This window comes from Mangrovivirga halotolerans (assembly GCF_026241165.1).
GTDB lineage: Bacteria > Bacteroidota > Bacteroidia > Cytophagales > Cyclobacteriaceae > Mangrovivirga > Mangrovivirga halotolerans.
The window spans coordinates 519,043-606,027 of sequence record NZ_JAPFQN010000003.1 but is presented as its reverse complement, the minus strand read 5'-3'; the positions used below and the strand labels follow the sequence as shown (position 1 = coordinate 606,027).

Annotated in this window: 78 protein-coding genes and 3 tRNA genes; 43 read left to right on the top strand and 38 right to left on the bottom strand. The window is 36.0% G+C overall.

From position 1 onward, the window contains the following. The 5 genes from OO013_RS06630 to OO013_RS06610 all read right to left on the bottom strand — a co-directional run. Positions 1-214: four helix bundle protein (locus tag OO013_RS06630; RefSeq protein WP_266055916.1), on the bottom strand; the 214-nt coding region annotated here is incomplete at its 3' end. A gap of 104 nt (positions 215-318) precedes the next feature. Next, positions 319-402 (bottom strand) — tRNA-Leu (locus OO013_RS06625). Between the two features lie 66 nt (positions 403-468). Continuing rightward, positions 469-1,746: an ergothioneine biosynthesis protein EgtB gene (gene egtB, locus OO013_RS06620; RefSeq protein WP_266055915.1), complete on the bottom strand. Its 1,278-nt coding sequence runs from the start codon at positions 1,744-1,746 to the stop codon at positions 469-471. A gap of 153 nt (positions 1,747-1,899) precedes the next feature. Next, positions 1,900-2,205 carry a rhodanese-like domain-containing protein gene (locus OO013_RS06615; protein WP_266055914.1) on the bottom strand — a complete coding sequence of 102 codons (306 nt, stop codon included), beginning with the start codon at positions 2,203-2,205 and terminating at the stop codon, positions 1,900-1,902. A gap of 13 nt (positions 2,206-2,218) precedes the next feature. Then, entirely contained in the window at positions 2,219-3,616 is a 1,398-nt protein-coding gene (locus OO013_RS06610; protein WP_266055913.1) for an MBL fold metallo-hydrolase, read from the bottom strand. A gap of 176 nt (positions 3,617-3,792) precedes the next feature. Here OO013_RS06610 and OO013_RS06605 point away from each other — a divergent pair, with 176 nt between their 5' ends. From OO013_RS06605 to OO013_RS06545, 13 genes are all read left to right on the top strand, one after another. Further along, entirely contained in the window at positions 3,793-5,718 is a 1,926-nt protein-coding gene (locus OO013_RS06605; RefSeq protein WP_266055912.1) for an endonuclease, read from the top strand. A 122-nt stretch (positions 5,719-5,840) separates the two neighbouring features. Then, positions 5,841-6,386 carry a hypothetical protein gene (locus OO013_RS06600; RefSeq protein WP_266055910.1) on the top strand — a complete coding sequence of 182 codons (546 nt, stop codon included), beginning with the start codon at positions 5,841-5,843 and terminating at the stop codon, positions 6,384-6,386. A gap of 30 nt (positions 6,387-6,416) precedes the next feature. Then, complete coding sequence (gene murI / locus OO013_RS06595; protein ID WP_266055909.1) at positions 6,417-7,226, top strand: glutamate racemase; 810 nt, start codon at positions 6,417-6,419, stop codon at positions 7,224-7,226. Between the two features lie 132 nt (positions 7,227-7,358). Next, positions 7,359-8,456, top strand: coding sequence for a complex I subunit 1/NuoH family protein (locus OO013_RS06590; RefSeq protein WP_266055908.1), 1,098 nt, complete (start codon positions 7,359-7,361; stop codon positions 8,454-8,456). Next, positions 8,456-9,187, top strand: coding sequence for a 4Fe-4S dicluster domain-containing protein (locus OO013_RS06585; protein WP_266055907.1), 732 nt, complete (start codon positions 8,456-8,458; stop codon positions 9,185-9,187). Before OO013_RS06590 ends, OO013_RS06585 begins: the two co-directional genes overlap by 1 nt. Then, a complete protein-coding gene (locus OO013_RS06580; protein ID WP_266055906.1) occupies positions 9,187-9,711 on the top strand; it encodes an NADH-quinone oxidoreductase subunit J family protein in 525 nt (174 codons plus the stop codon). The genes OO013_RS06585 and OO013_RS06580 overlap by 1 nt, the downstream gene beginning before the upstream one ends. Continuing rightward, the gene (gene nuoK, locus OO013_RS06575; protein WP_266055905.1) at positions 9,698-10,003 is read left to right on the top strand and encodes an NADH-quinone oxidoreductase subunit NuoK; all 306 of its coding nucleotides are present in this window, start codon (positions 9,698-9,700) and stop codon (positions 10,001-10,003) included. The genes OO013_RS06580 and nuoK overlap by 14 nt, the downstream gene beginning before the upstream one ends. 3 nt (positions 10,004-10,006) lie before the next feature. Beyond that, the gene (locus tag OO013_RS06570) at positions 10,007-12,031 is read left to right on the top strand and encodes an NADH-quinone oxidoreductase subunit 5 family protein (RefSeq protein WP_266055904.1); all 2,025 of its coding nucleotides are present in this window, start codon (positions 10,007-10,009) and stop codon (positions 12,029-12,031) included. 12 nt (positions 12,032-12,043) lie between these two features. Next, complete coding sequence (locus OO013_RS06565; RefSeq protein ID WP_266055903.1) at positions 12,044-13,771, top strand: complex I subunit 4 family protein; 1,728 nt, start codon at positions 12,044-12,046, stop codon at positions 13,769-13,771. 5 nt (positions 13,772-13,776) lie between these two features. Further along, positions 13,777-15,300, top strand: a complete 1,524-nt coding sequence (locus tag OO013_RS06560; RefSeq protein WP_266055902.1) for an NADH-quinone oxidoreductase subunit N — start codon at positions 13,777-13,779, stop codon at positions 15,298-15,300. A 12-nt stretch (positions 15,301-15,312) separates the two neighbouring features. After that, the gene (locus tag OO013_RS06555) at positions 15,313-17,199 is read left to right on the top strand and encodes an amidophosphoribosyltransferase (RefSeq protein ID WP_266055901.1); all 1,887 of its coding nucleotides are present in this window, start codon (positions 15,313-15,315) and stop codon (positions 17,197-17,199) included. 238 nt (positions 17,200-17,437) lie between these two features. Next, the gene (locus OO013_RS06550) at positions 17,438-18,376 is read left to right on the top strand and encodes an isoaspartyl peptidase/L-asparaginase family protein (protein ID WP_266055900.1); all 939 of its coding nucleotides are present in this window, start codon (positions 17,438-17,440) and stop codon (positions 18,374-18,376) included. A gap of 178 nt (positions 18,377-18,554) precedes the next feature. After that, a complete protein-coding gene (locus tag OO013_RS06545) occupies positions 18,555-19,415 on the top strand; it encodes a pirin family protein (RefSeq protein WP_266055899.1) in 861 nt (286 codons plus the stop codon). On the opposite strand, the gene OO013_RS06540 is transcribed toward OO013_RS06545, so the two are convergent. Genes OO013_RS06540 through OO013_RS06525 form a run of 4 tightly spaced genes read right to left on the bottom strand, consistent with a single transcriptional unit; the run spans position 19,416 to position 22,458 of the window. Then, complete coding sequence (locus tag OO013_RS06540; RefSeq protein WP_266055898.1) at positions 19,416-19,925, bottom strand: TrmH family RNA methyltransferase; 510 nt, start codon at positions 19,923-19,925, stop codon at positions 19,416-19,418. A 14-nt stretch (positions 19,926-19,939) separates the two neighbouring features. Further along, positions 19,940-20,683 (bottom strand): LytR/AlgR family response regulator transcription factor, encoded by a 744-nt coding sequence (locus OO013_RS06535; RefSeq protein WP_266055897.1) that lies wholly within the window; start codon positions 20,681-20,683, stop codon positions 19,940-19,942. After that, positions 20,683-21,720, bottom strand: coding sequence for a sensor histidine kinase (locus OO013_RS06530; RefSeq protein WP_266055896.1), 1,038 nt, complete (start codon positions 21,718-21,720; stop codon positions 20,683-20,685). Before OO013_RS06530 ends, OO013_RS06535 begins: the two co-directional genes overlap by 1 nt. 6 nt (positions 21,721-21,726) lie before the next feature. Beyond that, positions 21,727-22,458, bottom strand: coding sequence for a LiaF transmembrane domain-containing protein (locus OO013_RS06525; RefSeq protein ID WP_266055895.1), 732 nt, complete (start codon positions 22,456-22,458; stop codon positions 21,727-21,729). Positions 22,459-22,656: 198 nt separating this feature from the next. Here OO013_RS06525 and OO013_RS06520 point away from each other — a divergent pair, with 198 nt between their 5' ends. After that, on the top strand, positions 22,657-24,516 hold the full coding sequence (locus tag OO013_RS06520; protein WP_266055894.1) for a T9SS type A sorting domain-containing protein: 1,860 nt from the start codon (positions 22,657-22,659) through the stop codon (positions 24,514-24,516). Between the two features lie 3 nt (positions 24,517-24,519). Here the strand turns inward: OO013_RS06520 and OO013_RS06515 are convergent, their stop codons facing one another. Continuing rightward, positions 24,520-25,461 (bottom strand): hydrogen peroxide-inducible genes activator, encoded by a 942-nt coding sequence (locus tag OO013_RS06515; protein ID WP_266055893.1) that lies wholly within the window; start codon positions 25,459-25,461, stop codon positions 24,520-24,522. Positions 25,462-25,567: 106 nt separating this feature from the next. Here OO013_RS06515 and OO013_RS06510 point away from each other — a divergent pair, with 106 nt between their 5' ends. The 3 genes from OO013_RS06510 (at position 25,568) to OO013_RS06500 (ending at position 27,833) form a co-directional block, all read left to right on the top strand. After that, the gene (locus OO013_RS06510; protein ID WP_266055892.1) at positions 25,568-26,044 is read left to right on the top strand and encodes a Dps family protein; all 477 of its coding nucleotides are present in this window, start codon (positions 25,568-25,570) and stop codon (positions 26,042-26,044) included. Positions 26,045-26,208: 164 nt separating this feature from the next. Next, on the top strand, positions 26,209-27,288 hold the full coding sequence (locus tag OO013_RS06505; RefSeq protein ID WP_266055891.1) for a mechanosensitive ion channel family protein: 1,080 nt from the start codon (positions 26,209-26,211) through the stop codon (positions 27,286-27,288). Positions 27,289-27,317: 29 nt separating this feature from the next. Then, positions 27,318-27,833 carry a hypothetical protein gene (locus OO013_RS06500; RefSeq protein ID WP_266055890.1) on the top strand — a complete coding sequence of 172 codons (516 nt, stop codon included), beginning with the start codon at positions 27,318-27,320 and terminating at the stop codon, positions 27,831-27,833. A 14-nt stretch (positions 27,834-27,847) separates the two neighbouring features. On the opposite strand, the gene trxA is transcribed toward OO013_RS06500, so the two are convergent. Further along, positions 27,848-28,150: a thioredoxin gene (gene trxA / locus OO013_RS06495; protein ID WP_266055889.1), complete on the bottom strand. Its 303-nt coding sequence runs from the start codon at positions 28,148-28,150 to the stop codon at positions 27,848-27,850. Between the two features lie 71 nt (positions 28,151-28,221). Here trxA and OO013_RS06490 point away from each other — a divergent pair, with 71 nt between their 5' ends. The 3 genes from OO013_RS06490 to OO013_RS06480 are packed head-to-tail and all read left to right on the top strand — an operon-like array spanning position 28,222 to position 31,313. Continuing rightward, the gene (locus tag OO013_RS06490) at positions 28,222-29,409 is read left to right on the top strand and encodes an MFS transporter (RefSeq protein WP_266055888.1); all 1,188 of its coding nucleotides are present in this window, start codon (positions 28,222-28,224) and stop codon (positions 29,407-29,409) included. A 32-nt stretch (positions 29,410-29,441) separates the two neighbouring features. Next, on the top strand, positions 29,442-30,122 hold the full coding sequence (locus OO013_RS06485) for a hypothetical protein (protein WP_266055887.1): 681 nt from the start codon (positions 29,442-29,444) through the stop codon (positions 30,120-30,122). A gap of 9 nt (positions 30,123-30,131) precedes the next feature. Continuing rightward, entirely contained in the window at positions 30,132-31,313 is a 1,182-nt protein-coding gene (locus OO013_RS06480) for a glycosyltransferase family 4 protein (RefSeq protein WP_266055886.1), read from the top strand. A gap of 42 nt (positions 31,314-31,355) precedes the next feature. Here the strand turns inward: OO013_RS06480 and OO013_RS06475 are convergent, their stop codons facing one another. From OO013_RS06475 to OO013_RS06460, 4 genes are all read right to left on the bottom strand, one after another. Beyond that, entirely contained in the window at positions 31,356-32,288 is a 933-nt protein-coding gene (locus OO013_RS06475) for a DUF6624 domain-containing protein (protein WP_266055885.1), read from the bottom strand. A 94-nt stretch (positions 32,289-32,382) separates the two neighbouring features. Then, the gene (locus OO013_RS06470) at positions 32,383-32,763 is read right to left on the bottom strand and encodes a VOC family protein (RefSeq protein ID WP_266055884.1); all 381 of its coding nucleotides are present in this window, start codon (positions 32,761-32,763) and stop codon (positions 32,383-32,385) included. Between the two features lie 153 nt (positions 32,764-32,916). Further along, positions 32,917-34,140, bottom strand: a complete 1,224-nt coding sequence (locus OO013_RS06465; protein ID WP_266055883.1) for a hypothetical protein — start codon at positions 34,138-34,140, stop codon at positions 32,917-32,919. A 44-nt stretch (positions 34,141-34,184) separates the two neighbouring features. Further along, positions 34,185-35,444: a hypothetical protein gene (locus OO013_RS06460; RefSeq protein WP_266055882.1), complete on the bottom strand. Its 1,260-nt coding sequence runs from the start codon at positions 35,442-35,444 to the stop codon at positions 34,185-34,187. A 233-nt stretch (positions 35,445-35,677) separates the two neighbouring features. Between OO013_RS06460 and OO013_RS06455 the strand changes: the two genes are divergently transcribed. The 4 genes from OO013_RS06455 (at position 35,678) to OO013_RS06440 (ending at position 40,288) form a co-directional block, all read left to right on the top strand. Next, positions 35,678-36,937, top strand: coding sequence for a hypothetical protein (locus tag OO013_RS06455; RefSeq protein ID WP_266055881.1), 1,260 nt, complete (start codon positions 35,678-35,680; stop codon positions 36,935-36,937). 4 nt (positions 36,938-36,941) lie between these two features. After that, complete coding sequence (locus OO013_RS06450) at positions 36,942-38,573, top strand: BCCT family transporter (RefSeq protein WP_266055880.1); 1,632 nt, start codon at positions 36,942-36,944, stop codon at positions 38,571-38,573. Positions 38,574-38,576: 3 nt separating this feature from the next. After that, on the top strand, positions 38,577-39,434 hold the full coding sequence (locus tag OO013_RS06445; protein ID WP_266055879.1) for a universal stress protein: 858 nt from the start codon (positions 38,577-38,579) through the stop codon (positions 39,432-39,434). A 125-nt stretch (positions 39,435-39,559) separates the two neighbouring features. Then, positions 39,560-40,288 (top strand): hypothetical protein, encoded by a 729-nt coding sequence (locus OO013_RS06440; protein WP_266055878.1) that lies wholly within the window; start codon positions 39,560-39,562, stop codon positions 40,286-40,288. Between the two features lie 86 nt (positions 40,289-40,374). On the opposite strand, the gene OO013_RS06435 is transcribed toward OO013_RS06440, so the two are convergent. The 3 genes from OO013_RS06435 to OO013_RS06425 form a co-directional block, all read right to left on the bottom strand. Then, complete coding sequence (locus tag OO013_RS06435) at positions 40,375-41,754, bottom strand: alpha-amylase family glycosyl hydrolase (RefSeq protein ID WP_266055876.1); 1,380 nt, start codon at positions 41,752-41,754, stop codon at positions 40,375-40,377. Positions 41,755-41,878: 124 nt separating this feature from the next. Continuing rightward, positions 41,879-43,219 (bottom strand): carboxypeptidase-like regulatory domain-containing protein, encoded by a 1,341-nt coding sequence (locus tag OO013_RS06430; RefSeq protein WP_266055875.1) that lies wholly within the window; start codon positions 43,217-43,219, stop codon positions 41,879-41,881. Continuing rightward, positions 43,209-43,811, bottom strand: coding sequence for an RNA polymerase sigma factor (locus OO013_RS06425; RefSeq protein WP_266055873.1), 603 nt, complete (start codon positions 43,809-43,811; stop codon positions 43,209-43,211). Before OO013_RS06425 ends, OO013_RS06430 begins: the two co-directional genes overlap by 11 nt. Positions 43,812-43,931: 120 nt before the next feature. Between OO013_RS06425 and OO013_RS06420 the strand changes: the two genes are divergently transcribed. The 7 genes from OO013_RS06420 to OO013_RS06390 all read left to right on the top strand — a co-directional run bounded on the left by OO013_RS06420 (position 43,932) and on the right by OO013_RS06390 (position 52,154). After that, complete coding sequence (locus OO013_RS06420; protein WP_266055872.1) at positions 43,932-45,812, top strand: vWA domain-containing protein; 1,881 nt, start codon at positions 43,932-43,934, stop codon at positions 45,810-45,812. 146 nt (positions 45,813-45,958) lie between these two features. Next, positions 45,959-47,236 (top strand): hypothetical protein, encoded by a 1,278-nt coding sequence (locus tag OO013_RS06415; protein WP_266055871.1) that lies wholly within the window; start codon positions 45,959-45,961, stop codon positions 47,234-47,236. A gap of 75 nt (positions 47,237-47,311) precedes the next feature. Continuing rightward, positions 47,312-47,758 (top strand): DUF2141 domain-containing protein, encoded by a 447-nt coding sequence (locus OO013_RS06410; RefSeq protein WP_266055870.1) that lies wholly within the window; start codon positions 47,312-47,314, stop codon positions 47,756-47,758. A 50-nt stretch (positions 47,759-47,808) separates the two neighbouring features. Continuing rightward, positions 47,809-48,252 carry a DUF2141 domain-containing protein gene (locus OO013_RS06405; protein ID WP_266055869.1) on the top strand — a complete coding sequence of 148 codons (444 nt, stop codon included), beginning with the start codon at positions 47,809-47,811 and terminating at the stop codon, positions 48,250-48,252. 88 nt (positions 48,253-48,340) lie between these two features. After that, complete coding sequence (glpK, locus tag OO013_RS06400; protein WP_266055868.1) at positions 48,341-49,831, top strand: glycerol kinase GlpK; 1,491 nt, start codon at positions 48,341-48,343, stop codon at positions 49,829-49,831. An 11-nt stretch (positions 49,832-49,842) separates the two neighbouring features. Continuing rightward, entirely contained in the window at positions 49,843-51,420 is a 1,578-nt protein-coding gene (locus OO013_RS06395) for a glycerol-3-phosphate dehydrogenase/oxidase (RefSeq protein WP_266055867.1), read from the top strand. Further along, complete coding sequence (locus OO013_RS06390; protein WP_266055866.1) at positions 51,417-52,154, top strand: MIP/aquaporin family protein; 738 nt, start codon at positions 51,417-51,419, stop codon at positions 52,152-52,154. Before OO013_RS06395 ends, OO013_RS06390 begins: the two co-directional genes overlap by 4 nt. A gap of 60 nt (positions 52,155-52,214) precedes the next feature. Here OO013_RS06390 and OO013_RS06385 read toward each other — a convergent pair whose 3' ends face one another. The 8 genes from OO013_RS06385 to OO013_RS06350 form a co-directional block, all read right to left on the bottom strand. Beyond that, positions 52,215-53,594 (bottom strand): YfcC family protein, encoded by a 1,380-nt coding sequence (locus OO013_RS06385; protein ID WP_266055865.1) that lies wholly within the window; start codon positions 53,592-53,594, stop codon positions 52,215-52,217. Positions 53,595-53,617: 23 nt separating this feature from the next. After that, positions 53,618-54,514 carry a cyanophycinase gene (locus OO013_RS06380; protein ID WP_266055864.1) on the bottom strand — a complete coding sequence of 299 codons (897 nt, stop codon included), beginning with the start codon at positions 54,512-54,514 and terminating at the stop codon, positions 53,618-53,620. Positions 54,515-54,583: 69 nt separating this feature from the next. Continuing rightward, the gene (locus OO013_RS06375; protein ID WP_266055863.1) at positions 54,584-55,732 is read right to left on the bottom strand and encodes a PKD domain-containing protein; all 1,149 of its coding nucleotides are present in this window, start codon (positions 55,730-55,732) and stop codon (positions 54,584-54,586) included. Between the two features lie 2 nt (positions 55,733-55,734). Continuing rightward, positions 55,735-57,096 (bottom strand): PKD domain-containing protein, encoded by a 1,362-nt coding sequence (locus OO013_RS06370; RefSeq protein WP_266055862.1) that lies wholly within the window; start codon positions 57,094-57,096, stop codon positions 55,735-55,737. Between the two features lie 11 nt (positions 57,097-57,107). After that, positions 57,108-58,433 (bottom strand): RagB/SusD family nutrient uptake outer membrane protein, encoded by a 1,326-nt coding sequence (locus OO013_RS06365; RefSeq protein ID WP_266055861.1) that lies wholly within the window; start codon positions 58,431-58,433, stop codon positions 57,108-57,110. Positions 58,434-58,443: 10 nt separating this feature from the next. Then, complete coding sequence (locus OO013_RS06360; protein WP_266055860.1) at positions 58,444-61,476, bottom strand: SusC/RagA family TonB-linked outer membrane protein; 3,033 nt, start codon at positions 61,474-61,476, stop codon at positions 58,444-58,446. 206 nt (positions 61,477-61,682) lie between these two features. Continuing rightward, positions 61,683-63,680, bottom strand: coding sequence for a cyanophycinase (locus OO013_RS06355; protein ID WP_266055859.1), 1,998 nt, complete (start codon positions 63,678-63,680; stop codon positions 61,683-61,685). A gap of 322 nt (positions 63,681-64,002) precedes the next feature. Continuing rightward, positions 64,003-64,329 (bottom strand): HesB/IscA family protein, encoded by a 327-nt coding sequence (locus OO013_RS06350; RefSeq protein ID WP_266055858.1) that lies wholly within the window; start codon positions 64,327-64,329, stop codon positions 64,003-64,005. Positions 64,330-64,444: 115 nt separating this feature from the next. Between OO013_RS06350 and mce the strand changes: the two genes are divergently transcribed. Then, positions 64,445-64,849: a methylmalonyl-CoA epimerase gene (gene mce / locus OO013_RS06345; RefSeq protein WP_266055857.1), complete on the top strand. Its 405-nt coding sequence runs from the start codon at positions 64,445-64,447 to the stop codon at positions 64,847-64,849. Here mce and OO013_RS06340 read toward each other — a convergent pair whose 3' ends face one another. Further along, on the bottom strand, positions 64,850-65,005 hold the full coding sequence (locus tag OO013_RS06340; protein WP_175402856.1) for a hypothetical protein: 156 nt from the start codon (positions 65,003-65,005) through the stop codon (positions 64,850-64,852). Positions 65,006-65,072: 67 nt separating this feature from the next. Here OO013_RS06340 and thiL point away from each other — a divergent pair, with 67 nt between their 5' ends. Further along, complete coding sequence (thiL, locus tag OO013_RS06335) at positions 65,073-66,128, top strand: thiamine-phosphate kinase (protein ID WP_266055856.1); 1,056 nt, start codon at positions 65,073-65,075, stop codon at positions 66,126-66,128. Positions 66,129-66,161: 33 nt separating this feature from the next. On the opposite strand, the gene OO013_RS06330 is transcribed toward thiL, so the two are convergent. Together OO013_RS06330 and rlmD are read right to left on the bottom strand one after the other, a co-directional pair. After that, a complete protein-coding gene (locus OO013_RS06330) occupies positions 66,162-66,536 on the bottom strand; it encodes a hypothetical protein (RefSeq protein WP_137091991.1) in 375 nt (124 codons plus the stop codon). A gap of 1 nt (position 66,537) precedes the next feature. After that, on the bottom strand, positions 66,538-67,956 hold the full coding sequence (rlmD, locus tag OO013_RS06325) for a 23S rRNA (uracil(1939)-C(5))-methyltransferase RlmD (protein WP_266055855.1): 1,419 nt from the start codon (positions 67,954-67,956) through the stop codon (positions 66,538-66,540). 75 nt (positions 67,957-68,031) lie between these two features. Between rlmD and OO013_RS06320 the strand changes: the two genes are divergently transcribed. The 5 genes from OO013_RS06320 (at position 68,032) to OO013_RS06300 (ending at position 75,357) form a co-directional block, all read left to right on the top strand. Continuing rightward, the gene (locus tag OO013_RS06320) at positions 68,032-69,942 is read left to right on the top strand and encodes a T9SS type B sorting domain-containing protein (RefSeq protein ID WP_266055854.1); all 1,911 of its coding nucleotides are present in this window, start codon (positions 68,032-68,034) and stop codon (positions 69,940-69,942) included. Between the two features lie 62 nt (positions 69,943-70,004). After that, positions 70,005-70,811 (top strand): SDR family oxidoreductase, encoded by an 807-nt coding sequence (locus OO013_RS06315; protein WP_266055853.1) that lies wholly within the window; start codon positions 70,005-70,007, stop codon positions 70,809-70,811. Between the two features lie 273 nt (positions 70,812-71,084). Next, a complete protein-coding gene (locus OO013_RS06310) occupies positions 71,085-72,602 on the top strand; it encodes a BspA family leucine-rich repeat surface protein (RefSeq protein WP_266055852.1) in 1,518 nt (505 codons plus the stop codon). Positions 72,603-73,550: 948 nt separating this feature from the next. Continuing rightward, positions 73,551-74,681, top strand: a complete 1,131-nt coding sequence (locus OO013_RS06305) for an oxygenase MpaB family protein (protein ID WP_266055851.1) — start codon at positions 73,551-73,553, stop codon at positions 74,679-74,681. Then, a complete protein-coding gene (locus OO013_RS06300) occupies positions 74,674-75,357 on the top strand; it encodes a DUF6989 domain-containing protein (protein WP_266055850.1) in 684 nt (227 codons plus the stop codon). Before OO013_RS06305 ends, OO013_RS06300 begins: the two co-directional genes overlap by 8 nt. Positions 75,358-75,675: 318 nt before the next feature. Here OO013_RS06300 and OO013_RS06295 read toward each other — a convergent pair whose 3' ends face one another. After that, complete coding sequence (locus tag OO013_RS06295) at positions 75,676-76,362, bottom strand: SH3 domain-containing protein (RefSeq protein ID WP_266055849.1); 687 nt, start codon at positions 76,360-76,362, stop codon at positions 75,676-75,678. A 144-nt stretch (positions 76,363-76,506) separates the two neighbouring features. Between OO013_RS06295 and OO013_RS06290 the strand changes: the two genes are divergently transcribed. Both OO013_RS06290 and OO013_RS06285 read left to right on the top strand, forming a co-directional pair. Then, positions 76,507-76,579 (top strand) — tRNA-Lys (locus OO013_RS06290). A gap of 392 nt (positions 76,580-76,971) precedes the next feature. Further along, positions 76,972-77,337 (top strand): hypothetical protein, encoded by a 366-nt coding sequence (locus OO013_RS06285; protein ID WP_266055848.1) that lies wholly within the window; start codon positions 76,972-76,974, stop codon positions 77,335-77,337. 23 nt (positions 77,338-77,360) lie between these two features. Here OO013_RS06285 and OO013_RS06280 read toward each other — a convergent pair whose 3' ends face one another. From OO013_RS06280 to OO013_RS06250, 7 genes are read right to left on the bottom strand one after another with little or no spacing between them, the layout of a single operon-like run. After that, a complete protein-coding gene (locus OO013_RS06280) occupies positions 77,361-78,284 on the bottom strand; it encodes a radical SAM protein (protein WP_266055847.1) in 924 nt (307 codons plus the stop codon). Next, a complete protein-coding gene (locus OO013_RS06275) occupies positions 78,284-79,006 on the bottom strand; it encodes an ATP-binding cassette domain-containing protein (protein ID WP_266055846.1) in 723 nt (240 codons plus the stop codon). The genes OO013_RS06280 and OO013_RS06275 overlap by 1 nt, the downstream gene beginning before the upstream one ends. Then, the gene (locus OO013_RS06270; RefSeq protein ID WP_266055845.1) at positions 79,006-79,797 is read right to left on the bottom strand and encodes an ABC transporter permease; all 792 of its coding nucleotides are present in this window, start codon (positions 79,795-79,797) and stop codon (positions 79,006-79,008) included. The genes OO013_RS06275 and OO013_RS06270 overlap by 1 nt, the downstream gene beginning before the upstream one ends. Then, on the bottom strand, positions 79,781-80,623 hold the full coding sequence (locus tag OO013_RS06265) for an ABC transporter permease subunit (RefSeq protein ID WP_266055844.1): 843 nt from the start codon (positions 80,621-80,623) through the stop codon (positions 79,781-79,783). The genes OO013_RS06270 and OO013_RS06265 overlap by 17 nt, the downstream gene beginning before the upstream one ends. Before the next feature lie 11 nt (positions 80,624-80,634). Beyond that, positions 80,635-81,849, bottom strand: coding sequence for an ABC transporter substrate-binding protein (locus tag OO013_RS06260; protein WP_266055843.1), 1,215 nt, complete (start codon positions 81,847-81,849; stop codon positions 80,635-80,637). Between the two features lie 9 nt (positions 81,850-81,858). Then, positions 81,859-84,855: a TonB-dependent receptor plug domain-containing protein gene (locus OO013_RS06255; protein ID WP_266055842.1), complete on the bottom strand. Its 2,997-nt coding sequence runs from the start codon at positions 84,853-84,855 to the stop codon at positions 81,859-81,861. 30 nt (positions 84,856-84,885) lie between these two features. Beyond that, positions 84,886-85,575, bottom strand: a complete 690-nt coding sequence (locus OO013_RS06250; RefSeq protein ID WP_266055841.1) for a DUF2064 domain-containing protein — start codon at positions 85,573-85,575, stop codon at positions 84,886-84,888. Positions 85,576-85,789: 214 nt separating this feature from the next. Here OO013_RS06250 and OO013_RS06245 point away from each other — a divergent pair. The 3 genes from OO013_RS06245 (at position 85,790) to OO013_RS06235 (ending at position 86,818) form a co-directional block, all read left to right on the top strand. Then, positions 85,790-85,862, top strand: a tRNA-Lys gene (locus OO013_RS06245). Between the two features lie 315 nt (positions 85,863-86,177). Continuing rightward, complete coding sequence (locus tag OO013_RS06240) at positions 86,178-86,486, top strand: DUF2752 domain-containing protein (RefSeq protein WP_266055840.1); 309 nt, start codon at positions 86,178-86,180, stop codon at positions 86,484-86,486. Then, a complete protein-coding gene (locus tag OO013_RS06235) occupies positions 86,450-86,818 on the top strand; it encodes a TM2 domain-containing protein (RefSeq protein ID WP_266055839.1) in 369 nt (122 codons plus the stop codon). Before OO013_RS06240 ends, OO013_RS06235 begins: the two co-directional genes overlap by 37 nt. Here OO013_RS06235 and OO013_RS06230 read toward each other — a convergent pair. Next, positions 86,815-86,982: a PLDc N-terminal domain-containing protein gene (locus OO013_RS06230; protein ID WP_266055837.1), complete on the bottom strand. Its 168-nt coding sequence runs from the start codon at positions 86,980-86,982 to the stop codon at positions 86,815-86,817. The two genes, OO013_RS06235 and OO013_RS06230, sit on opposite strands and share 4 nt — an antisense overlap. Between the last annotated feature and the right edge of the window lie 3 nt (positions 86,983-86,985).

Sequence of the window (86,985 nt, the reverse complement as noted above, 5' to 3'; positions counted from 1 at the left end):
ATACACTCCCTCTGGAAATTACCATGAAATGTTTACGATCTTTTGGAGTGAATCTGGACGACCCCTCAGCTATATTTAAAGCAATACTCATTGAAGCCCTGGAAAGCTGATCCCTGGTTGTTCTGTCAAACTTGTTTTCGTTAAGTAAGGATCGAATTAATTTCCTGAAATTTTTGGATCGATGATAAACAGTTAACTTTTGAAAATCAAACATCTTGTTTGGTTGATAAATTTGAAAAGAGTGAGAGTGTGAGTGAGTATAGAGAAAACAGTATCGAGAATTCTCGCTCTCGCTCGCACTCTTGATACTGTTTTATGTGCCCAGAGCGGGAGTCGAACCCGCACGCCCTAACGGACACATGGCCCTCAACCATGCCTGTCTACCAATTCCAGCACCTGGGCAGTGCTAATCAGGGCAGCAAAACTATTGCATATAGTAATATTTTCCCAACCTGAACTTATAATTTTTTAAATATATTCAGCTAGCCTCAGTCCGGTCATCCAAAACCTATCTGTAGGAGATACCCCAAGGCGGCAAGTATTCCTTATAACCTCAGAAGAACTTAATGAGGATCCTCCTCTGACAACCTGAAGCCCTCCTGCTACTGGCCGCATGAATTTACCTAATGGCATTGATGTCGTTTTATAACCAGGATACACTGACATCGGACTGCTTGTCCATTCCCAGCAATCACCATAAAACTGAAATGCTTTCTCTACTCTGGCCAATGGATGAAATTTCTTTTTCTCTAGAAAATTCGCAGTCTCTGGTATTTCCTCTCTTAGCTTTTTACAAGCAACTTCCCATTCATACTCTGTAAGAAGTCTTTTACCTCTCCACTTTGCAAATGCTTCTGCTTCGTAATAACTAATGTGTGCTAGAGGTTCATAAGGATTCAGCTTATCATATCCTCTAAGTGTGTATTCATACCAGCTTTCTTCTCCCTTTTCCCAATAAAGCGGACAGTCTATATTATTCTGTTTTATATATAACCATCCTTCTTCAGTCCAGTAATCTTCTTCTTCATAACCATCGGCTTCCATAAACTCCAGGTATTCACCGTTCAACACTAGCCTGTCTAATACCTGGAATGCATCAAGATAAACATTATGTTGTCCTCGTTCATTATCGAAAGAGAAGTGATTATTCTTCTTGCTGCCTATCTCATAAATTCCATCATCAAACTCCAGGTAATTTTCTTTGAAGATTTTTAAATTCGGTTCAATTCCTGAATCAAACTCATGATATATTGGCTTAAATGGGTTGCTTCCCAATAGAAATTTAATACCATTGAGCATTCTCTCAACGTGGTTTAATTCGTGATTAATTCCGACATAAATCAGAAATTCAATTTCTTTAGTTTTGTCCTTATCGTTTTCAAACAAATCAAGCATGTGTTGATCTACATGATTACGATATTTAATTATCTCTTCGACAGATGGCCTACTATATTGGATGGACTGTTGTTTCTTTTCAAAGGTTTCGGAATAGGTAAGTCCTGTATTAAACCACTTCTCTAATTCAGGTCTGAAGAAATTATAATTTTTTTTATGAGGTTGAAGCACAAAATATTCAAAAAACCAGGTTGTGTGCCCCATATGCCAGGCAACAGAATGATGATCGAGATTGGGCTTAACGTAAAAATCTCCGGGATTTAACGGAGCAGTTAGTTCCAGAACCATATCCCTGACTTTCAGGAATTTTTGACTGAGTCCGGAAACATTTAAAGCTAGAACTTTTTCCATAGGCTAATTGTCTGATTTGAAAAATAACTAAAAAAAGGGAAAAATACAGTTCCCAAACTGTGTCCATTATTAAATAACCTGACATAACACAAAAAAACCGGCTTTTCTTTCAAAAAACCGGCATTCTTTTAATTTTTAATTAGTCATTTTCCTTTATTCTGTTTCGCCTTCCCAGTCAAGCATACCTCCGTCAAGATTATATAAATGAGTAAACCCTATTGAAGACATATACTGACAAGCCTTTCCGCTTCGATTTCCACTACGGCAAACCATCAAATATTTTTTATCCTTGTCTAATTCAGTGATTCTTTCAGCAAAATCCTGATCCATTATATTCATCTTTAAAGCTCCGGGAATAATTCCTTCTTCCCATTCCTGTGGAGTCCTAACATCAATCACAACTGTGTCAGGGCCTTCCATCAGTTCTTTAGCTTCTTCTGTATCGATATCTTTATACATGATTGCTGATATATTAGTTTATTACCTCTGAATCAGAAACGATTTTCATTCCTGTTTGTTTAATCTGATTAAATCCGCCAATTACATCAGTCACAGTTTGATATCCTCTTGCTTTTAATATTGAAGCGGCGATCATACTTCTGTATCCTCCACGACAAAACAATGTCAGATGCCTATCTTTAGGGTATTCATCCTGCCATTCTGTTATAAAATCAAGCGGTTTTAGAGGAGATCCATCAACATGACTTGTTTCAAACTCTCCAGGTTTCCTCACATCCACAGGCTGTTGAATGTTTTCGTAAGAGCCTGCAAAAGTTTCAGCATCTATCCTGTTAATTATCTGAACTTCTTCTCCAGATTCTATCCAAGAGTTCATGCCACCTTTAAGGTACCCTAGTGTATTATCATATCCAACTCTTGAAAGCCTGGTCACAGCTTCCTCTTCCCTTCCTTCTGGAGTGATCAGTAAAATAGGCGTATCCAACTCTGATATCAATGCTCCTACCCAGGGTGCAAAACTACCATCAATACCGATGAATAATGACCCAGGAATTGATCCCTTTGCGTATTCATCTGCTGTTCTTACATCAAGAACTAGCGCGCTATTATTAATATAGTCTTTAAATTCATCTATCAAAAGAGCTCTTGTCCCTTTTTCAAGAATTTCATCAAGACTTTTAACTCCTGATTTATTTAATTGAGCATTCTTTGCAAAGTATTGAGGTGGTGGCATGATACCACATGTCACTTCTTTAATAAAATCCTCCTTTGAAAGATCTTCAGCCAGAGCATAATTAGTTTGTTTCTGATTACCCAGAGTATCAGAAGTTTCATTACTCATATTCTTACCACAAGCTGACCCGGCACCATGAGCAGGATATACAATAATATCATCAGGAAGATTCATGATCTTTTCTCTCAAACTATCATAAAGCATTCCGGCCAGATCTTCTCTGGTCAGATCTGACTTGATTGCCAGATCGGGCCTTCCAACATCTCCTATAAATAAAGTGTCCCCTGAAAATATTGCACGTGGTCTACCTTCTTCATCGTACATTAAATAACAGCTGCTTTCAAGTGTATGCCCCGGGGTATGTAATAATTCGAATTTCAATTTCCCAACTTCAAAAACATCACCGTCTTCTGCCTCAACTATATCATAATTTGTTTTTGCCCCGGGACCATAAACTATTTTTGCTCCGGTTTTATCGGCAAGCTCCAAATGACCCGACACGAAATCTGCATGAAAATGTGTTTCAAGCACATATTTTATCTTTGCCCCAGAACTTTTAGCCCTTTCAATATATGGCTTTGTTTCCCGTAACGGATCTATTACTACCGCTTCTCCTTCAGACTCTATATAATAAGCTCCCTGCGCTAAACAACCAGTATATATTTGTTCTAACTTCATGATATAATTTTAATTCAGATCGCAATTTAATAAAATTTCAGATTCCTTCTCAGCTTAAAATACTTGATGTTAGTTGAATCTTAATAAATAATTAATCTGTCAAATTTTCTTTTTCTAAAAGAATATATTTTATTCGCGAAACTTTCAATCATCTATCAACCAAACATTTACACCTGATGAAACTCTTTTCTTATCGATCGATCATGTTATTCATCGTTTCAATTTTCCTGAATAACATAACTCACGGCCAGATTTCCAATGGATCATTCGAATCGTGGACAAGCAATTCGCCTGAGGAATGGACGACAATAGATAATGGAATCACAATCTCTCCTTCCTCCTTTATCCGCTCAGGTAATTATTCTGCAAAAGTCACGGTAATGACAAACAGCCAGAGCAGCACAGACCTCAGACAAACTATTTCCGTGACACCGGGCCAGTCTTATACATTTTCAGTTTGGGTTTACCACACAGAAGGTAGTGTGGCAGCCAGATTATATGTGGATGGTTACCGAAACTATTCCAACGAAAACATTACCGGTCAATGGCAAAAAATCGAATATGTTTATACTCCTACTACAAGTTCAATCGAAATCGGACTTAGATTTTATGACCGTAATGGATTTGATGGAAACGAAATAGTTTACGTAGACGATTATCAGCCCTCATCCTCACAATTACCTCCCGGTAACGGAGATAGCTGTCTGGAAACTGAGATAACTCTATCACTGACAACTGATAACTATGGCTATGAAACATCCTGGATCCTAAAAGATCAATCTACAGGAGCTACAATTTCTTCGGGATCACAATATCAAAGCAACAAAAGTTATACTGAATCTTTTTGTCTTCCTGACGGGGATTATTCTTTTACAATCTATGATAGCTACGGTGACGGTATCTGCTGTTTTTATGGATATGGAAGTTATTCACTTGACTATAACGGTCAAACCATCGTTTCAGGGGGTGACTTTGGGGGTTCTGAATTGACTTATTTTAGCATAAGTACCGGCAGCAATAACGGTGGAGGAAGCACATTAGATGGGTATTATAGTAGTGCAGATGGCTTAAGTGGTTTTCAACTTAAATCAGCTCTTCATACGATCATCAAGGACTCCCACACCCCGAGATCATATAGTTCAATTTGGAATTTCTATTCCAGCAACAGCAGAGATATTTATTACGAAAATGACAATTCACTTTTAGACATTTATAGTGAAAACCCAAATGGTGCCGATCCTTATGTCTATACTTCCACAAACTCACAATGCGGAAATTATAGTGGAGAAGGGGATTGTTATAACCGTGAACATTCTTTTCCAAAAAGCTGGTTTAGCAGTTCTGCCCCTATGGAATCTGATATCCATCATATATTCTTAACAGATGGCTATGTCAATAGCAAAAGAGGTAGTTATCCCTATGGTGAAGTAGGCTCTGCATCTTACATTTCTGCTAACGGCAGTAAACTAGGCTCAGGAACTTCGACATCTGGATATACAGGAATTGTATTTGAACCAATCGATGAATTCAAGGGAGATATAGCCAGAGCCTATTTTTACATGGCTACCAGATATGAAGACCTTATAGCGGGATGGGAAAATAATAATGCTTATTCTGATGCAATTCTTAACGGTACTTCTTCAACTGCATTTGAACCATGGGCCGTCCAATTATTACTAAACTGGCATATCAATGATCCGGTAAGCCAGAAAGAAATAGCAAGAAATGAAGCTGCCTACCAATATCAGGGAAATAGAAATCCTTTTATAGATCATCCCGAGTTAGTTTCCAATATTTGGGGTAATTCATCTTCCCGGCTAAAAAGCAATAAGGAAGTATTAAATATCAGATCAATTAGTCAGGATCAGCAACAAAGAAATTACCAGATTCAATATTCGGAAAACAACAATGAATTGATTGTAAAAGTTAAAAAGAATTATACAGGTCAGCTTTCAATAATTAATTTATCGGGACAACAAGAATATTTAATTAATGTAGATCAACCTGAAACGAGGCTTAAAGCAAATCTAAAAGCAAACACTATATACTTATTTCACTTTGACAGTGAAGAAGTCGATCACACAGTTAAATTCATATATTAGAAATTAAACAGAAAGTTTATAAGGGCTTGCAATATATTGCAGGCCCTTTGTATTAAGAACCAAATAAAAGCTAATTCAAAACTTTATTAACTTTGGCGTCATCAATCCGTTTATCAAATTTGATGATCAAGTTAAAGTTTATTTTATTTTTCTTTGCTACAACTTTGAGTATGGATCTTTACTCTCAAAATGTTTGTGGTGCCAAAAATGACCCGGTTTATGCAGCAGACATTATTGTCGGCAGGGCGGAATATGACAAGTACAAATTAGAAGAAAAGGCCTATCAATTCATCGAATTATATTTTGAAGAAAAAAATAACGATTTCGTTGTAAGTGATAGCGTAATATTCATTCCATTAAAACTTTTTCTATACGAGCTGGCCTCGCCAGAAAACAGAAAACCGGTTTACGATTCTTTAAGAATACTTGATAGCTATAATTATTTTGAAGATTATCAAGATCCACTGATACCTCATAGCAACAAAAACATATACCAGGAGGCAAATGTGCTGTATTTCTCAAAACCGGAAAACAATACTTTAACCGCTATGGTAAAAGAAAATAATGCAGAAACCACGTATTTTCTATTCATATTCGATAAAGAAAAGAACCTGAAAATGGTCAAAAGTGTAAATTCAGCTATAGATTCTGATAGATTTTCAGAGTAATTTTTTAATCTTTGTTGCAAATTACTTTCGATGCAAGCAAAACAACCTATTGGTATTTTTGATAGTGGAATTGGAGGCCTTACTGTCGCCCGTGCTGTAAAAGAACTGCTTCCAAATGAGCAAATCATATATTTTGGCGATACCGCTCACTTACCCTACGGTGACAAATCAACTGCAGCTATACAATCTTATTCAGTAAAGATCAGCCAGTGGCTTCTGGAGAAAAAATGCAAAGTTATTTTGATTGCCTGTAATTCAGCCAGTACTGCTTCTTATGATCTAATCAGAGAATACACCGGTAAAAAAGCAAAAGTTTTTGACGTTATAAATCCGGTGATCGATCATTTGAGGGAAAAATACAGAGATAAGAAAGTTGGCTTGATTGGAACTATGCAAACAGTTAATTCTGGTGTTTATCAGAAAAAAATAGACGATATCAAGGCAAATATTGATTTTTCATCATTAGCTACCCCTTTGTTGGTGCCAATGATCGAAGAAGGTTTTCATAAAAAAGAAATCACAGAGGCGATTATCTCAGAATACCTTGAAAACCCTGTATTGAAAGATATTTCAGCCTTGATCTTAGGTTGTACGCATTATCCTGTGATCAAAGAAGAAATTCAATCGTTAATTGGAGAATCAACTGATGTAATAGACAGTAGTGTGATAACTGCTAAAGCATTGAGAGGCTATTTGGAATACAATAATCTTCTTAATGAAAAACCTGAGGGAGAAGATCACTTTTACGTTTCAGATTATACGGCAAATTTTGAATTCAGCACTCGTTTTTTCTTCAAAAAAGAGGTTCATCTTGAAAAATATCCATTGTGGGATGATTAGGTGTTGAGTTTATTGTCATTTAAGCAATTCAGTATTACATTCGTATTAGAATTCAACTAACAATTAAGCCCCCGAACAGTTAGTTGAAACATTAAATAAAAGTTAAACGCCTAAACCTATTTTTACGGCGATATGATAAGCTTTTTATTCTTTTTAGGGTTTCTTGTATTTTATGGTCTGATAGCTATTTATGCAGAACGTAAGATCAGTGCTTTTATTCAGGATCGCTACGGCCCGATGGAAGTAGGCTATAAAGGTCTGTTACAAACTTTCGCAGATATTCTAAAATTGCTTCAAAAGGAACATATTTTCACTTTTGCGGCAGATAAACCATTATTTGCAATAGCACCAACTATTATATTCGTTGCAATGTTTGCTGCATTTGCTGTCATTCCTTTGAGCGTAAACATCACTGGATCTACCGTAGCGACAGGCGTTTACTATGCAATTGCCATCGTATCACTTGACATATTAGGTATTTTAATGGCCGGATGGGGGTCGAACAATAAATATGCAATCATTGGAGCTTATCGATCAGTTGCCCAGATCGTTTCTTATGAAATCCCCCTAGGATTAGCAGTTCTTGGCGTCATAATGATGAGTGGTACTTTAGACCTCCAGGAAATAAGTATGCAACAGAGTATATTTTACGAAAGCGCTACTAAGAACACCGAAAGCTATTTATTCGGGCTTAAATTTTTAGGAATCAATGTTGGAAAATATGGAGGGATATTATCCTGGAATATATTCAGAATGCCTCCACTCATTATAGGGTTTGTAATCTTCTTTATAACCTCCCTGGCGGAAAGTAACCGGGCACCCTTTGACCTGCCTGAAGCTGAATCAGAACTTATTGCCGGATTTCACACTGAATATTCAGGCTTTAGATTTGCCATTATCATGCTGGCAGAATATGGAGTAATGCTCTTAACCTCATTTCTAGCGGTGGTTTTATTCCTGGGTAGTTGGAGTACACCACTCCCAAATATAGGAGCACTTAAATTAGCAGAATGGACATCAGGTACTCCGGGCTCTATATCAGCTGACTTATGGGGTATTTTCTGGTTATGTCTGAAAGCTATGACACTTGTATTGTGTCAGATCTGGATCAGGTGGACATTCCCACGTTTAAGAGTAGACCAATTAATGAATTTAGGTTGGAAATATCTTACTCCTGCAGCTTTGATTATTATATTTATTGTCGGACTTTGGAAATTGGCATTGTTGTGATGAAAAGAAAAGGAGCAAATAACACATATTTTGGAAATATAACCGAGGCTTTTGACACCCTGATTACAGGTTTAAAAACTACCTGGAAGCACATACCTCTTGCCAGAAAAAAACGAAGCTTAGAAAATGTCGACAGCGAAAAGTATTTCGAAAAACAAGAGGGTTTATTTACTGTGCAATATCCCAGGTTTGAAATGCCTGTTCCGGAAAAAGGACGATATCAGCTTCATAATGAAATAGAAGATTGCATTGTATGTGATAAATGCGCCAAAGTTTGTCCGGTTGACTGCATTGATATAGAACCTGTAAAAGCAACTGAGGAAATCGGCAAAACATCTGATGGAACTCCAAAGCGTATCCATGCAGCCAAGTTTGATATCGATATGGCTAAATGCTGTTTTTGTGGTTTATGTACTACGGTTTGTCCTACTGAGTGTCTGACAATGTCCCAGGATTATGATTACAGCACTTTTGATATTACAGATCACAATTTCCCTTTCAGTAAGATGACAGAAAAAGAGATCAGTGATGCAAAAGCCGACCTGGAAAAAGCAATGGAGGAGAAAGCAGCAATGGCCAGGGAAAAAGCTGAAAGCAGAGCAACTTCAGAAAGTAGTGAAAAGTCTGCAGACTCCACTAAACCCAAAGCTGCTAAGCCCAAGTTTATTCCAAGGCCGATGAAGAAAAAGAAAGAGGGTAATAATGATGACAACAAAAAAGAAGATAAATAATGCTTGATGCAGGAACCATAGCAGTTTACTCTTTCGCAGTCATTACTGTAATCAGTGCCTTATTTGTGTTAATTACCAGGCATATTTTACATGCTGCGTTTGGTCTGTTGGTATGTTTGTTAGGTATAGCAGGTCTTTATCTTTTGGCCGGGGCAGAATTTTTAGGTGTAACTCAATTGCTGGTTTATGCAGGAGGTATCCTTGTTTTAATAATATTTGGTATCATGCTTACCAACAGGGCTGATGGAAAAACCATCAAAGCAGGTAATCATCGTGTAATACCCGGAATTCTTGCCGGTTTAGCAATTTTTCTATTATTCACACAGATCTATTCTCAAAGTAGCTTTCGTGATTCATTGAGAAGTACTGATAACAATATCCCTTTAATGGGGCATCCTGTAGAATCACTTGGAGTAGAAATCATGACACGATACTTACTTCCATTTGAATTAATTGCAGTCATTCTGCTGGTGATACTTGTTGGTTCATTATTTATATCGAAAAAGGAAAATGACACAAATTGAATTATATTTTCTGGTTAGTATCATTCTGTTTTGTATCGGAATTATGATCGTTTTGATTAAGAAAAACGGCATTATGATTCTTATGGGAATAGAACTTATGCTTAATGCAGCAAATATTAACTTTGTGGCTTTCGCGATGAAGTCACCTGAAGCTATTCATGGAATAATGTTCAGTTTATTTTTAATAGTAATGGCTGCTGCTGAAGCTGCCGTAGCTCTGGCTATAATTCTCAGGGTTTACCGCTTTTACAAAACTACTGATGTCGACGAAATCGCTGATTTAAAAGGCTGATAAATGAAGCAAAACGATTTTATTATAAATATTTTGATCATATGCGGTTGGCTGATTCCCCTCTTGTGTGGTATATCAGGCATATTTTTAAAGAACCGTAAAAATTCAGGCCTCCTTGTTTCTGGTGCTCTTGCTATAAGTACCCTGATACATTCTGTAATATTTTTCTTTTTGTATAAAGGAAATGAAATTATTGCAGGTATACCATGGTTAAATATTGGTAAACTGAATATTTCCCTTGATATCTGGGCCAACGATGCATCAATCAGCATGGCATTACTGGTTTCGTTCATTGCTACCCTGGTTTCGTTTTTTTCCAGAAAATATATGGAAGACGAACCAAGAATTCATCATTACTTTTCTTTTCTCGGTTTTTTCACCTTTGCAATGCTCGGTATTGTATGGAGTGAAAACTTGTTCCTGATGTTTGTTTTCTGGGAGTTAGTCGGACTGGCGTCTTACCTGTTAATTGGATTCTGGTATACCAAACCAAGTGCAGCCAAAGCAGGCCTTAAAGCATTCGTGATGAACAGAATAGGGGATTTTGGTTTTATGGCCGGAATGGGGATATTATTTGCTATATTTCATGATCTTTCTATTACAAACCTGGCTTCTGATTACCTCAATACTTCTCCTGAAAATGAAAACATCTTCTGGATAATACTTGCCGGGCTCGGGATATTTATGGGAGCAATGGGTAAATCTGCTCAATTCCCTCTTCAGGTCTGGTTACCCGATGCTATGGAAGGCCCAACACCTGCCTCGGCATTAATACATGCTGCGACCATGGTTGCTGCAGGTGTCTATATGCTTTCCAGAACAGTATTTTTATATATCGGATGGGTGAGTGATTTTATAGTTATAATCGGAACAATCACTGCATTAATAGCTGCCTTTTCAGCGATCAAACAAAATGACATTAAAAAAGTCCTTGCTTTTTCTACAATTTCTCAGCTGGGTTATATGATCGTAGCTGCAGGAACAGGTTCGGCAGGAGCAGCCATGTTTCACTTATTCACTCATGCATTTTTTAAAGCAGGATTATTCCTGGGAGCAGGTGCAATAATATATTATATGCACCAGAGAGAGCATTCCGAAAGTGACCTTCCTAAATATTTTGATGCCCAGGATATGCGATTTATGGGAGGACTGAGGAAAATAAACCCGATATTATTTGTTGGATATACTATAATGACCGCTTCTTTATGTGCTATTCCATTTAGTTCAGGTTTTTTATCTAAAGAAAGTGTCATAAAACATGCTCTAATTTATGCACAGGGAGGCGATTTCAGATTTTTGGTTCCTGCAATATTACTCATTACTTCAGGGCTGACAGCCTTTTACATGGGAAGGCAATGGTATTTAGTCTTCATGGGAAAAAGCCGTCTTAAAAACAATACTTCATTCAAATTACAATCACTTAGTACGAGTGATAACAAACAATTAATTTTCCCAATTGCGATACTTGCTCTACTTTCGCTTTGGATACCTTTTTCAATAAACCCTTTTCATGCAAATGAAATTAGTTTATTTAGCTCCCTGACTTCCTACCCTCAAAATATTGAATATTCAGCTCCTACATGGCTACCTGCTACTGCAGTTATTCTTACTATTATAGGATTATCTGCAGCAATCTATGGTTTAACCAGAAGGAGAATAAGTTACGCCTCTCCTACCTTCACTTCTAAAACACCATTTTTGAAGTTAAGCAGGGAGCAATTATATTTTAATGACTTTTACAACCTATCCATAGTTCCCGGCACGATCAAATTGGGGCGTTTTTTGGAAAAAGTTGATATGAAGGTAATTGATGGAATTTTACATGCAATTACCATAGGAACCGTGATCATAGGCCAGATTACAAAGGTCATAGAAAAATATTTTATTGATGGAATGGTCAGAATGGTGGCTTATATCAGTGGAGTTACTGGTAAAATCACCAGGCAAATGCAAGGAGGTAGGATACAACTCTACATCTTGTATGCTGTGATCTCTATCGTATTTTTAATGTTAATGTTTTACCGCTAAATACATTACCGAATGGATATCGGATTTATAAGTTTGATAATTTTTCTTCCCCTCGCGGGAATTCCGATAATATTATTGCTGCCCGACAGAAGCGGGTATATAATGAGGCGATTGGTAACCGGAATCTTCGGAATTGAGATCCTTCTTTCACTCATCGCCTTTTACGCTTTCAATCCGGTGGGAGACATCAATACTCCAAATTTGATCTACGACTGGATGAATCTGTCATTCTATGATGAATTACCATGGATTAGCATGGACCTTGGAGTATTGGGGGAATTAAATATTAGTTACAGCCTTGGAATTGACGGCCTGAGTATATGGCTGATCATTCTCACATCATTTATCATGCTAATAGCAACCCTGGCAAGCCATACCATTAAAATAAAATTAAAAGGTTTTTACGTGCTCATTTTACTCTTAGGCACTACGATCTTTGGTTGCTTTGCAGCAATGGATCTTTTTCTTTTCTTTTTATTTTTTGAGTTTATGTTGTTACCGATGTATTTTCTCATCGGCTTGTGGGGTGGGCCAAGAAAAGAATATGCTGCAATTAAGTTTTTCCTCTATACATTAGCCGGCAGTATGATGATACTGGTAGTTATGATAGGTTTATACGTATCTGCGATAGATCCAATTGCTACAGGAGAAAAAGCCGGACTAATCGACATTCAACAACCTCTGGCAGATCAAGTTGAAGTTGTGCAATCTGAACTTGCCCAAGGAAATATCGAAGAGCAATACTGGGTCAGGACTTTTAAATGGGCTTATCTTACTGATACTGGAAATTATATTCCTAACAGTATATTTTCATCTAATAATTTTAAAATATGGGGTGAATCTGCCCGAAATCTGGCCTTTCTTGCATTATTTATTGGGTTTCTGATAAAATTACCGGGCGTACCATTTCACACCTGGCTTCCCGATGCCCACGTTGAAGCTCCGACTCCTATTTCTGTTATATTAGCTGCCTTATTGCTTAAAGTTGGAGGATATGGTATTCTAAGAATGGCATACTCTATTTTCCCTGAAGGAGCTACTCAATACGGTTACGTTATTGGAGTACTTGGAGTTATCTCAATAATCTATGCTGCACTGGTCGCCCTGGCATCGAAAGACCTGAAAAAAATGATCGCTTACAGTTCTGTAAGTCATATGGGATTTTTCCTTTTGGGTATTGCTTCATTAACCAATGAGGGTTTTATGGGAGCAAACTTCCAGTTATTCAGCCATGGTCTTATTTCTGCCATGCTATTCCTTATCGCCGGAGTTGTTTATTCGAGAACCCACGATCGAACAATAAATCATTATGGTGGCCTTGCCAAGAAAATGCCAAAATATACATTTTTTGTAGTCATTGCCTTTTTCGCATCACTTGGCCTACCCGGTTTTTCCGGGTTTATCGCAGAGATTTTTGTTTTCCTTGGTGGATTTTCTTCTTCGACCGAAAATGGAATCTTGCCAAGATCTTTAGTAATTATAGCAGCGATAGGCTTGATATTAACAGCTGGATATTACCTATGGACTTTACAGCGGATGTTCTTTGGAAAATTTTATTATAGAGAACAGGAAAAAGAACGAGCTTTGGTAGATCTCGAACCAGTGGATTATTTAATGTTCACACCATTGGCCATTGCAATTTTATTTTTCGGGCTGTTCCCGCAGATTTTTATAGATGGGGTAGCTCCAACAGTAGAAGGGTTAATCAATCATATCATGTCAAGTAGTATTTCTAAATGATGAACATGCTTTTAGCTGCAGACATATCAGTTTACATAGATGAGATCATCAGGTCGCTGCCCTTACTGACGACTGAATATACTCTTGTATTATCAATTATCGCTATAATTGTGATGGATCTCCTATTCGGAAAAGAAAACCCACAATTATTATATATGGCAGCAACAACAGGTTTGTTAGTTGCCCTGATAGCTTCAATAAATGATTGGAATACTGTTGAAGGTCCTCAAAATATCTTCGAAAATATGATACGGGTCAACAGGCTAAGTCTGTTTCTATCTATTTTATTGATTATTGCTACCCTGCTTACTATTCTCATTACTTCTTTTGAAAAACCATTCAAAGAAGAAAAAAAAGGGGAAGGTGAATACTTTTCTTTATTGACTCTCATTACTTTGGGATCAATTCTAATGGTAAAGGCGAATCATTTCCTGATGTTTTTCCTTGCCCTGGAAACTGTAAGTATGGGATCTTACCTGATCGCCGGATTCAAATTTGATAGAAAAGGATCTGAAGGAGCTATGAAATATGTATTATTCGGTGCGTTTGCATCAGCTATAATGTTATATGGCATCAGCTTACTTTACGGCTACACTAACAGCTTTGGCTTTATTGATCTGACAGAAATTGCTGCTCAAGGCAGGCAAATCGACTTTGGACTTGGCTTTGCTTTGATTATGATCATTTCAGGTCTGTTTTTTAAAATATCTATTTTTCCTTTTCATGTATGGGTACCCGATGTTTATAAAGCTGCTCCTACAAGTATTACAGCATTCTTTTCGATAGTTCCAAAAATTGCAGGATTAATGATGATGTTCAACATTGTTAATCGAATGGGCATAAATGATCTGGAGATTTCTTCGATATCTCTTCATCTGGACGAAATGCTTGGAATAGCTGCAATATTCACTTTGATCGTGGCTAATTTTTCAGCTATCTGGCAGAAAAGCGGCAAACGAATGATGGCGTATTCAAGCATCAGTCATGCCGGGTTTATGATGATAGCTATATTATCGCTTACAGAGATGGGGCTTTATGCTTTGTTATTTTATATTTTCATTTACATACTGATGAATTACGGGGTGTTTTTTATTCTGATAAAACTGGAAAATGCTACCGGATCAGATGAAATCAGTGATTTTAAAGGTATGGGAAAAGCAGCACCTGTAGCATCTACTGCCCTGGTAATATTGATGATCTCCCTGACAGGCTTGCCACCAACTGCTGGTTTTACTGCTAAATTCATTCTATTCACGACAGTATGGGAAAATTTCGAACTGTCAGGACAGTATATTTATTTATTTCTGTTATTGATTGGACTGGGTATTTCAGTGGTGGCATTGTTCTATTATTTAAGAATTCCATACTTTATGTATTTCAAGGAATCAGAAGGAAAAAGGGAGCCAGTGACCTTTAATTTATTTGAATTAATATTTCTATTATTTCTTACAACGCCAATTTTTCTACTATTCTTCCAACCTGATTGGTTGTTCGACGTAATTAATAGTATTAATTTTGCATCCAATTAAGAAGGGGACCGAATGAGCGATTCTATTAAACACGAGTGTGGTATTGCAATGTTAAGGTTGCGAAAGCCACTTTCTTACTACTTCGAAAAGTATGGCACACCTACCTACGCCATGAGTAAAATGTATCTGTTAATGGAAAAACAACATAACAGAGGACAGGATGGTGCAGGTATTGCCAATTTCAAACTGGATACTAAACCTGGACAGCGTTATATAAGCAGGTACAGATCAATTGATCCAAACCCGATTCAGGATATATTCAAAAAAGTAACTAAGAAGTATAGAAAAGGAATTAAAAACGGGGGCGATAAATTTTACGACCCGGATTGGTTCAAAGAGAATGTTGCTTTTTCTGGAGAAGTCTGGCTAGGTCATTTAAGATACGGAACTCATGGAACTAACAGCATTGAGAACTGTCATCCTAAATTACGTCAGAATAACTGGAGAAGCAGAAACTTAGCTGTAGCGGGTAACTTTAACATGACCAATGTTGATGAATTATTTGATATTCTTGTAAAACTTGGTCAGCACCCGAAAGAAAAAGCAGATACTGTTACCGTGCTTGAAAAAATCGGTCACTTCCTCGATGATGAAAATCAAAAGATTTTTGAAAAATATAAAGGTGAACTCTCTAATATAGAAATTACTGAGCGTATTGAAACTGAACTTGACATTCAACGCATTCTTCAGCGTGCTTGTAAAGATTTTGACGGTGGATATGCTATGGCAGGATTAGTTGGTTCGGGAGCTGCATTTGTTGCCCGCGATCCATCAGGAATCAGACCGGCATATTATTATGCAGATGACGAAATCGTTGTTGTTGCTTCTGAAAAACCAGCTATCAAAACGGCTTTTGGTATGGAATATTCTGAAATTCATGAGATCAAACCAGGCCATGCATTAATAATAGAAAAAGATGGTTCTTATTCAGAAAAACCTTTCAGAGATCCGTTAGAAAAGAAATCGTGCAGTTTCGAAAGAATTTATTTCAGCCGTGGTAATGATCCTGAAATATACAATGAAAGAAAAGACCTGGGAAAATTATTGCTCCCTCAGATTTTTGAAGCCATTGATTACGATCTTAAAAACACAGTTTTCTCATATATCCCAAATACAGCCGAAACATCATTTCTGGGTATGATGGAAGGCATTGATGAATACCTGGCTAATTACAGGAAAGACAGGATCATCAAAGGAGATCTGAATGATGATGAATTGAGCGATTTAATGCTTTTACACCCGAGAGTTGAAAAACTTGTGTTAAAGGATGCGAAACTCAGAACCTTCATCACAGATGACAATGCCAGAGATGACCTGGTTTCGAATGTTTATGACACTACATATGAAGTGATCAATAAAAATATTGATACACTCGTTGTCATTGATGACAGTATTGTCAGGGGAACTACTTTAGAAAAATCGATCCTTCGTACACTCGATAGGCTCGAGCCAAAAAGAATTATCATTGTTTCTTCAGCTCCACAAATACGATTTCCGGATTGTTATGGAATCGATATGTCAAGAATGAAAGAATTTATTGCGTTCAGAGCTGCCCTCGAACTTTTAAAAGAACGAGGAATGGATAATTTAATCGATGAAGTATATGAAAAATGTAAGGTAGCAGTAGAAGAGCGATCGAATGTGAATTACGTTAAAGAACTTTACGAACCATTCACAGATGATGAGATCAGCGAAAGAATAGCAAAAATCGTTACTCCGGAAAATATGAAAGCCGAAGTATCAGTTATCTATCAGACTGTTGATAATTTACATAAAGCATGTCCTAATCATTCAGGAGACTGGTATTTCACTGGCGACTTCCCTACCCCGGGAGGTATGTATGTTGTAAATAAGGCTTTCTTGTATTTTATGGAAGGAAAAACAGTTCGAGCTTACTAAATATTAAATATTCTTATTTAAAAGGCAAGAGCTTTAAAGCTCTTGCCTTTTTTTATTTGTTTTATTTATATTTGTCTAATACATTACGCACAAATGAAACGTGATTCCTATATATCTTGTAAGCCCCTGGGGCTATTAAATTTGCAGCCAATCTTTGACTGTTAGTATTTATTTCACCTCCTGAATGTTCCTGATTCGGAACTACACTTCATTTATTATTTACAATTAAGGCACGAATATGTCAAAAAATACAAGATATGCCCTTGCAATTCATGGGGGTGCTGGCACTATACTCAAAGATCACATGACCAGCGAAAAAGAAAATGCTTACAGAAAAGCTCTTGAAATTGCGCTCAAGAATGGTGAGAAAATTTTAAAAGAAGGAGGCTCTGCAAGTGATGCTGTCACTGAGGCTGTTGCCAGCATGGAAGACAGTGAGCTTTTTAACGCAGGAAAAGGATCAGTCTTTACACATAATGAAGATCACGAACTTGAAGCTTCTATCATGGATGGTAAGACACTCAACGCAGGTGCAATATGTAGTGTAAAACACATTAAAAACCCTGTAAAACTATCCAGAATGATCATGGATGACCCCGAATTTGTTTTTCTCGCAGGAAAAGGAGCTGAAGAATATGCTGAAAAGAAAGGGTTTAAACTGGTAAACAATGATTATTTCTATTCAGAATTCAGGTATAATCAACTGAAAAGCGTGAAAAACCAAGGAACCATGAAGCTCGATCATGACAGCGATAAAAAATTTGGTACAGTTGGAGCAGTAGCCATAGATAAAAACGGAAATATTGCAGGCGCAACAAGTACTGGAGGCCTCACAAATAAAAAATACGGCCGTATTGGTGATAGCCCGGTTATTGGTAGTGGAGTATACGCAGATAATGAAACGTGTGCTATTAGTTGCACGGGATATGGAGAGTTTTTTTTGAGAGCGGTAACAGCATATGATATCGCTGCGATCATGAAATATAAAAAAACGTCTCTACAGAAGGCTGCTGATGAAGTGATCATTGAAAAAATGACAAAATTTGGCGGTGAAGGAGGAATTATTGGGATAGACTCCTTAGGAAATATTGTCTTTTCATTCAATTCAGAAGGAATGTACAGGGGAATGGTAAAAGAAGGAGAAGAACTAAAGACAATGATTTATAAAGAAAACTAAACCCAAAAAGGCATCTAAAAGGTGCCTTTTTTAATAAACCCATCAAATCAGACCACCTTTTTTTATTATTTCTCGTTTGTTATATTAAATAGTTGAAGTAAAAAAGCAGTATGATTAAACCTTAGCCTCATAAACACTAGCAAAGTTTATTTATACTTGAGGCTTAGCCAATATAAAAATGGAAAAGGAAAGGCCAATTGAATATAAAGTTAGCGCATTAAAAACCCGAGTTGGCAATCATCCCATTCTACAGGCATTCCCTCAACCAGGAATGGATCACGCCAACCCATTTTTGTTATTACACCATTTAAAAATAGAAAGGCAATCTGGTGATCATCCGTTGCTATATGTACCGCCACATCCTCATAGAGGATTTTGTCCGGTGTCACTTGTATTTGATGGAGCGGTTGAACACAGGGATAGTCTTGGTAATGACGAAATCATTGACGAAGGAGGAGTTCAATGGATAACCGCCGGCAAAGGAATTATCCACAGTGAAAAAGAAGCCCTGAATGAAAACGGGAAAAAATACTGTAATTTTCAGCTTATTCAACTTTGGATAAACCTAAGGGAACAAGATAAATTAAGTGATCCCTCTTATCTTCCCTTAACTAAGGATCAACTTCCTAAAGTACCTTTTGAAGGAAGAAAGTCAAAGGTGAAACTTATATCGGGAAATTATAAAAGTATTGTAGGTCCTGAAAGGCGCACTTCTGATATAAATATATTTACCATAGAAAGTGTAAAAGGGGAACACCTGTGCTTTGACCTTCCACATAAACACCAGGTAATTGTTTACCAGTTAGAAGGTGTGTCAAGAATAGGAAATGAATTTGTCGAGCCAGGTGACCTGGTATATTTTGAGCCTGAAAAAGGGAAAATAAAAATTTCAATCTTAGAATCCGGCAAAATTCTATTGCTTTCAGCCGAACAATGGAAAGAAAAGGTAGTTGCCCATGGCCCGTTTGTAATGAACCGGGAAATCGAAATAATGGAGGCAATAAGAGATTTTGAAACAGGTCAGATGGGAAGAATGTGATCAGGACAAAGTTGCCTGGCGTATAATCTCAAACAAACTGATTGATAGTGCATTAACGACATTTAGTGAAGAGCCTTCCCCAAACAATGGGATCATCAATGCATCATCACAAAGGTTAAGAGCGTAAGCAGACACACCCCGGGATTCATTTCCAATTACAAGAACTAGTTTGTTTGTAGTTCTGAAATCAATATTCCTGAGGTCGGCACTTTCGTTCGTTAATTCTACAGCCACGATATGATAACCAGCTATTTTAAACTCCTTTATCGATTCCTCTATCGAAGAAGTAAAATCGAATTTTATTCGTTCCCATGCAGATCTTGATACTCTTTTTGACTTTTTAGGTATCTGATTGATTTTCGACTTAAAAATCACTTTTTCAACACCAAAACCATCAGCAACTCTCAGTATCATTCCTATATTATCAGGATTCTCAACCTCATCACAAATAACCACAATTTGAATGTCGTGGCTTTCAATTGGTGTCTCCTTATGATCGAGTTGTATCAAATTATTAATTTTATTTACAAGCCTAATTTTTCTCTCAACAAACTATAACCATTTTTAGAAACACTCAACCTCTCTCCGTTCTTAGTGATTAGTACATATTGCTGCTTCTCTAAAGGTTCGATTCGCTCAATAAAATCAGCATTTACAAGACTTGAACGATGTATCCTATAAAATTGATCCGGAGGCAGAACTTCTTCAAGATATTTCAAGGTTGTTTGTTTTAAAAACTTACCCGAGGAATGAATAATATTAACATAATCGTCATTAGCAGTAAAGCAGACAATTTCATCTATCGGAAACACATGGACTTTGCTGCCTTGCTTAACGGCTATCCGATTCAGAAATTCATTTTCATCACCGATCATTCGCTTGGAAAGCTTTGAATAATCAGTTTTTTCCCCGGAATTGATCTTATTCCGTGCTTTTTCAATAGCTGAAGACAATCTCTCTTCTTCAAGAGGTTTCAATAGGTAATCGATCGCTTCTAATTCAAATGCTTTGACAGCATATTGATCATAAGCTGTTATAAAAATCACCTGAGGCGGATCATCCAACAACTCAAGCATCTCCAGGCCATTGAGGCGGGGCATGTGGATATCAAGAAAAACCAGATCCGGATTTAATTCCTTTATGCTTTTAATGCCACTGAAACCATCAGACACAGCACCGATCAGTTCAATATCATCATAATTCTCAAGGTAATACTTAAGAATATCAGTTGCTGGTTTTTCATCTTCTACTATAAGTGCTTTAATCATTAATATTGTTCATCCAGTGGAAAATAAAGATCAACGGTAAATTTACCTTCGCCTTTTGAAATGTTCAACAGATCCTTCCTGCCATAAATTAAATTCAACTGCTTTCTTACATTTTCAAGTCCCCATCCTGTGCCTTTTTTATGTCCTGGCATTTCACCAACATCATTAGATATAGAAGCTTTGAACATTCCTTCTAAAACCCTGCCGCTAAATGATAATAAAATTGGCTTACTACTTTCATTAACACCGTGTTTAATAGCATTTTCAATTAAAGGCTGAAAAATAAAAACAGGTATTTTAACTTCCCCGCGATTATATTCAATATCTTCTTTCCAAATAAGCCGATCACCAAAACGCAGTTTTTCAAGTGCTATATACCGGCGAATTTGTTCCAATTCATCTTCAAGAAATACGATTTTCTCAGTTCTCTTTGATAAAATGGTTCGAAGAAAGGCAGATAACTTGCCTAGATATTCAGGCATTTTTCGATTATCAGTAATACTTAAAGCTGCTAATGAGTTTAACGCATTAAATAAAAAATGAGGGTTTAACCTGGCTTTCAAGAGATTCAATTCTACCTCGTTCTTTTGGGCTTTCCAGTCAGCTTCAGCCATGATTTGTTCTTTAAAGGCTTTGTAATAATAAGTACTATAAAAATAAATCAGTGTGCCTATAAAAGCTGGAACAGAAACTAATAGCTTAAGATAGAATGACTCGTTTATAAAAGAAACTGACTCTCCAGTAAAAACAAAGGTTATTCCTCTTGATCCCATATGAGCTCCAAAAATTATCATTAAAGTCAAAATCAGGTAGGAGATTATCAATTGAAATAATTTCTGAAATCCCGGATTTAAGAAATTAATGATTTGCGGAACAGGAAGAAATAAGATTGAAGAGAAAATAAAAAAACTGATATTAGATGAATAAACAACGGACTTTTGCCCTCCGAGAACTTTTAGTTCAACGTGAGAGAGCAAAAGCCCGAATAATATATAAATTATCAGTAATCCTGAGGGAGATTTTAATTTTTCAGACATTCGATTTTACATTGTTCTGGGTCTTTTGGGATAAGATCTTATCTCAAGGCCACCAAACAACACCGTCCCTGTCAGCTTCAAAACCGGCCTTTCTTCTTCTCCACTTTCGCTCACAATATAGCCATCTGTTTTAATTCTTCTATCACTGTAGCCTCCAAATGCAGCTGAAAGTTCATTTTTTATCACCCAGTGAGACGGAACTGCCAGATCAATACCCCCAAACATTACAAATACATTTAATTCACGAACACCTGAATCAAGTTTTGCATCCGTAAGGTCAATATCTGAACCACCGAAAATAGCAGTCATTTTTCCTCCTTTAAATGAGTTACTATCATAATATCTTTGTCCTCCACCAAAAAAAGACAGATCATCAATTTCATCAGGAGAAGGTTCATCATCACTCAACTTTTTTTTTCCGCCAGTTGGAATTATGCCTGCATGGCGCATGAAAATCGATGCTCCGATTATGATCAGGATGGTCGGCCAAATAACTGCCCAGCTAATTCTTGGAAAATCGATCAAGTCATTTAAAAGACTGATACCTCCAATGGCCAGAAACACCACTCCGGGAGTTTTATTTCTTTCTCCTATAAGTAAAACTGTACCTATAGCTATAAATATCATTTCCCAACCAAAAAACTCCCTTGGGAGAATATCCAAACCAAGGTTTCTTAATAAATAGGCAACACCTATTAATAGTAATACAATTCCAACGTATGCTTTTCTATTTTTCATGATCTTGTGATTTATTCCTGAAGGTAGATGACTAACCTTATTTTTCACAGACCAAATCGGTAAAACAACTTTTTTACCTGGTGAATGGATACAGATTCCAAATCCATTATTTTTTTGGACTATTTGGATATTTTATAATTTTTTCAGTAATTAAACTTCCAATAATACAATTATATTTTTTTTAAGGCACCACAACCTATGAACTTATTTTTTAGCAGGACTTTTATTTTATTAATTGTCCTTTACCTATCACAACTTAGTATTGTAAATGCTCAGCAATTAAATGCTTTTGCAGCAGTCACTTCTCTATCAGGAAATACTGTATCCATTTCAGACGTCGACGAAACATTTGATAGTTTCGAGGTCGGTGAAAAAATCCTGATTATGCAGATGCAGGATGATGTGATCGGAGAAACAGGAAATAATTCAAATTTTGGCGATATGGTTAATATTAAATCCGCTGGATTATTTGAAATGGTTGAAATCACCTCTATTAATGAAGTTTCCGGGACACCAAATTCGATAGAGGTAGATAATATTAGCAATGCATTTAATATTTGTAGCAATTGCTCTGTTCAAATCATCTCTTTTCCTGACCTTGGCACTAATTATTCTACAACAGCTGATATTACCTCAAAAGGCTGGGATGGAAAAACAGGAGGTGTAGTAGCGGTACGGGTAAGTGGCGTCTTGACATTAAACCATGACATAATCATGGATGGCAAAGGATTTAGAGGTGGTAGCAGGGATAATAATTCAGTTTCCGGTAGTTGTGACGATAGTCAATTTTATTCATCCTCTGATGACAGGTATTCAGGCAAAGGAGAAGGAATATATAAAATTGATAATAATAACTATTTATATGGTCGAGGCAAGATTTTAAATGGTGGAGGTGGCGGTAATGAACACAATGGCGGAGGTGGCGGAGGAGGAAATTTGAATACAGGAGGTGACGGAGGTGCAGGTTGGAATTGTAGCAGTGCAAGTTCAGGAGGTATAGGTGGCCTTGGATTATCTTCTTATATAAGTTCTAACAGAATATTTCTCGGAGGCGGCGGAGGCGCTGGTGAAGGCAATAATTACGTCAATACAGATGGAGGAAATGGAGGAGGAATAATAATACTTCAAGCCCAAACCCTTAAAACGGTAGGAAATGAAAGAAGACTGATTTCGGCTAATGGAATAACTGCTTCAGATGCGGGAAATGATGGAGCCGGAGGAGGTGGTGCAGCAGGAAGCATCTTAATGGATGTAAATACTTACAATATACTTGGAGCATCAGGAGCAGATATAACAGCTAATGGAGGAAATGGGGGAAATGTAAACCATACTAATGCCCACGGCGGAGGTGGAGGAGGAAGCCAGGGAGTTATCATGTATTCAGCAGCACATCCTCCGGAAATAATTTCCGAAACTTTAGTTGGCCTTGCAGGTTGTGATAATTATTCTTGTTCTACAACAGCATTTAATGCCGATGGTAATAACTATGATGGAATTATGGTTGGCGCGGGAAGCCCTCTTCCTGTTGAATTAATTTATTTTGAAGCAATCCCATTACATTCTGAACTAAAGGTAAAGCTAAATTGGGCAACAGCTACAGAATTAAATAACGAGAAATTTATTGTTGAAAGATCATTAAATGGTTCATCCTGGGTACCCGTCACAGAAGTTGGAGGAGCCGGGAATTCAAATGAAATTCTATATTACTCGACAACAGATAATGATCCGGTGACAGGAAGGGCTTATTACAGGTTAATGCAGATAGACTTTAACGGGGAATTTGAATATTCACAACTTGTATCAGTAGATTTCCATCCAAATCATCATCCGGTAATTTTCCCTAATCCCGCTGAAACAAACGCTTTTATAAGGCTAGGAAACGATCAGGAAATAAATCGGATTCAATTGATCTCTTCTACCGGTTCTATTGTTACACCTCAGATAATGACAAACAACGGAACTCATTCATTTTCTGTAAGACAATTTGCTGCCGGTGTGTATAGTCTAATTATTCATACAAGAGAAGAAAAAATAATTCGCAAACTGGTGATCAAATAAAAATCATTTCCATTCAACTATTTGTCCCCTTTCTTTTGATAGCATCGCCTGGGGTATATGGTTCTTGATATTTGCTTCGAGTAAGCTAATTAACCTCTCTTTGGCAAAATTACGGACTACAACCAGGCTAACTTCTCTTAACGGATTAACACCGCCAAATTCTTTTATTAATGCTTTTTCCTTTTCATTAAATTCATTAACCGCCAACTCGGGTAGCAAGGTAAACCCTCCTTCCTTCTCTACTAATTTTTTAAGTGTTTCCAGAGATCCACTTTCGTATTTAAATGGTAGTTCAGCAGTACTTTCTTTCTTGAATGCGCATAAATTTAATACCTGGTGCCTGAAACAATGTCCCTGGCTCAATACCCAGATGTTTGGTGAGGCAAGGTCGTTAACTGATAACGTTTTCTTCTTGCTCAAATCATGATTGGGATTCACATATGCTTTTATTTCTTCATAAAACAAAGGCCTTTCCTTAATACCAGGTTCTTTTAAAGGAGTAACTAAGATGCCTGTATCGATTTCGTCTTTCTTAAGCCTGTTTACAATTTCTTCAGTCACCAGCTCCTTGATCTCCAATTCAAGCAATGGGTATGTTTTAGCTATATGGCCCACAAACAGAGGCACCAAATATGGAGCAAGTGAAGGTATTATCCCGACACGTAATTTTCCGGAAATTGTCCCTTTAACCTCCTCTACAATAGATGAAAGCTTATCCCTCTCACGTATAATATTTCTGGCCTGTTCTATAATTATCTTTCCAGCCTCAGTTGGCATTACAGGTTGCTTCGTTCGGTCAAAGATTTTAACACCTAACTGTTCTTCCAGTTTGCGGAGTTGCATACTCAATGTTGGCTGAGTGACATGACACTTTTCTGCTGCCTTAGCAAAATGACGGTAAGTATCTACAGCAAGAATGTATTCTAATTGAACTAACGAAATCATAAATACAAAAATATCAAATAGACACCGTCTATCATAGTATAAATAATATTGATTTGATTTATAACGTGACTTGATTCAACTTTGCATTAATTAAAAAGAAAAAGACATGAATAGCACATTGAATTTTATAGGATTAGAAAAAGATAAATCAGAAAACTTAAGCCAATCGCTCAACGATTTACTTGCTGATTATCAGATTTTCTATCAAAACCTTCGGGGCTTCCACTGGAATATAAAAGGAGAAAATTTCTTTGAACTTCATGAAAAATTCGAAGAATTATATAAAGATGTTAGAGAGAAAATCGATGAGATAGCAGAGAGAATACTTACGCTGGATGGGCAGCCCGTACATACTCTATCAGACTATACAAATATGTCAGAAATTCGTGAGGCAAGAAATATTGAGAATGGCAGGAAAGCAGTTGAGATCACCCTATATGGGTTTCAGATCATACTTTCAAAACAAAGAAACATTATGAATATTGCACAGGAAGCTGAAGATGAAGGTACTATAACTTTGTTGAGTGATTATATAGCCAACCAGGAAAAAACAGCATGGATGCTCAAATCATGGTTAAGATAACTTTATAAAAATTTAAGTTTGAAAATCGGGCGTGGTCATATGATCACGCTTTTTTTATTTTAGCTTCATATAATAGCGCAAACCAATACAAAATAGTAAATTACAATACTTCCCGAGAACATGAAATTCCATTAATTTATTAAAGAAAAATTAAATTGAAGAGTATGAATCTTGCGCTTCAAATAGATAAAGCTATTCAAAACACACCAGGTCTTTCCATAGGCCTTAAAATAGCCCTTGCTTCTTTTATTGGGGTAATGATTTATTTTATAATTATTAAAATAATCAGTAAAATCTCAAATAAGAAAAGGAATATCTCAGGAAAAAAAATAGTCCAGAAGATCAAATATCCATTTGTTTTGGTCTTGATGATTCTCGGGGCTCAAATTCCAATCACAACTTACCAGAAAGAATATGAATTTCTTGTTTATACCAGACCTGTATTAAATGTATTGCTGATATTTTCTATAGCCTGGTTATTGATTCAGATCATTGCTGTAATCAAAATGATTATGGTTACCAAGTTCGATGTATCGGAAGCGGATAATTACCGGGCAAGAAAAGCGTTTACTCAGATCCAGGTTGCACAGAGAGTGTTAACATTTCTTATTTTATTTCTTGCTTTTGCTGCGTCTCTGATGACATTCGAAGAGGTAAGAGAATTAGGAGTCAGTCTCTTTGCCTCAGCCGGAATTGGCGGAATAATCATTGGTTTTGCAGCTCAAAAAGTAATTGGCTCATTTTTAGCCGGAGTTCAGATCGCCATTACTCAACCCATAAAGCTTGATGACGTTGTTATAGTAGAAGGAGAATGGGGCTGGGTTGAAGAAATAAACCTGACTTATGTCGTAGTTAAAGTGTGGGACCAGAGAAGAGTAATATTACCTACCCCCTATTTTTTAGAAAAACCATTCCAAAACTGGACCAAGACATCTGCAGATTTGCTGGGTACGGTATTTGTCTACACAGATTATAAAATCCCGATTGAAGACCTTCGAAAATTTTATGAAGACCTGATCCACAAACAACAATTATGGGATGGCAGGGTTCAAAACCTTCAGGTTACAAATGCCACTTCAGATACTGTTGAGTTAAGATTCATGATGAGTGCAATTAATTCTCCAGTATTATGGGATCTGAGAGTTAAAGTCCGTGAAGAAATAATTAAATATATTCAGGATAAATATCCTGAACATTTACCGCGCACACGTGTTGAATTAAAAAAACCTGACAATCAGGACTAAAAAAGAATCATATTTAGTAAATTAAAGTCATGTGGAGAAAGGAATTATTTTTATTATCGTTGGTGATATTGCTGGTCTCAGGATGTAAAGACAATATATTTAAGGAAAATACCGGATCGGTGAGTTATTATCTCGATGATAAACTAATAGAAAGTAACGCATCAGATGTGGATATTACTGTAAACCCAAATAGTAAGGGGTTTATGGAAGTGTATTTTAATGCTTATACATTTATTAAAGAAAAAAATCAGCCGGGATATCAAAATCTTTTTATGTTTTTCCATACAGATGACCTGATTGGTAAATATGTATATGGTGAAGATTTTGGCGTTTCAAGAATGGGATTATGTAATGATGAAAATAATATAGCATGTATGTCTTCCCAATCTTGCAATGAAAGGCAGTTTAGCCTAACTATCACTTCCTACAATAAAGAAACACAAACTATCGACGGATTTTTCGAAGGTAAAGTTTGTGATAATAAAGCCGAACCTATCTATATAACAAAAGGCGTTATTAAAAACGCCCTGGTTAGATTCGAATAACAAATATATTTTATTTATGCCGATATGTTTTCAGCTATTTTAGCTGCTATATCGGGTAATTGTACTACTCCTGATTCTCTCCATTTCAATTCTCCATTTTTAAACAACATTATTGTTGGCACGCCTCTTATCTGGAGTTTCTCAGCTAATTCCTGATTTTTATCAACATCAATTTTTAATACTTTGGCTTTCCCTTTAAATTGTTTAGCTGCTTCATCAATAATAGGCAACATCATTTTACATGGCCCACACCATGAAGCGTGAAAATCTATTAAAACGGGGATATCCTGGTTTACTAAATCTTTAAAACTTGCCATTTTATTTCTCTAATTGTTAAACCTCTTAATTGTATTTTCGTTTTCTATCTTTTTAGTGCCACACGATCAGCATGCAAAAGAAACAATTATATACACGTCAATTCTGGCTACTTTGTTTAAGTTCCTTTTTATTTTTTGCGAGCTTTAATCTAATTATCCCTGAATTACCCGCATACTTGAAAAATTTAGGCGGTGAAGAATACCTGGGTTGGATAATAGGACTGTTCACAGTCACTGCCGGACTGAGCCGTCCTTTTAGTGGGAAGCTCACTGACACGATAGGCCGTATTCCGATTATGATATATGGTGTATTCGTTTGTGTGATTGTAGGATTTATTTATGCTGAAATTACCTCAGTAATAGGCTTATTAATCTTAAGGCTTGTACACGGTATGTCTACTGGTTTTAAGCCTACTGCTACTTCGGCATACGTAGCAGATATTAGTCCAGATCACAGAAGAGGTGAAGCGATGGGGATTCTCGGAATGTTTGGAGGCCTTGGTATGGCAATGGGCAATACAGTCTCCAGCTGGATAACCAATACTTTTTCAATCAATATCATGTTTTACACAAGTTCAGCATTGGCACTGGCTTCAATATTGGTACTTGTCGGAATGAAAGAAACCCTTGAAAACAAACAGAAATTCAGGTTTTCGCTTCTGAAAATAAATATGAAAGATATTTTTGAACCCCGGGCAGTACCAGCAGCATTAACGATGATGCTTTCCGTATTTTCATTTGGTGTTGTGCTCACAATAATGCCTGATTTTAGCGAATATCTAGGCCTTGAAAATAAGGGGATATTTTTTGGTATTTTCATGAGCTCTTCAATTGTGATGAGGTTTGTAGCAGGTAAATTATCAGATATCTATGGTCGGTTACCAGTATTAATTACCGGAATCGTAATGCTCAGCTTCACCATGTTTCTTATTGGTTTGAGCACCAATCTAACCCTGCTATATACAGCAGCGGTTATATTTGGTTTTGCAGCCGGTATAAATTCACCTACAATATTTGCCTGGACAATTGATCTTGCCGATGATCGGCATAGAGGAAGAGCCCTTGCTACTGTTTTCATCGCTCTTGAAATTGGAATCGGATCAGGTGCATTCATTTCCGGAGAGATTTATAATAATAGGCCTTCAAATTTTAGAGATGCCTTTTGGGCCGGAGGTATCATAGCCCTCCTTGCTGTATTGAGTGCGTGGTATTTTTATCGTAAAGAGCAGAAGATAATGATAAAAGAACCTGAGTCGTGAATATTTATTAACTTCGAAAAAATAATTTTTTTATGAAGAATTTTATTTTCGCTCTATTCTGCATGGTCCTTCTTTCATCTACCATGAAAGCACAAAACGTTGCAGTTTCATTTTCATATTTCTTTCCCAAAGATGGATACCCTTCAGTTCCGGTGAGCCCGTTTTCTATCAGGGGTATCGGTGTAGACTTAAATGATTATCTTGCTATTCAAACAGGTGGATCACTTTACCTGATGAGTGGGATGCAAATCACCGATCTTCCTTTGGAAAGTAGCAAACCATTATCAGGACCTTCCTTCACAGTAATGGTTCCGGTAGAATTATTTTTATCATTTCAATCAAATAAATTTGATTACAATTTTAAAGGTGGTGTTTTCGGATTTTTTAATATCTGGCAAAAATTAAATACCGGTAATTTTGACAGGGCTATTCGTTCATATGAAAATTGGGAAGTGGCCAATAGTGATCTCGATTTCAAGAAACAGCCTGGATGGGGATTTCATGGAGGACCAGAGCTTGTCTTTTATCCAAATAACAAATACGGGGTTTCACTGGAGTTTATTTATTATTTGGGCGGAGCAAATATGCCAATTACTGGTAGTTACAACGGAGGAAATTCCGGAGAAGCATTTCAAACAGTAGATGTGAATTATGAAGATGCTGTCCTTGATTATACAGGTTTTGAAATTAGTATAGGAGTCATCATTTTATAGTATTATAATATGAAAATAGGAATGATCCTCGACAGTCATTTCCCTCCTGATCCAAGGGTGGAAAATGAGGCTTTGTATTTGATAGATCAAGGTCATGAGGTCTTTTTATTCTGCCTTGATTATACGGGTAAGAAAAAATCTGAAGAGACTTATAAAAATATCCATGTCATCAGAATTAAACCTCCGAAAATAATTTACAAACTATCTGCATTAGCATACACATTCCCTTTTTACCATGATTATCTCCGACCTATTATCAAAGATTTCATAATAAAAAATAAAATCGACACAATACACATTCATGATATACAAGTGGCAAGAGCGGTTTTTGATGCCAATAAAACCCTGGGAAAATCCATCACCCTAGATCTCCATGAAAACAGGCCTGAAATCATGAAATACTATGCTCATACGAATACATTTACCGGCAAAATGTGGATAAGCCCAAAAAAATGGAAAAAGTATGAAGCTGATTTTATTAAAAAATCTGATCACGTCATTGTGGTTACCGAAGAAGCCAGAGATTATTACCTGAGCTATATAGATATCAATCCCGACAAATTTAAAGTAGTCCCAAATTCAGTTAGAAAAGAATTTTATAATAACATTGAATTCAAAACTGAAATAACAGAAAAACTCAAAGGTGGGTTCAACTTATTATATATTGGAGATACTGGTATCAGAAGAGGTTTATTAACAGCTATCGAAGCTATTCCTGACTTGATAAATAAGATCCCTGATATTAAACTAGTTATCGTCGGAAGAAACAAAACGGATAATATTTTAAAAGAAGCAGTAACAAAACTTCAATTAGAAGATCACGTGCTTTTTGAAGGATGGCAATCCCCGGATACTTTTGCCTCTTATATTGAATCTTCAGATTTGGGTATTTCTCCTCTTCATCGAAATATCCACCATGATACTACCTACGCTAATAAAATCTTCATGTACATGGCATTTGGTAAACCAATTGTAGTTTCTGATACAACCACCCAAAAGAACCTGGTCAACAGGTATAATTGTGGTGAAATATTTGAGGCAAAAAACACAAAGGATTTTTCAGATAAAGTCCTGTCTCTTTTTGAGAATAGAGAAAAATATGAAAAACAATCTGAAAATGCTGCTGAAGCAATAGAGCAGGAACTCAATTGGGATAAGCAGGCAGTAGAATTGAACGAAATATATAAATAAGGTCGTCTGCAATTGACGACCCTATCTTATATTATATTTTTATTAATTCGAAGAATTAGTTTCCTCAGGGACTGTCCAGGTAATTCCAAAATGCTTTGCATATTCTTCTAACGGTCCTAGCCCAACCTCTGCCCTTCTCTTATTTACATTCTGTGGATCAGCCAGTTCGTGTACTACTTGTTCACCTGTTTCAGGATTTGTAGTTATTTGTGAACCATAAATTTGCGGACGGCCATTACGCATCTCAATTCGATCTACGAGTAAAGCTAGGTGGCTTCCTGAAGACTCGCCTTTTTTTACAGACTCCTCAAGTAAGGGAATATACTTTTCCTGAACTTCTAAAGGAGCATGTTGGATTACCAGCCATAGAGCTGTATTAGCTTTCCCTCCAACTTCACTTCGTCCTACCCATCCATGTTCATCTATAATCGAAACAACTTCATCTAAAAGCCTCTCGTCCTCTTTATTGATCAATTTCCATAGATAGCCCATATTATCAGAATCTTTACCAAATTTTTCCTTTGCAGGATTTAATAGGTGTCTTAACGTTTGATCTTCGACATAAATTCTTTCTAGTTGAGCCTGCAATTCCTTATCAAAGTCTTTCTCGTATTCTTCTTTATTGGCTAATGCGATAGAAACAATTTCTTCCCACTTCTCATGATCATGAAGCGATTTCAAATCCTCATCCTGCTTCATCCAATCAACATTCTTATAACCTGCCTTTGCAGCTCTTTCAAGATAATAAATAGACTTTTCTTCATCACCAGCTAAAGCGAAGCTACAGGCAGCATTATAATTCTGACCAACTGAACCTGCCTCATTAGTTAAAGCCTTTTCATATAATTCTGCTGATTCACCATAAGCCTCCTGATCGTACTTTTCATCGGCCTCAGCAATTAATTCATTAAATGATTGTGAATGAGCCGGGATAAAACCTATAGATAGAATAATTAGGAGTAAAAAATTTTTCATTGTTATTAATCTTTTTTTTATCATTTATAGCACTAAACTAAAGAACTTTTCATCTTATAAACTATTTTTTAAGTTAAAAAACTTAAAAAATAGTTTATTTATCAGAATGAAGTGCTAATCGATTGCCCTCTGTATCAGAAAAAACTGCCATAAACCCATGCTCTGGAGATATTTGTCTTTTATGGATCATAATTGTTCCTCCTGCTCCTTCAATTCTTTCCTGAACTGTTTCAAGGTCAGGATTGGCATTCAAATATATAAGGGGGCCCTGCTGACCTGTTTTATAATATTCATTTTTAACCAGAGCTCCTCCTACTTGATCAAAAGGAAAAATCCCCATTTTAAATTCGCCTAAATCCTGTATATCGATATCAATATCGAAAATAGTATCATAAAACTTCTTGGCTCTATCCATGTCATCGACAGGAATTTCGAACCAGCTGATTAGTGAGGGTGGTGTTGGTGAGGGTGACATGATTTTTTTATTTATAAATTAATAAAAAAGCTCAGTATTTAGAAACTGAGCTTTCGTAAAAAATATTATAAAAAAATTCGTTTTTAATATTTATATGCCTAACCTAATTACTTAATATTAAAATTTCCTTTATTTAAAAAAATGAAAATATAGCTAATCTACTAAGAGATAAAATTGCCTTGGAGCCATACTTCTAAGTTCTCTACTAATGATTCTAACCCAATAGGGCTCATTATCAAAAGCTAATATCTCACCCTCATTATTCTTTAATACAATTCCTGACCACCCCGGTTGATAATTAGAATAATCTATTAAATATTGGGGTTGACCAAATTTATTATAAATCGTACCAGTTTCAATCAATTCCGGAGAACCTTCAACATAAGTATTTGGTGAAGCATATCCTAAATATTCAATATTATCATTCATCGTATTATAAATATCAATTTTAAAGATATTATCCCCTGAGTTATCCAGATAATTATTAACTAATTGATAGGTGCTATCTGGATATGAGAAATTGTATCCTAGCTTCTTTTCCTTAATTAATTCAAAAGAAGAATTATAATAATATCTACTTATTTCACGAGGCTCATCATTCAGATTAAACACAAATTGAATAGAGACTATCGTATCCGCTTTGTATTCCAGTCTGTGGAGATCTTTATTATTATATTCATTAAAAACCTCTCTATATTCTTCAGTAACTCTATTCTGCTCATACTTTAGTGTGGTTTCCCACATTATATGTTGACTAGAATCTTCTCTATAGAAAAAAACAGGTTTATCTTCTAAATAATCGATATAAATAACTGAATTATAATCTGGATATACATAGCTTATCATCCTATTTTCATTATCATAATTTCGCTCAATTGAATGATTCTTATAATTTGCTTTTATTAGGTTTTTATATTTATCATATTCAAAAGAATCCTCTCTTAATTCACCATTAACATCATAATTGATTTTCACAATCATCCCTTTAGAATCATATTCAAAAATAACATCTGAACCAACAGATCTGGAATATGATTTGATCACTCCATTATCATAATTAAAATCATACCTTTTCTCCTGGTAATTGAAATTTCCAAGAAACTTATGAGATCGAATAGAATAATCAAGTCTATCACCACTGAAGAAATGATTGAATTTTTTATTGTCTTTGTAAACAATAGCTATTTGCTCAAAACACACCAAAAAATTATTCAGATTAAATGACTCAGTCTCACTGATTTTAATTGTACTGGTATCCGCTCCTGCAACAGATCTTACTGGTCGCGGATCTACCTGCGGGATTACTTCTTCATCATCAGAAGAAAATGGGCAGGCTGTAAGGATAAAGAGTAGTGGTAAAAAGTAAAAAATTCTCATTTTAAAAAATATTAAAGTACAATTGCTTTTATTTGATTATTAGATCAGTATCTATAATAAAGTTTAGAAGCTAGTGATTGCAGCCAGACAGGATAATCATTGATGATAATCCCTTCTGAATTATAAACATCATATTTCATCATAGAATTCGGATCGTGAGGATGATAATGAATTTCATTTAGTAAGTTTTGATTAGAATCATATAACATGACCATTTCAGAATACTCCTTATAAATTTCCTGGTATGTTTCCACAACTCCATAACTAATATAATCCGAAGTATTTTCACTTTCATATACATACGCCTCATTTACTTCACTACCTGATTTATCAAAATAAAATTCGTCTATCACATAAGTATTTTTATTTTGATTCGATATTGAATTCACATAAGACTGATGTCTAACTAAACCATAATTGAGTAAATAATACTTCTTTGAAGTCAACCAATATTCTCCAGTATGACCATTATCATTGGATGAAAAATCATTATGGAAAACAACAAGTGTATCACCAGGATATTCGTACTCAATAATTTCCTTTCCTAAAACGGAATTATCTCTATTGTAATCAACAAGCTTAAATTCTCTAATCATTTTTCCCGTTGCATCAATATCATAATCCCACTTCACCCAAAACAAATCATATTGATATTGTTCAACTATATCGAGGTAACCATTTGAATAAGAATAGGTTAAATAACCCCCATCACTATTCACATACCTTTTAATTAATCTATTTTTCTCATCAAATTCACGAGGCAAATGTTTCTCATTCTCAATTAGTTCTACCAAATTTTTATATTCATCATATACACAACTTCTGGTATAGGATTTTTTAGAAACACTCCCATCCAATAAATCAATTCGGCTCCATCTATATTGGGTGATCATACCCTGATTATCATAATCATAAATTAGTGTATAATATGAATCCACATAATTCCAGGTGGTCGAATCTATTAAACCATTCAAATTATAATGGTGGGTATAGTCTTTCCATATTTTATTGTTATTACCTCTGAATTTGTAATTAAATGTGGATCCCTGGACATTGTTTCCAATTATATTATGCTTAAAAGAACCTAATTCAAAATACCCTTCGAAAGCTATCTGCTCAAAACACACCAAAAAGTTATTCAGATTAAACGACTCGGTATCACTGATCTTAATTGTATTTGTATCCGCTCCTGCGACAGACCTGACTGGTCGTTGATCGACATTAGGAACCACTTCATCGTTGTTACAAGAAATAAGGCAGGCTGTAAGGACAACCAGTAGTGGTAAAAAGTAAAAAATTTTCATACTCTCTTTATTCTTATTAAAAAAATTCCACAGGCGAAGATAATCAAATATATTCTTCTTAAGAAAAAATGATTAATTGATACTGTTAATTAATTGTTTTTAAAACTATTAGAATTAGCATATCCCCTAGAATTATCCTAACTTATATATAAGCATTAGTTATTATATATACCTCAATATTATAGATCGTTTATTGCCCCTTCATAATCAAAATGTAAATAAATAATATTTATATGAGGCAGCTGTATATCCTTTTACTGTTTATTTTCCTGCCTGGTTTGATTTTCTGCCAATATAAAGATACTACTTATATCAATTTAGGCGGTGCAGTACGATTTAATACAATGTTTACTATTTATGAAGGAGAAACATTTAGCCTTCCGACAGAAAACAGAAACGGGATCTTTTGGGATGTAGTGAGATTTGAAGTTCATGGTAAGGCAAAGGGTGTCGGTTTTGACTTTGAATACAGAGTATATCCCGGTTTCAATTGTCATTTTCTTAAAATGGGTTATCTCACTTACGAATTCAGTGAGAACAGCAATATTGAACTTGGAATCACCCAAAAACCATTCGGTATGCTTCCCTATCTTGGTAATTCCTGGTGGTTTCAACTACCCTATTATGTCGGACTGGAAGATGACTATGATACCGGTATAAAATACTCCCACATATCCGGTAACGGTAACTTTAGATGGAAAGCAGCATATTATATTATGGCCGAACCTCGAGGACAATCAGATCCTTTATTTGGGAATTATATGTCTGCAAGATATTCATATGATGTTATCCCTGAAGACGGGTATAATGGAAATAAAGAAAGAAACCAGTTAAATCTTTGGCTGGAAAATGACTTTACAAATTCAATCACCGCAGGATTATCATTCGAAGTTGGTCAGATTTATAATTCAAATATTGATGAAAGCACGCCTCATTATGCATTTGCAGCCCATTCATCCATCGATCTGAATGAACGGATGAACATAAAACTCCAGGGTACTTATTACAACTATCCTGACATAAAAAATGACGAAGGAACGGAAACAGTAGATTATATTAATTTGGGTGCATATGGTTTTGGCACCTATCAGGCAGCAAGCAAAGCAACTATTTTATCGATTGGGTTGTCATACAATTTACCTGTTGAATGGGGACCAATCCAGTCTTTAACATTTTATGAAGATTACAGTTATATGTACAAGTATGGTGAAATAGAAATTGATGGCAGAACATTTTCTTTTGTAGATTCTCACCATAACGTGCTTGGATTTCTGGTAACCGCCGGATACATATATACTTACTTTGATATTGCCTCAGGCATCAACCAACCTTGGTTGAGTAGTGCATTTGGGGGATCAGCATTAAGCACTGGCCGCGGTGAAACACCAAATATTTTCCCCGGTGATCTCGATGAAAACTCACAGGTAAATCAATTAGATGAAGATCCCTCGATTAATACACGATTTAATATAAATATTGGATTCTATTTTTAATGATATGGGAAAGGGAAAGAATAAATATTTCGATGTTCATGGTCCGGTTTTCTGGCCAGCTTCTATTTTGATAGTCATATTCATTGCGATCACTCTAATTGTAGGTGAACCAATGGAAAAAGTTTTCGGGAATATTCAAAATGGAATTTCTGATTACGCGGGCTGGCTACTTGTTCTTGCTACCAATTCCTTTCTCATATTTTGTATAGTTATAGGTTTTAGTAAATATGGTAAAATCCGAATAGGTGGTAAGGAGGCTGAAACTGAATTTTCTACAGGTGCCTGGTTTGCAATGCTTTTTAGTGCCGGTATGGGAATCGGAATTATATTTTGGGGTGTAGCAGAGCCAATGTTTCATTATGTTCAACCACCAATAGATCTGGACGCTCCGGCATCAAGAGCTGAGCAGGCTATGACTTTTAGTTTTCTACATTGGGGATTACACGCCTGGGGCATTTATGCTCTTGTTGGATTATCGTTAGCATTTTTTGCTTTCTCAAAAAAATTACCTCTTACTATTCGATCAGTATTTTATCCTTTATTAAAAGAAAGAATTCATGGCTGGATCGGCGATGTGATCGATGTAATTGCAGTGATTGCGACTCTTTTCGGTTTAGCTACATCTTTGGGCTTTGGAGTTCAACAGGTTTCATCTGGTATGAACTACCTGTTTAATATTCCTGACAACGTGATTACGCAGGTCGTTCTTATTGCTATTATTACAGGGATAGCAACTATCTCTGTTGTTTTAGGAATAGATAAAGGTGTGAAATTCCTGAGTGAATTAAATATTAGAATAGCAGCAGTGTTTTTGGCCTTTATCGTAGTGGTAGGCCCAACACTGTTTATCTTAAATAGTTATATCGAAAATATTGGTCATTATTTCCAAAACTTTTTCTTTTTAAGTTTTTGGACCGAAGCATATCAACCAGCAGAAAGTGCGGGCTGGCAAAATAGCTGGACAGTGTTCTATTGGGCATGGTGGATAAGCTGGTCTCCTTTTGTAGGTATGTTCATCGCCAGAGTATCTAAAGGGAGAACGGTAAGAGAGTTTGTTATGGGTGTGTTAGTTGTCCCTTCTTTACTGACATTTTTATGGATGTCAGCTTTCGGTGGATCAGGTTTATGGGTTGAAATGAGCAATCCGGGCATAATAAGTGAAAGTGTAATGGAAAATGTATCCACTTCCTTATTTGTATTATTAGAACAATTTCCACTAGCAGAAATTGCATCTGCAATTGGAGTTATACTGGTTATAAACTTTTTTGTAACATCCTCTGACTCCGGATCATTAGTTATTGACAGTATTACTGCAGGAGGTAAGCTTGATGCTCCTGTAGGCCAGAGAATATTCTGGGCAGTATCTGAAGGTGCAGTTGCCGCAGTTCTGTTAATTGGTGGTGGATTAGGAGCATTACAAACCGCTGCTATAACAACTGGCTTACCATTTACATTTGTACTGATATTAATGATGTTCAGCTTGTTACGCGGCCTGAAAAATGAATATGCTAAATCTATTCAACTTGATCAGGAAACTGACTTTAAGAAGTACAGCGAAAGAATTGAAAAACTTATTGCTAAAAGAAAGAAAATTCACAAAGAACAAGAAGAAGAATCTGAATCAAATAAAAATTAAGCCATGACTCAGCTATTATTATTTTTAGATCTCAGCGAGATGGACTCATCCGTAATGCAAAGCGCATATCGGATAACCAAGAAAATGAAAGTTTCCAAAATTGGTCTGTGCCACTATGTGGAAATACAGGAACACGCATATAGTATGGACTCATTTTATAATAATCCTGATCGCCCGATAAAAAAACTTATCGAAGAAGAATTAATAGATATGGCCACAGAATACAACTTACCAACAGATATCTGTGAGACAATTGTTCACGATAAAGGGGGGAAAGAAGATTTGTTGCATAAATTAAATAACAGCGATTACACATTATTTGTGTTAGGTAAAAAAACCGTCCATACAGGAACAGGTGCGTTTTCTGCAAAACTTTCAAGAATGATTGAAAAGCCTATTCTTTTTGTAACAGAATCTACCAAACTTGATCTTCAAAAAATTCTAATACCAACAGAGTTTTCACAACATTCCAAAAAAGCAGCCAAACTTCTTGATGAATTTGAAGGATTCAAACCCGAAGAAGTGTTTGTATTACATGTTTTCAGAATACCTCCTTCCTATTTCCCTTTTTTTGGTAAAAAGTCAGATAAGTTGATTAAAGAAATTGAGAAAAAGTCTTCTAAAAAACTGGATTCCTTTTGTGAGAAATATTTACAAGGATATGATGTGCATAAGGAATTAATATACAGTGAAGATAAATCTATTGCCAAAGTTGTTTACGACTTTTCGAAAACCAAACAGATTGATATGGTGGTAATGGGCAAAAAAGGAAAAACTGATGATGATGAAGACCTCATCGGTTCGGTGGCCGCTAAGATGATTCAAACAGATAAAGATATCCCAGTATTGCTAGTTGAATAAATAAATTATTAGCTCTAAAACTTTTATTGATTAAGTTTTAATATTTATTTTTTTCTGTTATCATTGAGCTCAATCAAAATATTGGTTACTCAATATATTTTTATTTTCAACTAAATCTTATCACTATGTTTAAAAATCAAATTGTATTCCCATTATTTGGGATTTTTCTATTGCTTTTTTCATGTTCTGAACAGAAAGAAGAAATATTTCCACAAGAAAGTATAAATTCCATTGAACTAGAAGAAGATTTCGAATCTTTAGAATCATTAGAAGTTGAATGTGCTATTGTTGATAATTCAGGTAAAGATTACAAATATTATGACTCCATTTGTTGGGGAAGAAAGAGATATTATTCTCATGTCGATGGTATGATAGGTTCAGATTATAGCTATCAATGGACTATTGATAGTGGAAATGCCACTATAGTTGGATCATCGACTTCTAATAGCGTTGAAATAGATTTTCCTTATGGGTTTAATAAAGTGAATTTAACCTTTAGCGTTAAAAACAATATAAATAGTCAAGCCTGTTCAGAGATACTTGAGGTAACAGAATTAATATGCGACCCTCCTTGTGATTTATTTATAGATGAACTAACTGAAACTTGTTACCCATCTTGTTTTGAGTTTGGAAGATATAAATTGCGAAATTATCCTGAAGGTGCAGAAATCAAATGGTCAATAAGAAACGCTACTTTTGTGAATACTTATTATGATGAAGTTTATGTTTCTGCTGATTCTCAATATAAATTCACAATAATTGCAGAAGTGGATAACTGCGTTTATGAAAAAGTAGTTACTCCTAGGACAGATTGTGCTAATGACTGTGGCGGTGGAGGTCCGGCACCTTTTTAAAACTATAAAATCATTAAAAAATGAGTAATCAATAATAATTAAAAGGGATGCCGTTTGGCATCCCTTTTAATTTATATAAATCAGTATTATTTAGAAATTAATATTAAATATTCCCAGGGTTGAAGGTTCAGCGGCTGATCGACAGTAAGGCTCACCTCTTTCCCGGTAAACTCATCATTGTAATTACCTGCCACTGAGGCATCAGTTAGATTCATTGTCTGTGGTTCGCCTGAAAAATTGAATATACCTATTACCTGATTACCATTCTTTTCACGCTTAAAAGCATACACTTCCTCATCATTATTGATATGAACGGTAATCCCACCATACTCACCGGCATGAAGAGCTTCGTTATCAGTATGAATTTCGATTAGTTTGGTGAAAAAATCCTGGTAATTATTTTCATCTGTCCAGTCTATAGTGTCCTTGTCAAAGAATTTTAATCTTTTGTCCATTCCTGCTTCCTGACCACTATATAACATTGGCATCCCATATGCAGTAAATGTCATCGCAGCGAAGGTTTTATATCCTTCACCATACCGTTCAAAAACAGTCCCTTCCCACGAATTAACATCATGATTGGTGGTCATCGTTAACCTGAATGGTTTTCTACCATATTTTTCCTGATCATTTTCTATATATTCAGCTATTTCTTTCCCTGGCTTTTTGTCCTCTCCTACTTCGTTGGTGACACCAAGTAAACCCCAGGCATATGTAGCATCAAATTCCAGATGTGCACGAGGCTCATCAACTTCAGCAAGCCAAAAAAGATCTTTCATTTGATCAAGTTCTTCAGTAGCCTCCTCCCAGAAATACATTGGTATATCGTGGATCGGGTGATCACATCTGAAACCATCGAGATCAGTTTCTGACACCCAGTATTTCATTTCCTCAATCATAGCCTTCCTTGTTTCAGGATTAGTATGATCAAGAAGTGCGATATCAGTCCAATCTGCTTCGTAAATAATTTCTCCCTGATCATTCTGTTCATAATATTCCGGATGTTCAGTTATCCATGGATGATCCCAGGCAGTATGATTTGGCACCCAGTCCAGAATCACTTTCATATCCATTTCATGAGCTTTATTTACAAGGGCTTTAAAATCTTCCATTGTTCCAAATTCGGGATTTACTTTCTTATAATCCTGAATCGAATAGTAACTACCTAGCTCTCCTTTTCTGTTTTTAACTCCGATTGGCTGGACAGGCATTATCCAAAGCATATCTACACCCATATCATGGAGCCTCTCCATGTCATCCATAAATGCTTTGATGGTACCATCGAGAGTGTGCTGCCTGATATTTACCTCATAGATAATATCAGAAGCTGCTAATTTGGGATAAACAGGTTTTATATTTTCATTTTTATTCTTATTGTTGGTTGGCTGACCTGCCTGAGTTTGGGCATTATTGCAGGAAAATAAGAATATCGAAAATGTGGAAACTATAAATAAAATTCTCTTCATGTTTACTTAGGTTATAATTTGAAGAGAAGGAATATAATATATTTTATCAATTTTACCTTTTTAGAATACTAACGTTCTAAAAAAAATAGCCAGATTGACTAAAAAAGACCTCTATTGAAGGTGATTAATCCTGTTTTTTAAGTTTAATACGTACTTTTACTTCCATTTGCTGAGGATTACCGTCAACGATTCCGGAATTCCATTTTGGTCCGGATTTTAATAGACGTATCGCTTCTTTAGTGAATTCTTCTCCATCAGTTTTATCAACTTTAATTGTTCCGATTTCACCATCACTGAATATTGTAACGATCAGCTTTACAATTGATTTATCAAAATCATATCCTTCCGGAAACTGCTGATTGTCTTTCACATGATTTCTTAATGCCCGGAACCCACCTTCTGGACGTGGTAAAATAATTTCAGGATCATAATCTTGAGAAGAGCCATATCCTGTTACCACTACTTCCGATAATTGATTTACATCTTCAGAAAGTTGAACTGACACAAAATTATCAATCCTGTCTAGTTTTATTTCTTCTGTCTCATAGCCTATTGAAGCAATTGTTAATTCTGCTTGAGAAGTATCTAATTTTATAGAAAAGTTACCTGAAATATCTGTTACTGTACCTTTTGCTGTCCCTGTTACTACCACATTAACTCCAGGTATTCCTTCTCCAGATTCATTGACAACTTTTCCCTTTATCTGCTTTTGCTTTGGAATGGTCGAAGCAACACCTCTTATCCTTATTTCCTTTTTTTCGGATATATCTGATTCTGTAAAATTCTCTACTGCAGCTGAAGAAGGCTCAACACTTAGCTTTTCAGCTTTTCTCTCCTCTTCTATTTTAACTCCTGCAATTTTACCGGAAAGAGCCTCTTCCAAATCTTCCTCTTGAATCTCCGTAATTAATTCTTCTTCGGATATTTCTAAATCCAAATCAGCTTCATTATTTTGAAGCTTATCAGGTATTGGTTCAGAAATTGGTTTTGATAATTCCTCTTCTTTTGCTTTTTGAAAAGACTCTTGACTCTTTTTATTATCAAATTTTTGTTCTGAAATAAAATCACCTTCAGCCATTGTATCAGCTATGACAGGTTCACGTTCTTCATCAAATTCCTTAACAGGTTCTGATAAACTGTTATTCTGTTCTTCTACAGCATCATTTTCGAACGCAATTTGTTCTTCAACAGGATTTGAAAAATACCATATCGATAACCCGGAAATAACAATTATAATAATTGAAGCAGCAATTGACATCCATGGATACCCCCTGTCTTCCCTTTTTATAGAGGATTTTAGATCATTGACATCAGATTCAATCAATTTTGAATCAAACTGTTCAAATCCCTCGATAGCATCAGATAAAAAAGGATCATCAAGTGCTTCACGCTCTATTTGATGCTCCTCTTTTGAGTCTAATTCTCCCCTGAGATATTTCAATATGGTTTTGAAATCAATGCGCATGATCCTTACTACGTAAAGCAGTTTCCATACATATTTTTAAATTTCGTTTACCGTTTTGGATATAACTTTTTACTTTTTTCAACTTTATACTGAGCTCTTTCTCAATTATACTGTAGCTTTTTTCCTGTAGAAAAAACATTTCCACACACTCTTTCTGTTCAGCTTTTAGTTTATCAATGCACAATTTTAATTGTTCCAGATTATCCTCAAGCCGAACCTTTTCTTCAATATCATGATGCCCATTATCGGATAATTCCATAAATGCGAGATCCTTTTTTTCTCCATTAACGAATAGCTGGGGTTTTTCCTTTCTTATTCGCATTAAAGAAGCATTTTTCACCTTGACATATAACCAGGAAGAAAAATTTTTGATCTCGTGTTTCTTAATATCATCACCTAATTCAGCATATACTTCCATCACAATATCCTTGGCGTACTCTCTGTTCTTTAAATATTTAAGCGCTACACCATAGGCTTTATCGATATACCTGTCGTAAAGAATCGATATATATTGGTGATCAGGATTCTTATTGTATTTTTCAATAATCTCCAGATCTGAAAGTGATGATATGTTTGTGCGTTTTAAAAACAAGTTCAAAAAGTAATCCTCAAAAATTGAACCTTTTTCAGGCAATTCAAAAAAAATAAAACTTTTTTTATGGAATCATTTCAACTACTGCATCATGACTGTGAACACTAAAAGCTAAAAGTCATGAAACGAATTTTTCCAATCTTAAGTGCGGTAATATTTTTACTAGCCTTTAATATCGAAAACCCTCATAAGGTGACAGGGGTTGTTACGGATGAAAATGGCCAGGGAATTCCAGGGGTAAATGTAGTAGAAAAAGGGACCACTAATGGAACCGTTACTGACATTTACGGTGCCTACGAATTAACAATATCTGGTAAACATTCTGTTTTAACTTTTTCGTCAGTTGGTTACAAGACACAAGAAGTTAAAGTTAAGGGTAAAAATGAAATTGATATCACCTTAAAACAAGATGGTACCAAATTACAGGAAGTAGTTACAACTGGGATGGCTGAAGAAGAGCTGGATATGGAAATAAGTCAGCCAAAAAACAAATCTGTTATACGAATTCGTGGCGTTGCATCCGGGATAAACCCTCAACAAAGTCATGTTGTACAACATGATAGTTATACCAACTACAACACAGAAGATTATGCGGTAATTAATGAAAACCAGTTTCATAAACCTTCAGATCAACCACTTTCTACATTTAGTATTGATGTGGATGCTGCTTCTTATAGTAATGTCCGACGATATTTAAATAATGGTCTTAAACCTCCAACAGATGCAGTGAGAATTGAAGAAATGATCAATTATTTTAATTATGATTACAAAGAACCTTCAAATGAACATCCATTTAGTATCAATACAGAAATAGCTGATTGCCCATGGCAGGAAGGTCATTATTTGCTCCATGTTGGACTTCAGGGTAAAAAGATTCCAAAAGAAAATATCCCTGCTTCCAATCTTGTCTTTCTGATCGATGTAAGTGGTTCGATGGGTAGTCCAAATAAACTCCCTTTATTAAAGAGTGCATTTAAAATGTTAGTAGAGGAGCTTCGTCCGGAAGACCGGGTTGGGATCGTTGTTTATGCAGGAGCAGCAGGAATGGTACTTCCTTCAACTTCAGGAGACAAAAAAGCCGATATAATTCAGGCGTTAGACAACCTGAATGCCGGAGGGTCTACAGCTGGTGGTGCAGGAATAAAGCTGGCTTACAAAATCGCTGAAGAACACTTTATCGAAGAAGGAAATAATCGAATCATTTTAGCTACTGATGGAGATTTCAATGTCGGTCAAAGTAGTAATGGCTATTTGGAAGACCTCATTGTTGAAAAAAGAAAGTCAGGTGTGTTTTTAACAACTCTTGGGTTTGGAATGGGCAATTATAAAGATGATAAGATGGAAATTCTTGCCGACAAAGGAAATGGAAATTACGCCTATATTGATGATATCTCTGAAGCCAGAAAAGTATTTGTAAATGAATTCGGTGGAACAATGTTTACTATCGCAAAAGATGTAAAAATTCAAATAGAATTCAATCCTGAAAAGGTTGCTGGTTACCGATTGATCGGATATGAAAACCGAAAATTAAATGCTGAAGATTTTAACGATGATAAAAAAGATGCCGGTGAATTAGGATCAGGACATTCGGTTACTGCTATTTACCAGGTGATCCCAATAGGTGGTCCTTCTGCCGGATTTTTAAAATCTGTCGATGATCTTAAGTATCAAAAAGATAAGTCAAAAGGTAAAAAGTATTCTGATGAATGGGCAACTGTTAAATTCAGATATAAAAAACCAAATGGGTCGAAAAGCATTCTGATGACGGAAATAATCAACAATACACCATCTGATTTTCATGAAACATCGGATGACTTTAGATTTTCAGCAGCTGTAGCATCTTTTGGTTTGTGGTTAAGAAGTAGTGATTTCATGGGTGAAAGCAATCCTGAAATGGTTGTAGAAATAGCTAAAGAGTCTTTAGGGAATGATGAGTTTGGCTATAGACACGAATTTTTAAAAATGGTCAAATCTTCAAAATATATGGCTAAGATGGATTAGATTATAATTAAAAGCAACAGTTAAAAAAGAAGGTTAAATACAGCCTTCTTTTTTTATTTAAAATAAATCTTGTATTTAATAAGATTTCACTATTAATTCGCGCTTCAACTATGTAATTATTTTTTTCAACCAATAAATTTATTGTAATGAAGCTATTAAAATTAGTAGGCCTTTCTGTAAGCCTCATGTTATTTTTTTCATGTTCTCAACCTGAAACCATTACTCCGCAACCAAATGATAACAACAGTTTTAATGAGGATGCACGTTTTGTTGAAGGTGCTGACACAACAACTATTAAAATCAGCGAAACGGAATCATTTAACCTTAATAATTTCTTGGTAAGCCTAGAACAGCTTTTTCCAAGCGAAAAGAAATTAGAAGACAGATTTGAACATATTTTCGATGGTAAGAAAGTTAAAAGAACAATACTACACGAATCTTCATTTGGTGAATTTAATGTCTACTTTGGAGGATATTACTTCACATATAATTCAGATAGCATTATAACATCTTTTAGTTATTCCAAAAAATGGTCTTCTCAAAGTCATTTTGAAGTCAATAATATAACTTATGATAAGATCGGAATGATAAAGAATTTTGAACTCACTTTTACTGAAACTAATAATACCTATATATATAATTTTGAATTTGATGAAAACAAATACATAACCTCATCTTCATTAACCGGCTATTTCACTAAAAATTATTTTTATAATGAAGATTTTGAAATTTCCAAAATCACCAGGGACGATAAAAGTTTCATCCAATTTGCTCGCAGTGAAAGCAAAGACATTCTCGCAATTTATTATTATAACACTGATTCAGTAAAATATGGAGAATATCAATGGCAATACGAAAATAATCGAGCATCTAATTTTTATAAAACTAGAATAGTTAATGGCGAAAGAGAAATTTATGAATTTAATTCCTATGAGTATGAAAATGATATTTTCAGCAACACTCTATATAAATTATCAAAGCAACAACAATATTATATTGACCATACCAGCAAATTTACCATCGATAATAAAATGTTAGAATATCACGAGCACCGATATGATTTTATTGATGGAATACAATTCACTGATTATATATTTGTACATAAATACCTAAATGATCAGGGTGAAAAAATATACAAAGTGAAGTATTATGATATCACTGTGGAAGAAGAAAATCTAAAAGGGTATTTTGTTCCTACTGAGTTTAATGGTAATAAAATCATTAAAGGAGATTTATTCGATAAGCTAGGCAATAAACTTTATCGAGTTAATATAAACCATGACTTTTTTAGTGAACATAGTTATACTATTTGGCCAGAAAATGGTGAGGGCAGTGTTTATCTTAACGATCTACCTGACTGGATGAGAAGCATATTATGGCTTAACCGTGAAAAAGAAATCCCGGAAAATTATAATGGAAGATAAAAACTTTGATTAGTTTAAATTAAAATTTAAAAGCAGGCTTCAATTTATTTAGCCTGTTTTTTTTTAACTTCTATCATGAAATCATTATCGGTAGAAAACTTATTTTATTCTCTATCAATTCTATTTATTTCGGTTATAGAAATACATTGTCAAACCGACAATCTTCAAATAGAAATTAACAACATAAAAACCTTTGAAGGAGAGATAAAAGTCTCTGTTTACACCAGGGAAAATGATTTTTTATCGCTGAAAGATATTTTTAAATACAAAATTTTTCCACCCTCCCAACCTATTGAAGTTATTTCATTTTCCCTGCCTCCTGGCGAATATGCTATCGCTGCTTATCACGACATTGACAACGATGGAAAAATGAAAAGAAACATTCTGGGTATTCCGAAAGAACCCTATGGATTTTCCAACAACTTTAAATTAAAATTTTCAGCCCCAAAATTTGAAGATTGTAAATTTGAAATTAAGCCTGATGAAATAAAAAATTTGGAAATCCAGTTAAATAAATATTAAAAAACAGAGGCTTTTTTAAAACAATAAATGCACTAATCGATTTTAATAGTGTGTTTAAACAAATAACGATATTATCACTTATAGTTCTGCTTTGTTCAGGATTTGGAATTAAAAAGAACGACAACCAGGGTGAACTTGTATTAACTGTTTCGAATATTACCAATATTTCAGGCAAACTCAGAATATCAGTTTACAACCAACAAAACAAATTTCTTTCTGAAGAAGATCTATATAAATATCATATAGAAAAAGTCACTTCCAACAAACTGAGAATCACTTTTAAGCTTCCCGAAGATGTGTATGCTATTGCAGTGCATCATGATCTGAATGAAAACGGTGAGATGGATAAAAATTTTATTGGCATTCCAAAAGAGCCTTTTTGCTTTTCTAATAATGTATGGCCTAAATTAAAAGCTCCGGAATTCACAGAATGCATGATTGATTTACGGAGAGGAGAAACCAAACAAATAAACCTTTCTCTGGATACTTATTAGCAAATTTTATAATACTCATCACTCATTTACTCATATATCTCCTGTTAATTATTTAAATTAATAGGATTATAACCCAACCAACATACAAATGAGTGAATACATCTTATCTCTCGATGCTGGTACTACCAGCAACAGGGCTATACTTTTTAATCAATCTGGGCAAATCGAAAGAATATCAGCAAAAGAATTTGACCAGATTTTCCCACATCCTGGCTGGGTGGAACACAATCCGGAAGAAATCTGGGCAACACAAAAATTCGTTGTAAGAGACGTTATCAAAAAACACAACATCTCTGCTGCAAATATAAATTCAATCGGAATAACCAATCAGCGTGAAACTACATTAATTTGGGACAGAGAAACAAGTGAACCGATCTACAATGCTATTGTCTGGCAAGACCGACGCACAGCTGAATATTGTGATGAATTAAAAGACAAAGGGTATACCGATATAATCCATCAGAAAACCGGATTACTGATCGATGCATATTTTTCAGCTTCAAAAATCAGATGGATCCTCGATAATGTTGACGGAGCAAGAGAAAAAGCAGAAGAAGGAAAACTGGCTTTTGGTACTGTTGATACATGGTTAGCCTGGCGATTGACTCATGGAAAAATACATATCACCGATGTTACCAATGCCTCAAGGACCATGCTTTTTAATATTCATGAGCTCCAATGGGATAAAGAATTATTAGAAATATTTGATATACCTGACAGCCTGTTACCGGAAGTTAAGTCCACCAGTGAAGTATATGGCAAAACTATCAAAAATCATTTTGGAGCCGAAATACCCATAGCAGGAATGATCGGCGATCAACAAGGCGCTCTTTTTGGCCAGATGTGTATTGAAAAAGGAATGACTAAAAACACTTACGGAACCGGTTGCTTTGTCGTAATGAATACAGGTACAGAAGCTATTATCTCTGAACATAATCTTTTAACAACCATAGCCTGGCAGATAAATAATAAAATTAATTATGCTCTTGAAGGAAGTATTTTTATCGGGGGAGCCATAATTCAGTGGCTAAGAGATCAATTACAAATCATCAAGCATGCTGCAGACATTGAAAATCTGGCTCTTTCAGTTGATAACAATGGAGGGGTTGTGTTGATACCGGCATTTGTTGGATTAGGAGCGCCTCATTGGGATCAATACGCCACCGGAACTATTATTGGCCTGACAAGAGGAACCGGGAAAGCTCATATTGCCAGGGCTGCATTGGAAAGTATTGCACTACAATCCATGGACGTGATTTCTACAATGACTGAGGATTCTGGAATTGAAATTATCGATTTACGTGTTGACGGTGGTGCTGCTGTTAACAACCTGTTAATGCAGATTCAATCAGATCTTATTGGTCAAAAAGTCACCCGCCCGAAAATAACAGAAACAACCGCTTTAGGAGCTGCATATATGGCTGGCCTGGCAACCGGATTCTGGTCGGGAATTGACGAAATCCAAAAATTATGGGAAGCAGAAAGAACCTTTGAACCTGAGAAGCAAACTGATCAGGTTAAAATAACTATTAATAACTGGAGAAAGGGACTCGAAAGAGCTAAAAACTGGAACAAGTAAAGCCATATCACATGAATAGGGAAAAGCAGATAAAAAAAATAGAGGATAATACAGAACCTTGGGATGTATTGGTGATCGGCGGTGGCGCAACTGGCTTGGGAATTGCCGTTGACTCGGCTTCAAGAGGGTTTAAAACGCTACTGCTAGAACAATCTGATTTCGCAAAAGGCACTTCAAGCAGAAGTACCAAACTTGTACATGGCGGGGTTAGATATCTACAACAGGGAGATGTATCACTAGTTATTGAAGCATTGAAAGAACGAGGATTAATGATGCAAAATGCTCCTCATCTTGTCAGAAATTTATCTTTTGTGATTCCCTCCTACGAATGGTGGAATGGTCCTTTTTATACAATTGGTCTTAAAGTATATGACCTGATGGCAGGTAAACTTGGACTTGGACCATCAAAAAGTATTTCGAAAGAAGAAACGATAGATGCATTACCAACTATTTCTCAACGTGATCTGAGAGGCGGAATTGTTTACCAGGATGGACAATTTGATGATGCCCGTATGGCAATCAGTTTAGCTATGACTGCAGAAGAGTATAATGGGGTATTGTTAAATTATATGGAAGTAGTAGACTTACTGAAAGATGAAGAAGACTTGATGATAAAAGGTGTTATAGCCAAAGATCTTGAAACAGGAAAAGAATATAAAATCCTCGCAAAATCGGTGATAAATGCTACGGGAGTTTTCGCTGATTCAATAAAGAAAATGGATGAGCCGGATGTTAAACCCATGATCCGTCCAAGTCAGGGAATTCACCTGGTTTTTGATAAGAGCTTTCAACCAGAAAGCTATGCAATCATGGTTCCACAAACTTCAGATGGTCGAGTAATGTTTGCTGTACCCTGGTATAACAGAGTAGTTGTTGGTACAACTGATACATTGATCGATGATATTGATCTTGAACCCCAGGCTTTGAAAGAAGAAATTGATTTTATACTTGAAACAGCGGGTCAGTACCTTTCCAAAAAGCCAACAAAAAAAGACATTAAAAGTATTTTCGCCGGATTAAGACCACTAGCTGCTCCAGAAGATGGGGATGAGATGAGCACAAAAGAGATCTCCAGGCACCATAAGGTACTAATTTCTCTTTCCGGGCTTATTACAGTTATCGGTGGTAAATGGACTACTTACCGGAAAATGGCCGAAGATGCTGTTGATAACGCAATAATGATCGCTGGATTGGCAGACAGAAAATGTATTACCGAACGATTACCAATCGATGGTTATGATAGAAATACAGTACCGGGTAGCAACCCGATGTCTGTTTATGGAAGACATAAAGAAGACTTACTTGAAATTGAAAATAATAATCCTGATTACAAAGGGTGGCTCAGTGAGGAACTTCAAATAAAAAAGGTCCAGGTTGTTTGGGCAGCCAGGGAAGAAATGGCGCAAACGGTCGAAGATGTACTTTCCCGTCGAACCAGGGCTTTACTTCTTGATGCCAGGGAAAGTATTCGGATAGCCCCGGAAACAGCCAAAATTCTGGCAAAAGAACTAGGTAAAGATAAAAACTGGATCAAAAACCAGATTGAAAATTATAATAAACTCGCTTCACAATATTATATTCAGGAATGAACGAATATTTTGCAGAATTCATTGGGACTTTTTTACTGATTTTACTAGGAAATGGTGTTGTGGCTAATGTGGTATTAAAGGATACCAAAGGCAACAATAGTGGATGGATTGTCATTACTTTTGGCTGGGGAATGGCTGTTTTCATAGCCGTATTCATTGTAGGTCAATTTAGTGGAGCCCATATAAACCCTGCTGTAACTTTCGGGTTGGCTCTTTCAGGACTTTTTGAATGGTCGAAGGTAACTCAATATATAATGGCTCAAATGGCTGGTGCAATGACCGGTGCCTATTGCGTATATCTTTTTTACCTGGAGCATTTCAGGCGCACCCAGGATGGTGAATTAAAAAAAGCCTGTTTTTGCACTACACCAGCAATCAGAAATAATTTCAATAATTTATTCTCAGAGATCATCGGAACTTTCGTACTGGTCTTTGCGGTCCTTTACATGAGTAAACCATTATTAGAAATTGATGGAATTCAATCAGCACGAGTTGGGCTCGGGGCTCTTGATGCACTGCCCGTAGGACTCCTGGTATTTGGAATTGGTTTGAGCCTGGGAGGCACCACAGGATATGCTATCAACCCGGCGCGAGATTTAGGGCCCAGGTTAGTATATTCTTTTCTTCCAATTCGAAAACATGCTGAGACAGATTGGAAATATGGTATTATACCAATATTTGGACCTCTGGTAGGTGCTGCCATAGCAACAGGAATATTTCTTTATATCAAATAAAAAAGCCGACATTTTTTGCCGGCTCTTTTGGTCAGTTCACAGAGATTTAAGTATTAAATATTAATTCCAGCCAAATACAATTGCCGGTAATAGTAGCAATATTCCTGATGCAATAACCATTATAAAAAAGAGGGGAAGCATCCACTTCAACCATTTTTCATAAGGCACTTTACCGATAGAAAGAACTCCCATAGTCACTGCACTGGTTGGAATAATCAAATTCGATAAGCCATCACCAAATTGAAAGGCTAATACAGCAGTCTGTCTTGAGATGCCTAACAAATCACTTAGAGGTGCCATAATTGGCATAGTTAAAACAGCCTGACCACTACCACTTGGCAGGAAAAAGTTCAATAAACTCTGAACTACAAACATCATTTCCACAGAAATAGCTTTCGGCCATCCTTCAGCTAATGAAGCTAATCCATGTAAAATCGTTTCAATAATTTTACCATCCTCAGCAAGAATCAACAGTCCTTTACTTAAGGCAACAACCAATCCTGCAGTTAAAACATCTCCAGCCCCTGTCTTAAACGCATCGACAGCTTCCTGTATATTCATCCTGTTGATAACTGCGGATAATAATCCCATACCAAAAAATACTGCCGCAATTTCATTGATATACCAGCCATATCGGGTTACTCCAAGAAGGATAATTGCCAAACCTCCGAATAACAGAAACAAGGTGACTTTCCTTATTGGTGTAAAGCTGACCTGCTCAACCTCACTTTCTGTTCCCGTCTCCACTAATGCAGGATTATATATTTTCCTGGCATACCTCATGATGTAAAACACAGCCAAAAATGTTAACACTACCCATACGACCATCCTGTATTCATATCCACTAAACATAGGTACTTCTGCAATCTCCTGAGCAATACCTATTGTAAATGGGTTGGTTATTGCCCCTGCAAATCCTGCTCCGGCACCAACAAAAGGTATGGCAATTCCCGTTATAGTATCATAACCCAGCGATTTCGCCATCGGAATCGTTAGTAACACAAAAACCAGTACCTCCTCACTCATTCCGAAGGTGGCCCCCATAATTGAAAAGAATATTATGATTAGCGGAATGATCACTCCTTTTGCTGTAGGGTGTTTTTCACAAAATCGAACAAGCGACTGAAGTGAAGCTGTTACAGCTCCTGTTCTGTTAAAAACCGAAAAAGCACCTCCAACTATTAATATAAACCCAATAATCTGTGACCCTCCTATAAATCCTTTGATCGGAGTCATTAGGAAATCTAAAAATCCTTGTGGGTTCTCTTCTACATAGTGATAAGTGCCCGGAATTAACACTTCACGCTCACTGCCATTTGACAATGTAATTGTTTCTTTTTCATATTCGCCGGAAGGAATTATCCAGGTGAGAATTGTAAATAAGATTAAAAAACAAAAAATTATTACCAGAGTATCAGGAACTCTTCTAATCTTCATCATTCGTGTGTGTTGTGTGGTTTAAATTATTTCTGTTTAAGGTAAAAATTATCCCCCGGGAGATAAATATCCAGAATTATTCCTTTTGTCCCAAGTTTTCCGTTCTTTCTATTTACATTTTGATTAGAATTCTCAAAAGTAATAACCTGGCTTTCACCGATCACCTCAGCAGAATCTCCTTTTACAATAATGGCAGTAGATTCATCAATACCAACTCCAATCTCATCCGGAAAAGTCATGATAGCTGTTAATAACCGGTTATACCTGGATCTCTTAACAAAATGCTGATCAATAATTACTCCATCGATGAGCGCAAGACCTTCAGTCCAGTCAAAGTTTTCTTCTTCCAGGTGTCTGTAGGTGGTATGGTATTCAGGATACTTTCTTTCATCTCCGGTAATCATCCTTCGACTTTGAACAGCAGCTCCGGCGGAGGTGCCTGCTATTACTGCTCCTTCAGCGTATCTGTCTCTGATTATATTTCCAATCCTGGTACCGGCTATTCTTTGCATAAATCTTCTTTGATCTCCTCCAGAAATATAAATCAAAGATGCATTGGATAATGAATCAATTTGAGTCTCACGATACCCTGATACTGAATCGTATTCAACACCATATATATTTTCATATCCCAGATCACTAAATTGCTTTTTAGCATACCAGTTGGATGAATCCGGTTCAATACTTGACATTGGAAGGATCATTCCATAACCAGTAGTATCAATTCCTGATTCGGTCACAATTCTTTTTATCATTTCTTCAGGTCGGCTTCCTCCACCAATGATAATAAGTGATCCTTTATTCAAATTAACTTGTGTAGTATCGGCTGAATCCCTTTCATCAAATTCTGTATTGTTCTGATTGTTACCTTCTGTACAAGCATAAAAGACAAAGCAACTAAGAATCAGATAGATATATTTCATGATTTTAATATTTAAAATAAAAGCGGTAACCAATTTAATGATTACCGCTCAATTATACATTAACTAAAATTACTGAATACCTACTATTTGTATTCCGACCGGATCAGTAAGACCCGATGCAATAGTCTGAACCTCAGTTCCGTCGAAATTCGCCCTTTTTAAAAGTCCGTTTCCGGCTTCTGTCCAGTAAACCTTCCCCTCAGCATAAGAAATCGATATCCCGAAACTTCTTCCATCTACTCCATTATTATCACCTGCGGGTGCAACAAGCGTACTGACATTAGTACCATCTAGTCCTGCACTTAAAAATTCTGGCCCTTCATCATTGTGAAAATAGATCATATCACTTTCCTGGTCCACTGCGATTGAATATCCATAGCCTCCTGCGGAATATCCGATAATCCTTTCGAAACTTCCATCAGAAACATTGACTTTCCATACTGCTTCAGCGTCAAAATCTACAGCAGTTATATAGACAAATCCCTGGAAATAATCTATTCCTTCAGGCAAAGAAAATGTTGCTTCCTGTGAATCTGAAAACAAGTTCGTTTTTGTGCTATTTTCAAGATCAACCGTGTAAACAGCATTGCCACCCCTGTCTACTACATAAGCATTTCCTGAGGCCTCGTCTAATGCTATACCATGAGGATTTGAAAATCCATCTACAACCATTTCCGGAACATCATCATTAAATCCCAGAGAAAAAACAGCACCGGCATCAGTAGCAGTAAAATAGATCTTTTCCCTCACCGAATCGATTGCGATATCAAACGGAGAAACATCAAGGGATACATCAAGAATTCCTGTTTGAGCATCATAAATCCTTTTACCTGAATTTGAAGCAACAATTACCGGGAAGTAAGACCTGTTAGGATCCCTTACCTCGATTGTAGTAGTTTTACTATCTGTATCCCCTTGACCTACTACGGTTAGCGTTACCTCATAAAATCCAGGCTCTGTATAGAGATGAGTAGGATTGGCTTCCTCAGAGGATTCCCCATCTCCAAAAGCCCAGTAATAAGAAATATCATCCCCTTCTGTAAAGACAGCATCACTATCAAAAGTTGCAGTTGCCGGAGCAAACTGATCATTATCCAATTGATAAGTAAAATCTGCTTTAACAATCGTAAATGGAGGGATCAATGGTTCTTCTTCTTTACATCCAGCTATAAATAAAAGGATGAAAACAGACATTATTAATATTTTAAATGTTTTCATGATCATTGATTTTTAATGAGTGTTAAACCTCTCGGACTAGAAAGTGATCCGGCAAGTGTCTCCACATTTTCACCAGAAAGATCTGCTGCTCCGATCAAGCCACTATCTCTGTTAGTCCAATAAATTTTACCTGTACTAACATCAATAGAAATACCGTAAATCCTGTCAGCTGTATCGACCAAATTAATTGCCCAACCTTCTTCCACATTTCCCTCAAGATCGGCTCGTTTTATTGCTCCAGCATCCTGATCATGGAAATAGATCGTTTCATTTGTTTTGTCTATACCTATACCGATTCCTCCTATTTCAGGAATAATTTGTTCTACTGAAGAGCCATCATATGAGACTTTCAAAATTCCATCAAGCACCGGGTCGTTGAGATAAACATTCCCATTATAAACTGAAATACCTTCCGGATACTCAAACCCATCCAGGTAAGTTGCAATAGTTTGCACATCGGTTCCGTCAAGATTCGCTCGTTTCAAATCACCTGTAGAAAAGTCTGTCCAGAACATATATCCTGCATTTCCATCTACATCGATCAGCCATGGTTCAGTCAGACCTGTAACCAGCTCTTCCAGCCCACTCCCATCAGGGTTAAGTCTCCAAACTTTATTAACAGATTCATCAACGTTATCTGCATCGGTGATGTAAACCATTCCGTCAACCGGGTTATATGAAATACCTACACCCCAGCCTGGCATCTCAACAAGATCCTGAGTGATCACATCTGATCCAAGCAACGTTCTTCTAAGGAAAAAATCCGAAGGATCCATAAAGTACAGCTCATCAGGCCTGGTTCGGATGGTAATATCCTGTGAATATTCAGCACTACCATCTTCATTTGTCACTATTAATGTAACAGTATAAATTCCTGGTTGTGCATATTTGTGAACAGGGTTTGTATCGGTAGAAGTTGAACCATCTCCAAAATCCCATTCATAAGTCACTCCATCTAGAGAGGTATTATTGAATACTATATCACTATCTGCGATCAATCTGTCAACATTCTCCACTGCAAACGAAGCAACTGGTAATATTCCTGATATTGTTATCGTTTGATCCAGTTTACTGGAACCACCTTCGTTTTGAACTACCAATATCAGTGTATATGAACCTTCTGTGGAGTAGGAAAATGAAGGTGATTCACCGTATATCAATTCACCGTTACCCAGCGACCATTGGTAAGTTGCTCCATTCTCTGAAGTATTGGTCGGAGTAATTACTTCTCTTGCCTTGAATGTTGTGGAAGGCAAGGTAAAACCTGCTTCCGGAGCCGGAATGTTTTCTTCGTCATCACAAGCAGTAAAGACAAAAAGAAAGGTCAGCACCAGAAGACTATATATTTTAAAATATTTCATCATATCTTCTAATTTTAATATCCCGGATTTTGAAAAATAGCCTGATCATCAGTGATATTCAATTCCCTTAACGGAACCGGATAAATCCTCCTGAATGATTCACGATTAAGCACTTCCTCGAGCTTACCTAACCTTGACAGATAATACCAGTAAACTCCCTCGGCCGGAAATTCCAGTCTTGCTTCCCTCGTCAGGACATCATTGAAATCTGCAATTGAATTAACAGATGATGCATCTACGGGTCCAAGACCTGCCCTGGCTCTCAAAACATTGATATCTGGCAGGCCAGTTGTCGGGCCATTATTTCTAGAGGTGGCCTCAGCTCTGATCAAATACATTTCTGCAAGTCGTATTACAAATGCATTTCCTTCACCATTATCCTGATTAGTTCCGTATTTTGTACATCGGAAAAAATTACCAATATTTTCTATTAGCACTCCTCTCTCATCGTTACTCTGATACATCTCTGCTGCTTCATCAGTCATCACTATTTCAGCTTCTGTACCAAACATTAAAAATGTATAGTTACTAAAGTCCTGCTGAGTGAAATCGACTTCGAAAATTGATTCTGATGTTCCTTCAGAAAATATGTCAACATAGTCTTCCTGTAAATCGTAATCAAAGTTTTCAATCACATCGTTAGCGTAGTAATATGCAGAATCATACTCACCTTGATACAATTTAACTCTCGCCATAAGAGCTTCAGCAGCACCTTTATTAGCAAAAATAGGATCACCCGCCGCAGGAAGTCTGTCGATAGCTTTAAATAGATCACTTTCTATAAGAGTATAAGCATCTGAAACATTAGAACGCGGAGTAACTACAGGAGCCGTTGCTACCTCAGTTGGAAGAGGAATACCATATTCACTTGAGATATCCCAGTATTCACCCCACTGTCTGAGTAATTCAAAATGGGCTAATGCACGACTGAAATGGGCAGTTCCTGTATATTCAGCAGCCTCACTCTCTGAAACATCATTTAAACCCGGCACCTTAACGATTATATTATTTGCATTATTTACAATGCTATACCAGGCGATCCAGCTGTCTTCAACATGAAAGTTAGCTGAAGGCACAATGCCCGAGCCTAACTCCTGCCATACGGCCTGGAACTTTACAGCTTTCATATTTTTAGCCATTAATTCAGTAGCATAAACAGCATCAGAACCATAGAGGCTACCATCCTGCATTTCATTATACAACCCAACTACAGCTGCTTCAGCTGATACTCTGTCAACTATAGCTTCGTCCGTAGGGATTGTATTGGGCAATTCCTGATCCAGCAAATCGCAGCTGGAAAAGGTTAAAATTGCTGTTAGTGTATATATTATTTTCTTCATGGTCTTCATATTATAATCCTATATTTAAACCGATCGTAATAGTCCTGGCTTGTCCTAGCGTACCGAAGTCCTCACCTTGAAGGGTATTCAACGAACCATCAGAAGCAGTATTGGTACTTACCTCCGGATCAAAACCTAAATAATTCGTAAAAGTCAAAAGGTTTTGAGCCTGACCGTAGATCGTTAAAGATTGCAATTTCATTCTCTCAAGACTACCCGCCGGGAATGTATATCCCAGTCTTACATTTTTAAGTCTCAAGTAGCTACCATCTTCGAGATATTGGGTTGAAAACCGTTGAAATTGTGCTTCAGGAGAAAACTCATCAGCATGACTTGGTCTTGGAATATCTGTTATATCGCCTGGCTCTTTCCAGTAATCCAGAGATCGGGCGTTCTGATTACCAAATGGTATACCGCCCTTCAGAGTACCATAATTTTCAAAAGCATACCTGCTTTGGTTAAATATCTGGTTTCCGTGCTGGAACTGGAAGAAAACACTCAGGCTCCACCCTCTGTAGCTAAAGTTATTAGTAAATCCGCCATAATAATCAGGTTGTGCATTTCCAGCTACTACCCTGTCGTCCAGATTGATTATCCCATCGCTGTTTGCATCCAGAAATACTGCATCTCCGGTCTGCGGATCTACACCAAGAAATTTGATCAGATAAAAAGTGCTTAACGGCTCTCCTTCTTTAAGGATAAAATTTCGACTCAAAATTTCACCATCATTAATCACATCGATCACTTCATTCTCTAACCATGTTATATTAAATGATGATGTCCATCTGAAATCTCCGCTTTCTATATTTATAGTATTTAATGACAATTCGACCCCCTCATTAATAATATTTCCATTGTTAGATATTAATGAGCGGAAGCCTGTTGATCCCGGAATATCTGCATTTAAAAGCAAGCCATCTGTATCCTTCTTGAAATAATCAGCAGTCACTTCAAGTCGGTTATCAAAAAATCCGATATCTATACCTATATCAGACTGAACTGTTTTCTCCCAGGTAAGATCAGGATTACCCAGTTGAAGCGCTGAAGAACCTCCTTCACCTGCATAACCTGCTGAACTACGATAGGTAGCTTCTGCGATTGTACTGCCAATAGACTGGTTACCAATTGCTCCGTAAGACCCTCGTAATTTAAGAGTAGAAAGGAATGAATCGTCTGGAAAGAATGATTCATTGTGAACATTCCAGCCTGCAGACCCTGATGGGAAAAAACCGAATTTATTGTTTTCACCAAATCTACTTGAACCATCAGCTCTTCCTGTAAAAGTGAAAGTATACCGGTCGTCATAAGTATAATTCAGACGAGCAAGATAAGACACCAATCCAAATCTGAAACCTCCGTCTGAGGCATTGGTGATCTGACCTGCCGCTGCAGTCGAAATGACCTGGTTAGTTGAATATCCGGAAGCATCGATCACAGAAAACTCTTCAACTGATTCCTGGAAAGTAATGCCAACTAAGGCGTCAAAGAAATGATCATCATTGAATGTATTGGTATATTTCAGAGTATTTTCATTGATCCAGCTCGATGATTGGAAAGTACCATAAGTCCCTAATCCGATATCTGTCTGGTTATAGCCTTTTGGTACAAATCCGCGATCTATCAGAGAGTTGTAATCCAGACCTCCACTAGATTTAAATGTCAGGTTCGGTGTGATGTACCATTCAAGACTAAGTGAAGATTGCAATCTTGAATTTTTGGAAGTATTAACATATTCCCGGGCAATCAAAAGAGGATTTTCTAAAGCCCACCAACTATAGGTATCGAAAGGATTTACGTAAACTCCGTTTTCATCAACCAGTGGGAATCTCGGATCCCATGCCTGAGCATTTACTATTACACCGTATTCATCATTTTCTCCAATAGTTCTTTCATGAAAGCCTCTGGCTAGAAAGGTAGTGGTAGATATTTTCACTTTGTCATTTGGGCTGTAATCAACATTGACCCTTCCTGATATTCTTTCATATCCCTGTCCTACCTGAATACCTTTTTGATCAAAGTAATTACCAGACAGGTAGTAATTGAACTTCTCAGTTCCTCCGGAATAACTGATATCCGCATTATTTATAGTACCTGTACGAAGTATTTCATCGTAAACATTATAGTTCGGAAGATCCGGGTTATTTGGGTTACCAAGAATTTCATTCCAATAGTTTTGTCCCAATCCATCGAACTCAGCTGCTGCATTTAAAAACCCGATCCATTCTGATGATGACATCATATCTGGAACATTCGTAGCCTCTGAAAAGCCGGCATAATACCCAATATTCAATTTATCTCGACCTGCTGATCCTCTTTTGGTAGTGATGAGAATCACACCATTCGCACCTCTTGATCCATAAATTGCTGCTGCTGATGCATCTTTTAATACAGTAACAGACTCAATATCATTTGGATTTAATTCAGCTAATGGATTTATTGGTTGAATATTACTACTCAGTACTGAGTTATTTTTCACCTCTACAGGAATACCATCAATAATGAATAACGGTTGCGAAGAAGCTGAAATAGAAGTTGCTCCCCTGATATTAATGTTTGTTTGTCCTCCAGGGGTACCAGAGGGAGAAGAAATATTTAATCCTGAGGCACGTCCCTGAATTGCTGCATCAAAACTACTTGTAGGAATATCATTAAACTCGGATTGATCGATTGTGGATACTGAAGAAGAAATATCCTGCTTCTTTTGAGTCCCATATCCGACCACAACCACTTCTTTGAGCGATTGAATATCAGACATTAGTGTGACGTTAATTTGAGTACGCCCATTTACAGAAACTTCTTCAGTTTCGAAACCAACGCTGGAAAAAATCAATATTGAATCTCCTTGTTGCAACTGAAGATTATATTCCCCTTCAAAATTGGTAGTAGTTCCCCTGGAAGTCCCTTTTACCAGCACATTAGTGCCTGGCACTGGTTCTCCTGACTGAAAGTCTGTGACTTTACCTTTGACTATCTGCTGTGCATTAACTGATACAGCAGAGAATCCTGATAAGAGCAACAGACAAAATAGTCCTAATTGCTTCATAAGGTTATAGTTTAGTTTTTAATTACTTTAAGTATTAATAATATGAGTTTGATAAAGACCCGGTCAGGTCAATATCCATTGGTTGACTTAAAGGAGTATGTTAACAGTCAAAAATTGGCTGTAACCCCATCTGTTGCAAAGACTTGGCAGCCTGCACAGGTATCTCTCTGGAACCGATATTTATAATATTCGAATTCAAAGCTTTACTACAATAGGAATTTGTTTATTAAAATAACATTATTTTCAATATCTGTCAACAATACCAGTATAATAGTATGAGATTTTTCTTGAAACCTGATTTTTTCGTTACTAAATGCTCTGGTATTAACTAACTCCTGACCAGTAATTGAATAAGCACTGACATTTAATTTCTTATGCTTCTCAGAATCAAACCAAAGCGAATTCCCATCCTGAAATAATTTGACATTGGTTTTTAAGTCATTAATTCCTGTTATGGGATTTTCATTATTTTCCCAACCCAGATCTTCTGGTTCTTTAGCATTATAATCTCCAATTGAGATAAAATAATTTTCATTAGCAAAGGAATATGAGCCATTATTAAATCCTACTATCTGACGGGTTGAACCATTGGCGTCATTTCCAAATTTCACTCTACTATATTCTGTTGCCTGATTATGAAATATTATCCCAGGAACTGTACCATGTACACTCAGGTTAGCTTTATCTTCTGAACCTGAAATTTTTAGATAGGTTTCATCTTGTAAAAATATCGAATTGCTTAAATCATAATTTATTGCAGCCCAATGTCCCGCAGAAGTTAGATTCTCATAAAAATCGGTTGAAAAAGCATAAGTATCTGCAATTACTATCGTAGATGAGATGAGATTAAATCCTTCACTAAACTGAAGAGAGCCAGTATAAGAAGCTGCAGGATCATTCTCACAGTTATGGCAGTACCTTTCTCCAATTGCTTTCGCTGAAGATCCAATAGCTGCTAATGTGACTCCGGAATTATTAATTGCTTTTTTTAGTAATTCTCCTGTTTGTCCGGAAGAAAAATTTTCAATCTCTATCGGATTTACATTAAAAATAACAAAATGCCTTGCCTGCCTGATCTTATTTCTAAGCCCTACTTGTAGTGCACTATTGCTGGCTTCACTAAGTTCAATCCATGTTATTTCAGAATCAAAAGAATTCCTCAGTTCATTTGCCAAAATACCCGCTTCAGAATCTCCGGGATTACTAATCAATATAGCACTATCAACATCCAGAAAAAAATCTGTAAATAAAGCTTCCAATTCAGCAAACTTAGTTTGCTCTTGAGCAAAAATTATCTTATCTGCTTTACCGGTTGTCACATGTGATGACTCTTCATAGTTTGGCCTGGCATTTATTTTATTTAAATCGACTGATTGCCCATGAATAATTGAAAAAGTCTTAATCCCCTCTCCAATGAGTTGATTATTAATTATTTGGGGAGCTGAGTTTTCAAAATAATAAAAATGAGCACCACCGGTACCATATAAAGTTGCAAGGTTATTTTCATCAATTGCTAAAGCCGTTTGATCATCTACACCAATACCTTTTATTAATTTATTTTGATCAATATAATATCTTGCTATAAAGTGAATTAACCGGGTAAATCTGCCTCTTTCTGTAAAATGGGTATCAAAAATATATCCGGGTTTGAAAGGTAAAAAATCATTTTTTAAGGTGATATCTGAGAGATTGACATTTTCTAATGTCTGATCCGGATAAACGCCAGATCTTTCAGCTGTATAGTCCACACCTCCTAAAATTGCCATTCCTGCGCTTGTACCACAGATTACTCCACCCCTGCTATATACCGTATGAATTGCCTCTTCTACTTTGGTACTTTTATACTCCTGGTAATAAATTGACTGATCCCCACCTTTAATGAAAATAACATCAGCACTGACCAGAAGATTATAAATATCACTATTTTGAGCTAAAACCCTATCCGGTACCGAAACATTAAAAGATGCTGTCGCACCAAGAGAAATAAAATAATCTGGCAGCCATTGAGATGGATTCTCTTCATAAGTTAAAATAGCGACCTTTTTGTTTTCACTATTGTCAATTGCCCATTTGTAAGGAGCATTACTCCATCCCCAGGATTGATCTTTTTCTGATCCTCCTCCCACAAGAAGTAATTTCCCCTGACCTTTTACAGAAAGACTTATTACCACTAAGAAAATAAAAAATGGAATTATAGATTTCATTTACGTTAACACATAGATTAGTTCTAATTGAATTCGATATGAAACAAAAAGAATGTGCTAACAATCAAAGACAGGCTGTAAATTACGAAGGCTTATCGGCTTAAAACCACCCGATAAGTCACGAAGTTTAGGATTAATATGTTCGTAATTCACTTTCATTGATTCCAATATTAATAAAAAATCAATCTTTAAACAAAATTAAATTTTAAAGAAAATATTGTTAACATATAATATTCAGACAAATAGGGATGTTAAAATGTCCGTAAAATAAAAAAGCACCTGCAAGAGGTGCTTTTAATAATTTTTTATTTCCTGATCTCAATTATACAGCAAAACTTTCACCACATCCACAAGTACGTGTGGCATTTGGGTTTATAAATTGAAACCCTTTTCCATTAAGACCATCACTAAACTCCAGGGTTGTCCCTGCCAGATAAAGTAAGCTCTTTTTATCTACTAAAACTTTTATACCCTTATCTTCAAACACCTGATCCGAATCCTGAATATTATCGTCAAAATCCAGATCGTACATTAATCCGGAGCAACCACCGCCTTTGACAGATACCCTTACATGATGGTTTTCTGTCAAGCCATCCTCAGCACGGAGAACATCTATTCGGTCTTTTGCTTTATCTGAAATTTGAATCATAATTCCTCTACCTTTTTATCTGTAACATAAATACGCTTAAATTGCGTATATGTTTTCCCTTTTGGGATTTAATACAAAAATAACACTTGAAATACCATAAAAACAACTTTAACCGATGATTGATAAAATTGAACACCTTGGTATAGCTGTTAAAGATCTAAAAACTGCCTCCAAAACTTATGAAAAGCTTCTGGGTATCAAACCCTATAAAGAAGAAAAAGTTGAATCTGAAGGTGTCACTACCTTATTTTTTCAAACAGGAGAATCTAAGATCGAATTATTGGAAGCTTCAAATCCAAACAGCGCGATAAATAAATTTATCGAGAAAAAGGGAGAAGGCATCCACCATATCGCTTTTGCTGTAAAAGACATAAAAGCCGAGATGGAAAGACTTAGATCCGAAGGATTTAAATTATTAAATGAAGAACCTAAAAAAGGTGCTGACAACAAATTGATCTGTTTCGTTCATCCAAAAGACAATCATGGAGTCCTGATTGAATTATGTCAGGATGCCGAATGATCAGTTACCGTAATAATCTTTCTGGTTATAGAGAGTTTTTTCGTACCGCTTCTGCTTCTTCTTGCCTTCTGCAGTTTTGTAATATGGCTTAGGTCCGCATGAAGCGAAAAAACCAACAACAAACAATAATAATACAACTGCTTTAAAAATCTTCATATCAAGCTGGTTTAAACTTTATTAGGTGCAATTTAAAGATAGTATTAAATAATTGTAAATTTGTCGCATGAAAAAAGAAAGCAATCAACAGGAAAATAATACATCAAGGACAGAACTTGGGAAATTAGGTGAATTTGGGCTCATTAATGAAATGACCAAAAACATCAAAATTCAACATAAGGAGTCTATTCTTGGTGTTGGTGACGATGCGGCTATAGTTAATAACAGTGATCAGACACTGGTTACTACGGATATGCTTTTAGAAGGAATCCATTTTGACCTGAGTTATACCCCACTAACACATTTAGGATATAAGGCAGTTGCAGTGAATGTATCTGACATTGCTGCAATGAATGGTATTCCCAAACAAATTACAGTCAATTTAGGCCTGAGCAATCGATTTTCTTTAGAAGCAGTAGAAGCTTTATACCAGGGTATTTATGCTGCATGTGATGATTATAAAGTAGACCTGATCGGTGGAGACACTACTTCTTCAGCATCCGGACTGGTAATATCTGTTACTGCCATCGGTCATCAGGCTGAGGGTACGGTAGTCAGAAGAAATACAGCAAGAGAAAGCGACATTATTTGTGTATCCGGTGATCTTGGAGGGGCTTTCATGGGCCTTAATGTACTTGAAAGAGAAAAACAAGCATATAAAAGCAATCCGAATATTCAACCTGACCTGACTAAATATTCTTACGTGGTGGAAAGGCAATTAAAACCGAAAGCCCGTATGGATGTAGTCTATGAACTAAAGGAACTGGGCATACTCCCTTCTTCTATGATCGACATCAGCGATGGGCTTGCCAGTGAATTATTTCATATTGCATCGCAGTCAGGATTAGGCGTTCAGATCTATGAAGACAAAGTTCCGATAGCAACAAAAACTTACGAAACAGCCGTAGAATTTAATATTGATCCGAATACAGCAGCATTAAACGGAGGTGAAGATTACGAACTTCTGTTTACCATCTCACAAGAAGATTATGAAAAAATCAAAAATCATATGGAGCTAACCACTATCGGATATATGCATGCAAAAAGTAAGGGGATGAATTTCGTCACAAAGAACAATCAGGTTATCGAACTCAAAGCACAAGGATGGCAACATCTTAAATAATATAAAAAGCCCCGAAAAATTTCGGGGCTTTTTTTAATCTTCCGGATAAGGGATATAAATGAAATTCGTAAAATCCTGATCTACTACAAACAGGCAACAAAATTCATCCGGATCCTTATACGATTGTTTAAATTCTTCAACTTTATCTTCTTCTATAAGTTTACGCTGAACAAATTCATCTAAATAAGTAGCATAAACATTCCAATCTATTGCCATTTCTTCTTTGGCGATCAGCATCTGTCCGATCGGCTGATCCACTTTTGAAACTGGAAAAATCGGATGCTCACTAAATTTTCTTGACCTTATCTGGTAACTGGCTTCTTTTAACGTGTCAGCAATTACCGCAAAATCTTTAGTAATTGTTCCGAGATATTTCCCTTTTAAATTTAATTCCGGATCGTTCTGCATTTTATTTAAGATCTAAAAGTGCAACATTTTCAATATGGTGAGTATGAGGAAACATATCCACCGGCTTTATTCTTTTTACTTCGTATTTATCAGCTAACAAGGCTATATCCCTCGCCTGGGTAGCAGGATTACAACTAACGTATACTATTCTCTTAGGTTGTGCTTCTAATAAAGCATTTACAACATCTTTATGCATTCCTGCTCTGGGAGGGTCAGTAATTACTGTATCTGGATACCCTTCTTTCTCAAACATATCTTTATTTAGGAGATCTTTCATATCTCCAGCATAAAAAACAGTATTATCAACCTTATTATTAGAAGAATTTATCCTGGCATCTTCCACTGCAGCCTCTACATATTCTATCCCAACTACCTTTTTAGCAGAAGAAGCGATAAAATTAGCAATGGTCCCAGTACCGGTATACAGATCATATACAATCTCATCTCCTTTCAGGTCAGCAAATTCCCTGGCCAAATTGTACAATTCAAAAGCCTGATCGCTATTTGTCTGGTAAAATGACTTCGGACTGATCATGAAAGAAAGATACTCATCGCTGTCTTTGCTAAGAGGCATTCTTTCTTCAATATCAGGCTTACCGTTATAAACGATCACTTCCTGATCAAAAAATGTTTCGTTTTTCTTTAGGTTAATGATATATTGAAGACTGGTTATCTCAGGAAATTCATTCTTGAGAAAATCCATTACAGATTCAATCTTTTCAGGTTGGTCCTCTCCAAACTGTACGATTACCATCAATTCCCCAATAGAAGAGGTTCGAATAATGAGGTTTCTTAATAATCCGGAGTGTGATTTAAAATCATAGTAAGATAGATTATTTTCCTTAGCAAAATCCCTCAAGGCATTTCTGACCGCATTACTTGAATCCGTTTGTAGCCAGCATTTTTTCACATCAACTACTCTGTCGTGGCGACCGGGAATATGAAATCCGACGCCATTTCTATCCAGGTCTTCTTCCGATGCAATTTCATCTTCCTCCAACCATCGTTGATTGCTGAAAGTATATTCAAGCTTATTTCTATAAAAAGTAGTTTTCTCAGAACCTAAAGGACTTTCTATCTCTACACCTTCAACCCCTCCGATTCTTTTAAATGATTCTACGACTTGAACATGCTTGAATTCAAGCTGTTTTTCATAAGCAAGATCCTGCCATTTACATCCTCCACACAATCTGAAATGCTCACAAAAGGCTTCCTCCCTGAAAGGGGATGGAGATAAGTTAGCTAAAACCTTTCCCTCAGCATATGAAGGTTTATTTTTATTGATCTTAACTTTTACAATGTCACCAGGCACCGCACCGTCTACAAAAACGACTTTATTGTCGGTTCTGCCCACTCCACGGCCTTTATCAGCGATCCCCGTGATTTCTAAAGAGTCTATTATTCTGCGTTTTCTTCCCATCAGATTGCAAAACTATAAAAAAGTAAAAAGGTCAACACCATATTAATCAAGTATAAATGCTATATTTATAACGTTATGAAAAATATTTTTATCGTTATATTTATTTTTATAACCTCATTCTATCAAACCAAAGCATCTCATATAGTTGGTGGAGAAATAACTTTACAACACCAGAATGGCTTTAACTATAAAGTGAGAATGACTTTATATTTTGACCAGGTCAATGGTTTACCAGGTGCAGAAGATCCAGAGGTTATGGTCTATTTATGGGAAAAAAGGACTGGGGCAAACCGTGCAAATTTAATTTTACCCAAGATTTATGACATCCCGGTATCTTATACACAGCCCGAATGTGTGGATGCCAGATTACGAACAAAAAAAATAGTATATGAAACCACAGTTTTTCTTGATCCTAAGATTTATAACGATCAGGAAGGATATTATATAACGTGGGCAAGATGCTGTAGAAACTACGTAATAGATAACATCTATAGTTCAGATCCTGAAACTGGTGGAATAGGTGCTGGTCAAACTTTTTATACTGAGTTTCCCGCAGTTGTAGATATTGAAGGCAATCCCACTCAAAACTCTTCTCCTATAGATTTTGAACCGCTAAGAGATTATGCATGTGTAAACAGATACTTTGAAGCTGATTTTTCAGGAGTAGATACTGATGGTGACAGTCTTGTTTATTCTCTGGCTCATCCCTTAAGTGTAATTGAAGCGATCCCTACTCCACCTCCTACGCCTGCTCCCTATCCGGAAGTCATTTTTAAACCTGGTTTCTCAGCAACTAATATGATCCCCGGAAATCCTGAAATATCAATTTCAGAAAATGGACTGATCTTTCTGAACCCCTCACTTACTGGTTTATTTGTCTTTGCTGTTAAAGTAGAAGAATTTAGAAATGGGAAAAAGATCGGAGAAGTTAGACGTGATTTTCAAATGCTTATTATTGACTGCCCAACGCAAGGCAATAAACCCAAACTGACAGTTAATGAGCCGGAAACTAATGAAATCACGGAAAATGATATCGAAGTTGTTTTCACTGGAGAAGATCAGACCTGTCTCGATTTCTTTATTCAGGATGAAGATGGTGGAGAAAATGTTGAAATCAAGGCAATCCCTGTCAATTTCAGTGCATCAGATATTGATGGACTCTTTAGTATTAAAAGTGGATTTCTGAATGGAAGTGAAGACACACTTAAAACTAGCATCTGTATTCCTGATTGTCCTTATATTATCAATGAACCTATGATCATTGACTTTGTGGCAATAGACGATAACTGTCCTCAACCATTAGCAGATACCTTAAGAATATCATTGACGATCATAAGGCAGGATAATGTAGCTCCTGATCTAAATCTGGATCGAACAGAAGTGACGATCACTCCCGGAGATAATTTTCAATTACCATTTGACGCTTATGATCTTGATTCTGATTCTATATTTGCCCAACTCATGGGTATAAATACCAGAGACCTGCCCGACAGTTTAAAATTCAGATACCAATCCCAATTTGATGAATTAAATGGTTCTTTGAGCTGGAATCCACAGTGTTCTGATCTGAATCCAGATCTGAGTCCAGTTTCATTCGACATGCAGATACTGGTGAAAGATGACGATAAGTGTAATCCTAAATTTGACACAGCCACAGTTTCCATTACATTAGCTGATGACGAATCTAATTTTGATAGTTATGAACCTGCTAACGTGATTACAGCTAATGGTGATGGTATAAATGATGCCTTTGTAAGTTGTGAATTTGGGAATTGCGAAAATTCATTTATTCTTCCACCGGATAACTGTGCAAATCAATACGAAAGCATCACCATTCTTAATCGCTGGGGCCAGGAGGTTTACCATACTAAGGAAAGAGATTTCTACTGGGATGGAAACGATAATTCTGCCGGGGTTTATTTTTATGAGATTAAGTATACAAACCGAAGTTACAAAGGGCATATCTCCTTATTGAGAGGCAATTGATTTTGCAAGCGATTAAGCTTTATCCATATTTATTGTAGTTTTGCAGATAAATTAAATTCAGGATGAAGGATAAAGTCGTTTTAATTACAGGAGGAAGTTCAGGAATTGGAAAAGCTCTTTCAGAGGTATTTGGTAAAGCCGGAGCTCGAATAGCTATTACAGGCAGAAATATTGAAAAGCTGGAAGAGCAAAAAGAAAAACTTAAATCTGAAGGTATTGAATGCCTTGCTATCCAGGCCGACTCATCATCAGAAGATGATAATTACAGAACTGTAAGTGAAACGATCAACACCTATGGAAGTATTGACATCCTGATTGCCAATGCCGGAATTAGTATGCGGGCTATGTTCGAAGATCTGGACATGAAGGTTTTTGAAAAGGTCATGAATGTTAATCTTTACGGTCCGGTTTTCCTGATTAAGGCCGCACTCCCCTATCTTAAAAAGTCAAAAGGTAATATTATAGGTGTTTCATCATTCAATGGGTTTAAAGGAACTCCAGCGAGAACAGCTTACACTGCTTCTAAATTTGCTTTAGGGGGCTTTCTTGAAGCTTTACGATTGGAACTTATACCTCATAACATTCACGTAATGACTGTTTACCCTGGCTTTACGGAATCTAATATACGGAATACTGCTCTAACCGCTAAAGGAGAAGCTCAGGGCAAATCACCTTACGAAGAAGGCAAGATGATGTCATCAGAAGAAGTGGCATTGAGAATATTCAAGGCTACAAAAAAGAAAAAGAGAGAATTATACATGGGCTTTGAAACTAAGATGGGACGATTACTGAATAAATTCTTCCCCAAGCTAACCGATAAGATGGTGTATAATCATATGAAAAAAGAAGAAGGATCGCCTGTGAAATAAAAATCACACAATTACTATTCCTGCATTTCTATCTAAGCATTAAGTACGTTCTAATTTTTCTTCTAAGCAAAGTGGTATTTAAAATCCTAACCCCCTCAGGGTTACCTTCATAAATCGAAATGTATAAAAAGCGAATTATTAGTTGATTTGAAAAACAAAACAACAATGGTTTTTCATAGGGATTTAAAACTAAAAACAGGATAACGCGCATTTTTTGGGAAACCCCCTCACATACTATTTTTAATGATTTTTTTAACTAAAACATCTATTTAAATGAACAAGTATTACATTTTGTTATTTATTCTTTTGTTTGGGATAACCAGCTGTGAAGAAGAGGAAGAGGTAACTAAGTCATTCACATTGACAACTCAGGTAGAAGGGTTTGGATCTGTTAATCCATCAACTAAAGAGGTGTTATCAGGACAAACAATTGAAGTAACAGCAACTCCGGAAACAGGAAATTTTTTTAACGGTTGGACCGGCGACATTACTTCAAATGAGAATCCATTGACAATAACGATGGATAAAGACATCAATCTAATAGCCAATTTCAGGGAACTAACTGATGCTGACATGATCAAATTAGCTGAAAATGGCGTTACCTTATACTGCCTTCCACAAGCCGAAATTGGAAAGAAATATCCTTATAATGGCCAAATGTATGAAATTGTTGACAGCACCAGGCTTTATACTATGGTTGCAAATAATGAGGATGTCACTAAGGTAATCACGACAAATATTACCAACATGAAACTTCTTTTCAGATTAAAAGAAAATTTCAATCAAGACATTTCTGCATGGGATGTGAGTAATGTAAAAGATATGAGCTATATGTTTGATATAGCAAAATCATTCAATCAGGATATTTCTGCATGGGATGTTTCCAATGTGACAAACATGTTTTTCATGTTAAGTGAAGCAATTGCTTTCAATCAGGATATTTCGACTTGGAACGTAGGTAATGTAACTGACATGAGGGGCTTATTCTATGGAACTACAAATTTCAATCAAGACATTTCTTCATGGGATGTTAGTAGTGTCACAAATATGGCAGGTATGTTTTATCAGGCTTCTTCATTCAATCAAAATATTTCTACCTGGGATGTATCAAATGTCACGAACATGAGTCATATGTTTGGTAATACAACCATTTTCAATCAGGATTTATCTTCTTGGGATGTCAGCAAAGTCACTAACATGAAATCCATGTTCAGAAATGCCACTGGATTCAACCAGGACATTACTACCTGGAATGTGAGTAATGTAACCGATATGACAGCCATGTTTGAAGGCGCAAGTGCGTTCAATCAGGATTTAAGTCTCTGGGATGTTAGTAGTGTAACATATATGAACTACATGTTTGGTAGAACTGATGTATTTAACCAGAATATTTCTTCCTGGGATGTAAGTAGTGTTACAAATATGGAAAACATGTTTTTTGAAGCTACCGCCTTTAACGGGGATATATCAGGTTGGAACGTTGGGAACGTAACAAATATGAATTTAATGTTCTATAAAGCTAATGCCTTTAATCAAAACATTTCAAATTGGGACGTAAGTAGCGTAACTACAATGGAATGGATGTTTGCACATAATAATACGTTTAATCAGGATATTTCCAGCTGGGATGTAAGTAGTGTTACGAATATGACACGAATGTTTTACTATGCTTCAGCGTTCAATCAAAACTTATCAGCCTGGGATGTAGATCAGGTTACTAGTTGTACCGAATTTGCAGCTTTTGCAACTAATTGGACTGAACCTAAGCCAACTCTTACCTGTAATCAATAATACTAATTCACTAAAATTTTAAAGCTGTCCAATCGGGCAGCTTTTTTTAGATTAATAACCAGACGCTTTGAAATTGAATGCTTATCCAAAAACTTCTATATTTTTTTATTTAGATTATTTAATTATTACTTTCGTACCGACTTTTAAAATAATTATTTTTTGACTGTAACTGGAATTTATTAACAACCAAATATCACTATAATTATAAAAGGAATTAGAGGGTTGAGATGAGGATTATCTCTTCTTGAAAAGCACACAATATTTTTTATAAAAGGCTTTACTGCTCCCTTCATTTTTTTATCAGGATATGTATTTCTAAAAAAACACAATGAACAAGTACTACATTTTTTTTACCTTCCTTTTATTAGGTTTTTCAAGCTGTAAATTGCCTGGTAACAATTATGTAGAAACACCAATCAATATTTGTATCGAAATTATTAGAACCTTTAGTCCTTCTTTACTTCACGAATAAAAAAGGGAAGGACAAATTCTACATTGTCTGAAATAGTCAAGATAATAGATCAAAAAGGTTACATTATTGAAGCCCCCCTAAAGGAATAGATCAAATATTAAGGATGTTATATCACAAATAAAAAAGGCAATCTATTATTCCTTAGCTCCAATATTCGATCATTAGGAAAGTATTGAAGAACAACTTTTAAACAATTTTATTTGTAAAAAATTAATTAAGGTTTTATTATTGGCCTGGTATTTTCAGCCATGATTTTTCAACTGAAATTATACTTTAGCAGCTAAAAAAGTCATTCTTTCAACATTTAGTATTTGTAACTGGATATTTATTTTTTTTTTTAAAATTCATAATATTTTTTTCAATTTAAAATAGGTAATCTTTTAACCAATTTTTATTCAAAAGTGTGAAACGAGGCATTTTTCGAATCACGTTTCAACCTGAATTTCAATCAAACCAAACCACCATTCCACAAAATTATGGATTACACCAATCATAATGATGCTAACAATCACCCATTAAATCCCTGGAGATTAATCGGAGACCCCCTTTCAGATTCGATTATAACCAATATTGTTAGACACAATGAAGGTCATCGACTCCATGAAATAATATTTGGTCTGATCAGAGAAATAAAAACACCTGATAGAATCACCAACAATTTACATGTACCAATCAGGGAAAGTATTATTGAATTCTTAGAAGAGACAAGAAATTTACCTTTATGGGTAGATCCTGAGTTAATCAGGAAAGGCGAAAAATTTTACAGCAAATACAACATGGAGATATGTTTTTTACTAACATTTAAATCTCTACCACTTTGTTATGTATGCAGTAATGGAGCCAAAGCACTTTATATCACAGGAAAAATGTCTCCGTCTACAGATTCGAAATCAATCATCTCCCGGAGGTTGAAAGAAACAATGATGATGATTCATAAATCTTTTTCTCCTGACGGACTATCAATAGAAGGAGAAGGTTTAGAATATATCCGAAAATCCAGGTTGATACACGCATTAAACCGATATTATCTGAAAAACAAAAAATTGAATTCAGAAAAATGGGATACCTCTAGCTATGGCTTACCTCTTAATCAGCAGGATATGGCCGGGACGTTAATGTCATTCTCTCCGATTGTATTAAAAGGATTTGATCAATTAAAAATATCATTGACAGAAGAGGAAAAAGAGGCCTATACTCATTACTGGAGGGTAATCGGGCACTTATTAGGTATTGTACCGGAATTAGTACCTGACAATCACGAAAAGAGTTGGGAGTTAGCCATTAATATTATAAAACATCAGGGAGCTGCTTCTATTCATGGACAAGAACTTACTAACAAATGGATACAATATATCAATTCCATGTATTTTGGTAATCTTTCTAACTCTACGCCATCATCAATTATTTCCCATTTCACTGATGATGTAAGTAAAGCAAGCAATTTAAATATCTCAACTATCCTTGGAATTAGAGATTCGAAAAACCTGAAGGATAAAATGATAATACAATTTATGACCAGGGTCTTTCGGCTTCAGCATAAAATTTTACCTGAAGGATTAATCGAGTTTAAAAATAAAACTATACAAAACAATTATCTATATGCTTAATCTTTTAACACTGGATAACAAAGTTACCAGCAAAAAAAACACTTTAGTTATCTTAGGCACGCAAACTATTATGATGGCATGGACAATAATTAGTTCATACAATCAACTTGGGTGGCAATCGGCCCAGCAAATCACATTTTTCATCTTTGGATTTTTTATCATCTATGCAATTTATTCAAAAGATTTACTGATGATTAAGTTGATTATTTTTGGATTGGCAACCGGTCTTACCGAGATATTTGGAGATCATTATTCTGCATCAATTATCCAAAAACTAAACTACCCACAAGAAGGACCAATGATTCTAAGTTCTCCTCTTTACATGCCTTTCGCGTGGGCGAACGTAATTATACAGCTAGGTTATTATAGTATATTACTAGCTCAATGGAAAGGAGTCCATATTGCAAGTATCACCATTACAATTGGTGGCGCAATCTACATTCCCTTCTATGAGCAATTTGCCAGAAATGCCGGATGGTGGCACTATGCTGATTGTTCAATGTTCATGGATGTCCCTTATTTTATAATTATTTGTGAGGCACTCTTTTTCATGCTTCTTCCTGTTTTGATAATTATTTCAATAAATAAAAAGCTTATTTGGTCTGCTATTTCAGGGGCGTTATTAGGTTTATGGATTTTAGCAACTGCCTATATTGCATATCAATTATTCCCTTAAAGATTTGTCCAAATAAAAATGGCACAATAAGCGATCTCAGAAAAATCAGGTATGCTATTATTTTAAGATGAGATTAACTTTATGGAATAGCTTCACTTGTTAGCATTCTTTTGAAAAACATTTAATAAAGCCTCCAAATATATTGGGGGCTTTAACATTTTAAAAAGGAAAAGCTTTAATAATAGCTGATTTAAGTTTTTAGAATATTGAGCACTTCATGAAGATTAATCATGAAATACCTGGAGATTCATTAAGAATATTCAACTAATCTTTGGTGATTAAATAATAATTCAGGAATTATTTATTCTGAAATTGACATCAAATCATATACCTCAAAGACTTCTTTTTAACATAAGCCTCAGTACCTTCCCATTTGATCTTAGCCCAGACATCTTGCTCATCAATGATCTCGACCTGGTGACCTGGAGAAACAGTTTTGATCAGGTCGGCTCCTGCTGAAGGCCCATCCATAATAAAGGTTTTCTCTTCAAAAATTATCCCTTTCTTATTTGGAGTAAGAAAGTTTACCTGTAAAACGAGAAATCCTAAAAACACAAAGAAAAATATTGAGGAGGCAATAGGGAATGATTTATTTTTCTTTCTCTCTACCCTGACCAGGACAGTTAATAAAATAATTATCGCCAAATTAACTACAAGGATATAATTCTTATATCGTTGATAAAAAGAAGCCAGGGCTGAATCAGAATCCACACTGTACCCTTTAAAATCATTCTCATCAGCAATTTTGGCCATGTGCTCCCTGATGACATTATTCCTTGTCTTATCATAAGCCACACCTAACAAATAAAGTGTTTCGGGGTATTCCTGAAGGGCTTCTTTGATGTAAGCCATCTTCAATATCATCGAATTTGAATATTTTTTTTCTTCCAAATAAAGTTTCTCATAAAGATCAAAAGCCTCTGTATATTCACCCTGAACAAACAGAGTATCAGCTTTTTGCAAAACTTTCTTTGGAGGCATTTCACTCCCCTCTTCCTGTGCCATTATTAGGAAGGTCGAAAAAAATAATAAAATTATAATTCTTAAGTGTGGCATTTTACCTCTGAGTGGTTATTTTTGCATCGCAATTAAGGGAAACAACGGTATTAAAACAAGCTTGAAACCCTTAATTTACGTTAAAAAAACGATGATTCCGTAGCTCAGTTGGTAGAGCATCTCCCTTTTAAGGAGAGGGTCCTGGGTTCGAGCCCCAGCGGGATCACAAAAGCCTCAGCAGATAAATGTTGAGGCTTTTTTTTACTCCATCATAATCCCTGACAATTCTGATTTTTTTAAACCTATCATCGATATCAATAATGAACAAAAAGGATTGTCAAGTTTCTCTACTTCTATAAATGATTTTATCGTAATTTTTCATTTTGAAAATGATGCTCACAGGTAATCAATTAGTTGTTTTTTTCCTTGAAACATAAAATTCTTTCAATCAAATCATTTAAAAACCCGATGTAAAATACACCATTAGTGATATGTCAATTATCTCAACAGAAAAACAAGTCATTAATTAATTTTTCATTTCATGTAAGTTTTAGCTAAAGGCAGAGTAGCATATCATATACTGATTTGATATCATTACAGTTATTAAATATTTCGATTATGCGACCAGCTATTACTATTGAAACTTTTATCGGAAAGCTAGATACCATCCAATTTCAGGCTAATCAGGTTCTGAAAAGCAAACCTCTTCCTGCAGCTATTAACGCTTATTCCAGATATTCAAAAAATCTTAAAGAATCAATCCTGGAACATGTCAAGGATGAAGAGATTATTGAAATCACCAATGAGATTCCAGAATTCACTTATGAACCCTCTGAAATTAAAGCATGGCATTACATCGTTTTCCCAATAGCAATTGCTAAAAACTTAAAAAATAAAAACCGTCTAAGACAATGCCTGGATATGATAACTGATGGCCGAAACAAATATTCAAAAATTGAATTTTTAATCAGGGGTGAATACTAAAAACAGGTTCAGCTGATCCAAATCTACCTTTTAGCCATATTTTTCATATCAAAATGCTGCTTAAAAAACTCATCACACCAAAGACATACATTTTTTAATTCCCCACATCTTTTCTTTGCATGTTCTTCCGATACACCAATTGATTCTCCCATTTTAAACGGATTTCCCTTATCTATCATTTCAAACACAGGATGTCCCGACACCTTCTTCAACACTTCACTTACTTTCTCTTTTCTGGCGTCTCCCATAGCATCCACAGTTCCGGGGCAACACGGATTTATCGCCCACAATTGAATACTGATTTCCTGAGGAATATCTTCACCTCCATTTAAAAAACCTATACCGCCACTCAACACTCCACAGAAATTATGTTCAGGATCCTTTTTCCAAATATTCTTTTTTAAAGCTCTGCCTCTCGCCCAATTTCCGCCAAGCCACATATCTTCATTAGCTCCCCAATAGCCCCAGGTCACTCTCTCCTTTTTAAGATAATTTTCTTTATCTATTAACGGGTCCTTATCATCACCACTTACTCCACAGCTTTCAAAGATATCGGAAAGCTCCATTAATCGATTCCCCTGGTGTTTATGATATCTGTCTATACTGGCTATGTCAAAACGTGTAATCCCTTTCTCAATCAAGGTTACCAATATTTCTCTGGTTAGAAGGTCGCCATTGGTTTGAAGCATTACCTGGGTTTGGTCACCATATTTTTCTTTGATTTTGTCAAGGATCAAATACAACTTCTTTTTCTCTGCGAGAGGTTCTCCACCCGAAAGAATTAACCGATCTACCTTATCTGGCATATTCTCGATCACCTTTAAACATTCTTCCTCAGAAATCCTGGCTCCGTGTGGACCACTATTATTATAACAATGGTCACATTTATCATTACACAATTGTGTAAAAACCCAGTATAAAGACTCTACATGATTAAAATCTTTCATTATCCTTCAAGTTCCTTCCAAAAATTAATTTCATTCTGTAATCCTGTAATCGAATCTTTTTGCATCTCAGCCAGGGAGGAATATTCCCTTATTTTTCCATTTTCTAAAAACCCATACCTGTCACCCATTATAAGGGCCTCTTTTAAATCGTGTGTAACGAATATCGAGGTAATCTGATGTTCTTCCTCCACCTTTTTATAAAACGTCTGCATGCTCGCTCTTGTTTGAGCATCTAGGTTTCCAAAAGGCTCATCAAGCAACAGCAACCGGGGACTTGCTAACAATGCTCTTCCAAAATTGACCCGTTGACTCTGTCCTCCCGAAAGCTGGCCAGGATGTTTATCCAGTTGATCAGCAATACTTAACTCTTCGGCCATTTCTTCGGCTTTCCTCTTAATCATATCTTTTGATAATGTTTTATTTAACTTCAAAGGGAATTCCAGATTACCTCTTACAGTCAAATGAGGAAAAAGAAGTGGTTCCTGATATAAATAAACCACTTTGCGAAGTTCAGGAGCTTTTTCACTTATATTGATATTATCGAATAAAATCTCTCCACTATCCTGTCTCAAAAGGCCGGCAATTATTTTCAACAACGTAGTCTTACCTCCTCCTGATTTCCCCAGGATGCTTAAGGTTTTATTTACCTGCAGATCAAAGGAGATATTCTTCAACACCTCAACTCCTGAATAATTCTTTGATATATTAGTTACCTTTAACATTATCTCAACGGTGAAAACTTTATACTTTCGGACATCCACCTCCTGTTTATAAATAAAAGAAATAACGGTGGTGCAATCATTAGACAAGAAGCAACTGCTGCATAATAAGGATTTGCCTCCTGAATGTACATATAGATCTGGACAGGCAGTGTCTTCACTTTTCCAACTCCCAGTAAATTAGTTAGCCCAAATTCAAACCAGGCTATAATAAAACACTGAAAAAAACACAGACTGATTACTGGCTTACTTACAGGAATAACGACTTTTGTCCATGCGGAAAATTTGTTTCCGCCAAGTGTTCTGACCAATTGCTTCATATTTATCAGATTCTCATTCCAATATCCCACAAAAAACAGCACCGAATAAGGATAGACGATCATAAATAAAGCAACAATCACACCGATCAAACTTCCGGATAACCCTGCTTTAACAAAATAGACCTGTAGCAATAATGCTAAAACAACAGGAGATAAAACATAAGGAAAGTAAGCTGAAAGTAGTAATGTATTTTTATACCTTGATTTGTATATCACTTCTGAAGTTGCAAAGCCAAGAGACACTGATAAGATAGCAGTTATCAATGAAATGATTAAAGATAACAGCAAACCACTTAGTAAAAGGCTTTCTGAGTCTAATAACCTTTCCCATATATTGATATTAAATTCACCAAATCCAAAAATGGAGGGAAAAGCCCAGTTTGTAAACAAAGAAAAAATAAATATCCAGATTATCGGAAATACGATAACTGAATAAATAAGAACTTTGGAAACATTTCTAAACTCTACCTTCATCTGTTCTAAATGATCTCTTAAGTGAAAATAAAACAATAATTAAGACAACTATAGCATATAAAAATGCAGCTCCGTAAGCAACAGGTTTGTCGTACAAGTCAAATCGCTGCATTTTTTCAAGGGTAAATACTGTAATCATTCTTGGAGACTGGCTACCAAGTAATAAAGGAACTTCGTATGATCCGGCTACAAACACCAGGTACAAGATCAATAATACACGGCTTTTTAAAAATATTATTGGAAGCCTGACCCGCCAGCTAACTTCTGAATCAGATGCTCCAAAGTTTTTTGCCAGAGTAGTCAGCCTATCAATTTTCTCTGAATTATGAATTCTGATAAAATAAAGTGTGAAAAAAGGAAACGCCATGACTACATGGGTCAAAATGACGATAGTTCCAAAATTATCATTGACCAAGACAGGAAACTCTCCAGGATTACTTATCAACCCTAAATGATAAGATAACCTGGAAATAAATCCAGCTCCACTGAACATGAGATAATGGTAAAATGCCCAAACCATTGGCGGAATACTTAGGGGAATAAACATTATCAATTGTCCTTTACCAGAACCATTTATAAAAAAGGGATAGATAAAATATGCTATGAAAAAGGAAATAAAAATTGTTATAGCACCAATGATCAGACTGTAAAACAAAGACAGAAAAAAACCGGAAGAATATAATATTTCCTTCCAATAACTGAAAGTCAATCCTTTACTGATCACACCTGTTATGCCTAAGCTATATAAAAAGGCATATATCAGTCCGGCCAGCACCGGAACTACTGTTATCACGAGAAAAAACGATATGAGGATTTTCTTCTTCAAAAAATTTAAGATTATTGTTCAATAATTTTTTGCCTGAAATCCTCAAAAAGCCGGATCATATATTCTGGAGCGGGTTCTTCTAATGCCAGCTCATAAATCTCCTCTCTATCGGGAGCATATTTTCTTTCTTCAATAGATTCAAAAGCAACTTTTAAACTATCTGGCAATTCATTCAATGACAATACAGTACCATCTCCCCAAACTGAAGGCTTCATTTTGTGTAATTGAGCCTCGGGACTGATAAGGTAATTGATCACCACGGCAGCAGCTTCCTTTTTATCTGATCCTTCTACGATTCCAAGGTAATGAGAATTTCTGATCGTGCCTTCATTGAATATAAATGCACGCGAAGATTCAGGAAAGAGCCCCTGCAAAATCTTATTGTCAACTTCACCATCGTTATTGCTCATTGTAAATGCTAATTCCCCGTTAGAAAACAATTGATGCATCTGGGCTATATTAGCAGGGAATGTTTCTCCCTGACGCCATAAGTACGGCTTAATTTCTTTTATATAATCCCAAAGCTTATCACTATACTTGGAATAAACCTCTTCTGAAAATTCACCGGTAAATAACTCAGGATCCCCGGACAAGCCAATCATCCAGGATTTTAATAATGTTATCCCGGTAAAATCATTACTTAGTGTAAACTGCCCGGGATTATCTTTCACCCATGTTTTTAACTCTTTAAGGCTTTTCGGCGGTTCTTCGACCATATCCTTATTGTAAATCAAAGCTAACTGCACATTTCCCCACGGACACTCATAGCCATCAATTGACTGTTGAAAATCCTTGTTTATAAATTTATTGGAAAAGTCTATAAACTTTGTGTTAGGCAGTTTTTCAAGAAAAGGGCCATGAAGTGCTCCGATCTGTCGTAACTGATAGAAGGTTTCCCCGTTGATCCATACCATATCTAATTCACTGGAAGAACTACCAGCTTCCAACTCTGCGATCAAAGTACTAACGATCTGGTTACCCTGTCCTGAGACTACTTCGAGATCAATTCCAAATTTCTCCTTCACATTAGGCACGACATATGAAGAAACATATTTATTAATGTATGGATCCCCCTGCCACATCATCCAGGTAACTTTTTTTCCTCTGCTACTTTTTAGCACTTCACTCCAATCATCAGAAATCTCTTCACCTTTATCACTTTGCTGTTTTTCCGAATTACATCCTGAAAGAATAATTACAAATAGGAAAATTATATTTCTCAACATCATTAAATATTAAAATAAATATCTGACTCCAAATTGAAATTGCCTTGGTGGTGCAGCATTTCTGAAGGTAAAGGTATTATTGCTCTTTGGACCGGCCTGGATCTGATTACTCTGTGTTGCATTGTTGCTATATCCACTGTAATTCACAGCATCAAATAAATTAAATACATCAGCTCTCAGTTCAAGTTTATTATCTGAAAGATCAAAATGATATTGAACTCCCAGATCAAAAGTATTTGACCAGGGTAGTCTGTCATTGTTTCTACTTTCACCGGGATATCTATCTGAATTACCAACATAAGCATCACCAAATGAAGACCCATCACCATTGAGGTCGGTCGTACCAAATCCGTCAGGAATTCTGTTAACAGGTTGCCCGCTCTGGATAAGTGCAGCCATTGATACTATAAGCCCATCAACAGGATAATAATATAACATTGCATTAATCACATGTCTACGGTCGTTAATCGATGGTCCCCACTCTCTCTCAAAGTTGTTGGCATCCATTGCCCTGAAATTGATATCTTCAGTATTGTTTTCAAGCTTAGAGAGAGTATAACTCAGCCTGTAGGCAAAATCACCATCAGCTTTATCTTTTATCAGGTTTAAATTTAATGCCCAATATCTCGATTCACCTTCCGATTCAGACACAACCACATTTCTTGCTACACCGGTTAAGGTTTCACCATTTATGATAGCAGAATTATCAATTATAGGGATTGTCCGCGTAGCATCAGCCTCATCTGTTGATCTGACATCTTCTTGCGTAAAATCTGGATCATAAACTATTGAATAGGCTTCCGGGGCATTCAGGTTTCTTAGCCTGAACAAATTATAAGACTTTGTATGAATCAGGTCTGCATAAAATAAAACATTATTTTTGACCTGATATTGATAACCTATATTAAACTGATGTGTAACCGGGTTTTTGAAACCTTCAGGATTTAAAATTCTTCGCTCTCCTGAAAAAATTGCATCTCGTTCTCCTGTGACTTCATCAGGTGATGGACCGTTTAAATAAGTAATTTCGGAGCCATCAAAAGTTGCTGTGAGATTTCCATCAAATGTTATTTGATCAACATCAGTATCTGCTAGCAAATCACCTGCATCAATTAAAGCCTGAAGTTGCTTTTTATAATCAGATCCTGTAGTGTTTTGCTGTAATGCATCACTGACAACTGCATATAGGATCTTTTCATAAAACATCCCATACCCCATCCTGACACTCATCTTATCATTCAGCTTATAATTCGCATTAAAACGAGGAGCCAGGTTATTAAAATCCCCATCACTACCTCCAATAGCAGAAAGATTATCATAATCATACCTTAATCCGAGAGTCAGGTTGAGGTTTGAATTGACCGACCATAGATCTTCAAGGTAAATACTATATCTGTTTTGTATTTTCCCGAACGATTGCGGCCTGAGCTCAACATTGTATTGCAATACCTCTACATCAGAAGGGATATCATTCACATTTAAATTTGCCCCTTTATTAAGGCTTGCCAGCTCATCAAGCTGCTGTTGATTAAGCTTTACATCATAATTGCCATTAGGATTACCTCCTCCAAATAACTGATGATCACTGCTGATAAATTCTACTCCCGCTTTAAAAGAATGATCTTTAAGAATCCAGGTCTGCTTGTGTTGGAAATTTATAGTGTTTTCCTGTTGATCAAACACATAACCTGGATGACCTAATACAGCTATTACCTGACCATCGGGATTTCTAACAACCACCTGTGGATCATCGGGATTTTCCGGAGTTGCATAATCCCACTTGAATCTACCATATTGAAAATTAGTTTCTGCAATTCCTCCTCCGAGAGGATAGGTATTCTGCAAGGCAATTAAAAGCGAATTTCTTTTTTGAGTGTTACCGGCAGACGGAAATGACACACCGCCTTCTAACCCTCCTCCCTGTCGTTCTATATCGATCAATCCTGCATTAACTCTAAGCGAGGATCTGACACGGTTATTCCACTTATGATCAACTTTTGTAGAAAAATAGGAAAATCTATTCGATCCGCGGATTGTTTCATTAACCCCAAGTTCAGGAGATGATAGCAAATTATCCTTTGTATCAAAAGTTTGTTCGGCATTGAGGTAAAGAAAAGTTTTATCTTTTTTAAGTGGTGACCCAATTCCAAAACCGAATTGATGTCGCATAAAACCATCTTTGACCTGATTGCCACTCAAATCTCTTTGAGCGAATGGAGATGAAGAATCGATCACCGGCCCCGGACGAGATAGGTAGAATACTTCTCCATCGATTTGATTAGTGCCTGACTTGGTCGTAACATTAAAAATACCATTACCAGTCCATCCATATTCAGCACTGTAATTATTCGTCAAAACAGTAATGTTTTGAGTGAACCCAACAGGAACGTTGAATTTCATTCCCCCCAGGAAATTCTCATTATTTTCCATGCCATCAATCAGATAGTTGGTATACAATGAGTTTGCCCCATTTATTGAAACATTGGGAGCCTCAGGGAAAAATCCGGTAGCCTGAGTAACGTTGGGAAGCCTGTATAATGCTCTGGTTATATCTCTACCTTCAACAGGTAGGTTCTGAATATCTGACTGCTGAAGTTCTGAGGAAACTTCAGCATTAACAGTATTGATTTTTGCCAGTCCGCCGGAGGTTACTGTAAATTCCTCTAATTGCCTCGTTTTCTTTGGCAACAGAGCGATAACATAGCTTGCTTTCTGATTAGAACGCAACCTGAGTTCATCCTGGTAAAAGGCTGTAAAAGACTCATTACCGGTAAATTCTAAACTATACTTTCCGGATGTACTTAATCCATTAAGTCGGATTTTCCCTTGTTGATTAGTTTTCACTTCTTTCAAAAATCCAATATTTTCGTTTTGGATCAAGATCGTAATTTCTGTAATTGGCCTGTTATCTTCCACAGATACCACACTGATTTCCATACTGGCCTGACCTAACGAAAGAAAAGCAGATGAAATAGTGAACAAGGCCATTATATAAAATGGTCTCATTAATAGATTTAATTTTTGTCAATTGATAATTTAAAAATGAAGAGATACAGGAAGTGGTGGTCCGCGCTCTGATTTTATGAGAAAGATTTCAGACTGGTAAAACCCAGAGTAATTAGGCTGGTAATAATCAAGATTTAACAATCTCTTTAATTGTAGAACAAAATCATTACTACATCCCTTCTTTATAACTGTGATTATATCTTTGTATGTGTGTATTTCTGTAAACCTAGACTTAACAACACAGCCTTGATATAGATCTTTTAAAGATTCAAATACACGGTTAGTATTCCAGGGGATTTCCTTAAAATCTTTTCTATTCCATGATTTAAAAGGGATGGCAATCAGGTAAGCACCACCTCTTTGAGTTGGCCCTAATATTACATTTCCTTTTTCAAGTTCAGTTTGAATCAATGAAAAATCTATATCCAAAAGTTGAGGACTATCACTTCCGACAGTAATCACATTGTTAAAACCTTTTTGAAACAGATCTTCGATAGAATTGGTGAGTCTCTCCGAAAAATTACTACCAACCTGTATAGATTCATCGTATTGGTAAACTGGCAAACCAGTCGAATTCAACTTAGTTTTGATACCCCGAATAAGCAAACTAACTATTTGCCGATTTTTACTTTTATCACCATGGACAACCCGTACTGCAGACTCTGATTTTGGAGTCCTGCTAAAGAACAGGATGGCGGTATTTTGCGAATAAGACTTCACTATACAATATTAAGCTTTATTATTGGAAAAGGTTGTCGGAGAGTTGACAGATTCTATCAATAAATGCTGCGAAAAATGGTAAGATCAGACGTTTAAAAATCAATTTTAAAAAAAAATAAAGAAAGGTTGGCAAATTTAAACAGGCTACATATCTTTGCATCCCATTTAAGGAAAAACGGAGCAAATTCTAACCATAAATGGACTAATAAAATAAGATTCCGTAGCTCAGTTGGTAGAGCATCTCCCTTTTAAGGAGAGGGTCCTGGGTTCGAGCCCCAGCGGGATCACAAAAGCCTCAGCAGATAAATGTTGAGGCTTTTTTATTTTCTCACCCCACGCCACCAAAGTAAAACTACGTTACCCTGACATTCCTTAAACACTAACAATATAAATACTTGATCTTCATTTAATTCCACCTTACTTAACAATATCATTAATAGGATTCGTGATGGGATCACAGAAGCTAATTACAGAGATAGCAACTACTCTATAACCAATCTTTGCCATAAACAAAACTTATATAACCGAATAAACTACGTATACTCCCCCTTATCAAAATTAATTTCAGTTATTAAAATATTTATTTTAGTTTACCACCATAAATGAACATTTTGATCAATCGGATAAAAAAGTACAATGAATTAATAATATGGATTGGAGCTTTAATAGCACTATATATTATTTCGCCTTCAGGCAATCATTTCACTTTGTGTCCTTTGTCAAATATGGGATTTGAATTTTGCCCGGGGTGCGGACTTGGAAAAGGAATACATCATATACTTCATGGAGAACTGAATAATTCTTTTGAAAGCCACTTCCTTGCTATTCCGGCATTATTAATACTTTTAATGAGAATCTATAAATTATCACTAAAATGCATCAAAGAATCATACAGGAAATCCCCGGTGTAGAGGGTGAAGAAATCGTAATGATAAATGAATTGACAAAAGACATGTCGAACGAATCATTTCGAACTTTTTCAAGAATCTATTCAGGAAAAAGAAAGTCAAGCGAATTAATTCTTATACTAACAATCGTGGGATTTTTCGGTATCGCCGGTATTCAGCGAATCATTACTGGTGAAATCGGACTTGGAATTCTTTACTTTTTCACTGCCGGTCTTTGCTTTATTGGAACGATAGTTGACCTGGTGAATTATAAAAGAATTACAATAGAATTTAATCAAAAAATGGCTGTTGAATCTGTAGCTATCACACAGAGCTTAATGAAATCAAATGGTTAGCGCCGACCAAAAATAGCATATACGATCGCAGTCAGAATATTAAAAAATATGGCTGCGATCGTCCATATAATTTTACCAAGATTATCATACCTGTCTTTTGACCAAACATCATATATCACCCAGGCCATACACACCAATCCAATAACATAAAGTATCTTTTCCATAAA

What these genes read in the sequence shown, in the direction of transcription:
- egtB (WP_266055915.1), bottom strand. Translation starts at nt 1,746, where the DNA reads ATGGAAAAAGTTCTAGCTTTAAATGTTTCCGGACTCAGTCAAAAATTC.
- OO013_RS06615 (WP_266055914.1), bottom strand. Translation starts at nt 2,205, where the DNA reads ATGTATAAAGATATCGATACAGAAGAAGCTAAAGAACTGATGGAAGGC.
- OO013_RS06610 (WP_266055913.1), bottom strand. Translation starts at nt 3,616, where the DNA reads ATGAAGTTAGAACAAATATATACTGGTTGTTTAGCGCAGGGAGCTTAT.
- OO013_RS06605 (WP_266055912.1), top strand. Translation starts at nt 3,793, where the DNA reads ATGAAACTCTTTTCTTATCGATCGATCATGTTATTCATCGTTTCAATT.
- OO013_RS06600 (WP_266055910.1), top strand. Translation starts at nt 5,841, where the DNA reads ATGATCAAGTTAAAGTTTATTTTATTTTTCTTTGCTACAACTTTGAGT.
- murI (WP_266055909.1), top strand. Translation starts at nt 6,417, where the DNA reads ATGCAAGCAAAACAACCTATTGGTATTTTTGATAGTGGAATTGGAGGC.
- OO013_RS06590 (WP_266055908.1), top strand. Translation starts at nt 7,359, where the DNA reads ATGATAAGCTTTTTATTCTTTTTAGGGTTTCTTGTATTTTATGGTCTG.
- OO013_RS06585 (WP_266055907.1), top strand. Translation starts at nt 8,456, where the DNA reads ATGAAAAGAAAAGGAGCAAATAACACATATTTTGGAAATATAACCGAG.
- OO013_RS06580 (WP_266055906.1), top strand. Translation starts at nt 9,187, where the DNA reads ATGCTTGATGCAGGAACCATAGCAGTTTACTCTTTCGCAGTCATTACT.
- nuoK (WP_266055905.1), top strand. Translation starts at nt 9,698, where the DNA reads ATGACACAAATTGAATTATATTTTCTGGTTAGTATCATTCTGTTTTGT.
- OO013_RS06570 (WP_266055904.1), top strand. Translation starts at nt 10,007, where the DNA reads ATGAAGCAAAACGATTTTATTATAAATATTTTGATCATATGCGGTTGG.
- OO013_RS06565 (WP_266055903.1), top strand. Translation starts at nt 12,044, where the DNA reads ATGGATATCGGATTTATAAGTTTGATAATTTTTCTTCCCCTCGCGGGA.
- OO013_RS06560 (WP_266055902.1), top strand. Translation starts at nt 13,777, where the DNA reads ATGCTTTTAGCTGCAGACATATCAGTTTACATAGATGAGATCATCAGG.
- OO013_RS06555 (WP_266055901.1), top strand. Translation starts at nt 15,313, where the DNA reads ATGAGCGATTCTATTAAACACGAGTGTGGTATTGCAATGTTAAGGTTG.
- OO013_RS06550 (WP_266055900.1), top strand. Translation starts at nt 17,438, where the DNA reads ATGTCAAAAAATACAAGATATGCCCTTGCAATTCATGGGGGTGCTGGC.
- OO013_RS06545 (WP_266055899.1), top strand. Translation starts at nt 18,555, where the DNA reads ATGGAAAAGGAAAGGCCAATTGAATATAAAGTTAGCGCATTAAAAACC.
- OO013_RS06535 (WP_266055897.1), bottom strand. Translation starts at nt 20,683, where the DNA reads ATGATTAAAGCACTTATAGTAGAAGATGAAAAACCAGCAACTGATATT.
- OO013_RS06530 (WP_266055896.1), bottom strand. Translation starts at nt 21,720, where the DNA reads ATGTCTGAAAAATTAAAATCTCCCTCAGGATTACTGATAATTTATATA.
- OO013_RS06525 (WP_266055895.1), bottom strand. Translation starts at nt 22,458, where the DNA reads ATGAAAAATAGAAAAGCATACGTTGGAATTGTATTACTATTAATAGGT.
- OO013_RS06520 (WP_266055894.1), top strand. Translation starts at nt 22,657, where the DNA reads ATGAACTTATTTTTTAGCAGGACTTTTATTTTATTAATTGTCCTTTAC.
- OO013_RS06515 (WP_266055893.1), bottom strand. Translation starts at nt 25,461, where the DNA reads ATGATTTCGTTAGTTCAATTAGAATACATTCTTGCTGTAGATACTTAC.
- OO013_RS06510 (WP_266055892.1), top strand. Translation starts at nt 25,568, where the DNA reads ATGAATAGCACATTGAATTTTATAGGATTAGAAAAAGATAAATCAGAA.
- OO013_RS06505 (WP_266055891.1), top strand. Translation starts at nt 26,209, where the DNA reads ATGAATCTTGCGCTTCAAATAGATAAAGCTATTCAAAACACACCAGGT.
- OO013_RS06500 (WP_266055890.1), top strand. Translation starts at nt 27,318, where the DNA reads ATGTGGAGAAAGGAATTATTTTTATTATCGTTGGTGATATTGCTGGTC.
- trxA (WP_266055889.1), bottom strand. Translation starts at nt 28,150, where the DNA reads ATGGCAAGTTTTAAAGATTTAGTAAACCAGGATATCCCCGTTTTAATA.
- OO013_RS06490 (WP_266055888.1), top strand. Translation starts at nt 28,222, where the DNA reads ATGCAAAAGAAACAATTATATACACGTCAATTCTGGCTACTTTGTTTA.
- OO013_RS06485 (WP_266055887.1), top strand. Translation starts at nt 29,442, where the DNA reads ATGAAGAATTTTATTTTCGCTCTATTCTGCATGGTCCTTCTTTCATCT.
- OO013_RS06480 (WP_266055886.1), top strand. Translation starts at nt 30,132, where the DNA reads ATGAAAATAGGAATGATCCTCGACAGTCATTTCCCTCCTGATCCAAGG.
- OO013_RS06475 (WP_266055885.1), bottom strand. Translation starts at nt 32,288, where the DNA reads ATGAAAAATTTTTTACTCCTAATTATTCTATCTATAGGTTTTATCCCG.
- OO013_RS06470 (WP_266055884.1), bottom strand. Translation starts at nt 32,763, where the DNA reads ATGTCACCCTCACCAACACCACCCTCACTAATCAGCTGGTTCGAAATT.
- OO013_RS06465 (WP_266055883.1), bottom strand. Translation starts at nt 34,140, where the DNA reads ATGAGAATTTTTTACTTTTTACCACTACTCTTTATCCTTACAGCCTGC.
- OO013_RS06460 (WP_266055882.1), bottom strand. Translation starts at nt 35,444, where the DNA reads ATGAAAATTTTTTACTTTTTACCACTACTGGTTGTCCTTACAGCCTGC.
- OO013_RS06455 (WP_266055881.1), top strand. Translation starts at nt 35,678, where the DNA reads ATGAGGCAGCTGTATATCCTTTTACTGTTTATTTTCCTGCCTGGTTTG.
- OO013_RS06450 (WP_266055880.1), top strand. Translation starts at nt 36,942, where the DNA reads ATGGGAAAGGGAAAGAATAAATATTTCGATGTTCATGGTCCGGTTTTC.
- OO013_RS06445 (WP_266055879.1), top strand. Translation starts at nt 38,577, where the DNA reads ATGACTCAGCTATTATTATTTTTAGATCTCAGCGAGATGGACTCATCC.
- OO013_RS06440 (WP_266055878.1), top strand. Translation starts at nt 39,560, where the DNA reads ATGTTTAAAAATCAAATTGTATTCCCATTATTTGGGATTTTTCTATTG.
- OO013_RS06435 (WP_266055876.1), bottom strand. Translation starts at nt 41,754, where the DNA reads ATGAAGAGAATTTTATTTATAGTTTCCACATTTTCGATATTCTTATTT.
- OO013_RS06430 (WP_266055875.1), bottom strand. Translation starts at nt 43,219, where the DNA reads ATGCGCATTGATTTCAAAACCATATTGAAATATCTCAGGGGAGAATTA.
- OO013_RS06420 (WP_266055872.1), top strand. Translation starts at nt 43,932, where the DNA reads ATGAAACGAATTTTTCCAATCTTAAGTGCGGTAATATTTTTACTAGCC.
- OO013_RS06415 (WP_266055871.1), top strand. Translation starts at nt 45,959, where the DNA reads ATGAAGCTATTAAAATTAGTAGGCCTTTCTGTAAGCCTCATGTTATTT.
- OO013_RS06410 (WP_266055870.1), top strand. Translation starts at nt 47,312, where the DNA reads ATGAAATCATTATCGGTAGAAAACTTATTTTATTCTCTATCAATTCTA.
- glpK (WP_266055868.1), top strand. Translation starts at nt 48,341, where the DNA reads ATGAGTGAATACATCTTATCTCTCGATGCTGGTACTACCAGCAACAGG.
- OO013_RS06395 (WP_266055867.1), top strand. Translation starts at nt 49,843, where the DNA reads ATGAATAGGGAAAAGCAGATAAAAAAAATAGAGGATAATACAGAACCT.
- OO013_RS06390 (WP_266055866.1), top strand. Translation starts at nt 51,417, where the DNA reads ATGAACGAATATTTTGCAGAATTCATTGGGACTTTTTTACTGATTTTA.
- OO013_RS06385 (WP_266055865.1), bottom strand. Translation starts at nt 53,594, where the DNA reads ATGATGAAGATTAGAAGAGTTCCTGATACTCTGGTAATAATTTTTTGT.
- OO013_RS06380 (WP_266055864.1), bottom strand. Translation starts at nt 54,514, where the DNA reads ATGAAATATATCTATCTGATTCTTAGTTGCTTTGTCTTTTATGCTTGT.
- OO013_RS06375 (WP_266055863.1), bottom strand. Translation starts at nt 55,732, where the DNA reads ATGAAAACATTTAAAATATTAATAATGTCTGTTTTCATCCTTTTATTT.
- OO013_RS06370 (WP_266055862.1), bottom strand. Translation starts at nt 57,096, where the DNA reads ATGATGAAATATTTTAAAATATATAGTCTTCTGGTGCTGACCTTTCTT.
- OO013_RS06365 (WP_266055861.1), bottom strand. Translation starts at nt 58,433, where the DNA reads ATGAAGAAAATAATATATACACTAACAGCAATTTTAACCTTTTCCAGC.
- OO013_RS06360 (WP_266055860.1), bottom strand. Translation starts at nt 61,476, where the DNA reads ATGAAGCAATTAGGACTATTTTGTCTGTTGCTCTTATCAGGATTCTCT.
- OO013_RS06355 (WP_266055859.1), bottom strand. Translation starts at nt 63,680, where the DNA reads ATGAAATCTATAATTCCATTTTTTATTTTCTTAGTGGTAATAAGTCTT.
- OO013_RS06350 (WP_266055858.1), bottom strand. Translation starts at nt 64,329, where the DNA reads ATGATTCAAATTTCAGATAAAGCAAAAGACCGAATAGATGTTCTCCGT.
- mce (WP_266055857.1), top strand. Translation starts at nt 64,445, where the DNA reads ATGATTGATAAAATTGAACACCTTGGTATAGCTGTTAAAGATCTAAAA.
- OO013_RS06340 (WP_175402856.1), bottom strand. Translation starts at nt 65,005, where the DNA reads ATGAAGATTTTTAAAGCAGTTGTATTATTATTGTTTGTTGTTGGTTTT.
- thiL (WP_266055856.1), top strand. Translation starts at nt 65,073, where the DNA reads ATGAAAAAAGAAAGCAATCAACAGGAAAATAATACATCAAGGACAGAA.
- OO013_RS06330 (WP_137091991.1), bottom strand. Translation starts at nt 66,536, where the DNA reads ATGCAGAACGATCCGGAATTAAATTTAAAAGGGAAATATCTCGGAACA.
- rlmD (WP_266055855.1), bottom strand. Translation starts at nt 67,956, where the DNA reads ATGGGAAGAAAACGCAGAATAATAGACTCTTTAGAAATCACGGGGATC.
- OO013_RS06320 (WP_266055854.1), top strand. Translation starts at nt 68,032, where the DNA reads ATGAAAAATATTTTTATCGTTATATTTATTTTTATAACCTCATTCTAT.
- OO013_RS06315 (WP_266055853.1), top strand. Translation starts at nt 70,005, where the DNA reads ATGAAGGATAAAGTCGTTTTAATTACAGGAGGAAGTTCAGGAATTGGA.
- OO013_RS06310 (WP_266055852.1), top strand. Translation starts at nt 71,085, where the DNA reads ATGAACAAGTATTACATTTTGTTATTTATTCTTTTGTTTGGGATAACC.
- OO013_RS06305 (WP_266055851.1), top strand. Translation starts at nt 73,551, where the DNA reads ATGGATTACACCAATCATAATGATGCTAACAATCACCCATTAAATCCC.
- OO013_RS06300 (WP_266055850.1), top strand. Translation starts at nt 74,674, where the DNA reads ATGCTTAATCTTTTAACACTGGATAACAAAGTTACCAGCAAAAAAAAC.
- OO013_RS06295 (WP_266055849.1), bottom strand. Translation starts at nt 76,362, where the DNA reads ATGGCACAGGAAGAGGGGAGTGAAATGCCTCCAAAGAAAGTTTTGCAA.
- OO013_RS06285 (WP_266055848.1), top strand. Translation starts at nt 76,972, where the DNA reads ATGCGACCAGCTATTACTATTGAAACTTTTATCGGAAAGCTAGATACC.
- OO013_RS06280 (WP_266055847.1), bottom strand. Translation starts at nt 78,284, where the DNA reads ATGAAAGATTTTAATCATGTAGAGTCTTTATACTGGGTTTTTACACAA.
- OO013_RS06275 (WP_266055846.1), bottom strand. Translation starts at nt 79,006, where the DNA reads ATGTTAAAGGTAACTAATATATCAAAGAATTATTCAGGAGTTGAGGTG.
- OO013_RS06270 (WP_266055845.1), bottom strand. Translation starts at nt 79,797, where the DNA reads ATGAAGGTAGAGTTTAGAAATGTTTCCAAAGTTCTTATTTATTCAGTT.
- OO013_RS06260 (WP_266055843.1), bottom strand. Translation starts at nt 81,849, where the DNA reads ATGTTGAGAAATATAATTTTCCTATTTGTAATTATTCTTTCAGGATGT.
- OO013_RS06255 (WP_266055842.1), bottom strand. Translation starts at nt 84,855, where the DNA reads ATGAGACCATTTTATATAATGGCCTTGTTCACTATTTCATCTGCTTTT.
- OO013_RS06240 (WP_266055840.1), top strand. Translation starts at nt 86,178, where the DNA reads ATGAACATTTTGATCAATCGGATAAAAAAGTACAATGAATTAATAATA.
- OO013_RS06235 (WP_266055839.1), top strand. Translation starts at nt 86,450, where the DNA reads ATGCATCAAAGAATCATACAGGAAATCCCCGGTGTAGAGGGTGAAGAA.
- OO013_RS06230 (WP_266055837.1), bottom strand. Translation starts at nt 86,982, where the DNA reads ATGGAAAAGATACTTTATGTTATTGGATTGGTGTGTATGGCCTGGGTG.